Source organism: Sulfitobacter sp. SK012, from assembly GCF_003352085.1.
Classification (GTDB): domain Bacteria; phylum Pseudomonadota; class Alphaproteobacteria; order Rhodobacterales; family Rhodobacteraceae; genus Sulfitobacter.
This window is the reverse complement of record NZ_CP025804.1, coordinates 516,472-627,156: the sequence shown is the minus strand read 5'-3', so window position 1 is coordinate 627,156 and position 110,685 is coordinate 516,472. Positions and strand designations below refer to the sequence as shown.

At 55.8% G+C, this 110,685-nt stretch carries 126 protein-coding genes and 2 tRNA genes (2 of these 128 cut by a window edge); 52 read left to right on the top strand and 76 right to left on the bottom strand.

Features of this window, described 5'->3' with window-relative positions; translation table 11 throughout:
- Both C1J03_RS03105 and C1J03_RS03100 read left to right on the top strand, forming a co-directional pair.
- A protein-coding gene (locus C1J03_RS03105; RefSeq protein WP_114883600.1) for a DUF5681 domain-containing protein crosses the window boundary here: on the top strand, nt 1-249 show its 3' portion. The gene continues 183 nt to the left of window position 1, outside the view; 249 of the gene's 432 nt are visible here — the last part of the coding sequence; the start codon falls outside the window, past its left edge; it ends in the stop codon at nt 247-249.
- Nucleotides 246-476 (top strand): hypothetical protein, encoded by a 231-nt coding sequence (locus C1J03_RS03100; protein ID WP_114883598.1) that lies wholly within the window; start codon nt 246-248, stop codon nt 474-476. The genes C1J03_RS03105 and C1J03_RS03100 overlap by 4 nt, the downstream gene beginning before the upstream one ends.
- Before the next feature lie 508 nt (nt 477-984).
- Here C1J03_RS03100 and C1J03_RS03095 read toward each other — a convergent pair.
- The 5 genes from C1J03_RS03095 to C1J03_RS03070 form a co-directional block, all read right to left on the bottom strand.
- A complete protein-coding gene (locus C1J03_RS03095; protein ID WP_211318228.1) occupies nt 985-1,827 on the bottom strand; it encodes an alpha/beta hydrolase in 843 nt (280 codons plus the stop codon).
- Between the two features lie 620 nt (nt 1,828-2,447).
- Nucleotides 2,448-3,497, bottom strand: a complete 1,050-nt coding sequence (locus C1J03_RS03085) for an alpha/beta hydrolase (RefSeq protein WP_162798431.1) — start codon at nt 3,495-3,497, stop codon at nt 2,448-2,450.
- 84 nt (nt 3,498-3,581) lie between these two features.
- Nucleotides 3,582-4,613 (bottom strand): DUF1214 domain-containing protein, encoded by a 1,032-nt coding sequence (locus tag C1J03_RS03080; protein ID WP_216825890.1) that lies wholly within the window; start codon nt 4,611-4,613, stop codon nt 3,582-3,584.
- Nucleotides 4,614-4,678: 65 nt separating this feature from the next.
- Nucleotides 4,679-5,377, bottom strand: a complete 699-nt coding sequence (locus C1J03_RS03075; RefSeq protein ID WP_162798430.1) for a TetR/AcrR family transcriptional regulator — start codon at nt 5,375-5,377, stop codon at nt 4,679-4,681.
- A gap of 597 nt (nt 5,378-5,974) precedes the next feature.
- Nucleotides 5,975-6,973 carry an AraC family transcriptional regulator gene (locus tag C1J03_RS03070; RefSeq protein ID WP_114883554.1) on the bottom strand — a complete coding sequence of 333 codons (999 nt, stop codon included), beginning with the start codon at nt 6,971-6,973 and terminating at the stop codon, nt 5,975-5,977.
- A 115-nt stretch (nt 6,974-7,088) separates the two neighbouring features.
- Between C1J03_RS03070 and C1J03_RS03065 the strand changes: the two genes are divergently transcribed.
- The 4 genes from C1J03_RS03065 to C1J03_RS03050 all read left to right on the top strand — a co-directional run bounded on the left by C1J03_RS03065 (nt 7,089) and on the right by C1J03_RS03050 (nt 11,198).
- Entirely contained in the window at nt 7,089-9,017 is a 1,929-nt protein-coding gene (locus C1J03_RS03065) for a DUF3604 domain-containing protein (protein ID WP_114883552.1), read from the top strand.
- A 24-nt stretch (nt 9,018-9,041) separates the two neighbouring features.
- The gene (locus C1J03_RS03060) at nt 9,042-9,479 is read left to right on the top strand and encodes a DUF6632 domain-containing protein (RefSeq protein ID WP_114883550.1); all 438 of its coding nucleotides are present in this window, start codon (nt 9,042-9,044) and stop codon (nt 9,477-9,479) included.
- A gap of 396 nt (nt 9,480-9,875) precedes the next feature.
- Nucleotides 9,876-10,664 carry a hypothetical protein gene (locus C1J03_RS03055; RefSeq protein WP_162798429.1) on the top strand — a complete coding sequence of 263 codons (789 nt, stop codon included), beginning with the start codon at nt 9,876-9,878 and terminating at the stop codon, nt 10,662-10,664.
- A gap of 48 nt (nt 10,665-10,712) precedes the next feature.
- The gene (locus C1J03_RS03050) at nt 10,713-11,198 is read left to right on the top strand and encodes a tetratricopeptide repeat protein (RefSeq protein WP_114883546.1); all 486 of its coding nucleotides are present in this window, start codon (nt 10,713-10,715) and stop codon (nt 11,196-11,198) included.
- A 295-nt stretch (nt 11,199-11,493) separates the two neighbouring features.
- Here the strand turns inward: C1J03_RS03050 and C1J03_RS03045 are convergent, their stop codons facing one another.
- From C1J03_RS03045 to C1J03_RS03035, 3 genes are all read right to left on the bottom strand, one after another.
- Nucleotides 11,494-12,369, bottom strand: a complete 876-nt coding sequence (locus C1J03_RS03045) for an alpha/beta fold hydrolase (protein WP_114883544.1) — start codon at nt 12,367-12,369, stop codon at nt 11,494-11,496.
- Nucleotides 12,370-12,653: 284 nt separating this feature from the next.
- The gene (locus C1J03_RS03040; RefSeq protein WP_114883542.1) at nt 12,654-13,277 is read right to left on the bottom strand and encodes a tetratricopeptide repeat protein; all 624 of its coding nucleotides are present in this window, start codon (nt 13,275-13,277) and stop codon (nt 12,654-12,656) included.
- Nucleotides 13,278-13,564: 287 nt separating this feature from the next.
- Nucleotides 13,565-14,626, bottom strand: coding sequence for an IS630 family transposase (locus C1J03_RS03035; protein ID WP_114883540.1), 1,062 nt, complete (start codon nt 14,624-14,626; stop codon nt 13,565-13,567).
- Between the two features lie 47 nt (nt 14,627-14,673).
- Here C1J03_RS03035 and C1J03_RS26030 point away from each other — a divergent pair, with 47 nt between their 5' ends.
- Together C1J03_RS26030 and C1J03_RS03025 are read left to right on the top strand one after the other, a co-directional pair.
- On the top strand, nt 14,674-14,931 hold the full coding sequence (locus C1J03_RS26030) for a helix-turn-helix domain-containing protein (RefSeq protein ID WP_368073919.1): 258 nt from the start codon (nt 14,674-14,676) through the stop codon (nt 14,929-14,931).
- 77 nt (nt 14,932-15,008) lie between these two features.
- The gene (locus C1J03_RS03025) at nt 15,009-15,269 is read left to right on the top strand and encodes a helix-turn-helix domain-containing protein (protein WP_114883536.1); all 261 of its coding nucleotides are present in this window, start codon (nt 15,009-15,011) and stop codon (nt 15,267-15,269) included.
- Nucleotides 15,270-15,450: 181 nt separating this feature from the next.
- Here C1J03_RS03025 and C1J03_RS03020 read toward each other — a convergent pair.
- A tRNA-Trp gene (locus tag C1J03_RS03020) sits at nt 15,451-15,526 on the bottom strand.
- A gap of 125 nt (nt 15,527-15,651) precedes the next feature.
- Here C1J03_RS03020 and C1J03_RS25215 point away from each other — a divergent pair.
- Nucleotides 15,652-15,819 carry a hypothetical protein gene (locus C1J03_RS25215; RefSeq protein ID WP_162798427.1) on the top strand — a complete coding sequence of 56 codons (168 nt, stop codon included), beginning with the start codon at nt 15,652-15,654 and terminating at the stop codon, nt 15,817-15,819.
- Here the strand turns inward: C1J03_RS25215 and C1J03_RS03010 are convergent.
- From C1J03_RS03010 to C1J03_RS03000, 3 genes are all read right to left on the bottom strand, one after another.
- A complete protein-coding gene (locus C1J03_RS03010) occupies nt 15,816-16,478 on the bottom strand; it encodes a CatB-related O-acetyltransferase (protein WP_114883531.1) in 663 nt (220 codons plus the stop codon). The two genes, C1J03_RS25215 and C1J03_RS03010, sit on opposite strands and share 4 nt — an antisense overlap.
- A gap of 213 nt (nt 16,479-16,691) precedes the next feature.
- Nucleotides 16,692-17,867: an elongation factor Tu gene (gene tuf / locus C1J03_RS03005; RefSeq protein WP_114883529.1), complete on the bottom strand. Its 1,176-nt coding sequence runs from the start codon at nt 17,865-17,867 to the stop codon at nt 16,692-16,694.
- A gap of 124 nt (nt 17,868-17,991) precedes the next feature.
- Nucleotides 17,992-18,582 (bottom strand): hypothetical protein, encoded by a 591-nt coding sequence (locus C1J03_RS03000; RefSeq protein ID WP_254694164.1) that lies wholly within the window; start codon nt 18,580-18,582, stop codon nt 17,992-17,994.
- A gap of 131 nt (nt 18,583-18,713) precedes the next feature.
- Here C1J03_RS03000 and C1J03_RS02995 point away from each other — a divergent pair, with 131 nt between their 5' ends.
- Complete coding sequence (locus tag C1J03_RS02995) at nt 18,714-20,084, top strand: cytochrome P450 (RefSeq protein WP_114883527.1); 1,371 nt, start codon at nt 18,714-18,716, stop codon at nt 20,082-20,084.
- 9 nt (nt 20,085-20,093) lie between these two features.
- On the opposite strand, the gene C1J03_RS02990 is transcribed toward C1J03_RS02995, so the two are convergent.
- Genes C1J03_RS02990 through parC form a run of 3 tightly spaced genes read right to left on the bottom strand, consistent with a single transcriptional unit; the run spans nt 20,094 to nt 24,860 of the window.
- Nucleotides 20,094-21,236: a M48 family metallopeptidase gene (locus tag C1J03_RS02990; protein ID WP_114883525.1), complete on the bottom strand. Its 1,143-nt coding sequence runs from the start codon at nt 21,234-21,236 to the stop codon at nt 20,094-20,096.
- On the bottom strand, nt 21,233-22,528 hold the full coding sequence (locus C1J03_RS02985; protein WP_114883523.1) for a DUF898 family protein: 1,296 nt from the start codon (nt 22,526-22,528) through the stop codon (nt 21,233-21,235). Before C1J03_RS02985 ends, C1J03_RS02990 begins: the two co-directional genes overlap by 4 nt.
- A gap of 13 nt (nt 22,529-22,541) precedes the next feature.
- Complete coding sequence (parC, locus tag C1J03_RS02980; protein WP_114883521.1) at nt 22,542-24,860, bottom strand: DNA topoisomerase IV subunit A; 2,319 nt, start codon at nt 24,858-24,860, stop codon at nt 22,542-22,544.
- A gap of 189 nt (nt 24,861-25,049) precedes the next feature.
- Here parC and C1J03_RS02975 point away from each other — a divergent pair, with 189 nt between their 5' ends.
- From C1J03_RS02975 to C1J03_RS02950, 6 genes are all read left to right on the top strand, one after another.
- Nucleotides 25,050-25,652, top strand: a complete 603-nt coding sequence (locus tag C1J03_RS02975; protein WP_114883519.1) for an SH3 domain-containing protein — start codon at nt 25,050-25,052, stop codon at nt 25,650-25,652.
- A 62-nt stretch (nt 25,653-25,714) separates the two neighbouring features.
- Nucleotides 25,715-26,545 (top strand): SDR family NAD(P)-dependent oxidoreductase, encoded by an 831-nt coding sequence (locus C1J03_RS02970; protein ID WP_114883517.1) that lies wholly within the window; start codon nt 25,715-25,717, stop codon nt 26,543-26,545.
- 59 nt (nt 26,546-26,604) lie between these two features.
- Nucleotides 26,605-26,808, top strand: coding sequence for a twin transmembrane helix small protein (locus tag C1J03_RS02965; protein WP_114883515.1), 204 nt, complete (start codon nt 26,605-26,607; stop codon nt 26,806-26,808).
- Between the two features lies 1 nt (nt 26,809).
- On the top strand, nt 26,810-27,388 hold the full coding sequence (locus C1J03_RS02960) for a cob(I)yrinic acid a,c-diamide adenosyltransferase (protein WP_114883513.1): 579 nt from the start codon (nt 26,810-26,812) through the stop codon (nt 27,386-27,388).
- 159 nt (nt 27,389-27,547) lie between these two features.
- Nucleotides 27,548-28,306: an electron transfer flavoprotein subunit beta/FixA family protein gene (locus C1J03_RS02955; RefSeq protein ID WP_114883511.1), complete on the top strand. Its 759-nt coding sequence runs from the start codon at nt 27,548-27,550 to the stop codon at nt 28,304-28,306.
- Nucleotides 28,306-29,232, top strand: coding sequence for an electron transfer flavoprotein subunit alpha/FixB family protein (locus C1J03_RS02950; RefSeq protein WP_114883509.1), 927 nt, complete (start codon nt 28,306-28,308; stop codon nt 29,230-29,232). The genes C1J03_RS02955 and C1J03_RS02950 overlap by 1 nt, the downstream gene beginning before the upstream one ends.
- A gap of 64 nt (nt 29,233-29,296) precedes the next feature.
- Here C1J03_RS02950 and C1J03_RS02945 read toward each other — a convergent pair whose 3' ends face one another.
- Nucleotides 29,297-30,133 carry a DUF6473 family protein gene (locus C1J03_RS02945; RefSeq protein WP_114883507.1) on the bottom strand — a complete coding sequence of 279 codons (837 nt, stop codon included), beginning with the start codon at nt 30,131-30,133 and terminating at the stop codon, nt 29,297-29,299.
- Nucleotides 30,134-30,290: 157 nt separating this feature from the next.
- Here C1J03_RS02945 and C1J03_RS02940 point away from each other — a divergent pair, with 157 nt between their 5' ends.
- The gene (locus C1J03_RS02940; RefSeq protein WP_114883505.1) at nt 30,291-31,166 is read left to right on the top strand and encodes a 3-hydroxybutyryl-CoA dehydrogenase; all 876 of its coding nucleotides are present in this window, start codon (nt 30,291-30,293) and stop codon (nt 31,164-31,166) included.
- 58 nt (nt 31,167-31,224) lie between these two features.
- On the opposite strand, the gene C1J03_RS02935 is transcribed toward C1J03_RS02940, so the two are convergent.
- From C1J03_RS02935 to C1J03_RS02905, 7 genes are read right to left on the bottom strand one after another with little or no spacing between them, the layout of a single operon-like run.
- A complete protein-coding gene (locus C1J03_RS02935; protein WP_114888814.1) occupies nt 31,225-32,079 on the bottom strand; it encodes a lysophospholipid acyltransferase family protein in 855 nt (284 codons plus the stop codon).
- Between the two features lie 60 nt (nt 32,080-32,139).
- Nucleotides 32,140-32,409, bottom strand: coding sequence for an HPr family phosphocarrier protein (locus tag C1J03_RS02930; RefSeq protein ID WP_114883503.1), 270 nt, complete (start codon nt 32,407-32,409; stop codon nt 32,140-32,142).
- 11 nt (nt 32,410-32,420) lie between these two features.
- On the bottom strand, nt 32,421-32,813 hold the full coding sequence (locus C1J03_RS02925) for a PTS sugar transporter subunit IIA (protein WP_114883501.1): 393 nt from the start codon (nt 32,811-32,813) through the stop codon (nt 32,421-32,423).
- A 3-nt stretch (nt 32,814-32,816) separates the two neighbouring features.
- Complete coding sequence (gene rapZ, locus C1J03_RS02920) at nt 32,817-33,707, bottom strand: RNase adapter RapZ (protein WP_114883499.1); 891 nt, start codon at nt 33,705-33,707, stop codon at nt 32,817-32,819.
- Nucleotides 33,704-34,135, bottom strand: a complete 432-nt coding sequence (locus C1J03_RS02915; RefSeq protein WP_114883497.1) for an HPr kinase/phosphorylase — start codon at nt 34,133-34,135, stop codon at nt 33,704-33,706. The genes rapZ and C1J03_RS02915 overlap by 4 nt, the downstream gene beginning before the upstream one ends.
- Before the next feature lie 16 nt (nt 34,136-34,151).
- Nucleotides 34,152-35,846: a sensor histidine kinase gene (locus C1J03_RS02910; RefSeq protein WP_114888813.1), complete on the bottom strand. Its 1,695-nt coding sequence runs from the start codon at nt 35,844-35,846 to the stop codon at nt 34,152-34,154.
- A gap of 33 nt (nt 35,847-35,879) precedes the next feature.
- Complete coding sequence (locus tag C1J03_RS02905; RefSeq protein WP_114883495.1) at nt 35,880-36,581, bottom strand: response regulator transcription factor; 702 nt, start codon at nt 36,579-36,581, stop codon at nt 35,880-35,882.
- A gap of 379 nt (nt 36,582-36,960) precedes the next feature.
- On the opposite strand from C1J03_RS02905, the gene C1J03_RS02900 reads away from it, so the two are divergent.
- Nucleotides 36,961-38,559, top strand: coding sequence for a phosphoenolpyruvate carboxykinase (locus C1J03_RS02900; protein ID WP_114883492.1), 1,599 nt, complete (start codon nt 36,961-36,963; stop codon nt 38,557-38,559).
- A gap of 71 nt (nt 38,560-38,630) precedes the next feature.
- Here C1J03_RS02900 and C1J03_RS02895 read toward each other — a convergent pair whose 3' ends face one another.
- Both C1J03_RS02895 and C1J03_RS02890 read right to left on the bottom strand, forming a co-directional pair.
- On the bottom strand, nt 38,631-39,347 hold the full coding sequence (locus tag C1J03_RS02895; RefSeq protein ID WP_114883490.1) for a hypothetical protein: 717 nt from the start codon (nt 39,345-39,347) through the stop codon (nt 38,631-38,633).
- 52 nt (nt 39,348-39,399) lie between these two features.
- Entirely contained in the window at nt 39,400-40,320 is a 921-nt protein-coding gene (locus C1J03_RS02890; protein WP_114883487.1) for a helix-turn-helix domain-containing protein, read from the bottom strand.
- Nucleotides 40,321-40,472: 152 nt separating this feature from the next.
- Here C1J03_RS02890 and C1J03_RS02885 point away from each other — a divergent pair, with 152 nt between their 5' ends.
- Complete coding sequence (locus C1J03_RS02885) at nt 40,473-40,832, top strand: helix-turn-helix domain-containing protein (RefSeq protein WP_114883485.1); 360 nt, start codon at nt 40,473-40,475, stop codon at nt 40,830-40,832.
- On the opposite strand, the gene C1J03_RS02880 is transcribed toward C1J03_RS02885, so the two are convergent.
- Nucleotides 40,833-41,600 (bottom strand): sulfite exporter TauE/SafE family protein, encoded by a 768-nt coding sequence (locus C1J03_RS02880; protein WP_114883483.1) that lies wholly within the window; start codon nt 41,598-41,600, stop codon nt 40,833-40,835.
- A 142-nt stretch (nt 41,601-41,742) separates the two neighbouring features.
- Here C1J03_RS02880 and C1J03_RS02875 point away from each other — a divergent pair, with 142 nt between their 5' ends.
- The 3 genes from C1J03_RS02875 to C1J03_RS02865 all read left to right on the top strand — a co-directional run bounded on the left by C1J03_RS02875 (nt 41,743) and on the right by C1J03_RS02865 (nt 44,497).
- The gene (locus C1J03_RS02875; RefSeq protein ID WP_114883481.1) at nt 41,743-43,425 is read left to right on the top strand and encodes an acyl-CoA dehydrogenase family protein; all 1,683 of its coding nucleotides are present in this window, start codon (nt 41,743-41,745) and stop codon (nt 43,423-43,425) included.
- 161 nt (nt 43,426-43,586) lie between these two features.
- Complete coding sequence (locus C1J03_RS02870; RefSeq protein ID WP_114883479.1) at nt 43,587-44,108, top strand: TetR/AcrR family transcriptional regulator; 522 nt, start codon at nt 43,587-43,589, stop codon at nt 44,106-44,108.
- The gene (locus C1J03_RS02865) at nt 44,105-44,497 is read left to right on the top strand and encodes an META domain-containing protein (protein WP_114883477.1); all 393 of its coding nucleotides are present in this window, start codon (nt 44,105-44,107) and stop codon (nt 44,495-44,497) included. Before C1J03_RS02870 ends, C1J03_RS02865 begins: the two co-directional genes overlap by 4 nt.
- Here C1J03_RS02865 and recO read toward each other — a convergent pair.
- From recO to folK, 11 genes are all read right to left on the bottom strand, one after another.
- A complete protein-coding gene (recO, locus tag C1J03_RS02860; protein WP_114883475.1) occupies nt 44,481-45,206 on the bottom strand; it encodes a DNA repair protein RecO in 726 nt (241 codons plus the stop codon). The two genes, C1J03_RS02865 and recO, sit on opposite strands and share 17 nt — an antisense overlap.
- Entirely contained in the window at nt 45,206-45,535 is a 330-nt protein-coding gene (locus tag C1J03_RS02855) for a DUF1491 family protein (RefSeq protein WP_114883473.1), read from the bottom strand. Before C1J03_RS02855 ends, recO begins: the two co-directional genes overlap by 1 nt.
- 60 nt (nt 45,536-45,595) lie before the next feature.
- Complete coding sequence (gene era / locus C1J03_RS02850; RefSeq protein WP_114883471.1) at nt 45,596-46,504, bottom strand: GTPase Era; 909 nt, start codon at nt 46,502-46,504, stop codon at nt 45,596-45,598.
- Entirely contained in the window at nt 46,501-47,187 is a 687-nt protein-coding gene (rnc, locus tag C1J03_RS02845) for a ribonuclease III (protein WP_114883469.1), read from the bottom strand. The genes era and rnc overlap by 4 nt, the downstream gene beginning before the upstream one ends.
- Entirely contained in the window at nt 47,184-48,008 is an 825-nt protein-coding gene (gene lepB / locus C1J03_RS02840; protein ID WP_114883467.1) for a signal peptidase I, read from the bottom strand. Before lepB ends, rnc begins: the two co-directional genes overlap by 4 nt.
- Nucleotides 48,009-48,063: 55 nt before the next feature.
- A complete protein-coding gene (gene acpS / locus C1J03_RS02835) occupies nt 48,064-48,477 on the bottom strand; it encodes a holo-ACP synthase (RefSeq protein ID WP_114883465.1) in 414 nt (137 codons plus the stop codon).
- Nucleotides 48,474-49,229, bottom strand: a complete 756-nt coding sequence (locus C1J03_RS02830; RefSeq protein WP_114883463.1) for a pyridoxine 5'-phosphate synthase — start codon at nt 49,227-49,229, stop codon at nt 48,474-48,476. Before C1J03_RS02830 ends, acpS begins: the two co-directional genes overlap by 4 nt.
- 31 nt (nt 49,230-49,260) lie before the next feature.
- Nucleotides 49,261-49,917, bottom strand: coding sequence for a DUF2062 domain-containing protein (locus C1J03_RS02825; RefSeq protein WP_114883461.1), 657 nt, complete (start codon nt 49,915-49,917; stop codon nt 49,261-49,263).
- Entirely contained in the window at nt 49,914-52,082 is a 2,169-nt protein-coding gene (locus tag C1J03_RS02820) for a RelA/SpoT family protein (RefSeq protein WP_114883459.1), read from the bottom strand. The genes C1J03_RS02825 and C1J03_RS02820 overlap by 4 nt, the downstream gene beginning before the upstream one ends.
- Before the next feature lie 46 nt (nt 52,083-52,128).
- On the bottom strand, nt 52,129-52,482 hold the full coding sequence (gene rpoZ / locus C1J03_RS02815) for a DNA-directed RNA polymerase subunit omega (RefSeq protein ID WP_114883456.1): 354 nt from the start codon (nt 52,480-52,482) through the stop codon (nt 52,129-52,131).
- 71 nt (nt 52,483-52,553) lie between these two features.
- A complete protein-coding gene (gene folK / locus C1J03_RS02810; RefSeq protein ID WP_114883454.1) occupies nt 52,554-53,105 on the bottom strand; it encodes a 2-amino-4-hydroxy-6-hydroxymethyldihydropteridine diphosphokinase in 552 nt (183 codons plus the stop codon).
- A gap of 187 nt (nt 53,106-53,292) precedes the next feature.
- On the opposite strand from folK, the gene C1J03_RS02805 reads away from it, so the two are divergent.
- From C1J03_RS02805 to C1J03_RS02780, 6 genes are all read left to right on the top strand, one after another.
- Nucleotides 53,293-53,850, top strand: coding sequence for a LabA-like NYN domain-containing protein (locus C1J03_RS02805; RefSeq protein ID WP_114883452.1), 558 nt, complete (start codon nt 53,293-53,295; stop codon nt 53,848-53,850).
- Nucleotides 53,851-54,030: 180 nt separating this feature from the next.
- Nucleotides 54,031-54,780: a helix-turn-helix transcriptional regulator gene (locus C1J03_RS25210; RefSeq protein ID WP_162798426.1), complete on the top strand. Its 750-nt coding sequence runs from the start codon at nt 54,031-54,033 to the stop codon at nt 54,778-54,780.
- A gap of 58 nt (nt 54,781-54,838) precedes the next feature.
- Nucleotides 54,839-55,789, top strand: a complete 951-nt coding sequence (ispH, locus tag C1J03_RS02795; protein WP_114883450.1) for a 4-hydroxy-3-methylbut-2-enyl diphosphate reductase — start codon at nt 54,839-54,841, stop codon at nt 55,787-55,789.
- 199 nt (nt 55,790-55,988) lie between these two features.
- Nucleotides 55,989-56,582: a class I SAM-dependent methyltransferase gene (locus tag C1J03_RS02790; protein WP_114883448.1), complete on the top strand. Its 594-nt coding sequence runs from the start codon at nt 55,989-55,991 to the stop codon at nt 56,580-56,582.
- Nucleotides 56,575-57,030, top strand: coding sequence for a ribonuclease HI (gene rnhA, locus C1J03_RS02785; RefSeq protein WP_114883446.1), 456 nt, complete (start codon nt 56,575-56,577; stop codon nt 57,028-57,030). The genes C1J03_RS02790 and rnhA overlap by 8 nt, the downstream gene beginning before the upstream one ends.
- On the top strand, nt 57,027-57,650 hold the full coding sequence (locus tag C1J03_RS02780; RefSeq protein ID WP_114883444.1) for a trimeric intracellular cation channel family protein: 624 nt from the start codon (nt 57,027-57,029) through the stop codon (nt 57,648-57,650). Before rnhA ends, C1J03_RS02780 begins: the two co-directional genes overlap by 4 nt.
- A 6-nt stretch (nt 57,651-57,656) precedes the next feature.
- On the opposite strand, the gene C1J03_RS02775 is transcribed toward C1J03_RS02780, so the two are convergent.
- From C1J03_RS02775 to def (C1J03_RS02755), 5 genes are read right to left on the bottom strand one after another with little or no spacing between them, the layout of a single operon-like run.
- Nucleotides 57,657-57,893 (bottom strand): hypothetical protein, encoded by a 237-nt coding sequence (locus C1J03_RS02775; protein ID WP_114883442.1) that lies wholly within the window; start codon nt 57,891-57,893, stop codon nt 57,657-57,659.
- Nucleotides 57,894-57,897: 4 nt separating this feature from the next.
- Nucleotides 57,898-58,812: a methionyl-tRNA formyltransferase gene (fmt, locus tag C1J03_RS02770; RefSeq protein WP_114883439.1), complete on the bottom strand. Its 915-nt coding sequence runs from the start codon at nt 58,810-58,812 to the stop codon at nt 57,898-57,900.
- Nucleotides 58,813-58,830: 18 nt separating this feature from the next.
- The gene (gene def / locus C1J03_RS02765; protein ID WP_114883437.1) at nt 58,831-59,328 is read right to left on the bottom strand and encodes a peptide deformylase; all 498 of its coding nucleotides are present in this window, start codon (nt 59,326-59,328) and stop codon (nt 58,831-58,833) included.
- Entirely contained in the window at nt 59,325-59,828 is a 504-nt protein-coding gene (def, locus tag C1J03_RS02760; protein WP_114883435.1) for a peptide deformylase, read from the bottom strand. The genes def (C1J03_RS02765) and def (C1J03_RS02760) overlap by 4 nt, the downstream gene beginning before the upstream one ends.
- On the bottom strand, nt 59,825-60,343 hold the full coding sequence (gene def / locus C1J03_RS02755; protein ID WP_174234491.1) for a peptide deformylase: 519 nt from the start codon (nt 60,341-60,343) through the stop codon (nt 59,825-59,827). The genes def (C1J03_RS02760) and def (C1J03_RS02755) overlap by 4 nt, the downstream gene beginning before the upstream one ends.
- 108 nt (nt 60,344-60,451) lie before the next feature.
- Here def (C1J03_RS02755) and C1J03_RS02750 point away from each other — a divergent pair, with 108 nt between their 5' ends.
- Together C1J03_RS02750 and C1J03_RS02745 are read left to right on the top strand one after the other, a co-directional pair.
- Complete coding sequence (locus tag C1J03_RS02750; RefSeq protein ID WP_114883432.1) at nt 60,452-61,642, top strand: MalY/PatB family protein; 1,191 nt, start codon at nt 60,452-60,454, stop codon at nt 61,640-61,642.
- Between the two features lie 109 nt (nt 61,643-61,751).
- The gene (locus C1J03_RS02745) at nt 61,752-62,726 is read left to right on the top strand and encodes a glutathione S-transferase family protein (protein ID WP_114883430.1); all 975 of its coding nucleotides are present in this window, start codon (nt 61,752-61,754) and stop codon (nt 62,724-62,726) included.
- Between the two features lie 22 nt (nt 62,727-62,748).
- Here the strand turns inward: C1J03_RS02745 and C1J03_RS02740 are convergent, their stop codons facing one another.
- Complete coding sequence (locus C1J03_RS02740; RefSeq protein WP_114888811.1) at nt 62,749-63,117, bottom strand: response regulator; 369 nt, start codon at nt 63,115-63,117, stop codon at nt 62,749-62,751.
- Nucleotides 63,118-63,320: 203 nt separating this feature from the next.
- On the opposite strand from C1J03_RS02740, the gene C1J03_RS02735 reads away from it, so the two are divergent.
- From C1J03_RS02735 to C1J03_RS02720, 4 genes are read left to right on the top strand one after another with little or no spacing between them, the layout of a single operon-like run.
- On the top strand, nt 63,321-64,262 hold the full coding sequence (locus C1J03_RS02735; RefSeq protein ID WP_114883428.1) for a threonine-phosphate decarboxylase: 942 nt from the start codon (nt 63,321-63,323) through the stop codon (nt 64,260-64,262).
- Nucleotides 64,259-65,170 (top strand): adenosylcobinamide-phosphate synthase CbiB, encoded by a 912-nt coding sequence (gene cbiB / locus C1J03_RS02730; RefSeq protein WP_114883426.1) that lies wholly within the window; start codon nt 64,259-64,261, stop codon nt 65,168-65,170. Before C1J03_RS02735 ends, cbiB begins: the two co-directional genes overlap by 4 nt.
- Nucleotides 65,171-65,186: 16 nt before the next feature.
- Entirely contained in the window at nt 65,187-66,353 is a 1,167-nt protein-coding gene (locus tag C1J03_RS02725; RefSeq protein ID WP_114883424.1) for a lytic murein transglycosylase, read from the top strand.
- Nucleotides 66,354-66,364: 11 nt separating this feature from the next.
- On the top strand, nt 66,365-66,757 hold the full coding sequence (locus C1J03_RS02720) for a rhodanese-like domain-containing protein (protein ID WP_114883422.1): 393 nt from the start codon (nt 66,365-66,367) through the stop codon (nt 66,755-66,757).
- A gap of 1 nt (nt 66,758) precedes the next feature.
- Here C1J03_RS02720 and C1J03_RS02715 read toward each other — a convergent pair whose 3' ends face one another.
- The 3 genes from C1J03_RS02715 to C1J03_RS02705 form a co-directional block, all read right to left on the bottom strand.
- Nucleotides 66,759-67,109: a hypothetical protein gene (locus C1J03_RS02715; RefSeq protein ID WP_114883420.1), complete on the bottom strand. Its 351-nt coding sequence runs from the start codon at nt 67,107-67,109 to the stop codon at nt 66,759-66,761.
- Nucleotides 67,110-67,151: 42 nt separating this feature from the next.
- Nucleotides 67,152-70,607 (bottom strand): chromosome segregation protein SMC, encoded by a 3,456-nt coding sequence (gene smc, locus C1J03_RS02710; protein WP_114883418.1) that lies wholly within the window; start codon nt 70,605-70,607, stop codon nt 67,152-67,154.
- Nucleotides 70,608-70,730: 123 nt separating this feature from the next.
- The gene (locus tag C1J03_RS02705; RefSeq protein WP_254694162.1) at nt 70,731-71,132 is read right to left on the bottom strand and encodes a hypothetical protein; all 402 of its coding nucleotides are present in this window, start codon (nt 71,130-71,132) and stop codon (nt 70,731-70,733) included.
- 112 nt (nt 71,133-71,244) lie between these two features.
- Here C1J03_RS02705 and C1J03_RS02700 point away from each other — a divergent pair, with 112 nt between their 5' ends.
- A complete protein-coding gene (locus C1J03_RS02700) occupies nt 71,245-72,012 on the top strand; it encodes a FadR/GntR family transcriptional regulator (protein WP_114883416.1) in 768 nt (255 codons plus the stop codon).
- Nucleotides 72,013-72,079: 67 nt separating this feature from the next.
- Here C1J03_RS02700 and C1J03_RS02695 read toward each other — a convergent pair whose 3' ends face one another.
- The 6 genes from C1J03_RS02695 to C1J03_RS02670 form a co-directional block, all read right to left on the bottom strand.
- Nucleotides 72,080-72,538: a tRNA (cytidine(34)-2'-O)-methyltransferase gene (locus tag C1J03_RS02695; protein ID WP_441351126.1), complete on the bottom strand. Its 459-nt coding sequence runs from the start codon at nt 72,536-72,538 to the stop codon at nt 72,080-72,082.
- Between the two features lie 195 nt (nt 72,539-72,733).
- A complete protein-coding gene (locus C1J03_RS02690; protein ID WP_114883411.1) occupies nt 72,734-73,294 on the bottom strand; it encodes a F0F1 ATP synthase subunit B in 561 nt (186 codons plus the stop codon).
- A gap of 2 nt (nt 73,295-73,296) precedes the next feature.
- On the bottom strand, nt 73,297-73,863 hold the full coding sequence (locus tag C1J03_RS02685; RefSeq protein WP_114883409.1) for a F0F1 ATP synthase subunit B': 567 nt from the start codon (nt 73,861-73,863) through the stop codon (nt 73,297-73,299).
- An 85-nt stretch (nt 73,864-73,948) separates the two neighbouring features.
- The gene (locus C1J03_RS02680) at nt 73,949-74,173 is read right to left on the bottom strand and encodes a F0F1 ATP synthase subunit C (protein ID WP_011567586.1); all 225 of its coding nucleotides are present in this window, start codon (nt 74,171-74,173) and stop codon (nt 73,949-73,951) included.
- 67 nt (nt 74,174-74,240) lie between these two features.
- Nucleotides 74,241-75,005, bottom strand: a complete 765-nt coding sequence (locus tag C1J03_RS02675; protein WP_114883407.1) for a F0F1 ATP synthase subunit A — start codon at nt 75,003-75,005, stop codon at nt 74,241-74,243.
- Between the two features lies 1 nt (nt 75,006).
- Entirely contained in the window at nt 75,007-75,336 is a 330-nt protein-coding gene (locus C1J03_RS02670; RefSeq protein ID WP_114883405.1) for an AtpZ/AtpI family protein, read from the bottom strand.
- 215 nt (nt 75,337-75,551) lie between these two features.
- On the opposite strand from C1J03_RS02670, the gene C1J03_RS02665 reads away from it, so the two are divergent.
- Complete coding sequence (locus C1J03_RS02665) at nt 75,552-75,911, top strand: ArsR/SmtB family transcription factor (RefSeq protein ID WP_114883404.1); 360 nt, start codon at nt 75,552-75,554, stop codon at nt 75,909-75,911.
- Between the two features lie 204 nt (nt 75,912-76,115).
- Here C1J03_RS02665 and C1J03_RS02660 read toward each other — a convergent pair whose 3' ends face one another.
- Together C1J03_RS02660 and C1J03_RS02655 are read right to left on the bottom strand one after the other, a co-directional pair.
- The gene (locus C1J03_RS02660; RefSeq protein WP_114883403.1) at nt 76,116-77,000 is read right to left on the bottom strand and encodes a DMT family transporter; all 885 of its coding nucleotides are present in this window, start codon (nt 76,998-77,000) and stop codon (nt 76,116-76,118) included.
- The gene (locus C1J03_RS02655) at nt 76,997-77,875 is read right to left on the bottom strand and encodes a LysR family transcriptional regulator (protein WP_114883402.1); all 879 of its coding nucleotides are present in this window, start codon (nt 77,873-77,875) and stop codon (nt 76,997-76,999) included. Before C1J03_RS02655 ends, C1J03_RS02660 begins: the two co-directional genes overlap by 4 nt.
- Nucleotides 77,876-78,141: 266 nt before the next feature.
- Between C1J03_RS02655 and ffh the strand changes: the two genes are divergently transcribed.
- From ffh to trmD, 10 genes are all read left to right on the top strand, one after another.
- Nucleotides 78,142-79,638: a signal recognition particle protein gene (gene ffh / locus C1J03_RS02650; protein ID WP_114883401.1), complete on the top strand. Its 1,497-nt coding sequence runs from the start codon at nt 78,142-78,144 to the stop codon at nt 79,636-79,638.
- A complete protein-coding gene (locus C1J03_RS02645; protein WP_114883400.1) occupies nt 79,635-80,156 on the top strand; it encodes a GNAT family N-acetyltransferase in 522 nt (173 codons plus the stop codon). The genes ffh and C1J03_RS02645 overlap by 4 nt, the downstream gene beginning before the upstream one ends.
- Before the next feature lie 100 nt (nt 80,157-80,256).
- Complete coding sequence (locus C1J03_RS02640; protein WP_114883399.1) at nt 80,257-80,553, top strand: chorismate mutase; 297 nt, start codon at nt 80,257-80,259, stop codon at nt 80,551-80,553.
- A 48-nt stretch (nt 80,554-80,601) separates the two neighbouring features.
- Entirely contained in the window at nt 80,602-81,018 is a 417-nt protein-coding gene (gene rpsP, locus C1J03_RS02635) for a 30S ribosomal protein S16 (RefSeq protein WP_114883398.1), read from the top strand.
- Between the two features lie 18 nt (nt 81,019-81,036).
- Entirely contained in the window at nt 81,037-81,666 is a 630-nt protein-coding gene (bluB, locus tag C1J03_RS02630; RefSeq protein ID WP_114883397.1) for a 5,6-dimethylbenzimidazole synthase, read from the top strand.
- Nucleotides 81,666-81,815, top strand: a complete 150-nt coding sequence (locus C1J03_RS25530; RefSeq protein ID WP_174234433.1) for a hypothetical protein — start codon at nt 81,666-81,668, stop codon at nt 81,813-81,815. Before bluB ends, C1J03_RS25530 begins: the two co-directional genes overlap by 1 nt.
- Complete coding sequence (rimM, locus tag C1J03_RS02625) at nt 81,812-82,342, top strand: ribosome maturation factor RimM (protein ID WP_114883396.1); 531 nt, start codon at nt 81,812-81,814, stop codon at nt 82,340-82,342. The genes C1J03_RS25530 and rimM overlap by 4 nt, the downstream gene beginning before the upstream one ends.
- Before the next feature lies 1 nt (nt 82,343).
- Entirely contained in the window at nt 82,344-83,126 is a 783-nt protein-coding gene (locus C1J03_RS02620) for a hypothetical protein (protein ID WP_114883395.1), read from the top strand.
- Complete coding sequence (locus tag C1J03_RS02615) at nt 83,126-83,914, top strand: hypothetical protein (protein WP_114883394.1); 789 nt, start codon at nt 83,126-83,128, stop codon at nt 83,912-83,914. The genes C1J03_RS02620 and C1J03_RS02615 overlap by 1 nt, the downstream gene beginning before the upstream one ends.
- A complete protein-coding gene (gene trmD / locus C1J03_RS02610; RefSeq protein WP_114883393.1) occupies nt 83,911-84,702 on the top strand; it encodes a tRNA (guanosine(37)-N1)-methyltransferase TrmD in 792 nt (263 codons plus the stop codon). The genes C1J03_RS02615 and trmD overlap by 4 nt, the downstream gene beginning before the upstream one ends.
- A 51-nt stretch (nt 84,703-84,753) precedes the next feature.
- Here the strand turns inward: trmD and C1J03_RS02605 are convergent, their stop codons facing one another.
- Nucleotides 84,754-85,197, bottom strand: a complete 444-nt coding sequence (locus C1J03_RS02605; protein ID WP_114883392.1) for a carboxymuconolactone decarboxylase family protein — start codon at nt 85,195-85,197, stop codon at nt 84,754-84,756.
- A gap of 298 nt (nt 85,198-85,495) precedes the next feature.
- Here C1J03_RS02605 and rplS point away from each other — a divergent pair, with 298 nt between their 5' ends.
- The 3 genes from rplS to C1J03_RS02590 all read left to right on the top strand — a co-directional run bounded on the left by rplS (nt 85,496) and on the right by C1J03_RS02590 (nt 87,238).
- Nucleotides 85,496-85,879: a 50S ribosomal protein L19 gene (gene rplS / locus C1J03_RS02600; RefSeq protein ID WP_114883391.1), complete on the top strand. Its 384-nt coding sequence runs from the start codon at nt 85,496-85,498 to the stop codon at nt 85,877-85,879.
- A gap of 11 nt (nt 85,880-85,890) precedes the next feature.
- On the top strand, nt 85,891-86,112 hold the full coding sequence (gene rpmE, locus C1J03_RS02595; protein WP_114883390.1) for a 50S ribosomal protein L31: 222 nt from the start codon (nt 85,891-85,893) through the stop codon (nt 86,110-86,112).
- A gap of 316 nt (nt 86,113-86,428) precedes the next feature.
- Nucleotides 86,429-87,238 carry a division plane positioning ATPase MipZ gene (locus tag C1J03_RS02590; protein ID WP_114883389.1) on the top strand — a complete coding sequence of 270 codons (810 nt, stop codon included), beginning with the start codon at nt 86,429-86,431 and terminating at the stop codon, nt 87,236-87,238.
- On the opposite strand, the gene C1J03_RS02585 is transcribed toward C1J03_RS02590, so the two are convergent.
- Together C1J03_RS02585 and C1J03_RS02580 are read right to left on the bottom strand one after the other, a co-directional pair.
- Entirely contained in the window at nt 87,235-88,098 is an 864-nt protein-coding gene (locus tag C1J03_RS02585; RefSeq protein ID WP_114883388.1) for a DMT family transporter, read from the bottom strand. The genes C1J03_RS02590 and C1J03_RS02585 overlap by 4 nt on opposite strands.
- A 42-nt stretch (nt 88,099-88,140) precedes the next feature.
- Nucleotides 88,141-88,590: a MarR family winged helix-turn-helix transcriptional regulator gene (locus C1J03_RS02580; protein WP_114883386.1), complete on the bottom strand. Its 450-nt coding sequence runs from the start codon at nt 88,588-88,590 to the stop codon at nt 88,141-88,143.
- A 631-nt stretch (nt 88,591-89,221) separates the two neighbouring features.
- Between C1J03_RS02580 and C1J03_RS02575 the strand changes: the two genes are divergently transcribed.
- Complete coding sequence (locus tag C1J03_RS02575; protein WP_114883384.1) at nt 89,222-90,886, top strand: ABC transporter substrate-binding protein; 1,665 nt, start codon at nt 89,222-89,224, stop codon at nt 90,884-90,886.
- A 60-nt stretch (nt 90,887-90,946) separates the two neighbouring features.
- On the opposite strand, the gene C1J03_RS02570 is transcribed toward C1J03_RS02575, so the two are convergent.
- From C1J03_RS02570 to clpS, 18 genes are all read right to left on the bottom strand, one after another.
- Nucleotides 90,947-91,987: a 3-hydroxyacyl-CoA dehydrogenase family protein gene (locus C1J03_RS02570; RefSeq protein ID WP_114883381.1), complete on the bottom strand. Its 1,041-nt coding sequence runs from the start codon at nt 91,985-91,987 to the stop codon at nt 90,947-90,949.
- Nucleotides 91,981-92,883, bottom strand: coding sequence for a helix-turn-helix transcriptional regulator (locus C1J03_RS02565; RefSeq protein ID WP_174234432.1), 903 nt, complete (start codon nt 92,881-92,883; stop codon nt 91,981-91,983). The genes C1J03_RS02570 and C1J03_RS02565 overlap by 7 nt, the downstream gene beginning before the upstream one ends.
- 95 nt (nt 92,884-92,978) lie before the next feature.
- The gene (locus tag C1J03_RS02560; protein WP_114883379.1) at nt 92,979-93,404 is read right to left on the bottom strand and encodes an acyl-CoA thioesterase; all 426 of its coding nucleotides are present in this window, start codon (nt 93,402-93,404) and stop codon (nt 92,979-92,981) included.
- Nucleotides 93,405-94,583 carry a benzoyl-CoA 2,3-epoxidase subunit BoxA gene (gene boxA, locus C1J03_RS02555; RefSeq protein WP_114883376.1) on the bottom strand — a complete coding sequence of 393 codons (1,179 nt, stop codon included), beginning with the start codon at nt 94,581-94,583 and terminating at the stop codon, nt 93,405-93,407.
- Nucleotides 94,584-94,592: 9 nt separating this feature from the next.
- On the bottom strand, nt 94,593-94,973 hold the full coding sequence (locus C1J03_RS02550) for a nuclear transport factor 2 family protein (RefSeq protein ID WP_114883374.1): 381 nt from the start codon (nt 94,971-94,973) through the stop codon (nt 94,593-94,595).
- Between the two features lie 54 nt (nt 94,974-95,027).
- Nucleotides 95,028-96,479 carry a benzoyl-CoA 2,3-epoxidase subunit BoxB gene (gene boxB, locus C1J03_RS02545; protein ID WP_114883373.1) on the bottom strand — a complete coding sequence of 484 codons (1,452 nt, stop codon included), beginning with the start codon at nt 96,477-96,479 and terminating at the stop codon, nt 95,028-95,030.
- A 41-nt stretch (nt 96,480-96,520) separates the two neighbouring features.
- Nucleotides 96,521-98,179: a 2,3-epoxybenzoyl-CoA dihydrolase gene (boxC, locus tag C1J03_RS02540; protein ID WP_114883371.1), complete on the bottom strand. Its 1,659-nt coding sequence runs from the start codon at nt 98,177-98,179 to the stop codon at nt 96,521-96,523.
- Between the two features lie 108 nt (nt 98,180-98,287).
- Nucleotides 98,288-98,737, bottom strand: coding sequence for a DUF309 domain-containing protein (locus tag C1J03_RS02535; RefSeq protein WP_254694160.1), 450 nt, complete (start codon nt 98,735-98,737; stop codon nt 98,288-98,290).
- Nucleotides 98,730-99,551 (bottom strand): alpha/beta fold hydrolase, encoded by an 822-nt coding sequence (locus tag C1J03_RS02530; protein ID WP_114883369.1) that lies wholly within the window; start codon nt 99,549-99,551, stop codon nt 98,730-98,732. Before C1J03_RS02530 ends, C1J03_RS02535 begins: the two co-directional genes overlap by 8 nt.
- On the bottom strand, nt 99,551-101,089 hold the full coding sequence (locus C1J03_RS02525) for a benzoate-CoA ligase family protein (RefSeq protein ID WP_114883367.1): 1,539 nt from the start codon (nt 101,087-101,089) through the stop codon (nt 99,551-99,553). Before C1J03_RS02525 ends, C1J03_RS02530 begins: the two co-directional genes overlap by 1 nt.
- 93 nt (nt 101,090-101,182) lie before the next feature.
- Entirely contained in the window at nt 101,183-102,502 is a 1,320-nt protein-coding gene (locus tag C1J03_RS02520; RefSeq protein ID WP_114883365.1) for a TRAP transporter large permease, read from the bottom strand.
- 1 nt (nt 102,503) lies between these two features.
- A complete protein-coding gene (locus C1J03_RS02515; protein WP_114883363.1) occupies nt 102,504-103,085 on the bottom strand; it encodes a TRAP transporter small permease in 582 nt (193 codons plus the stop codon).
- A gap of 78 nt (nt 103,086-103,163) precedes the next feature.
- Nucleotides 103,164-104,201 carry a TRAP transporter substrate-binding protein gene (locus C1J03_RS02510; RefSeq protein WP_114883361.1) on the bottom strand — a complete coding sequence of 346 codons (1,038 nt, stop codon included), beginning with the start codon at nt 104,199-104,201 and terminating at the stop codon, nt 103,164-103,166.
- Nucleotides 104,202-104,469: 268 nt separating this feature from the next.
- Nucleotides 104,470-104,546 (bottom strand) — tRNA-Met (locus C1J03_RS02505).
- A 145-nt stretch (nt 104,547-104,691) separates the two neighbouring features.
- Nucleotides 104,692-105,582, bottom strand: coding sequence for an oxygen-dependent coproporphyrinogen oxidase (gene hemF / locus C1J03_RS02500; RefSeq protein WP_114883359.1), 891 nt, complete (start codon nt 105,580-105,582; stop codon nt 104,692-104,694).
- 22 nt (nt 105,583-105,604) lie between these two features.
- Complete coding sequence (locus C1J03_RS02495) at nt 105,605-106,405, bottom strand: SDR family NAD(P)-dependent oxidoreductase (RefSeq protein ID WP_114883357.1); 801 nt, start codon at nt 106,403-106,405, stop codon at nt 105,605-105,607.
- A gap of 15 nt (nt 106,406-106,420) precedes the next feature.
- Entirely contained in the window at nt 106,421-107,413 is a 993-nt protein-coding gene (locus C1J03_RS02490; RefSeq protein ID WP_114883355.1) for a class I SAM-dependent methyltransferase, read from the bottom strand.
- 3 nt (nt 107,414-107,416) lie between these two features.
- Nucleotides 107,417-107,758: an ATP-dependent Clp protease adapter ClpS gene (clpS, locus tag C1J03_RS02485; protein WP_114883352.1), complete on the bottom strand. Its 342-nt coding sequence runs from the start codon at nt 107,756-107,758 to the stop codon at nt 107,417-107,419.
- An 86-nt stretch (nt 107,759-107,844) separates the two neighbouring features.
- On the opposite strand from clpS, the gene C1J03_RS02480 reads away from it, so the two are divergent.
- Nucleotides 107,845-108,543 (top strand): HAD family hydrolase, encoded by a 699-nt coding sequence (locus C1J03_RS02480; protein WP_114883350.1) that lies wholly within the window; start codon nt 107,845-107,847, stop codon nt 108,541-108,543.
- Between the two features lie 240 nt (nt 108,544-108,783).
- On the top strand, nt 108,784-110,286 hold the full coding sequence (locus tag C1J03_RS02475) for a D-alanyl-D-alanine carboxypeptidase family protein (protein ID WP_114883348.1): 1,503 nt from the start codon (nt 108,784-108,786) through the stop codon (nt 110,284-110,286).
- Here C1J03_RS02475 and C1J03_RS02470 read toward each other — a convergent pair.
- Nucleotides 110,283-110,685, bottom strand: partial view of a LysR family transcriptional regulator gene (locus C1J03_RS02470; protein WP_114883346.1) — the 3' portion only. It continues 491 nt past the right edge of the window; 403 of the gene's 894 nt are visible here — the last part of the coding sequence; its start codon lies off the right edge, out of view — the gene reads right to left on this strand; the stop codon is at nt 110,283-110,285. The genes C1J03_RS02475 and C1J03_RS02470 overlap by 4 nt on opposite strands.

Sequence of the window (110,685 nt, the reverse complement as noted above, 5' to 3'; positions counted from 1 at the left end):
GCTTTGCGCTTGTGTCTGGATCGGATCGCGCCCGCCCGCAAGGATTCTCCAGTGTCATTTGATCTTCCCGATATTGAGACGGCAGCGGATGCGGCCAACGCAGCCCGCGCCATTCTCAAGGCAATCTCAGACGGTGATGTAACCCCTCTTGAGGCTGCGACTGTGATGGCCGTGATCGAGCAATTCCGCCGCACCTTGGAAACCACAGAACTAGAGCGCCGGTTGGCAGCATTGGAGGCAATCAAATGACCCTTAAAAGCCGATTGGTGAAAATGGAAAAGGCGATAGATGGGGGTGGGGGGCAAATGGTGGATTGCATCTATCTTTGCGACGTAACCAAGCCGGATGCTCCGTCGAACCCGCGTGTGGCCCTTCTTATGGGTGGCGCGTTAAATGACAGTGTATCGCGGCTGCCCGATGAAAGCGCATCAGACTTTATTGCCAGGGTTGAAGGCATATTGGAGGGCCGGAAATGAGCATTCGAACGCGCCTTGCAGCACTAGGGTCAGGACCTATAAACTGACTTGAAGCGGCCGTTCGCTGTGTCCGTCTCCAATGACTGCAATGCGGGACAATGCCGCCTTTTGCTAGCGCAGCTATTGCTCATGCAGCATTTGCTCGCGCTCGTAGCACAGGAATTTCGGCGGCGCAGCGATTTCCCCCAGACCAGCCATTCAATCGCGCACAGACGGGCGAAATCCAAACTACCTTTTCGCTGCGGTTGGCTTGAACAATCGAGATGCGGACAAACCCGCCTAATGCTGATGCAGCGAATTTCATCGCGTCGACGCAAGCCCCGCATACAGATGCTTTGCGGCAGCGCAGCGCAAATCCCCCAAACCAATCTTTCGCCGCGCCAGCGCCCGTTGTCTCAGTTGCGGACCAAGTGGCCTGAGGCTCGTATCAAGATCAAGGAACAGTTATCGACCATTTTGTCTCCAGTGGCAGCATAAACGGCGTGTAGATGGAAGGAGCCGATGCGCATCACTGAAAAGCTATGCTAACTGGAATTCCGCCAATAATCTCATCGAGTTGAGTGGCCCGTTGACTCCGGTCAAATCGACTGTTGTCGTTTAGACCATTGCCAATCAACTGCACAACCTCCGGCGAGCCCGCGAACTTCGAGTGACTTCCAGAACTGGAATTACCTATTTTTGACAAATCGATCGCGATAACTCCAAGAGCGGCGAGTTCATCGATATTGGATGCGCCGACACGCGGAACACCGCCTGCAATTCGGCGGGAAATGTTCAGGGCGCTGTCGTCTTCAGATAACAAGACGAAAAATCGGTCGAATTTGGTGTCTATTTGCTCCAGTTGCGACCGGAATAGATCCTTATCGATGTCAGGCGAAGCTAATATGATTGTCTGAAGCCGTCCTGCAGCATTAAATCGACCTGTCTGTGCTGCATCTTTCATCGCTTCCATCGTCAGGAAAGCGCCCATGGAATGTGCAAATACGTCGTACCCTTCTGCATTGGTGCGGGCCATGATCGCGCTGATTTCGGGAAACCTTTGCCGAGCGATCAAGGCGCTGTTTAAGTCATAAACGTAGCGTGTGAGGCTTGCAGCCGACGCCCAATCAAAAAGTATGGGGACACCTTGAAATCCACTATCCTCGACGAATTGAGCCAGCCTCAAAACAGCATCACTGGTGGTGTTATTGTAGCCGTGCACAAAGAGGAGAATGTCTCTTTGCCCCCTTGGGATTTTGCGCAATTCCTGATTGACAGATGCGATGAACGCCGCGTCAGTCGCGTAGATGGTTGGCTCGACGACCGCAAACTCAGTTCTCGGGTCTGGCGGTAACCTTTTGGGGCGTTCCAATTCGCCTGCAACATGCGTAGGTGGAATAGAAACCTGAACAGATGCCAAGCCCAGTTCCGGAGCCCGTCGATCAGAAAAAAGCGCACCAACGGTTTCAGTTGATTGCCGGGTTGTCATCAGGAACACTTTTTGTTTGACCGCTGTTTCAACCGACGCGACGGGGACTTTGGGATTATCAATGCCTATCAACTGCGGTGGGGCGGAGCAGGATACCAGTGAGAACGACGCGACCAATATGAATATCCATCTTGCAACGCAGGATTTCGATTTCATAATCAATTTCTCTCTTCTAACAGAAGTTCCAAACTTCTCATTTTCATCTTACCTTTTGGCTGGATGGCTTCGGCGAGACACGGATTTCGAGCCAGATCTCCAGAGCCCCCAGCGGGACCCCCTGCAAAAGCCGGTGCGAGGGTAAAGATTGAAAATCCTGATACCAGAACGGCTTGTAGAGTTCGCGAAAGTTTCTTCATGATCCCTGTGCTCCTAATACATCAGTTCTTTTTCGCCGGGTCGCCACTGGTCAAACCAAGTGTCCAACGGCCCATAAAGACGCAGCCCAATGAACCAGCCTTTCCCCCCGACAAGGTCTGGATACAGTTGGCTTCCTAGGGCTCAATTCAATCATCGAGCAAGTGCTCGGACACCCAATCGCCCGCTTTGCTAACAGCAACTCTTGACTCGGGCGACTCCGGCAAAGCCGCCATGAAGACATGCGGCATACCCTCATAAAGGTCGAGCTTCACGGTCTGCCCGGCCTGATCCAATGCTTGATAGAGCCTGACAAAGTTGCTGAGGAATATCTCTTTGGTGCCGCCCTGGATGAGGGTAGGCGGAAAGCCCATTTTAAAGTCCCCGTAGACCGGGGAGACGTAGGGGTGCCGGTGGTCCGTCACATCTGCATAAGCCAGCGCCGACGGACCGAGTACGTCCTGATATGTGAAGAACGGTTCGGCATCCCGGAGCGTCACGTAGCTATCCCCGGTCTCAGAGATATCGGTCCAAGGCGACCAGAGAATTAATGCTGCCGGCATTTCCATGCCCTGATCACGCATCTTCAAGATACTGCCGGCCGAGAGGCCGCCGCCCGCAGAGTCGCCGTAGAGCACGATATTGGTGGCCGCGAAGTTTTGCTCATCAAGAGCGGCGAAGACGGATAGGACCTGATCGGTTGTTTCTTGCCACTTGGCATGTGGCGCAAGCGTGTAGTCGACGGACATGACCGTCAGACCCGTTTCATTGGCAAGTAGGATCGCCGAGGTGATCGCACCTCTGGCGGAGTTGAAGACATAGGCACCACCATGTAGGTAAACTGCGATCTTGTCGTTGCGTGCCAGTTTGTCAGGTGTGACTTCGACCGTCGGGACGCCGCCAAGTGTGATATCCCGAAGCGTGCCGTTGAACGCCTCAACGAACGGTGCCGCAGCTTTGATCTTTGCGGTAATGTCGGTGTCCTGCAGTGCTTGCCACGCTTGCACATCATCCGTGGAAGGCACCGCCGCGTCCCGCCCTTGGCCGAGTGCGGAAAGCACTGCGCTCCATTCAGACGAGATTGTATCCGGCGCGTGCGCCCACAGGGGCTCAGCATCTTGAGCAAGGGATACTGTGGCGATTTGCGCGACGGCGGCGACACTTGCAGTGAGCAAGAGTAGACGATTGCGTTGCTTCATGGCGAATACACTCCTTATCTGTTCCGAGGTCATGTCCGAACCACTGTGGTTGGGACGTCACCTCGGAATTGCTCTGGAACTGGCTCAGTTCACGGGTTCGAACACAGGGAACTGGTATTCACCTGATATAATTTCCGGTCCCGGCTTGTACATCCGCACGATGTAGTTCCAGCCTTCGGTGATCGGAAGGCAATTCACCCGGCCATCATCGCAACCGCCAGCATGGATCGTGACCGATCCGTCCTCATTGCGCTCGGCGGTCGCGTTATTGACAGAATACATCCCAAGGTCGTTTTCCTGCATGTATCCTTCCGCGTTGTACATCGTGATCGAGACAAATCCGCCGTCATTGATTGGGATTTTGTTGGGGATCTCCATGCGGTGCGGCGTCTGACCGTCGTTGGTTGCGGGCACCGCGTTAAGATAGATCGTCGCCTCCTTCGGGTTGCCGCCCCAGCCGAAAGCCGTCCCGAGCAAGTGATCGATCGGATTGAGTTCATTCTTGTCACCAAAATACCCGGATGTATCCTCTTTCGTCGCGGCCAGTACGTTGATCGCAGTGCGCAAAGCCTCAACCTGTTCAAGATCCCAATCCGGCACCTCGAATACGCCGGGATCGTCCTGCGCAATTGTCACGGCATCCTGCAGGTCAACTCCGACAGCGACGTCCGCCGGATCGTTCGCGTTGACGAACGTTCTCAGAATGACAACCGCATAGCGGGTTCCCATGAGATCTTGGGTCAGCGTAAACTCGCCCGCGGCGTACTCCATCGGCAGCATCGAATGGTCTTGGTTGATGATCAGGGCCGACAGGTACCTTCCGTCGCTTTCCGGAAGCGTTATCGTAATCGGGTTTGTCAGATCGAACACCCCAATTGAGTATAGCGTATCGCGCTGCATCCGGATCACGTCCTGCTTGTCGATCGCCACCACCTCCCGAATGTGAAAGAACTGGCCGAACCCGCCCTGTGCCACATAAGCCGCCATTGTTCTGTCGGTCTCGGCCCTCACAAAGTTGTCGACCGTAACCGACTCCGCCGCATAGCTGAATGCTGCTGCGCAGGCACTCAGCGCGAAAACACCGGAAAATATCATCGACTTCGTTTTCTGTTTCATTTTCGTTTCCTCCATTTAATTCGGTTGGTTCTTCGTAAATGAGTGCGCGCAACTTCTCTGATGTCTCATATTCGAACCAGATCAGAGGATCCGCTCTCCAGCCAATTGTTACCGTACAGAGTGGATATCCAGACCCGCGCCAGAGTTTCGTGAACCGTTTCTGGCTTGCTCCTGGGTTCCTGCCCAAACGCCCTTAGAAGCGTGTAGACATCCAGGCGATTCAGCGTAATCGCCATAAAGCGGGCGTCTAACTCGGGAATCAGACCTTGCGCCTGATCCGCCTCGATGCGGGCCGTGATGGCATCATCGAACTGTTCAATGAATTGAATCCAGACCCTTTCGAATGTCGCGTCGGTGGTCGATGCGTCACTGGCCGCCCGTAAGATCGGACCTAGCCGAAAGCAGACGTCAACCAGCCCGGCGAGGGATTCGTTCAGTCTCGCGACTGGGTCTCCTACGCCTTCGAACCACGGGTCCGTAACGACGTAAACCTCGCCTTTCAGCTGATCCAACAAGCTTTCCATAAGGTCATGTAAGTCTCGGAAGTACTGGTAGAAGGCCGAGCGGCTAAGACCTGTGGAAGCCATCAGTTTGTTGACCGTCAGATCACGAAATGGGTGCACCCAGATGAACTCCAGCGCAGCGTTCAAGATAGCGGCAAGTGTGCGATCTGACTTGCTGGTCCGAAGCGTCGCTTGCGGGCTCATGAGTGGTGGAACAAATTTTTGATCAATTTCTGACATGACATCTATTTTATCTGACATGCCGTCATTTTTCAAGTTTTGTTTCCGCATCCGTCCGGAGGACGTTTGGGCGGAAAAGCGGATTTGTGAGCGAAATCCGTGTGCCCGAGCTTTTGGCGCTGCAATATGGTGAGCATGTATCACCGGCTACGAACAAGGGAACGGCCGGTTCGAACTGGAACTGTGCGGCACCTGGGCCACTGACCCAATTGATCCGTGCTGGCGAACTTCTCGGCACACGCATAAGGCGGAAAAGCCCGTCACTCGGTCATATGCCTCCCTGATCTCGCTGCGCCGACGGCAAACGCCCGCTTTCTTAGCTACCGTGCGGCGAGATTATCAGACTGGTCAGGACGAACGGTTTGCTGCGTTAGCGAAGGACGCGATTTCAATTCGGGTGCTTTGGGCTCGGAGCTGCCATTCGCTGCAGATGCAAAAGTAGTGAACAAACCAATGTCAGTTCTGGGCTCTCCACCGTCATTCGCCGCGCGCTGTCTGAACGGCAGGTCTAGGAGTTCCGGACCTTCGCTGCGCCGCGGTTGAACTGGTAAGATGCGGGACGAACCGGTCATTTACAGTTGCCGTCGTTGGCGAGTTTGCCACGTGCGCAAATCAACCTTAAGGCGAACGTGAGATGCCTCGAAAATCAGACGGGGAACATCCTGTCACGCGCTTGAAAGCTCGTGTGAAACTTGGCAAGTGCGCATATCCTAAAGCACTTGAGATTTCGGTGACCGGCAAACTGGTTTCGATTAGCAGGCGCTCGGCTTCCGCCAGCCTGATGCCCTCGACGATAGAACTGAGGGATGTCTCTTCTTCACTGAGACGACGCTTCAGGGTACGTCCCGATATTCCAAACACCTTGGAAACGTCCTCCAGTTCCGTACCCAGCATGAGCAAGAGCCTGCCATGAACGACCCGGCGGACCTCGTTCGCAAACTCGACATCGCCTGCAGGCGGCTGTCCGGGCTCCGGCTGTTCACTAACCTGTCCACTGGACGTCGACAGGCGCGGCTCCGATTTCACCTCCTCTGCCCTCAGGATTACCGCATTGTCTGGAGTTCCAAATACCACCTGAATGCCCTCGAAAGTTGCAATTTCTGGTTTGAGCCTCCGGTGCCCCATGAGAACGCGAACAGGTCTCCAGTTTGGTCCAAAACGAGTGCGAAGGGCACAGACGACAGCGCCTGCCGCGGCTTCTTGAAAGGGCTCTTCGAGCTTGATGTTCCACGATGGAAACCCAAATCCAAGGCGCGCATAGTCCTTCCTGACAGAAACGCCGATCAGGCCACCGCATACGCTACCGAGCGCAGCGTTCAGCGGGGCGACCAATGCCAGAAGGTCGGGTGATGAACGGAACAGTTGCACCAGTTCCGAGGACCGCTCGATAGGCAGATATAGGCCCGCCCGAAACGCGGCATCTGGTCGGTGAGACACCGCTGAAAGGGCATCGAAAACGGCAACGGCCTTGCTGCGCAGAACAGTCGCGCCGGGCGCCTGAAGAGAATGTGGGGTTACACCACCTGCCGCCAGAACATCTTCGGCAGAAACGCCGTCGCTGTCACAAACATTGAGGACCCCCGCGAGCAAGAACGCAGAAAATTCACTATCGGACAAAGGTCTCTCCCAAATTTTGTTGGCATTTGGCCTGTAATGCTAAGCGGACAGCTTTGAGATATGTCAAGTTTTGGTTGTGAACGGGATGATACTTTGGGATTTTCAGGAGGCAAATATGTCGATCAAGCTTATTTCTAAGCCCCTGTGCGCAGGCACTCTACTTATCGCTTTGCTGGGTGGCGCGGCTGGGGCGCAAGATACCGGAACGCTGGATCAGGGACGAGTGGTTGAGAAGCCGGAACCCTATTCGCCCTATGTGGATCAGCACTTCCCGCAGCGGGTGCTCTGGGGCGATGCCCACCACCATTCCTCGTTGTCCGTGGACAGCGGCATGATCGGGAATAACAACAGCCCAGACGTGAGCTTCCGCTTGGCCCGGGGCGAGGAGGTCACGTCCAACTCAGGCTTGCGGGTGCAGCTGGTCCGGCCGCTGGACTTTCTGGTGGTCACCGATCACGCGGAATACCTTGGCATTGCCAAGTTGCTCAACGAGGCAGACCCCACGCTGCTGGCAACCGACGTCGGTAAGGAGTGGTACGCAAAGATGAACGGTAGCCCGCAGGAGGCCTGGCAAGCCGTTGTTTCCATGCAGAAGGATTTCACGTCCGGCGTGCCACGCTTCGCTGACCCCAAGGTTACCCGGACCGTCTGGGAAGACGTTGTGGACATTGCCTCAAGATACAACCAGCCCGGCACCTTTACCGCACTCAACGGATACGAATGGTCCACGGTCAGCAATGGGAAAGACGGCTCTGGCCCGGCGGGTGCCAACCTGCACCGGGTCGTGATCTTTCGCGACGGGCCTGATCGCGTAAAGCAGATCGTTCCGTTCAGCGCCTTCGATAGCGGTGATCCCGAGAAGCTTTGGGAGTTCATGGCTGCATACGAAGAGAATACCGGTGGCCAGATCCTGGCAATCCCCCACAACGGCAATATCAGCAACGGCCAGATGTACGCGGAGGTCGTCAAGGGCAGCGATATGACTGCGGACTATGCCGAGCGGCGCGCGCGCTGGGAACCCCTGATGGAGGCCACTCAGGAGAAGGGCGACGGCGAGGCGCACCCCTTCCTGTCGCCCAACGACGAGTTCGCGGACTACGGGACCTGGGACTTTGGCGATTCCTTTGGGAACCCCAAGGAAGACTGGATGCTGCAGTACGAATACGCCCGGTCGACACTGAAGAATGGGATCCGGCTGGAGGACAAGCTTGGGGTCAATCCCTTCAAGTTCGGGATGATCGGCAGCACCGATAACCATGTCAGCATGACCACCACGCGCGAGGAAAATTACTTTGGTAAGCTCCCTAGTGAGGACCCCTCGCCAGACAGGTATAAAGGTGTGTTCGTTAAGAACGCCACAACAGGCGAGGTGCTTGTCTACGACTGGCAGCTGGTCGCGTCGGGACTGGTCGCAGTGTGGGCGAGAGAAAACACGCGTGAAGAGATTTTCGATGCTATGGCTCGCAAAGAGGTCTACGCCAGCACCGGTACCCGCCTGACGGTGCGGATTTTCGGCGGCTGGGATTTCCAGCCCGATGAAGTCCAGCGACCCGATTTTGCCGGGCAAGGCTACGCTCGTGGCGTGCCGATGGGAGGGGACTTGACAAGCGCACCTGAAGGCAAAGCACCTTCTCTAATGATCCGCGCTTTGCGCGATCCCGATGGCGCCAATTTAGACCGAATCCAGATCATCAAGGGCTGGCTCAATGCCGATGGCAGCACGGAAGAACGGATCTACGACGTCGCCTGTTCCGACAATCGATCCATTGAGAATCGCCGTTGCAATAGAGCCGTCGGCAGCACCGTTGACGTCGCCGATGCAAGCTACACCAACTCGATCGGTGAAGCCATGTTTATGGCCCACTGGACGGACCCAGATTTCGACCCGAGCCAGAGCGCCTTCTACTACGTGCGCGTCATTGAGATCCCCACGCCGCGCTGGACGGCCTACGACGCGAAGCGGTTTGGGATTACGATGCCTAGTGAAGTGCCGATGACGGTGCAGGACCGCGCCTATACAAGCCCGATCTGGTACACGCCCTAATCCTGTTTGGATAGGAAACTGAAAATGAGCAGCGCTCAAGACGAGCAACTTCGGAAATCGTCTATGGCGATGCGGGTCGTCGGCTGGGCCCTGGTACCCGGCTTGATTCTTGGGTTCGTCGGATACTCGCCTGGATTTGTCTGGGGGGTACTTCCCGATGCTCTGCAGATCGGCCCAGCGCACCCCTTCTCACCCTATGACGGGCTGCACCCTTACGTATTCATGCTGGTCGCCCTCTATGCGGCCTGGGCCGTTTTGCTGGTCCGTGGGGCGGCCGATCCTCTTCGAAATATCGCACTGTTCGACTGGGGCATTCTCGCCAATCTGCTGCACTGCATCGTGATGATACCGCAGGCCTTAATTTATCCGAACGAACATGCCCATCTGTGGGCCGACATCCCGCTGACAATTGTCCTCGCGGCAGTGATGTGGATCTGGCATCCTGCCCGACGTCGGGATTAGAATTTCTGGATCAACATGATGCTCAGAGATAAATCTGATCATTTGGCCGATTGCACTTAGCAACCCGCTTATTGGAATGGTTTACACGCCCGGCGAGTAAAAAGCGGCGAACTTGGAACGCTCACTCTGGGCTCTCAGCGGTCATAAGCTGCGCTGACCACGAACGGCTGGTCTGGGATGAACCGCCGTTCGCTGCGCGGCACATGAACTGGTAAGAAGCGGACTTTGCGGACCTTTGTGCGAGGAACCCTATGGCAGGCCATGAAACCGTTGTATTGCGTCCTTGGTGGTCGCGAAGTCTTCGACTTGAAGTAAGTGTCGAGCGTCTACAGATGCGCTACACGGATTGACCTGTATGCACGGATTGACCTGTATTATAGTTGCAAGACCAGTAATGTGCTGAATTGCCTATGTCAAAGTATCAGGCGAAGAAGGGCTATTGCTATGGATGCTCAACCGAACTTCACGAAGCAACTTGAGACCCGAATGGGTCTTTGGGTATCTTGGACCCTTGTAACCGCCATTTGCATGTATATTGGCAACGTCGGCGCTTTCAACACAGTCTTGGCTTGGGGCGTTCCTGCGTTGTTGGGGGCGTTGCAATGGATATTGCTCAGACGCTGGGTTAGTCGACCATGGCAATGGATTCTTGTGACCTACCTGTCCTTGACTATCGGCACAATGGTCGGTGCCGTGGGCGGTGGGATAATACAGGACTTTTTGGATGGGGTGCCGATGGGCGCTCCCGGGATTCGTTCCCCTAGTCAAGCGGGTACGTTTTTTGGATATCTTTTTGGCAATGCTGTGGGTGGCTTGTCTATGGGCTTGGCTCTGGGTCTCGGACAATGGATTGTGCTAAGGAAATTTGCGGTTCGCGCCAAACTATGGATATTCGCCAACATCTTCGGCGGCGTGGGAAGCATGATAGTCTTTGTCTTTCTAGATCTTTTTTTGGGCCCAAACACGGCGATTGTTTTCGTTTCAATGTTCTGTTTTGGAGCCATCACGGGAGCTGCCCTTGTGCGGTGCCTGCGGTGTCCTGGTAACGTCACGATCGAGCCCACCGTTGAGCCTGTGGATCGATACCAAGAAACGCGAAAGCGTCGGATCGACTTTATTGCCACAGTAGTATTGGTAGCAATTGGCGGGTTCACCTATTTTGGCACGCGAGATATGTTGGCATGAAGCAATCAGAGCCGTCCCCAGTCTGCCGTCAAATCCTGCACAAATTTGATGAACTATTCCACGAGCGACAGCGATCTCAGTCGTCTCCACACCAATCGAGGCGTTGCCCATGAATTGCTTGGGTTACACGACAACGCCCTCGCCGACTACGATGAAGCTATTCGCTTAGACCGAAAAAATTCACGAGCCCATTTGGAGCGCGGAATAACTTACTATATCAAAGGGCAAACTGAAAAAGCCATAGCGAGTTACAGTGTCGCCATAAGTCTTCGATCGGACTATGGATTGGCATACCTCAATCGCGGTCGTCTCCTTACACAAATTGGTAAGTTGGACGCCGCGATTGAGGACTTCGATTCAGCGATCCGAATAGACCCGAGCGACGGACCGGCCTATTTCTGGCGTGGCGTTGCTCACCAGGCAAAGGGCAATCGAGACGATGCGATTTCTGATTATCGCAAAGCGTTGAAAATTTCACCTCTAGCTCAAGAACCGCGAGCGGCATTGAAAGCACTCGGTGTTACTCGTGACTGAAAAGGGACATGCGGTGAAAAAGTTCTAATTTCTGAGCGCATGTTGGGCGGCCTTTCGTTCGAATGCTATGGGGCTATTTCCCGACATCAGTGGCCGCAAAACCAAAGCCTGCTCCGGGCTCGCAGTCAGATTTCGCCGCGCGTTGCCTCAAGACAAGCTATCGATAAAGGGATGTCGGCTCATCGGCAAAAACAGTTAAATCTCAGTTGCGTAGTCCCCTGGGCAAACAGCTGGTTCGCGACCGCCTTTATCTTCGATGACGCCGCACTGGCATCAGGCGGCTCTGAGCCCAACATCACGCTTGGAGGAACCGTAATAGCTCAGAGTTGAGTGCTTCCGGGGCATCCTCGTGAACAATATGCGAAGCCTTCGGGATCACCCGGTGTGTCGCATTGGGAAGAATGCCAGCCAAGGCTTCGTTTAGCCGCCGGAAGACTGCTGGGCTTAATCCTCCGCTCAACAACAGGACAGGCATTCTGACGTTCGAAAGTGGTGCCTCCCGTAAATCCGGAAATCCTTGATACAGAGCCTGCGCTCTGTCCGTCCCTCGGTTGTCCCAAACCTGCTGATAGCGCTCTTCGGACAGGGCTTCAAAGGCTTTGGCCCCCAACACGCCTCGGCCAAAGTATGAGATGGCGGCTTTGTCATCTCCCTTTCGAAATGCCTTTTCCGCCGGTGCGAGTGCACCTGCTCCCAGTTTCGCGATCGACAGGCCAAGTCTGGGCTTCGGCAGAATAAGTCTCAGCAATGGCAGGGGTTTCGGCGGAATTTGGAGGTGGACAGATACGCTCGGTGCTTCGATCAGTGTCAGGCTCTTACACTGTGCTGGCTTCTGCGACGCAAGCATGAGCGCGATTAGCCCTCCCCATGAATGGCCGACTATATGTGCCGGTTCCGCTCCAAGTTGTTCAATGAGAGTCGCTAGATCGTCCACATGCGTTTGGATCGGATCTGGCGCGTCGCTCGGGATTGGTGTGTTGGGTTTGTGATAGCGGCGGCTGTAACAAATGGTGCGGTAACCATTCGTGAACGCGGGTATCTGATTGGTCCAGCTTCGTAAGTCGGACACACCACCGTGGACAAATATGATCGGTGGGCCACTGCCATTTTCCACCACGGCCAATCTGGTGCCGTTCACTTCAATGGGTGTCGTGTCAATTAGCTCAACCATTGCTCCCAATAGCACATCTGCCAAAATATCTCGAACGGCAGAAAAGTCCGCGATGTGTAACCGGCATCTGATCTATGCCGCGACCTGTACGAATGGCCGCATCACCCGCTGCAAGGCAGCATCGAATTTTTCGCTCCCGCCGCAATTTTTGTGCTGCGGGCGCACGCAGCGAGAATCCCGAATTCACAGTGTGGGCTCCTTGCGGACCTTCGCTGCGGTACGCCTCAATGTCCGCTATGACGACATTCGGTGGTTTGGAATTTTATGGGTCCAGACCCTAAATCTCAGCAGCCCTTATAGTCCTTAGCCACGCATTCCCGGGCCAGTTGCTGTGCCTGTGCAATTTCATCATCCGTCATTCTTTTCGCGACAATATCTCTATTTCCCTTGGCATCTTCATATCCAAGCGAGGCTGAAATATCCCACCACATGTGCGCGTAAACATTATCTTGAATTACGCCATCGCCCCAGACGTACATCAAACCGAGATGCATTTGCGACTCTGCGTTACCCTGTTCCGCTGCTAGGCGAAGCCACTTCACAGCCTCAGCAATGTCCTGCGGAACACCATCGCCCTTGTCGTACATCAGACCAAGATTGTATTGCGCGGATACGTATCCCTGTTCCGCTGCTAGGCGAAGCCACTTCTCCGCCTCGGCAAAGTCCTGCGGAACGCCATTGCCATCGTAGTACAACACACCGATATTGTATTGCGCGGGTGGGTAACCCTGTTCCGCCAAGGGTCGCAGTTCTTGAAGAGCCGTTTCAAAATCTCCTGATCTGGCGGCATCAAGCCCCTTTTGGAAATCCTGCGCCAAAGTGGGTTGTCTGCTAAACGCTAAAACTACTGCAAGGCCGACTGCGCTAAGAACTACTGCAAGGGCCGCTGACCTAAGAACTTGTTTCAAGTGATCTGTCTCCGAAATGCCGACGCAGGTTATGACCCGCAGATTGGGAAGGCCAGATGCGGGGTGTCATTTCGTAAAGGGTCCAGAGCCGCCCCAAACCGCCTTGATGGCAGCGCGGAACAGCTACAAGGTGAGGTAGTCGATTGGGAGAGTGACGGATGAAATCAATAATTGCCGCTATCGCGTTGTTAGCTTGCGGCCCCGCGTTTGCCAAGCAATACGCCTGCCAGTTTGATGCTTCGGGGGATTAAGGAATTATGAGTGAAAAAAAAGAATTTATACCCTGTTCACTCCAAAACCCGAACGTTCTGATGTGAGATGATGCGGAAGTTGTCAGTTACTTGATCTCGAAAGCTGAGCCACTGTTTTGGGACCACCTCTCGCATAAAGTTCAAGATTGCATTGGCGAAGTGTTTTTGCGTTGGATAGTGCCGATTATGGGTGACGTGGCTGTGCATGACGGCCCAGAGCCTCTCGATGGGATTGAGATGTGGGCAATAGGGCGGAAGTTGGATCAGATGAATGCGACACTTCTTGCGCGACAGGAACGCTCTTACATCGGGGCCTTTGTGGTATGGGGCATTGTCCCAAATGACGTGAATGATACGTTTGTCAGGGTTCCTCGCTTCGATCTTGGCGAGAAGTTGAACGGAGCTAACCCCATCAACGGTGGTTGGTTCAACAAAGGGTGCGTCGAAGGTTTCCAGGTTCAGAGCACCGTGAATGTTCACGCGGCCGCGCCCAGATGTCGTTTGAATGGCTGGATTTGACCCTTTGCGAGCCCAACCATGGCTGGGCTTACTTTGATATTCTGGATGAACGGCATCCGAGAAGTAGACGGCCTCGTCGGCAGGCAAGTTGTTCAGTAGGCTTTCATAAAATGCGATGAATGCGGCCTGCTTCTCGACGTCAGCCACACGGGGCAGCGCCCTTGGCTTGCGATATTCGAACCCCAAACGGGCCAAAAGCTTGATGCAGCCAGAATGAGAATAATGGATGTTATACTTTGAGCTCACATAGGCTCTGATCTGCACCGTTGAACGGCAGAACCGTCCCTCAAGCCATGCGCACAAATTCCCTTCTTGAGCCGTCGTCATCCGTGACTGCCCACCTTTCCAACCATCGTAGGCGACGGCATCCCAGTTTTCAGCCAGATATTGCTTGTGCCAGCCGCGCACCGTGTCGTCGTCCAGAAATAAAACTTTTGCGATTTGGGCACATGACATCCCCTCATCGAGCAGCAAAAGCGCATTCGCACGCCGCGCGACCCCGTGATCTTCGCGTTGGCGTTGCACGCACGACAAAAGTTCAAGGCGATCTGACGCAGTGAGGAAGTTCGGACGGATCATACAAACATCTGAATCTCATTTGCTTAGTCCGTCAATCCAAAAGTCGGGTGATCGAGGACTCGGTGTATACCAATATAGGTGCGCGAATCCGCGCTATCCGCCTCGCGTTCGGCGGTACGAGTCAGAAAGATTGGTGCGATATGCACAATTTCTCGACCAGCCAATACAATAACTGGGAAAGTGGGCTCCGCCGGATCAGCATAGATGAAGCAATGAAGCTATGCGACATTTACGGCATAGATTTAGACTATATCTATCGCGGTAAGCGTGATGGATTGTCAGCAAACGCGGCGAAGCTGCTCTGACTGCAACGGCCTATGTGTCGAACCACGTGATCCATTGAAACGGCAGTCAATTTGAGAAAGCGGGAGTTTAAGTAATTATGGATGAAAAACGACCAGACTATAAGGAAATAGGAAATCGCCTGCGTGGCCTGCGCAGAGCCTTTGGCAATATGAACCAGCAAGAATGGTGCGCCATGCACAGCATCGCGCAGACCCAGTGCAGCAATTGGGAAAATGGCTTGCGTAGGATCTCCGTAGATGAAGCCATGAAGCTGTGCGACATTTACGGCATAGATTTAGACTATATCTATCGCGGTAAGCGTGACGGATTGTCGGAGAACGCAGCGAAGCTGCTCTGACTGCAACGGCCTATGTGTCGAACCACATGATCCATTGAAACGGCAGTCAATTTGAGAAAGCGGGGGGTTAAGGATTGCACATACCGATTGATATTGTCCCCCATACGTCCCCCACGATCAAGCGAAGTGAAGCCGTCCAGGCCCAACCCCCGCTCAAACATTTGTTAATATTAGTAAATTCTGGCAGGGGCTAAGAGACTCGAACTCTTGACCCTCGGTTTTGGAGACCGATGCTCTACCAACTGAGCTAAACCCCTATGCCGCGTGTCGGCCTAGTCGCATTCGTCCGGCGGATCAAGAGGCATCACACGAGGACTGCAACATTTTCGAAAACTACAGCGACGAATTGCGCGATGCAGTCATATTCCGTCGGCGCCAGCGCATGTTCCACTACGCATTCGCGGGCTACGGCACCACAGTTGCGTCTGCCGATCTTCAGGGTCTGAAGAAAGACGGTAATTCGCGAAAGCAGTTCGATCAGATCTATGACTGCGAGCGCCACATGACAAAGATCGCAGCGTCCTGTGGTCTGAACGAAAGAGCGACCTAGTTCCCTGCGGCGATATCGGCGAGCGCGTCGACATCACCACCTGAAATTTCAGCCTCAGAAGCGATGATCTGCTCAATTGACCAGTCCCACCAAGCGATCTCGACGAGTTTCTGAACATCCGAGTTGGCAAACCTTGACCTGATGGTGCGTGTGGGGTTGCCTGCAACGATCGTATAGGGGGCAATTTGTCCTGAAACGACAGCCCCCGCCCCGACAATCACGCCATCACCAATGTGTGTCCCCGGTAAAATCACAGCCGCTTGGCCGATCCAAACGTCATTTCCAATGACGGTGTCTGGCCCGGCATCTGGCATTGAGGGTCTGCCGTCCCGCGCACCATCGAATATGGCAAATGGAAAACTGGAAATCCCATCATAACGATGATTGGCCGACGATGTGATAAATCGCACCCCGTCGGCAATCTGGCAGAACTTTCCGATAATTAAGCGCTCTGGTGAAAAGTCGAAAAGATACGGAGCTAGGCGCGCCGCCCAATCCGTCGGTGCGTCAAATGCGCTGGCGTATGTATACTCGCCCACCTCGATCCTCGGATGAACGACTACAGCGGCCAGAAATACTGTCCCCTCATGCACCTTGCCGTCGGGCAAACTGATCGGATGCCGAGTTTCGGGAGACGGAAAATTCAATTTATCCGACATTTTCGCGCCCTTATATCAAGTACCGCCCTACACATTTGGACGCAGGTTAGTGGACTACAATAACTGCTCATCTAAAAATCACATGCTGCAACTGCCGACCAACTATCTACGCCCCTGCCTTCGACAATGCATCCCTTTCATGACAAAGGCCCCCCTGTTGGGAGGCCTTTGATTGTTCAAGGTTCGTGCATCGGCCTGTCAGGGCCGCGACACCTACTCAGTGATCTTGGATACCACGCCGGCACCAACCGTACGGCCACCTTCGCGGATCGCAAAGCGCAGGCCTTGCTCCATAGCGATCGGCGCAATCAGCTCAACGTCGAACTTCAGGTTGTCGCCCGGCATGACCATTTCTGTGCCCTCGGGCAGGTTCACGGTACCGGTCACATCCGTCGTACGGAAGTAGAACTGTGGACGATAGTTCGCAAAGAATGGCGTGTGACGGCCACCTTCATCTTTGGTCAAGATATACGCCTCGGCCTCGAACTTTGTGTGTGGCATAACCGACTTCGGCTTACACAGAACCTGACCGCGTTCAACACCTTCACGGTCGATGCCGCGCAACAAAACGCCAACGTTATCGCCAGCTTCACCACGATCCAGCAACTTGCGGAACATTTCAACACCAGTACACGTCGTTGTCTTCGTGTCGCGGATGCCAACGATTTCGATGCTGTCGCCCACGTTGATCACGCCACGCTCAATACGACCGGTCACAACCGTACCACGGCCAGAGATCGAGAACACATCTTCCACCGGCAACAAGAACGGCTGGTCAATCGCGCGCTCGGGCGTTGGGATCCATTCGTCAACAGCTGCCATCAGCTTTTTGATCGACTCTTCGCCAATCTCAGGATCGCGGCCTTCCAAGGCTGCAAGTGCAGAGCCCGGTACAACAGGCATGTCGTCGCCGTTGTACTCATACTTGCTAAGCAGTTCACGGATTTCCATTTCGACCAGCTCAAGCAGCTCGTCGTCATCAACCTGATCCACCTTGTTCATGTAGACAACCATCTCTGGGATACCAACCTGGCGGCCCAGCAGGATGTGCTCGCGCGTCTGGGGCATTGGACCGTCGGCCGCGTTCACAACCAAGATCGCGCCGTCCATCTGGGCAGCACCGGTGATCATGTTCTTGACGTAGTCCGCGTGGCCGGGGCAATCGACGTGCGCATAGTGACGTGCTTCAGTCTCATATTCCACGTGCGCTGTGGAAATCGTGATCCCACGGGCTTTTTCTTCGGGCGCGCCGTCAATTTGGTCATACGCTTGGAAGTCACCAAAATACTTGGTGATCGCCGCTGTCAGCGTCGTCTTGCCGTGGTCAACGTGGCCAATCGTGCCAATGTTCACGTGCGGCTTGTTACGTTCAAACTTTTCCTTTGCCATGGTGGCGCCCTTCCAGTGTGCAGGGACCCGTCGTGGGCCCTGATATCCATATGGCGGGCGATGTAGTGGTTATGGTCGGCAAAATCAAGCAGGAGTTGGCAATCGCGTGGCTAAGAAAGCAGAATTACTCTGCGATTTCCTCGGCGACGGCAGCCGTTTCAACAGGTTCAGGCGTTCCGTTGAACCAACCTTGGGATTTGTTCTGCTTTACCAAATAGTTCTCAATCGACTTCGCCGCATTCTGGCTAAGGTTCTTGAGCTGTTCCTCGGCGGTTTGGGTATACCCAGATCCAATAACAGGTCCTTGGTCAAAGGATTCGAACACCGTGATCTGAAATGGCTCTTTGTTTAACTTCTTGTTCTTTGCATCATCCCAAACTGTCAGGTTAACGATAAGAATCGACTTGGGTGCAAAAAGCAGCGGGACACCGGGCTGGGCCAGGACATAGGCTTCAATCGACATGCCAAAATGATAATCACGCGCGCCATCATAGCGGTCAAAACGCTCTGCTACGGCGTCCGTCAACGCCTTGGTCAAGACGGTCTTGGACGCAGCGCGGCTAATAACCGGGCCCCTGTCTACCTTCGGAGCTACGGCGATATTGTGCACAAGGTTGAAATCGCCAAGTCCGACAGGCGCATCGCCCAGATCACTCGCACCATTACAGGCCGAAAGGAACGCAATACACATCAGCGCAGAAATCATCCGAAACATAACAAAAAGCCCCCCAAAGGCGTGAACTGGTCTTGCGTAACGCATGGGAATGGTGGCTGCAATCAAATGCCACATTGGCGAGAGGTCGCCGCGGCCCTATCTTGAAGGTAACCCCCTCAAGGAGGCATCCCATGACTGCCGTGCCCGATCCACAAACCGCTCCGCTCCCTGTCCACGTTAAACTGGTGTCTGAACCTTGGGGCATCTTAAAAAGCCTGCAAATGGCGCGGCGCAATGTGCTGAGCATCATTCCGCAAATCGCGGTCAAACAGCCAATGGTTTCGGGCAAAACAGGCAAGCGCTGGCACATGGTCATGGACCCCGGTGCGATCCGGCACATGTTGCTGGATGAATTGGAAAATTACCCCAAATCGGTGGTAACTAAAAACCTGCTGAAGCCCGCGATTGGCGATTCGTTGTTCATCGCTGAAGGTGCGCATTGGCGCTGGCAGCGGCGTGCGGCCGCTCCAGTGTTTTCGCACCGCAATGTATCAAACCTCGCTCCGATCATGACAGGTGCGGCTGAACGCGCCGCCGGGCGTATCACACAGGCAGGCCCACGTGCCGTAAATATGCTCGACGAGATGGTCACGACAACTTTTGACGTCATTGGCGATGTGACCTTCTCAGGCGGCGATACCTTTGACAGGGACAGTGTCCACAAAGCCATCGATGATTACATCGCCGAAGCAGGCAAGATCAGCCTCTTTGACATTCTTGGGTTTCCAGATTGGATGCCGCGCCCCGGACGCCTGATGTCCGGTAAGGCCCTCAAAGAAATGAAAGGCATGGCGGATCAAGCCATCACTGAACGGGCAGAGCGGGGGCATGAGGGCGTGCCGGACCTGCTCGACTTGCTGCTCGCGGGTGTTGACCCCAAGACAAAGCGCCAGATGAACACCGCTGAACTGCGCGACAACTTGCTGACTTTTATTGTCGCAGGCCACGAGACCACGGCTCTTACGCTGGCGTGGGCAATGTATTTGATGGGCTTTGATCAAGACGCCCAAGACCGCGCGCGCGCCGAGGCGCAATCTGTTTTACAAGGCCGGGCCGCCACCGGTGAGGATGTCAAAGACCTGCCGTTCATCCGCATGATCGTGGACGAAACGCTCCGGATGTATCCGCCGGCTGGTATAATCTCCCGCACCGCGCAGCAAAAAGACACCCTGTGCGAGCGCGAAATCCTGCCCGGTGACACCGTGATGATCCCCATCTACGCGCTGGGACGGCATGCGATGCTGTGGGATGACCCCGATGCTTTCCTGCCCGAGCGGTTTGCAGATCGAAAATCTATCGACCGCTATGCCTATCTGCCGTTTGGCGATGGGCCGCGCATATGCATCGGTGCTTCATTTGCCCTGCAAGAAGCCGTTATCATTCTTGCCACGCTGCTTTCGCGGTTCAAATTCACCCCCGTCCCCGGCAAAGAGCCAGATCCCGTCATGATCCTGACTTTACGCCCGAATGGTGGTGTTTGGCTAACCGCTGAACCGGTCTGAGCCCCAGGGTTAATCTGCGCAAATGGCCTTGAATGCCTGCCATTCCTCTTCAGAAAGGATCGGCTCATATTGCGCATCCTCGCGCGCGGCCTTTCGGGATGCATCTATCCGTTTCGCCAAGGTTGGGTGACTGACAAAATGCGAGGTCACCCCGTCGCTATCACCATGTTTCTCACGCATCCGCTCAAACATATCACCAAGGGACGCGGGCGACACGTTCGCGTCTTCCAGCATGCCATATGCAAAACGGTCTGCGCCCGTCTCAGCGCCTTGCGAATACTGCGCCGAAATCAACTTTTCAGTTAAGAACAACACCGCTGCCCCGCCCGCAAAATCACCAAACAACAGTCCAAGGATCCCAATAGAGCCTGCCGAGCGCATCGCGTGACGCGTCGGATCGCGGCTGATCACATGGCCAAATTCATGGGCCATCACGGCCGCAACTTCGTCAGGGCCTTCGGCGGCTTCTATCAGCCCGCGAAAGAACACCACATAGCCGCCGGGCAACGCAAAGGCGTTGATCATGGGGTGATCCAAGACGAACACCTCAATCGGTTGCGCCGAATCGATGTCCACAGAAAGGCGCGCAACCATCTGATTTAGGGCGGCGACTCCTTCGGGGTTTTCGCAGGTCGCCAGTTGTTCTAATCCAGAGCCCGCAAGCGCTTCGCGGATTTGTGCGAACGTGGCTTCACCCAACGCACGCTCACCTTCGGCCGGGATATATGTCGCCAAGCGGTCGGCCAGCAATGGCACCAAAACACCAATTTGCAACGCCACCGCCGCCACCGCCGCACAGGCCCATAGCGCCAAACGCCGGCGGCCTTTAGGTGGTGCAGATTTCTTTAGCTTCGGAAAAGCCGCAAGCAGGCCAAGATCGCCAAGTTGAAGACGCGCTAAGGGATCAGCGGTCCAGCGCAGGACGGCTTCTTGGGTGCCGGCCACGTCTTCGACTTGGCGCACTTCTTCCAAAGGCCACTGAACCTCAAGCCCCTCATGTTGCAAAAACCGAATAATCAGAGCACCCGCCCCTTCATCAACCTCTAGGCTGACAGGCCGCGCAATGGGGCTGTCTCCATCAAAGTAGAACGCACCACGGGTAAGCAGAGGTCGCGCAGGCACGGGTTGTGGCAGATTAGGCGGAAGGGTCATATTGCAGCCCCCAGATCAAGGGCCTCCGCAAAGCCCTCAGCCTCTGCAAATTCATCCCGCGCACGTTGGCTTACCGCGATCAGCCCAGCCACATCCGACAAGGATGTCGTCTGAGCCATATGGCGCATCAAAGGATAGGTTACGAACGCGTTCAACAGCACATTCCACAGCAGGAAAACAGCGAGGTAAAGTGCTGCGATGATCGCAAAAGACATCCATTTCGGCAGATCGCCAAATGGACTTTCCTGACCTAACTGCGCCTGCACCATCGTTTCAGGCCCAAGAAGCGCAAACGCCACGCCAATAATCAGACCGACCCCCAGTAAAAGGATCATATACGCAATGAAGTTGCCCAGCGAATAAATCAAAGTCACTCGGGGCGCGCTCAGCTTTGATGCAAAGCGGATGCCATCAGAGGACTTGTGGTTTGCCATGATCCGCTTGGCGGAAAATCGGTAGTGAAAAGCGCCGTACAGCAATACCGGGAGTAACGGCACCAAGAACAACAACCGCCAAGGGTCCGTCCATGAAAAGAGAAGCTCTTCGCCTCCAATTGCCTTGTCGATATTCTTGATCACATCACCAAATGTGTCGGCATCGCCGCGCAACAATGGGTCCACCCAAAAAACCCAAAGTGCCAAAATCAAGATCCCGGCCAATGCCACAGCAAACGGGATCGCTGCACGGTATAGCATCGGCCAACGCCCACCCTGATGCAGCTTCGCTGAACCAAAATAAGTCCGGTCGGTTCGGTATTTCTCAAGCGAAAACGTCATACGTGGCCATAAAATGCCCAAACTGACGATCGTAATCGCCCAGTGCATAAGAGCGCGCAGGGCAAAACCCCAAGCGCCCGGCTCAAGCCCAAAACGCACTCCGCGCCAACGTGTCCGCCCCAGAACATAACGCCTTGCTCGGTAGCTGGCGTAAAACCACAGTGGGATAATGCCAAGAAAACTAGCGAAATATCCAACCCACGAACTGTTAAAAACCGAAAAGCTGACAAACATCAGGACCAGATTTACGATGCCGATGTAGAAGGTCAGGATCACCACTGCGATAAAAAAGCCGAGCAATTTTTCCAACGGATCGCCCACATACTCCATCGGATGCCCGCCCGGCCGGATCGACGACCAATACCAGCGCCGCAACCGTGTTTTCATCCAAAAGCGGTAGAATCCCAGCGTCAACACAGTCCAAAAACCAGTTTTTAGTGCCAGTCCAAAGAGCGCAGAACGTGTCCCGACGAACCACACGTCAAGGCCCTGCGCAGGGACAGGCGGCGGAGCCATCTGGCCCGTGGGATCAGTTAAACCGGTTGTCACGGGGGAAGCCACGCGGGGCCATACGTCCCGCCGTTGCTCGTTTGGCGGTCCATTCCTGCAAAGCAGTTTCGGTCCGAGTTCGGCCTGCCGGATCGAGCCAACTCAGCCCCTCTTCGAGCACAAAGGTTGTCGCATCCGACAGCCCGCCGTCCTTGTATTTTTGCAAACGTACGCCCTTGCCGCGGCCCATCTGCGGCAATTCATCGAGCGGGAAAACCAACACTTTTCGGTTTTCGCCAACGACCGCTACGTGATCGCCCTTCACAGCGGAACAGATCATCGCACGCACATCGCCGCGCACGTTCAATGCCTGTTTGCCGCTGCGGGTTTGCGCGGCAACTTCTGCCTCTGGCACGATAAATCCATCGCCCGCGCTGGAGGCTACCAGTAACTTGCGCGCCGGATCGTGAATAAACAAAGCGATAATTTGCGCCTCGTTGGGCAGATCCACGATCAAACGCAAAGGCTCGCCCATTCCGCGACCACCGGGCAAATTCACTGCAGAAATTGTATAGAACCGGCCGTTCGAGCCAAACACCAACAGACGGTCCGTTGTTTCCGCGTGGAAAATAAAGCTCGGGCCATCACCGTCTTTGAACTTGAGCTCGCGGTTGAGATCAATATGCCCGGTCATCGCTCGGATCCAACCCATCTCGGAGCAGACAACCGTAATGGGCTCACGGTCGATCATCGCCTCGATTGGCACGTCTTCGACTTCGCCCGCTTCGGCAAATGTGGTGCGGCGCGCGCCGCAATCAACGCTGTCAATCACCCAGTCTTTGCCAAACTGTTTTTTGGTTGCGCGCAGCTGATCGGTGATGCTGTTCCACTGCAGCTCATCGGATTCCAGAAGGTCCTCAAGGCCGGCGCGCTCTTCCATCAAAGCTGATTGTTCGCGCAGCAGCTCCATCTCTTCGAGACGGCGCAAGGACCGCAGCCGCATGTTCAAAATCGCTTCGGCTTGCACCTCTGACAGCTCACTACCGCCGGGCGCAGGCGGCACATAATCGGCCTCATCGCGGGCACGGACGTGCGCCTTGCTCCAATCCTCCGCCATCAGCGCAGCCTTGGGATCGTCGTCATAGCGGATAATATCGATCACGCGGTCAAGGTTAAGGAACGCGACAATGAACCCTTCGAGCACCTCAAGTCGGTGGTCGATTTTTTCCATCCGGAAAAGCGAGCGCCGCTGCAGCACCTCACGTCGGTGATCCAAAAAGGCCTGCAGCACTTCCTTCATCGAGCAGACCTTGGGCGTGACGCCATCAATCAACACGTTCATGTTGAGCGAAAACCGTACCTCAAGATCAGAGTTGCGGTAGAGCATCCCCATCAAAACTTCGGGGTCCACGTTTTTGGAGCGCGGCTCAAGAATGAGGCGGATGTCTTCGGCGCTTTCATCACGCACATCACCCAGAATGGGGATTTTCTTAGTCTGAATGGTCTCGGCGATCTTTTCGATCAGTTTGGACTTTTGGACCTGATACGGGATCTCAGTGACGACGATTTGCCACTGGCCACGCCCTAAATCTTCTACTTCCCACCGGCACCGCAACCGAAACCCACCCTTACCGGTGCGGTAAGCGGTGGCAATATTTTCTGGCGGTTCAACAATAATCCCGCCCGTCGGAAAATCGGGACCGGGCACATAGTTCAGCAACGTGTCATCGCGCGCATCCGGTGTTTTGATCAGATGGATGCAAGCGTCACAAAGCTCTGCGATGTTGTGAGGTGGAATGTTTGTGGCCATACCCACAGCAATCCCAGATGATCCATTGGCCAAAAGGTTTGGAAACTGCGCTGGCAGTACGACGGGTTCGGTCAGCCGGCCATCATAGTTATCGCGAAAATCAACGGCGTTCTCGGCCAAACCTTCGAGCAGCGCTTCTGCTACTGCAGTCATGCGCGCTTCGGTATAGCGCGATGCGGCAGGGTTATCCCCGTCGATATTGCCAAAGTTCCCCTGTCCGTCAACCAACGGATAACGAACGTTAAATTCCTGCGCGAGGCGCGCCATCGCATCATAGATCGCTGCGTCACCGTGGGGGTGGAAATCCCCCATCGTGTCGCCGCTGATCTTTGCAGATTTCAGAAAACCACCCGTGGAATTCAACCGCAGCCGGTGCATCGCATAAAGGATACGCCGGTGGACAGGCTTCAGACCGTCGCGCGCATCTGGCAACGCGCGGTGCATAATCGTGCTGAGAGCATACGTCAGATACCTATCGCCCAAAGCCCGGCGAAGGGGCTCTGAAACATCTTGGCTGCCCGGAGGCGTAGGATCGGTAATCTGCGACATCTGGAGTGGTGTAGCCAAGCCTGCGTCGACCGACAAGCACCGCTTTGCAACTTTGCGTTCAGTTTGTTGCCGACAGGCGACGGGGAAAGTTAGGTTAACTTTTCCCTCAAAAGAATCATCGGAATTTGCTATTGAAGTGTTAAGGGGTGCTGCGCGTTGATTTACGAGTGGCTTGTTTGGAGTGATTTCATGAAGACTTTTATTATTTTAACCTTCGGGTTTCTCCTATTTGCATTCTATCAAATGAGCGGAGGCGCTGGTTTTGAGCCCGCAAGCGTGCGCATGGCGAATGTGATCGCAGCACCTGCCGTTGCGGCTTCACCGCTCGACACCGCGACCGATACGACTGAAATCGTCGCTGAGGTTCCGACCACTGATCAAATCGATGCCGTGACCCGCGTCGCGCTGAACCTTACATCGCTGACTGAAACTCCTGTGGTTGATACCCCTGAGATCGAAAACGGAGCGACAAGCGCAACCGTCACATCAAGCGCCGATACGCCTGCGATTATCCCAAGCCTGATCATTCCCAGCCTGATCGTGCCAAATGGCGCCGGTGCCGATCCCTTTCAAGTCACAGCTATAAGTCAGGGCGGAGATATCCGCGAAGTGTCCGGCAACCGCGTCAATGTACGCGGCGGTCCCAGCACGGACTACAGCGTCGTGAACAAGCTAGAACGCGGTGACACGGTCGAAGTGATCGAAGACACAGGCACAGGCTGGGTCCGGATGCGACCCGTCGATGGCAGCCCCGAAGGCTGGATGGCCGATTTTCTGCTTACGTCCGGCTAGGCTCATTGCCAAACGGTTGAAAACACTCCAACACGGGCCCCACATCGCGCGGGGCCTTTTTCATGTCGACACGTTCCATTCTGATCACCGGTTGCTCCAGCGGCATCGGTTACGCGGCAGCGCACGGTCTGCGCGCACGGGGGTGGAGAGTTTTCGCTTCGTGCCGTCAAGAACTTGACTGCGCAGTTTTGCGGCAGGAGGGTTTTGAAAGCCCCCGGCTCGATTATTCCGACCCAGACAGCATCATCACGGCGCTTGCTGAAGTGCTGGAGGCCACGGGCGGAACATTGGACGCGGTCTTCAACAACGGGGCTTACGCGATACCCGGCGCTGTAGAAGACCTGCCAACAGCCGCGCTGCGCGACATTTTCGAAGCTAACTTCTTTGGTTGGCACAGCCTGACACAGGCTGTTTTGCCGATCATGCGCGCGCAAGGTCACGGACGGATTGTTCAGTGTTCATCGGTTCTGGGGTTGGTTACGATGCCTTGGAAGGGGGCCTATAATGCAACGAAATTTGCGATTGAGGGGCTCACTGACACATTGCGGATTGAAATGCGCGACACCCCGATCAAGATCGTGCTGATTGAACCTGGGCCGATCGGCACAAAATTTCGCAGCAATGCGATTAAAAACTTCGAGCACTGGATCGACTGGGCGGCCTCACCACGCGCCACCCAGTACGAAACCGAGCTTCTTGGTCTTCTTTATAATTCCGAAAACAAACCCAACAAATTCGAATTGCCGCCCGAAGCGGTTGTGCGCAAGTTGGTCAAAGCGCTGGAAAAGCCACGCCCAAAGGCCCGTTATTATGTTACGATACCAACATATTTGATGGGCATTTTGCGCCGCATCTTACCGACGCGCGCGCTAGATTGGGTGCTGAGTCGGTGATTTTGGCTTGCTGAAGCGCGAAGCCCCGCTACATCTCATCTTCGCAAGAAGGAAATCCCATGTCTGATCCATTTTTCGCCCTCATCCTTGTCGCTATCGCAGCGGTCGTTATCATTTTGATGCTCGGCCTTGGTGGATTTGCAGGGGGCGGTGGGTTCAACAAACGCAACTCGAACAAGCTAATGCGTATGCGGATTGTCGCACAATTCATCGCCGTACTGCTGATCCTCGCATACGTCTATTTCAAAAAACAGGCAGGCTAACATGGTTGTTCTAAACAAAATTTATACCCGTACCGGCGACAAAGGCGATACCGCCTTGGGAAATGGTGCGCGTGTTCCAAAACATGATCCAAGGGTCGAGGCCTACGGGACCAGCGATGAGCTAAACTGCTTTGTCGGCGTTGCTCGTCTGAAAGCTACCGGCGACACGGACAAGGCTTTGAGCCTGATTCAGAATGACCTTTTTGATCTCGGCGCGGATTTGTGCCGTCCCGATTTGTCTGCAGACGCCGAGGCGGAATATCCACCGCTGCGCTTGGTGGATTCGCAAGTCGACCGCCTGGAGCAAGAAATTGACGTAATGAATGCGGCGTTAGAACCTTTGCTCAGCTTCATTTTGCCCGGCGGCTCTGAGCTGGCCGCGTCCTTGCATGTGTGTCGTACTGTCGCACGCCGGGCCGAACGCCTAGCGGTCGAGCTTTCCGGTCTTTCTGAGGTAAACCCGGTCACGGTCCGCTATCTCAATCGACTAAGCGATTGGTTTTTCGTCGCTGCACGGGTGGCCAACAACGGCGGCAAGGATGACGTGCTTTGGGTGCCAGGTGCCAATCGGGAGGTCTGACAACCCCTTTGCAAAGCACAAAAAACACAAAACGCGGCGTCCATGATGCCACATATGCCGATTTTACCCTGTTTCGCCTGCTCTGGCTTCGCTAAACCTTGCATCAAGATGAACGAAGGCCAGCCGCGTGCTGAGTCGTAACTAAGGAGAAGAACGCTCATGAAGGTGCTCGTACCTGTCAAACGCGTGATCGACTACAATGTGAAAGTGCGTGTAAAAGCGGACGGTTCCGGGGTTGATCTTGCCAATGTTAAAATGTCGATGAACCCGTTTGACGAGATTTCTGTCGAACAGGCGATCCGGCTCAAAGAAGCGGGTCAGGCGGATGAAATCATCGCCGTCTCCGTAGGTGTAAAGCAATCTCAAGAAACGCTGCGCACCGCTCTTGCAATGGGTGCAGACCGCGCGATCCTGGTGGTTGCGACCGACGATGTGCACAACGACATTGAGCCGCTGGCCGTCGCCAAAATCCTCAAGGCGATCGTCGACGAAGAAAAGCCGGGCCTCGTTCTGGCAGGCAAGCAAGCCATCGACAACGACATGAACGCGACAGGTCAAATGCTGTCCGCTCTGTTGGGTTGGAGCCAAGCCACCTTTGCTTCTGAAGTCGCAATTGAAGGCGAACATGCGGTTGTAACGCGCGAAGTTGACGGCGGAATGCAGACCATCAAAGTCAGCATGCCAACGATCGTAACCGTCGATCTGCGCTTGAACGAGCCGCGCTATGCCTCGTTGCCTAACATCATGAAGGCCAAGAAAAAGCAGATGGATGAGAAGACGCCTGAGGATTATGGCGTGGATGTTTCCAACCGCTTGGAAATCGTAAAAACTGTCGAGCCTGAAACACGTGCGGCCGGCATCAAGGTTGGCTCGGTCGATGAGCTGGTCGCGAAACTCAAAGAAGTGGGGGCTGTATAATGGCTGTTCTTCTCCTTGCAGAAGTGACCGATGGCGCATTGGCGATGGACGCGACGGCCAAGGCCGTAACAGCGGCAAAGCAATTGGGCGATGTAGTTGTATTGGCTGCAGGCGGCTCTGCTGCTGCAGCCGGTGAAGCTGCCGCCACAATCGACGGCGTGGCCAAGGTGCTCGTCGCTGAGGACGCCTCTTTGGGTCACCGTATGGCAGAATCGACTGCTGCACTCATCGTGTCGCTGGCGGGTGATTATGATCACATCGTTGCACCGGCGACGACAGATGCTAAAAATGTGATGCCCCGCGTTGCGGCATTGCTCGACGTTCAGATCATTTCTGATGCGTCTGGTGTTGTGGATGCGGACACGTTCGAGCGTCCCATTTACGCGGGCAACGCGGTGCAAACCGTGAAGTCGAAAGACGCCAAGAAAGTTATCACTTTCCGTGTGTCGACTTTTGATGCGGCTGGAACCGGCGGCTCGGCTCCCGTCGAAACCATTGGTGCCGTTGCAGACCCCGGCTTGTCTGAATGGGTCGAAGACAAAGTTGCCGCAAGCGACCGTCCAGAACTGACTTCGGCGGGTGTCGTCGTTTCAGGTGGTCGCGGTGTCGGGTCTGAAGATGATTTTGCCCTGATCGAAAAGCTGGCAGACAAGCTGGGCGCTGCCGTCGGTGCGTCGCGCGCTGCCGTCGACAGCGGCTATGCCCCGAACGACTGGCAGGTTGGCCAGACGGGCAAGGTTGTGGCCCCTGATCTTTATGTCGCCGTCGGCATTTCAGGTGCTATCCAGCACCTTGCTGGCATGAAAGACAGCAAGATCATCGTCGCGATCAACAAAGACGAAGAAGCTCCTATCTTTCAGGTTGCCGACTACGGATTGGTTGCCGACCTTTTCGAAGCAGTGCCCGATCTGATCGAAAAACTGTAACAGCAGCCCCGGGCGCTTCGCTCAATTCGATAAAGGCCCGCCATTGTTGGCGGGCCTTTATCATTTACATCATGCGTTTGATTGGCTCGATCAGCCGATCTGCGACTTCTTGATGCGCAACCGGACCCAGCATCTCGCTTGCCGCGGATGTTTCCAATTCATCGTAAACCATACCTTCATTGCCGGCTTCAATGGCGCTTGGAGATGCAGGCACCTCCACCACTTCAGCAGCGCAATCTGCCAATTGATCCATCATTTCACGCGTCACAAAAAGTGGATCTTGCCCAAGCTCCCCATCCTCGTTCAGGACAAGATCATTGCCCGGCGCATGTTGAGCGAACCACAGCAGAATCGTTCTTTTCCCAATTTGGCCCAGCAAGAGCCGCATCCGGGCCACCCAGGCCTGTTGAAGCTCAGTTTGAACCGATTCAAATCGTGCCGGCGACACCAACAACAAACGATTAAGCATGTGTTTAGTAAAATGAAACTCTGCAAAATCAACGTCACTATAGATCGTGCTCAGCAGTTTTGACGCCCCAATGAAACGGTCATTGCGGCGCGGGTGCACGGAATAGAATCGATTTGTCATATTTGCAGCCCCCAGCACTTGCACCACGCTGACCCGGGCCTTGGACGCAGCCCCGATCACAAACGGGTCATGCGCAAAGACATCAATGCCCGCATTCAAACACCCGAAATTGACTGATGGTATGCCTGTCCCTTCTTCAACCCGGTCCGCAAAGGGTTGCGTGATGAACTTGCCATACGTCTCTGTGCCACCCAAAAACGCCACATAAGGGCTATCAAGGGAGCGTCGCGGCCCCCTAAACAGCAATTTTGACGTGCCATATCGACACGGAAGATAATCAAGGGCCCCCGGCCCCAATGCACCATAGCTCATAACAGCCACTCCTTTTAACTCACCCATGGCCAATATTTCTCAGCGGCGTTGCGATTCGCTTAAGGGGTGAATTTAACCAAAGCTTTAGCGATCTGGCGCCCTTGCGGCCCCTCCCATCAGCGCCCTATGGTATCCACAAAGCAGCAAAGGACAGGCCATGGAAATCCAGAAAATCGGTATCGTGGGCGCAGGCCAGATGGGCAATGGCATTGCACATGTGATGTCCCTTGCGGGCTTTGATGTGATGCTGACTGATGTAAGCGAGGATGCGCTAGCGGCCTCAATTGAGATCATGCGCGGCAACATGAGCCGGCAAGTCAGCCGCGGTAAGATCAGCGAAGCAGCCATGAACGATGCCCTTACACGGATCACAACAACCCCGACATTGATCGATCTGGGCAAGAGCGACCTGATTATCGAAGCCGCGACAGAGCGTGAGACGGTTAAGCAGGCGATCTTTGAGGACCTTATTCCTCATTTAAAACCCACGACGATCCTGACATCAAACACCTCGTCCATTTCCATAACGCGCCTGGCAAGCCGTACGGATCGGCCTGAAAAGTTCATGGGGTTTCACTTCATGAACCCTGTCCCAGTCATGCAACTGGTCGAACTGATCCGCGGAATAGCCACGGACGAAGAGACGTTTGCCGCCTGTAAAACAGTGGTCGATAAACTTGAAAAGACGGCTGCGTCGGCCGAAGATTTCCCCGCCTTTATCGTCAACCGCATCCTAATGCCGATGATCAACGAGGCGGTCTATACCCTGTATGAAGGGGTCGGAAATGTTAAATCCATCGACAGTTCCATGAAGCTTGGCGCAAACCACCCGATGGGCCCGCTGGAGCTTGCGGATTTCATTGGTTTGGACACCTGCCTTGCGATCATGAACGTGCTGCATGATGGGCTGGCAGATACTAAATACCGCCCTTGTCCGCTTTTGACCAAATATGTCGAAGCAGGCTGGCTGGGCCGCAAAACACAGCGTGGGTTTTATGATTACCGAGGCGAGTTCCCAGTCCCAACGCGCTGATGCGTTTTGAGATGGTGATTGGGACAGTCCCCAGAACCACTCAGCAGAGATGCAGGCATTAGTCTTTGAGAGCTAAGGTACGTGCCCGGAGCCAAGCCATGAACGCCCGCGGGTCATCAGCATGTTCATCGATTTCAGACAGCGTTATGGGCGCGCCCACAACCGGACCCTGAGGTTTGTTGCAGCTGTGCACAACCTCATGCAGCAAAAGACCTTGGCGCAGCATTGGGCTCAACTTGTTGGCGATTTGATAGGCTCGGCTATTTTGGCCCGGAAATTTCATCGGAACAACGATAGCACCAGAGCGGCGGATCATCTTTGCTGTAAAGACACTCCATTCCGCTTCAACCGCAGGACCAAACCAGGTCTCAGAAGTTGCCACAACACCAGATGGGAAAAGCGCCACCACGCCGCCAGCCTTGAGATGAGCCATCGCATTGGCACGCATTTCGACCCCTTTGCGCTGTGCGTCGGGTTCATGCGGGAAGGGCACTGGTATCATGTAACTGCCAGCAACCTCGTCGATGGACGTCAGCAACGAACGGGTCAAAATGCGGTAATCCGGTCGGACCCGTCCAATGAGATCCGCAAAAATCATGCCATCCACCATACCGTGCGGATGGTTTGCCACAACAATCACAGGGCCTTCTTTCGGGATCAGGTCCAGTTGCGACTGCGGGGTCGTCAGATCGATCCCCATTGTATCCAGTGCCGCACGCCAGAATGCCTGACCGGTCGGTGCCCCCCGCTGCTCGAATTTGCGGACCATGCGCAGAACCGTCAGCTTGCCAGTAAACAACTCCATCAGGGAAATGATGGCTGATTTCAACGGGTCCTTAAAGGTGGAGGCATAGGACAGGCTGCTGCGGTCGTATATGATAGGGTTGACCTGCTCTGTCGACGGCGCGTTCAAATCCTGCCCGTCTTTGTGGTGCGTCTCGTCCGCCAAGGTGGAAAACCTTTCGGTGAAAGCTTAGGCGTCTTCGCCAAATTTGTCGGCCACTAGCGCCGTCAGCGCTTCTGAAAGCGCAACTGCGTCAGGGCCAGATGTCTCAACGTCAATAAAGGTTCCCTTGGATGCTGCCAACATCAAAAGGCCCATGATGCTATCCCCTGACGCGCCCAAACCGTCCTTAGAAACCTCCGCGCGGGCATCAAACGCTTCGACGACCTCAACCAGCTTAGCCGACGCGCGGGCATGCAGGCCCTTTTCGTTCACAATCTTTAGTTTGAGTTGGGTCATGGTTGGCCTTGTTAATCTGCGCTGACATTTTGGCTGTCGATGTATTTTTTACCCGCTTCAAGTGCGGCGCGCACCGCATCGGGTACTTCCATTTGTCGGCTCTTTGCAAGCTTGATCAACATCGGCAGATTGGCGCCATAAATGATCCGCCTGCCAGCAGGACGGCACGCAAGTAAACTGAGGTTGGAGGGCGAGCCGCCAAATAGATCCGTCACCACGACAACGCCGTCGCCCAGATCTACCGCATTCGCAGCTGCACAAATCTCGGATTGCTTATCGGTACGGTCATGGTTGGCCTCGATCCCGATGGCACGAACGCCAGACTGTTTGCCAACCACATGCTCAATCGCCGCAAGGTATTCCTGCGCCAATCCACCATGTGCGACAATCACAATACCAAACACGTGTTATTCTGCCTCTTTACGCTCGCGGCGGTCCAGCTCGCGATGTCTAATTGACACTTGCCAGCCCTCCTCCGCAAGACGCAATGCGTGATGTTCCGCCAACGTAACAGAGCGGTGTTGCCCACCCGTGCACCCAAACGCAATGGAGATGTGGCTTTTGCCCTCATCCTGACATGCAGGCAGGATCAACAAGCTTAGGTCCAGCACCTGTGTTGCAAAGGCCTCATAACGCGGATCGCCGCGCACATGCGAGGCAACCGCCGGATCGGTGCCGTTAAGCTTGCGCAAACTAGGCTCCCAATATGGGTTGCGCAGGAAACGGCAGTCAAAAACCATATCAACACTGCGCGGCAGGCCGCGCTTGTAAGAAAACGACTGAACAGAAACCGTCAAATGGCGCGCACCGCCGGGGGCAAACCAGTGTTCCACCTCAGCGCGCAACTCGTGCACGTTCAGATCGGTCGTGTCGATCAACACATCAGCGCGGGCGCGGATCGGCTTGAGCAGCGCCTGTTCGCGGGCAATCCCCTCGCCTGGGCGATCTTCGGGGGCGAGGGGGTGACGGCGTCGGGTTTCTGAGAACCGGCGCAACAAGACATCGGTGGAGCAATCCAAATAAAGGAGTTCGCCCAAAAGGCCCTCAATTGCGTTAATCTGCCCCAACAGGTCGATGACCCCGTTGGCCGTAAAATCGCGGTTGCGAGGGTCGATCCCCAAGGCAAGTGGGCGCAATTGATCAGGCCCATCCAGCAACGCAGGCAGTAGGCGCATCGGCAGGTTATCGATGGTTTCAAACCCTGCGTCTTCCAGCACATTGAGCGCAGACGAACGCCCTGCCCCCGACGGGCCGGTTACAAGCACGATGCGTCTTGGAGTCGGCTCTTGCGTTGTCATTGGGGCTCTTTTCTACTGCCCTTAAGATAGAGCGCTACCGCTGCAGGGAAATGCGCGCTGGCAACTTTGTGAAGACAGGGAAGCGTGATGTCCAGTATGCGCTCTGTATGAGCATAGGGCAGACGCTCTTTTTCTAACGTGGATAGGTCAACAATGAGGGCAATCCGCGTTGGACCCGCATAAGGCATCCGCAAGATCCCAACGCCCCTGGCCTCTATCAGCCCTTGTATGGGCTTCGGGGCCGACGCCATCAGGATATCTCCATCGCGCACTACGTCGGTCTGGTCATCTGAGATGAGCCGCGCGCCAAGTGCCAGCAATTGAAGAGCCAACGCCGATTTTCCGGCGCCAGATTCACCACGGATCACAACGGCCTTGTCGCCCACCGCGACCGTTGTCGCATGGAGGGTTGTCTGTTTTGTATTCATCTAAGGCGCAGCAGCGTCAGATCGGCAAGCCGACAACGAACCGGGCACCCAGCGGCTCGGAGGTGATGTCCGCTTCGGTAGGACGAATGTTCTCAGCCCAAATCACGCCACCATGAGCTTCGACAATCTGCTTGGAAATCGCGAGGCCAAGCCCGGAGTTATTGCCAAAATGCTCGTCGGGACGCTGAGAATAAAAGCGCGTAAATACCTTGGTCAGCGCCTGGTCGGGGATACCGGGGCCTGTATCTTCAACCACAACCAACACGCGATTGGCCCGCTTACGCGCCCAAACGCGGATTGCGTCGCCGTCCTCGCAAAATGAAACTGCGTTGGTGATCAGATTGACGAACACTTGCGCCAGGCGTGCTTCAAGACCGTGAACGATGATCGGATCTTTCGGCATATCAACAATGAAATCGATGCCCTTGGTCTTGGCGTCTTCGCCAAGGTATTGGCCCAAATTGCCCAGCATCACGAGCAAATCAAAGGGCTCTTCTTCTTCTTTGACCAACTCGCTGTCCAATCGCGAAGCGTTGGAAATATCGCTTACCAGACGGTCCAACCGGCGTACATCATGATCGATAACATCTAGCAATTTCATCCGCTGATCTTCGCGTTTGATCATCCGAAGTGTGCCGACGGCAGACCGTAGCGACGCCAGCGGATTCTTGATCTCATGCGCCACATCAGCTGCAAATTGTTCATTGCCGTCAATGCGGTTGTAGAGCGCGGAAATCATGCCGCGCAGAGCCCCGCTCAGTCGGCCAATCTCATCCGGGCGCGCCGTCAGGTCAGGGATCCGAATGCGGCCAGGGTTCATCTTTCGGGCATCTTTGTCTCGCCCAAGTTCTGCAGCAGCGGCCAGATCGGCAAGCGGGTTGGCAATCGTTGAGGCCAACACAAGGCTAAGACCGATGCTGACAAGCGTCGCAATCACGAACATCTGGAGGACCCGCTCTCGTTCACCACGCACAAAGCGGTCAATCTCACCCGCGGCACTGGCTATTGCGATGGCTCCGACGGCTTGCCCACCCAGTTGTATAGGCGTCGCAACAGTAAACAGCGTCCCGCCAGTCTCATCAAAGTCCTTCTTGATTTGCGTCCCGCCCTCAAAGCTTTCGGAGATAAGCGGCTTTAGACGGTCTTCGATCTTGACCTCTTCACGACCACCACCGAAAGGCGCGGAGACCTTCAACCACAGCCAGCTTAAGCCGTCGGTCAGCAATGTCTTGTCCGAAGACTGAGGAACACCCTTAACGTTTTGCGTATCAAGCGCCCCCTCGGAGCGCGCGATCAGCCCACCATCTGTCCCGTAGACAAAAACTTCGATCCCGCTTCGCAGGTCCAAGCCGTCGAGTGTACTTGCAACATCGACATCTGTCTTAGCTGCCAAGTCGACGCTGCCGCTGATCGGCAATTGTGCTTCGATCACATCCGCAATCAGCTCGGCTTCGGACACCAAAGACGCCGCGCGCTGGACGGCCAAGCTGTCACGAGATGAGTTGAGGTAGAGGATACCTGCCACCAGCACATTCAACGCAATCAGGTTGAAGGTGATGATCTTGCGAGTCAGAGGAGAGGCGCGCAACGAAAACAGGCCGCGCCGCTCACGGCGCACCCTGATTTCATTCGGAGCGGCATTGTCCGGGGAGACCCAATCGTCGCCCAGAACAACATCACCATCCCGCGTAGGGGGGGCTAAATCGCGCACGAAGCTCCTCTCGGCCACGGCCACACCGCCAATTTATTCTTCGTTATATCTATAACCGATGCCGTAAAGCGTCTCAATCGCTGAGAATTCATCATCCGCTGTGCGCATTTTCTTGCGCAAACGCTTGATGTGGCTGTCGATAGTCCGGTCATCTACATACACTTGGTCGTCATACGCCACGTCCATCAATTGATCGCGCGACTTAACGAAACCGGGACGTTGTGCCAGGGCCTGAAGTAGCAGGAATTCTGTCACTGTCAGCGATACATCGTTGCCTTTCCAGGCAACCGCGTGCCGCAGCGGATCCATACGAAGATGCCCGCGCTCCATGACTTTCGTTTCTTCGGTATCCCCGACAACGTCACTTTCAACCGCATCTTGGCGACGCAAAAGCGCGCGAATACGTTCTACCAACAGACGCTGCGAGAATGGTTTTTTGACGTAATCATCGGCCCCCATGCGAAGGCCAAGTACTTCGTCGATCTCGTCGTCCTTAGACGTCAGGAAGATCACTGGCATCGCAGTTTTCTGACGAATACGCTGCAAAAGGTCCATGCCGTCCATACGCGGCATCTTGATGTCCAGCACAGCCATATCGGGCAAACGCTTGTTAAAGGCGTCTAATGCCGCCTGACCATCGTTATATGTTTCAACTTCAAAGCCTTCGGCCTCAAGAGTCATTGAGACGGACGTCAGGATGTTCCTGTCGTCGTCCACCAATGCGATTTTTGACACTGCCTGTTTCCTTGTACTGCTCAATAATGATTTATTTTTTCCAACAGTCATCACTTTCCCGCCGGCCAAATCAATCTAAAAGTGCGAATCACTTCCATGCTGTGCCCTATTTCAGCCATAATTTGGTAAGGAATGGCTAAATTGCCGCAGTTTCCCGTCAGGCTGGCAATTCGGTAGGGCTCGAACAATCCGCCCGAGTGAGGCGCATTGGTGCCGTGGAACGCACTGAATTGCCTAAGTTCGCAATGGTGGCGCTAACGAAATCGAACTGCCTGTTCATCCCACAAATCATCGTGATAAGAGGCCAATAGTACTGAATGGGACCGGGCACCGGCACCTTGATTTAAGACCCTTTAAGCGACGCGACAGGAGACACCGCATGACAAATGGACGGGTAAACCCGAACTTTAGCCTAACAGATCAAGGGATCAGCGGGCTCGGCGATGTCTACTATAACTTGATGGAACCGGCGTTGGTTCAAACAGCACTCGCCCGCGGCGAAGGCACTTTGGGCAAAGGCGGCACCTTTTTGGTGACCACCGGCAAATTCACAGGCCGCTCACCCAAAGACAAACACGTCGTCAAATCACCAAGCGTCCTCGACACCATCTGGTGGGAAAACAACGCGCCCATGACAGAGGCTGGGTTTGATACGCTGTACACTGACATGCTGGCCCACATGCAGGGTCGCGACTATTTCGTGCAGGACCTCGTGGGCGGAGCAGACCCCAAACACGCGATCAATGTACGGATGGTGACTGAGCTTGCGTGGCACGGGCTTTTTATCCGGCACATGTTGCGCCGTCCTGATCGTGATGCGCTGGACGACTTCATCGCGGATTTCACGGTCATCAACTGCCCCAGCTTCAAAGCTGATCCTAAAAAGCATGACTGCAATTCCGAAACCGTGATTGCGATGAATTTCGACCGCAAGATGATCCTGATCGGCGGCACCGAATATGCCGGCGAGAATAAGAAATCCGTCTTTACCTTGCTTAACTACCTGCTGCCGGAAAAGGGCGTCATGCCGATGCACTGCTCGGCCAACCACGCGGTAGGTAATCCTGTCGACGCGGCCGTATTCTTTGGCTTGTCTGGAACGGGCAAAACGACGTTGTCCGCAGACCCAGGTCGCACTCTGATTGGCGATGATGAGCACGGTTGGTCCAATACCGGCACCTTCAACTTTGAGGGCGGTTGCTATGCCAAGACAATCAATCTGTCGCGCGAAGCAGAACCAGAGATCTACGCCACGACAGAGAAATTCGGCACTGTGATCGAAAACATGGTCTACGATGAAGAGACCAAGGAACTTGATTTTGACGATGATAGCCTGACGGCCAACATGCGCTGCGCCTATCCACTTCACTATATCTCGAATGCCTCGGCCAAGGCCATTGGTGGGCACCCTAAGAATATCATCATGCTGACCTGCGACGCATTTGGTGTCCTGCCGCCCATTGCTCGCTTGACGCCTGCGCAGGCGATGTACCACTTCCTTTCGGGTTTCACTTCAAAGGTTGCGGGCACAGAGCGCGGCGTAACTGAGCCAGAACCCACATTCTCGACCTGCTTTGGCGCGCCATTCATGCCACGCCGCCCAGAAGTCTACGGCAATCTGCTGCGTGAAAAGATCGCGGAGCACGGCGCGACATGCTGGTTGGTCAACACCGGCTGGACGGGCGGCGCTTACGGCAAGGGATCACGGATGCCGATCCGCGCCACTCGTGCGTTGCTCACATCAGCACTTGATGGATCACTAGCAGATGCCAAGTTCCGCAAAGATGAGAACTTCGGCTTTGACGTGCCCGTGGGTGTCTCGGGTGTCGCTGACATCTTGCTGGATCCGCGCCGGACTTGGGACAATGCCGAAGCATATGATCGCCAAGCTGCAAAACTTGTTGGCATGTTCGCCGATAACTTTCAGAAATACCTGCCGTTCATCGATGATGAAGTCAAAGCGGCTGCGATCAGCTAGATACTCCACACAGATACAAAAAAGGCCGCCCAGTTGAGGCGGCCTTTTTCGTTTCAGATGTCGTTGAGGCTTTAAGCAGCAAGCGCTTCCAGATCTCGGAGTGGCATATCCAGCATGAAGCGGATGTCTTCATTGCTCATATAGACCATAAAGCCCTCAAGCGGATTGTCTTCGCCTTTGATGAACCATCGCAAGCACCCTGGCTCCGCATGCATATAGCCCTGCCGCTCAGCGAATCCCTTAAATGCAACAGGCTTTGGCATAAAGCCAATAACATGGTCTGGAGACCAGCGTTGCATCGCAAGAAGAAACGCGTACCGACCCAAGACACTTGAAAGGCCTGTTCCACGGAAACGTCCAGGTGCGCCTCCCATCCAGACTTCACCATGATAGACAACTTGCCCAGAGATGCGCTGCGCACCCGGGCCTGCGCGGTAACGTGACCGCTTGTAGTCGATGTCCAAACCAGATGGCGGAAACTGCTGGAAACCCCTGCGAAGATATTCACTCAGCGGCTTATGCTTGAGGTCTAGCAACCTAAGCGCTTGCGTATGGATGATGGTATTATCGGCATCACGCCCGACAACCCAAACGCCATTCGTTTCATCAAGCTTATGTTGCTCAGGATCAAAAGGCGCCCCAATCAAATGATCAGGTCGCCCTTCAGCGAGCAATGTTTTATACTCTTCGAAATCCGTTCCCATCGTCAGGGTTATCGAATTGCGATGTAGTATGTCTAAACTCGCAGCAATAAAGTGCGCGTCGTCGTTTACAGTATGTATGGTCATGACGAATCCCCATTAATCAGCCAAGTTACCTGATTATAGGACAGTTTTTTATCTAATGCTTCTGATTTAGTGAGATTGTATCCACATTCATAACAAGATCGGCGGGCATTTGCCGTCCGGGCGTGTCAGAAATCTCTATTTCATTGTGCCGATCGACCACAGAAACGAGCGCAAATGAACCATCTGGAAAGCTACATCCAAGAAGGAGACGCGCGTAACAGATCTGCACAGGATCCTGGTCCGGGCCACGGGGTATTTGGGTATAAATGTGGTCAACCCTTACACTGCGATCGCGCTCAACATCATGGAAGGGTTGGCTTAGGAGTCGGGCAAAATCTGCACCGCCTGGTAGCTCACCTAAGACACGCCCAATACTGCTACGCGCAGTGGCCAGCCCAAACCATGAAACATATGAAGACTCATCGCCAAGCTCGACACAAACCCACCCATTGGGCGAATTCCTAAAGACCATCACATAAGGCCGAAGCGCCTCAAAATAAGGGCTTTCAAGATCACCATTCGCCATCGTCCACGCCTTTAGCGCAGCAGCAAGCAACGGCCGGTCTGACTTCCATATGGAGTTAAGCGGCTTTTGTTGCTGATAAAAATCGCCGCCTGTCGGGAACTCGATCTTGTATTGTGGCATCCCGTTTTGATGCACAACTTGGCCCCGCATCCAGACGTTACAGCGCGCTAGAATATCCTGCGCTTCTGGTAAGGTTTGGTTTCCAGCTTCGGTAAGATGGTAGCGACGGTCATCGATCGAAAAAAGCGGCTCACCCATCATTTCTTCGAGCTGCGCGATGTGCCTCCGGACGGTCTGCCGGGTGCTGTTCAATTCGGTGACCGCGTGGCTCAAATTTAATGTCCGAGCAAGCGTCGTAAAAGAACGGATCATTTCATAAAGTAGAGGCGGCGCATGCACTTCTACAGCCTCGGTCGTTGATTCGGGTATGTTTACTGGTTCATTCATCAACCCGCACTGGAATACAAATCATACATCAAATCAACACCAATAACCCATCATCTGTATATTTTTCGCGTTAAAATGGAAAAAGTTACACAATTGCGCATTAAGCGAGAATTTAGGAAAACACCTCATAGTTGAAAAAGAGGTTATCGGTTATGTCACACCCAGTAGATGTTCACGTTGGACGTAAACTTAAACAGATTCGCACGTTGCGCCGTTTGTCGCAAACAGACGTCGCGCGGCAGCTTAATCTGTCATTCCAGCAAATCCAAAAATATGAAATCGGCTCCAACCGCGTCGCGGCAAGCCGGCTTTTTGAATTGGCTCAAATTTTTGATGTTTCGCCTGCGTATTTCTTCGATGGGTTAAACGATAACGATGAAAAGACGACCGCAAACGATCCCGGAATGGAAATCGTTACGGCGCTGGCAGCAATTAAAGACGACGCTGTTAAATCACGTATTGTGACGTTTATTGAAGACGTCTCAGGTATGACAGTCGCTCGTCAAGGCTGATTACCCCAATATACCCCGGCGGATAAGGTTGGCTCCGGCCAGCAAAAGCACGCATAACGTGGCCCGCCGGAACGTTCCTTGGTCGAAATTGTCCATAATTTTGGACCCGATCCACATTCCAACCGTCGCGGGAAGAATCATCGCGGCGGAAAAGCCCCAAGTGTCGCCACGCAGCACACCTGACCCCATATGGGCTCCGACCAGCGCCAGTGCACCAAGGCCATATACTACGCCTTGAATGCGCATCTGATCCTGCTTGGGCGTATCGAGTGCGGTCAAATAGGCCACCGTCGGAGGCCCCCATATCCCTGACAACCCACCCAATGTCCCAGCAACCATACCGAAACAGGCTTCAATTCCTTTGTTCTTTGCATCCAATTTGAACTGGTACCCAGACAATTGAAGCAACGCAAAGAATGTCACAGGAATACCGATCACCAGCAGCATCACCTGCTCAGGGAAAACCCGAACAAACTGGGCCGCTATTACCAGCATGACCCCACCAAAGATTAGAAATACCCCGAATCGTTTGGTCGATTGCCAAGCTGCAACAGGTCCCTGCCGCAGAGCTTGAATACCGTTTGTAAACAAAGTGGGGAGAATCAGCCCGGCCAGTGCGAGCTCAGGCGAGATGAATATCGTCAGACCAGAGATCAGAACCAGCGGCATCGCAAAGCCAACCACCCCTTTTACAATCCCACCAACCACGCCGACCAAAAGGGCAATGGCCAATTCTGCAGGTGTCAAAAGGGGAAAGAGCGTTTCCATACCTCCGCCTTACACCTCATCCACATGCTACGCCGCAAAAACACACGTAATTTTCAACCAAATTGTCGCGGTAAAACGTATCTTTGTTGCGCTGCACCTGCGAAAGGATTAAGCGGAACCCAAGTAAATAGGGATGATAGACATGGCACACGATGGACAGTTGAACGTGGACGCTCCAGTTGTTTTGGATGATCTGTTAGTATTGACCAAGGCGGCGCTTGGCCCGGTTGATACGGTGTTGGCCACAGCTACAGATAGTGTGCGTGCGCTTGTGTCCGATGGTGGGCGTGTTTCTGCAAGCCTGATTGAACAACACCAAACCGCTGCACATGGGCTTGCGTGGCTTGCGACCTATGCCCAAGCGCTACGTCAGATGCAGGCCTGGGCCACGCGCATGCAGGCCGAGAACCGATTCGGCGAGACCGAACAGTTGCTGCACCAGATCACATTTGGCGAATACCTTTGGCAGATCTACGGCGGCATCCAGATGAATCAGGGTGAAATCGTCCGTCTGCAGGACCTTGGTCTGGGCCAAGACGACCAGCGTGCGCTGATGGACCCCGCGATCATGGCCCTGACGCAAGGTGGCAATACCCAAGCCGCTCGCACCCGTTTGGTCGCGCTTATGCAGGAGCATTCGGCCAATATCACCGTTGGAGCGTCCGGCCTCGATGATGAGTTAGAGATGATTCGCGAGCAGTTTCGCCGCTATGCTGTCGAAAAGATTGAGCCATTTGCGCATGAATGGCACCTCAAAGATGAACTGATTCCAATGGAGGTCATCGAGGAATTGGCCGAAATGGGCGTCTTCGGCCTGACAATTCCCGAGGAATACGGCGGTTTTGGCCTTAGCAAAGCGTCCATGTGTGTCGTTTCCGAAGAACTTTCACGCGGATATATCGGCGTGGGGTCGTTGGGCACCCGTTCAGAAATCGCCGCGGAGCTGATAATCGCAGGTGGCACCGACGCGCAAAAAGCGAAGTGGCTGCCCCGCATCGCCTCTGCAGAAACGCTGCCAACGGCTGTTTTCACTGAGCCAAACACTGGTTCCGACTTGGGCGCGTTGCGCACCCGCGCGGTAAAAGATGGCGATATGTATAAAGTCACGGGCAATAAGACCTGGATCACGCATGCCGCGCGCACCCAAGTCATGACCCTGCTCGCGCGAACAGACCCGACGACAACTAACTACAAAGGCTTGTCGATGTTCCTAGCTGAAAAAGCGCCGGGAGGCGTTGCCGACCCCTTTCCGACCCCCGGCATGACCGGCGGCGAGATTGAAGTGCTCGGTTACCGCGGCATGAAAGAATACGAATTGGCATTCGACGGATTTGAAGTGAAATCAGAAAACCTGCTCGGCGGTGAAGAAGGCAAAGGCTTTAAACAACTGATGGAAACCTTTGAAAGCGCCCGCATTCAGACGGCGGCGCGCGCGATTGGTGTGGCGCAATCGGCACTCGACCTCTCGATGCAGTATGCGATCGACCGCAAGCAATTTGGCAAGTCGCTCATCAATTTCCCGCGGGTATCCTCAAAGCTTGCGATGATGGCGGTTGAGATCATGGTTGCGCGCCAGCTCACCTATTTCAGCGCTTTCGAAAAAGATGAGGGCCGCCGCTGCGACGTAGAAGCAGGCATGGCAAAGCTGCTAGGTGCCCGCGTTGCCTGGGCCGCTGCGGACAACGGTCTGCAAATACATGGCGGCAACGGCTTTGCGCTGGAATACAAAATTAGCCGGGTGTTATGCGATGCACGTATCCTCAACATCTTTGAAGGTGCAGCTGAAATTCAAGCACAGGTGATTGCGCGCCGCATCCTAGGGTGACGCAATCGTAAGCCGCTAATAACAGTCTTGGAGCGGTTTGCGTGTGCAAACCTGCGTTTGGCACCCCCAATAACCTATGATCTGAGCGACAATTCGCGCGCGACCAAATGCAAGTTGAACGGCCCTTGCGCTCTCTTGGGTGCAGGCCTAGTGAGCGGAACATGAGCACATCAAAATTGACACCCGACCGCTGGATCGCCGCTGGCTTTGATGCCCTGCAAATGCGGGGCCCTACGGCATTGGCAGCCGAGCCTTTGGCACGCCAACTCGGGACGACAAAAGGCTCATTCTATTGGCATTTCAAGGACGTACCTGCGTATCACGACGCGCTATTGCGCCAGTGGCAAGCGGAAGCTCTGGCCGAGGTGCTCGATCTTTTGCGCTCGGACGGCTCTGCTGATCAACGCTTGCGCCAGTTTGGCCGGACGATTCTGTCTGACCCGTCGGAAACGGCTTTGCGCCTTTGGTCCCGGACCACCCCGCAGGTCGCTGCAACGTTGGCCGAGGTTGATGCAGAAAGATTGACGTACCTTACCCATCTTCTTCGCCAACTCGGTTTGCGAAATCCGGCCTTTGCACGTGCATTGCTGGCCAGCTTGATCGGCCTTCCCCAACTCTCCAACGACGAAGATGCCGAAGCTGCGTTTGGCGCGCTTGTCGACACAGTGCTGGCGTTGTCTTGAAGTTCGCTGCCGCCTTGATTTCTGCTGCCGTACTAGGTGCCTGCCAAGGCGATGAAACCGTGCGCGCTTACGGGGCCGATGATCAGATTTGGACTTTGACGGAGCTGAACGGCGAACCCTTCAACGCTAAAGCAACTTTGCTTTTTCCTGAACCCGGCAGCATTGCGGGCGACGCGCCGTGCAACAGCTACACCGCCACAATGTCTGCGCCTTATCCATGGTTCGAAGCTGGCCCTATTGCTGCAACAAGACGTGCGTGTCCTGACCTCGCCACAGAGTCTGTCTTTCTGGCAGCCCTTTCAGCGGCATCATTATCCGAAGTCGCCGGCGACACATTAATATTGTCCAATCCTGACGGCCTTTCGATGGTATTTACAGCAACCGACTGAATGCCTCGATGAACCGAGCGCGCGCTTGCGGCAACGGTCGTGATCCCAAACCTTGCGCCAAATGGGTCTCTAGAAAGTATCCCGTAGTCCGAAACGCCACGGCAATCTCGGCATCGCTCGCATCGCCTTGGCCGCGCAAAACATCCGGTAACGGCAACATCCGATCCGCCCATTCCCCAGCCCCTTCGGCAGACACAGCGCGCCCAGATTTTGGGGAAACATAGATCAACTCTTCCTGTGCACCCGTCACGGCACAGGCACTCAAATCAAGGCCATGGCCCATTCCTTCGAGCAGGCTAACTTCCCAACGCAGATAGGCCAGCGGCCAAAGTTCATTTTCACCAAGCAGGTCGAGCAACGCTTCAGATCGCTGGTAGAGCGCCAAATGCGGTTCCCGTTCTGGCAGACAGAACGACAGCATCCCCGTCACCGCATTCAATCCCGCCAGCGCGAGACGGTCCGACATCACAATGGCCGCCCGGCTCCGAACCGGCTCAACAGTGAATGCTCCGATGTGGTCCTCAAGTCGGGCGCGCCACATCACATCAAGCTGCGCACCCGGCTGTAGAATGGGCGCGATCTTGCGGCTTGTCCCGCCTCGGACAATGCCTGCGTGTTTGCCCTGAGACGGTGTAAAAACTTCGATGATCACAGAAGTTTCTGCGTGGCAGCGCGTGTTCAGCAATATCCCCTGATCGCGCCACTCCATCAGCCTAACCCTTCGGCGTCCAGCAGGTGCCGCCCCGCGCGGTCCTCCACTTCGATGATCCAAAGATCAGGGTCAAACCCACGTTGCCGATTAGCAACCTCATCGATTTCCGCCTCAGCGCCTGCAGCCAGTTCGACCCACCTTCGATCGCCCGTCATCAAATCAAATGAGCGTTGAAACAAGACCGCCTGTCCGTCGAGCGTGTTCAGCTTAACCAATACCGCGCCGCCAGTATCATCCCCGTGTGCTACAACAAATCCAGGGATGTCTTGGATTCGCAAACGCGCCAAATAGGCGTCCACCCAGAAACGTGCAGTCAGACGAGGCACATGCACCCCCAGAATTCGGTTGAAAAACTACCCGCGCCGCAAGGTAGATCTGGTAAATTATCAGCTATTACCATCTTTGAAATCTAGCCCCATTTCGGTGTAGCGTTCCGCTTCATCTAGCCAATTTGGCCGCACTTTAACCTGCAAAAACAGATGAACCCGACGACCTAGAAACTCTTCAATCTCTTCGCGTGCAGCTTTACTGACAGCCTTGATCGTCTCGCCTTTGTGGCCAAGCACGATCCCTTTGTGCCCGTCGCGAATGACATAGATCAACTGATCAATCCGTGCGGTTCCGTCCTTGCGTTCTTCCCAGCCTTCCGTCTCAACGGTCAGCTGATACGGCAATTCCTGATGCAAGCGTAGGGTCAGTTTTTCGCGAGTCATTTCCGCCGCAATCATCCGCATCGGCAAGTCTGCGATTTGGTCTTCGGGATAAAGCCACGGGCCCTCGGGCAGCTGCCCCGCCAGCCAGTCGCGCAACGCGTCCACACCGTGGCCGCGCTCTGCAGAGATCATAAAGGTCTCTTCAAACTCATAGCGGGCGTTCATCTTTTCGCTAAGGCCAAGCAATACCGGGGCATCCACACGGTCGATCTTATTGATCGCCAAGGCTACTTTGCGGCCCTTACCAATCTCGTCCAACCCTTCAAGGATGCGCTCAACGCCTTCGGTCATGCCACGGTTAGCTTCGATCAACAGGACCACCACATCAGCGTCCGACGCACCGCCCCACGCAGCAGCAACCATTGCCCGGTCCAAACGACGGCGTGGCTGAAACAAGCCCGGTGTGTCCACGAAAACGATCTGGCTTTGATCGGCCATCGCGACGCCGCGAATGCGTGCGCGCGTCGTTTGAACCTTGTGGGTCACAATGCTGACTTTGGCACCAACCACACGGTTAAGCAGGGTGGATTTGCCGGCGTTCGGCTCTCCGATAAGGGCGACGAAACCCGCGCGTTTGCTCATGTCTCTGTCTCCAATTGCGTCAACAGCGTCATCGCTGCAGCCTGTTCGGCGGCGCGTTTCGATCCGGCGGTGGCATGTGCCGCGTCGCCATTATCGATCGTTACCGTAATTGTGAAAACCGGCGCGTGATCCGGCCCTTCACGCCCCGTTGTATCATAGGTAGGTGGCGCAAACCCACGTGCCTGCGCCCATTCTTGCAACGCAGTTTTTGGATCGCGCGCGTCCTCTTCGACAGAGGCAATCCGATCTCCCCAAAGCCTCAGGATCAACGCTTTGGAGGCATCAAAGCCACCGTCTAGGTAAACAGCGGCAATGACCGCTTCGGTTGCGTCGCCCAGCAAAGCCAGCTTGCGCCGGCCACCCGACAACATCTCTGACCGACCCAGCCGCAACACCGCTCCGATATCAACGTCACGTGCCACATCTGCGCAGGTTTCTTTGCGTACCAGCGCGTTGAAGCGCGGGGCAAGCAGGCCTTCCGCAGCACCCGGATCCAGTTCCAGCAATGCTTCGGCCATTACCAACCCCAGCACCCGGTCACCAAGAAACTCAAGCCGTTGATTGTCATCTCGATTGGGCGATGAAACCGACGCGTGGGTGATCGCTTGGTTCAGCAATGCCGGAGAGGTGAATTTATACCCCAATCGGCCCTCAAAGGCTTTAAGTTCCGCAGACAGTTTCACCGGACCGCTTTGAAAAAGCGATCTGAGCGCCATGTCCAAAAGAACAACATTGAACGACCTGCGGAACTAAACATGATCCGGTCTGCGCGACCGATGAGGTTCTCATAAGGCACAAAGCCAACGCCACCAGCTTGCTGTGCAAGCCGGCTGTCAGCAGAGTTATCGCGGTTGTCGCCCATAAAGAAATAATGCCTAGCAGGCACCGTGTAGATGCCCGTATTGTCAGATTGCTGATTCCCAATGTTTAAAATCGGGTGGCTGACGCCGCCGGGCAATGTCTCAATTTGGCGGCTTTTGATGCAGGTGCCGCCTTGCCCCACTGCGCCGTTTTCGCAGCGCGGGCGCAAACCTTGTGGTCCCTGCAATTCCATCAGCTCAGAAAAGTCACCGTCATCTTCTAACTCAACCGGTGTTCCATTGAGGATCAGCACGCCGCCCGTGACCTGAACAGTGTCGCCCGGCAGTCCTACCAAACGCTTGATATAATCGCTACCCGCGATCGGATGGCGAAACACCACAACATCACCGCGCTCAGGGTCACCGCCCCAGATGCGCGTGTTGTCCCCATCGAGGAATCCACACAGCTTTTGCGCATCAAGTCCGACAGCCGGTATGGAGGGACAAGAGGAGTAGGAATACCCATACGCCATCTTGTTTACAAAGAGGAAATCACCGATCAGCAAAGTCTCTTTCATCGACCCCGATGGGATCCAGAAAGGCTGAAAAAACAACGTGCGAAATACGCCCGCAATCAGCAGAGCGTAGACAACGGTTTTGACGGTTTCGACAATGGCATTGCCGGTCTGTTCCTTGGCGGCCATTCAGGCGCTCCCTTGGGTCTGGTTTGAGGTTACATGCGGGCGGGGACCGCTACTGTCAAGGCGGGGCGGCAGGCAACAGCCGTGCTTCGATCACCACAAAGGCCTGCGCCCAAGGATGATCATCCGTCAACGTCACATGAATGACGGCCTCGTGCCCTTCAGGGGTCATCTGCGCCAACCGTTCTGCGGCCCAACCTGTGACCTCCATCACCGGCTGACCCGTGCGCAGATTGCTTACCGCCATGTCCCGCCAACTGATCCCCATGCGCAAGCCTGTTCCCAACGCTTTGGAGCACGCTTCCTTGGCGGCCCAGCGTTTGGCGTAAGTGCCGGCGACATCCTTGCGGCGCTCCGCTTTGCGCTGTTCAGTTTGTGTGAAAACGCGGTTCCGAAACCTGTCGCCAAAGCGGTCAAGCGTACCCTGAATACGTTCAATATTCGCCAGATCCGTGCCGATTCCGAGGATCATAGGTCTTCGCGCGCCAAATCCATCAGCTGGCGCATCTCTTTGATCGCCGGCTCAAGCCCAAGGAAAATTGCCTCACCAATCAGGAAATGCCCGATGTTCAGCTCTCGCACTTCGGGAAATGCCGCGACAGGCGACACCGTGTCGTACGTCAGCCCGTGACCTGCATGCACCTCCAAACCCAGTTCATCAGCAAATGTCGACATCTCCGCAAGTCGCTTCAGCTCCTTTTGCGCCTCAGTCCAATTCCCTTCGGCAAAAGCGTCGCAGTAGGCTCCGGTGTGCAGCTCAATTATTTCGGCACCGATCCGGTTCGCAGCTTCGATCTGGCGCTGGTCTGCAGCAATAAAAATACTAACCCTGCTGCCTGCCTCACGCAGCGGCGCGATGAAATGCGCCAGCCGATTTTCTTCTCGCGCAACTTCCAGCCCGCCTTCAGTGGTGCGTTCTTCCCGCTTCTCAGGCACAAGGCAAACCGCGTGAGGCTTGTGGCGCAAAGCTATCTTTTGCATCTCTTCTGTGGCGGCCATTTCAAAATTCAAAGGCACGTTCAGCACCTCCATCAACCCTTCGATATCCGCGTCCGAAATGTGACGGCGGTCCTCCCGAAGGTGGGCCGTGATGCCATCGGCCCCGGCCTCTTGTGCGATCTGTGCTGCCCGCAGTGGATCAGGATAGGCCCCGCCTCGCGCGTTGCGCACGGTCGCCACGTGGTCAATGTTAACGCCAAGCCTAAGTTTCTTATGCTCAACCATATCTGAGTCCCTCTTTATCTTACCTGACAATCTAGTCGGCTTTTCGCTTGGCGTCAGCCTTGGCGGCCGCCTTTTGTTTCAGGGCCTCAAATTTCGCCTTGATCGCGCCCTTGCGGCGTTTCTGGTAGGCGCGGATCAGCGGGACTGACAAATAGTAAGCAATGGATCCACAAATAATACCCGGAATTATTCCGCCAATCAGGTAGGGGTAAAAAACCTCGTTCCAGAACACGATAAGCCCACGCCAGTCGGCCTCTCGGTCGCTAAAGATCGCGAGGATATTAAACCATAAATCGCTGCCCGCATCCGCGAATTTACCCCCAAACGACCGGTGAACTTCCGCGTCCATTTGGGTTCCCAAAAGCCAGTGCCCGGACTTAAGCGATGTCAGCCCAATCGGCACATAGGTCAATGGATTGCCAAAAAACGTCGCCATCAAGGCTGCCAGAAGATTGCCCCGCATGACCCTTGACGCCAAGCCTGCAACGATAAAATGCAATCCATAGAACGGTGTAAAGGTGGTGAAAACTCCCGCCCAGATGCCGCGCGCAATACGTTCCGGGCTGTCAGGCAAACGGCGCATCCGGTGTTTGACATAGTGAAACGCACGCGCCCAACCGCCACGCGGCCACATGAACTCCGCCATGGCGCGCAACATTGGCTTGGGATTTCTGCGCTTGAAAATCACGCGTCGGACCTAGCGTCTTGTTTTGCAGGTTTGTCGCCCACAGGCCCCCCAGCCGAAGGGTCGCGAAACCGAACGATTTCCGCGACGTGGCTTTCGGCTTCAAGCGTCAGCATCAAGGAATGCAGATGTTCAACATTGCGCAAATCAACATGAATAAACAGCCGGAAGAAATCTGATTTACGCTCCATAAAGCTCAGATCAGATATATTAGCCGCCGCTTCGCCGATGAGCGTACAGATGCGGCCCAATACCCCAGCATCATTCCCGATCGTCAGGTCCAGCGTTACCCCATAAACAGCTGCGTGGCTGCCGTCATGCCAACGCAGATCAAGCCACCGCTCAGGTTGACTTTCGTACAGACTAAGCCGTTCGCAATCGATAGCATGGACTGTCACGCCCCTGCCCCGGAACGTGATCCCAATAATCCGCTCGCCTGGCAAAGGCTGGCAGCAAGGTGCGCGGTCAAAAGACTGGCCCGGCTCAAGCCCCACAACTGCGCGCCGATGGTCAACATGATCCCCGCGTTCCGGCAACAAATCAGGATAGACTGATTGCACGGCTTCGCGTCCGGTCAATTCTGCACTGCCCAACAACGCCAAAAGCTCATCCGCGTTTTTAAGCCGCATATTGCGCGCAGCTGCGGATAGCGCTTTGTCCGTGGCGCGCTTTCCCACATGCTCAAAAGCAGAGCGCGCGAGCTCACGCCCGAGCTTGATAAACCGTTCGCGATCGACTTCTCGCAAGGACCGACGGATCGCTGACTTCGCCTTGCCCGTCGTAGCGACATCCAGCCAAGTGACCTGTGGCGTCTGGCCCTGCGCGGTGATGATCTCAACCGACTGACCGTTTTTGATCCGGGTCCACAACGGCACCCGCATTCCGTCGATCTTTGCCCCAACACAAGCCGACCCAATACGCGTATGGATCGCATAGGCAAAATCGATAGGCGTCGCGCCACGTGGCAACTTGACCACTTCACCCTTGGGGGTAAAGCAGAACACCTTGTCGGCATACATCTCAAGTTTAACCGCCTCGAGGAAATCTTCGTGGTTTTCTTCAGCGTCAAACTGTTCGGTCAGCTGAGCAATCCACTTGGCCGGATCCACAGCAAAAGGGTTCTTCGAGCGCACACCGTCGCGATACGACCAATGCGCAGCCACGCCGGTTTCCGCTACGTCATGCATTTGTTGCGTGCGAATTTGCACCTCAACCCGCTTTCCGTCGCGTCCTGAAACAGTTGTGTGGATCGAACGGTACCCGTTGGTTTTGGGTTGGCTGATGTAATCTTTGAAGCGACCCGGTACCGCCCGCCAACGTTGATGAATAGCGCCAAGCGTCCGGTAACAGTCTTCTTCAGTTTCCGTGATAATCCGAAAGCCGTAAATGTCAGACAGCCGCGAAAACGAAAGCTCTTTTTCCTGCATCTTTCGCCATATCGAATAGGGTTTTTTCGCACGGCCAAATACATCCGCCTCGATCACGCCCTTTTCCAGCTCGCCGCGCATGTCCGTGGTGATACGCTGGATCACGTCGCCCGTTTCGCGTTGCAAGGTGATGAAACGCCGAATGATGCTGGCCCGGCCTTCGGGATTCAGCACACGAAACGCCAAATCCTCCAGCTCTTCGCGCATCCATTGCATCCCCATGCGACCTGCAAGTGGCGCATAGATGTCCATCGTCTCACGCGCCTTCTGGCTTTGTTTGTCAGGGCGCATGGATTTGATCGTACGCATGTTGTGCAGACGGTCACTCAGCTTGACCAAAATAACCCGCATGTCCTTGGACATCGCCATAAACAGCTTGCGAAAGTTCTCGGCTTGCTTGGTTTCATTGGAATGTAGCTGCAGATTGGTAAGTTTGGTGACCCCATCAACAAGCTCAGCAACCTCATTCCCAAAGATCTTTTCGACCTCTGAGTAGGACGCCTTGGTATCCTCGATGGTGTCATGCAACAACGCCGTGATGATGGTGGCATCGTCAAGTTTTTGCTCTGATAGGATGGCTGCGACTGCGACGGGATGCGTAAAATACGCTTCCCCGGAGTGGCGCAACTGACCGTCGTGCATCCGCGCGCCGTAGGCAAATGCCTCACGGATCAATGATTCATTGGTTTTCGGGTTATAGGCCCGAACGAGGGCAATCAGGTCGTCGGCAGTGATTGTCATGGTCTGCCTCAAATGCCCCGTTCAAGGGGGGATTGCCCTGCCCCGTTCAGCTTTGGCCTTGTGCTGCCATGAGTTGCCGCAACAGCATCTCTTCGGACATGCTGTCCTCTTCTGGCTTGTCTTGCTCAGCACCCATAAGAAGCGCCATTGCGTCCTCTTCGGGCTCATCGACTTCAATCTGGTTTTGATTGCTTTCGATCAGACGCTCACGCAGATCGGAGGCAGACTGAGTTTCGTCCGCAATCTCGCGAAGCGACACAACGGGGTTTTTGTCGTTGTCCCGATCGACAGTCACCGCCGACCCGGCAGAGATTTCGCGTGCACGATGGGCTGCCAACATCACCAGTTCAAACCGGTTCGGGACCTTATCTACACAATCTTCAACGGTTACGCGTGCCATTGGGCGCTCCAATACATTTATGTCTGCCAGAAGTTGCGTATTTAGGGGGGAATGCCGCGATTTACAAGCACCTAATCCAGCGCAATTACCTCGTTTTTGGCGGCCTCTGGCAGCGCCGCACAAAGCTGTCGCACTGTCTTACCAAGCAACGGATGCCGCCAGTCTGGCGCTACATCCATCAATGGAACCAAGACAAAGCCACGGTCTTGCAACCTAGGGTGCGGCAAGATCAGCTGCTCCGGAGTCAGGGTTTTCTGCATATCCAGCGGCAAATCGCGCCAATATTGGTGAATCGCGGCATCCGGGAGCACCGAATCGCCCATCGCCAACAAATCCAGATCCAGCGTGCGTTGCCCCCAGCGTAACTCCCGTGTCCGTTCCATCTCTCCCTCAACGGCATGCAGATGCGCCAGTGCCGTTGCGGCATCACAATCGCAAATCAGCTCGGCTGCGGCATTAACATAGTCGGGCCCATTTCCCGCAGGAAACGCGGGTGTGCGGTAAAATCTGCTGATCTTGCGAATCACCAGGTCTCTTTTTTTGAGCAATTCAACCGCAACGCGAAGAGTTTCGCTTGGATTCCCGAAAGATGACGCTACGTTAGATCCAAGCGCTAAGAGCATGAAAACATCATGTATGAGTAGTCCTCAGGTTGTTTCCCATGCAAAAAGGCTTGCTATAAGGGATAAAAAAACTAGATGCGAGCTGACCGGAAATCGCACTATAGTTTGTGTAAACTGCCTGTTATTAGGGCACCGAAATTAAGTGGATCGGCCGTTTTTCTGCTGGCCGAGCTTTAAAGGAACTAAAATGTTTTATAAAGACGAGCGTCTTGCCCTCTTCATTGACGGCTCCAATCTGTATGCCGCAGCCAAGACCCTCGGTTTTGACATCGACTATAAGCTCCTTCGTCAGGAATTTATGCGGCGCGGCAAACTCCTGCGGGCCTTCTATTACACCGCTTTGCTCGAGAACGACGAATATTCACCCATACGTCCGCTCGTTGATTGGCTGCACTATAATGGCTATTCCATGGTTACGAAGCCGGCCAAGGAATATACCGACAGCATGGGCCGCCGGAAGGTGAAGGGAAACATGGATATCGAGCTTGCGGTAGACGCAATGGAACTCGCTCCTCATGTTGACCACATCGTAATTTTCTCTGGTGATGGCGATTTCCGCCCACTTGTTGAATCACTTCAGCGTAAGGGTGTCCGTGTTTCGGTCGTCTCCACCATCCGAAGCCAACCACCGATGATCTCTGATGATCTGCGCCGCCAGGCCGATAACTTCATCGAACTCGAAGACCTTCGTGACGTCGTGGGCCGCCCTCCTCGTGAGCCAATTAGTGGCCCATCTGCCGACTAGCATTCTGGGGAAATAGCGCGCCACCAAGCCTGTGAAGGACTGCTGGCGCGCAGAGTGCTGAAAAGCTTGCGGACGAAAATAGAACGCAGATGTTGCCCGCGCCGCCCATATTATTACATAATATAATAGTAAGCGTTTTTGCGCCCCCCCAAAAAAGGGGGGATATAGGGTACTTAGTCTTTGTTAATTGATCACGCCGCTGACCTAGAACTGGCTACAACAACAGATCAGCTTTGGGCCGGCGCTGTAAAAGTATTCGCGAGTCTGGGCTTTGATCACGCCATCTATCTGAGCGTAGATTCAGATTTTGAAAACCCGTTTGTATGCAGCACGATGACAGGCTTGTACGACGAAACCCCCGCCAAAGATGATCCTTTTTTGATCTATGCTTGTGATCGATACGAGATTCTGAATCTCGGGGCCGAATTCATCGCCGGGCACCCTTATGTCTCTGACGCCGATCGTGCTTTTGTTGAGCGCGCCGCCCAACAGGGTTTTCGCGCTGGCTTGGGCCTGCCAATGCGGCTTAAGGGGTCTGAGCGTTTCGGTGGCTTTCTCTTAGGGAATGCGCTCGATCGCGTCACGTTTCTGGAGCGTATCACCCCGCGCGCTGAAGAAATCCGGCTCTTTTGCATGATCATCCACCGCCGCATTGAAGAGCTGGCCGAACCTGAAAATACGACGGATGCCAGTAAGCCGCGCCACGCATTGGTCCCCGAACCGTTGCCGCAAGGCTTTGATGTGCTCACGCCACGCGAAGCCGAGGTTCTTTTGTTGCTGGCCCAAGGTCATACCCGCAAGCGTACGGCCCATGTCTGCGGGCTGTCGGTGCACACAGTTTCGGACTACGCTAAGCATGGTTACAAGAAACTCGGTGTGAGCAACCGCGCGCAAGTGGCGGCACTGCTCTTTGGGCAAAGCCAAGCCTAAGGGCTGGACCTCGGCACGCAGCGACCCTACCTGTGATGCCAGTGACCGGAGATGCCCAATGAGCAAACAACCCCTGACCCTTTATCTGGCCGCCCCTCGGGGATTTTGCGCAGGCGTGGATCGCGCCATCAAGATCGTCGAGATGGCGTTGCAAAAATGGGGCGCACCGGTCTATGTGCGCCACGAAATTGTTCATAATAAATTCGTCGTTGATGGCCTGCGTGACAAGGGCGCTGTCTTTGTCGAAGAGCTGTCAGAATGCCCTGACGACCGGCCCGTTATCTTTTCCGCCCATGGCGTTCCTAAATCAGTGCCGAATGCAGCGCAGGCGCGCAATATGGTCTATGTCGATGCCACCTGCCCGTTGGTCAGCAAAGTACACATCGAAGCCCAGCGCCATGCCGATGCAGGCTTGCAGATGATCATGATTGGCCACGAAGGCCACCCCGAAACGGTGGGCACAATGGGGCAATTGCCCGACGGCGATGTGCTGCTGGTCGAAACACCGCAGGACGTGGCTACGGTTGATGTCCGTGACCCCAATCAGTTGGCCTATGTGACCCAAACCACACTCAGCGTCGATGACACCGCCGACATCGTCGCAGCCCTTCAGGCCCGCTTTCCAAAGATCGTCGGACCGCACAAAGAAGATATTTGTTACGCCACAACCAACCGACAAGAGGCGGTCAAGGCGATGGCCCCTAAATGTGACGCGATGCTTGTCGTGGGCGCGCCCAATTCGTCGAATTCCCGCAGGTTGGTCGAAGTCGGTGCGCGAGCGGGCTGCGCTTATGCGCAACTGGTCCAACGCGCAGGTGACATCGATTGGCGTGCCTTGAGCGGGATCCAGAGCATCGGCATCACCGCCGGTGCCTCAGCCCCTGAAATCCTCATCAACGAGGTTATCGACGCCTTCAAAGAGCGTTTCGACGTGACTACGGAAATGGTTGAAACAGCCGTCGAAAACGTTGAGTTCAAAATCCCACGTGTGCTCCGCACGCCGGGATGATCTGCCCTTCGTATCTGTGCCGGATTGATCCTCGAGCAACCACCTTCGCAGAGGGCTTTTACGCTTTCAACAAAGCCAGCCTTGCGGATCAGCAGTAGCCAATGTTTCGGGGACCAAGCCTATACCGAAGCTAGTGGATGCCTCCACAAATGTTGCTTACTGTGGTTGTTAACATCTTCCTTTTTGCCGGAGCCTGAACATGAGCGATGCTGAAACCACCCGCCTTTACGCCGCCAAAGCGCAAGAATACGCTGATCTGACCGAAAAATCAGCGCAAGCTGACCCTATTCTAGCTGCGTTTATCGCCGACCTCCCTCAGAACGCACATGTACTTGATCTCGGCTGCGGTCCGGGCCAGATGTCCCTGACCATGGCCGAAGCAGGCCATCGCGTCACCGCTCTGGATGCCGTTGCTGAGATGGTTGCCCTGATCCCCGATCACGCCAACATCACACCACTTCACGGTGATTTTGACACGACACATGTGCCGCATGCCTATGACGGCATTTGGGCCAACTTTAGTTTGCTGCACGCGACGCGCGATGCCCTGCCGCGTCACCTGTCATCCCTACATTCAGCACTCAGGCCCAAGGGTCTTTTCCACATCGGCATGAAGCTTGGCACTGATACAAAACGCGACGCAATCGGCCGGCGATATACCTATGTGACCCAAGATGAGTTGACCCACCTGCTCACAAACGCAGACTTTACTGTAACCGCACATCACCTTGGTCGCGATAAGGGGCTGGACGGCACCTATGCGGATTGGATAGTGCTCCGCGCATATGGCTAAACTTTACGCATACACAGACGGCGCATGTTCAGGAAATCCGGGCCCCGGCGGCTGGGGAACCTTGATGCGCGCCATGGACGGTAACACCGTGGTCAAAGAACGCGAGCTTAAGGGCGGCGAGGCATTGACCACCAACAACCGGATGGAATTGCTGGCGGCGATCAGCGCGCTCGAAGCGCTGGACCGCACCACCGAAATCACCATCGTGACCGACAGCAATTACGTCAAAAATGGCATCACGGCTTGGATCTTTGGCTGGAAGAAAAACGGCTGGAAGAACGCGGCCAAAAAGCCCGTCAAAAATGTCGAGCTGTGGCAGCGCCTCGATACGGCCAATGCCCGCCACAAAGTCACGTGGGAATGGGTTAAAGGCCACGCAGGCCACCCCGAGAACGAACGCGCCGATGCGTTGGCGCGTGCGGGCATGGCCCCGTTCAAACCAAAATGACACTGCTTAGCCTGCTCGATTACGCCTCCGTCCTGATCTTTGCGATCACCGGTGCATTGGTCGCGAGCCGCGCCCAGCTTGATCTGGTGGGCTTTGGCTTTATCGCGTGTCTTACGGCCCTTGGCGGTGGCACGCTGCGTGACTTGCTGTTGGACCGTAATCCGATCTTTTGGATCGCCACGCCTACTTATCTTGCAGTTGCTTCAGCGGCTGCTCTCATCGTCTTTTTCACCGCACATTTGCTAGAGAGCCGCTATCGCGCGTTGATCTGGCTCGACAGTCTCGCCTTGGCCGTGGCCGTCCCCGCGGGTGCTGGTGTTGCGCTATCGCTCGATCAATCGCCGGTTATCGTGGTGCTCATGGGAATGATCACCGGCTGTATGGGCGGCGTGATGCGCGACGTCGTTATCGGCCAAGTACCTCTTTTGCTGAAACAGGGCGAGCTTTACGCTACCGCCGCTTTTGCAGGGGCCACGACAGCTGTGTTGATTACGCACTATCTGCCTGATGCAAGTTTCGCCTTGGTCGCTTGCGCCGGTGTGACGTGGGTCTTGCGCGCGGGGTCGTTGCATTTCGGCTGGCACCTGCCCGTTTACAAAAGCACGCCGCCCAAAATTTGAACCGCCTTAGCGTCGCCAGTGAAATGGCACGATCACAAGTGCCCCGATGGACGCGGCGATGGCGTTAAGCCCCGGCGAGGCAAAACCAAACCCGAACATCAGCCGCACAAAATAGAACAAAAACGCGCCACCAACGCAGATGATAATCGACTGGATAATACCATTTTGGGTAAATCCGGTCCGCTCGGAAGCATATCCAACGATCCCTGCAATAACGACCGTTCCGATCATGGTGGGAAACATGGGCCTATCCTTCTGCCAGTGACGTACCAGGCGCAATTTGCGCGCCCAGTTGGAACACTTCGACATCCTGCGCTGCCTTGCCCGCCTTCTGCAAGCGCGTCAGCTGAACGGCTCCAGTTCCACAGGCAACGCGCAGATCGGTATCCAGCACATCCCCAGCCCCCCCAGACCCGTCGGCCAGTCGAGAGCCCAGCGCTTTGATCCGATCCCCACCAAGGTTGAACCATGCGCCGGGGAACGGCGACAGCCCCCGGATTTGGCGGTCTACGTCGGTCGCCGGTTTGCTCCAATCAATCCGCGCTTCCGCCTTGTCGATCTTGGCGGCATAGGTCGCGCCGTCAGCCAGTTGCACCTCGGGCGAAAGACCGTCCAGCCCCCCAAGCGCCGTAACAATGAGCGCAGCGCCCATCGTACTTAGCCGGTCATGCAACTGCGCCGTCGTCTCTTCTGCGGCAATATCCGTTGCTTCACGCAACAATACAGGGCCAGTATCCAACCCTGCCTCCATCTGCATGATACAGACGCCGGTTTGCGGATCCCCCGACATGATCGCTCGGTGAATGGGCGCGGCTCCACGCCAGCGCGGCAAAAGGCTCGCGTGGATATTCAAACAGCCTCGCAAAGGCGCATTCAGCACCACTTGCGGTAAAATCAACCCGTAGGCGACGACCACGGCAACTTCAGCACCCAAGGCTGCGAATTCCGCCTGAACATCTGCATCCTTCAAGGATACCGGGTGGTGCACCTCAAGGCCCAGCGCTTCTGCGAGGGCTTGCACCGGGCTAGGGCGGTCTTTTTTGCCACGCCCGGCAGGACGCGGTGGCTGACAATAGACCGCCGCCACGTCGTGGCCAGCATCGACCAACGCTTGCAGCACAGGCACCGAAAACTCAGGTGTCCCCATAAAGGTCACACGCATTTGCTGTCTCCCTTGCTGCTATCCGCCCAGCTTGCGCGCTCGGCGCAAGAGCATGTCACGCCGGGTTTTGCTTAGGTTGTCGAAATACATTTTGCCCGCAAGATGGTCGATCTGATGCTGCACGCTTACCGCTTCAAGACCCACAAAATCGCGGGTCACTTCAGCGCCTGTCTCATCCAAATACTGGACCTTCACGCCACGGGGACGGCTGATTTTGGCCGATACACCGGGCAAGCACGGGCTTGCCTCGTCGTATTCACGCATCACGGCTGAGGCATCGATCACAACTGGATTTGCCATCCTGATCCGTTTGTCCCGCGCCTCTGACGTATCAACTACGGCCAACCGTTGCATAACGCCGATCTGGTTTGCCCCAAGCCCCACACCGGGAACACGGTCCATGGTGTCGATCATATCATCCCATATCGCCCGCTCAGCATCCGTCACAGATGCAACGTCCGCCGCAACTGTGCGTAGGCGTTTGTCAGGCCACTGCAGTAATGGACGTATCGTCATATTCGGGCCTCCAGATAGGGTGCTTCTAAAATGGCGCGGGTCTCGGCATCCAAGTGGTCAAACGTTACGATCCCATCCAGATGATCAATCTCATGCTGCACACAAGCCGCAGCAAATCCATCAAACGCCTGTACGTAGCGTCCACCATTCAAACCGGTCCACATCATCTGGACCTGTGCGGGGCGCGACACGTCTGCTTGCACGCCCGGAATACTCAGGCAACCTTCTGTGCTAACAACACGGTCTTCGCCAATTTCTTGCAACATCGGATTGATGCAAACCAGCGGGTCCGGTTTGCCCTCTTTCCAGCCTGCGTCCATCACAAATATCCGGTGCATCGCGCCGACCTGGGGGCCCGCCAATCCGCGCCCCGGTGCCGCATACATCGTCTCAAGCATATCTGCCGCCAAAGCTTCGATCTCGGGTGTAATCTCATCCACGGGAACGCAGGTTTCGCACAGGCGCGCATCTGGCCATTGCACAATTTCCAAAACGCTCATCCGCGCGCAATCTCACGCTTGAGCTTGACCATCTTGCGCGTAATCATCTGGCGTCTCAACGGCTTGATGTGATCGATAAACAATTTGCCGTCCAGATGATCGATCTCGTGCTGCACACATGTGGCCCACAGCTGATCCATCTCTTCACGCATCTCTTTGCCATCGCGGTCCATCCACGTCACTTCGACCTCGGCAGGGCGCGTAACATCCGCGAATTGCTCAGGAATGCTGAGGCAGCCTTCCTCGTAGGTGTTCATCTCTTCAGACACCCCGACAATCTTCGGGTTGAACATGATCAAAGGCCGCGGCGTTTCGCCTTCGGCCTTCACGCAATCGAGCACGATAAGACGGCTCAAAACGCCCACCTGCGGCGCAGCAAGACCCACACCAGGTGCGTCATACATTGTCGACAGCATGTCATCGGCAAGGCTGCGCAGCTCATCTGTCAGGTCGACAACGGGCGCGCAGGCTTTCTTAAGCCGGGGATCGGGGTGCAAAAGGATAGGGCGTATCATGGCGATCATGTAGGACACCCTAGGCCATCCTGCAAGCTGGCCCTTGCAGGTTCCTTGTTTGCCGTTAGTGTCCGGCGCGATCACAAGAGCGTAAACAGGAGACACCCCATGAGTTTTGACACCTCCATCACAAGCTTTGACACCCCCATCGACCGCCGCGGCACCCACTGCTCGAAGTGGGACACGATGGAAAAGCTCTTCGGTGTGTCCCCCGATACCGGCATTGCTATGTGGGTCGCAGATATGGATTTTCCCGCACCTCGTGTCGTTCAGGACGCGGTGCAGGGTATGGTCGATCATGGCATCTTCGGGTATTTCGGCGATGAGACCGAATACCGCGCCGCGATCTGCTGGTGGATGGAAAACCGCCACGGCTGGGCTGTGAACCCAGATCATATCTTTACCACACACGGCCTTGTGAACGGCACAGCCATGTGTATCGACGCCTTTACTCAGCCCGGCGATGGCGTGATCCTGTTTACCCCAGTCTACCACGCGTTTGCCCGCGTAATTTCAGCTGCAGGGCGCGAAGTGGTGGAATGTCCGTTGAAAAATGTTGATGGCCGCTATGCTATGGATTTTGATGCATATGAGGCCCAAATGACGGGCAACGAAAAAATGCTGATCCTATGCTCGCCGCACAACCCCGGCGGCACCGTATGGAGCCGCGCAGAACTGCAAACCGTCGCCGATTTCGCAATTCGTCATGATCTGGTGTTGGTCTCCGATGAGATACACCATGATCTGGTGATGCCCGGCAAAAGACATATTGCCATGGCCTTGCTCGACGGGATCTCAGACCGGCTGGTGATGATGACCGCAACCACCAAGACCTTTAACATCGCGGGTTCGCATTCTGGCAATGTCATTATCGCGGATGACAAACTGCGCGCACGCTTTGCAACACGCATGGCCGCACTTGGCCTTTCGGCAAACTCCTTTGGTTTGTTTATGGCCACTGCCGCCTATTCGCAGGAAGGGGCCGCTTGGGTTGACGATTTGGTCGCCTATCTGGATGGCAACCGGCAGCTTTTCGACGCGGCAATCAATGCAATTCCGGGACTTAAATCCATGCCGCTTGAGGCGACCTATCTTGCGTGGGTGGATTTTGATGACACCGGCATGTCCCGCGATGAAATAACCACGCGCATCCAAAAGAACGCAGGCATCGCCGCCAATCATGGAATTAGCTTTGGCAAAGGCGGTGAGAGCTTTATGCGCTTTAATCTCGGCACGCCTCGCGCTCGCGTAGAGGATGCCTGCAACCGCCTCGCCGAAGCTTTCAAAGATCTACAATAAAGAACCGTGGGTGGTCTGTGCATTGGTGCAGACCCCTCCGCGCACTTGGGTCTGTTTTCTAACACTGATTTCTGCGCCACTGTACCGATGTACTTAAACGGAGAGTGACATGGGCCTTTTGGTAGACGGAAAATGGCAAGACAAGTGGTATGATACCAGCGCATCAGGCGGCAGTTTTAAGCGCGACGAGGCAAAGTTCCGCAACTGGATCACCGTAGACGGCAGCGCAGGCCCGACCGGCGACGCCGGTTTCAAGGCCGAGACAGACCGGTATCATCTCTATGTTAGCCTCGCCTGCCCCTGGGCGCACCGCACGCTGATTTTTCGCGCGCTCAAAGGATTACAGGAACATATTGGCGTCTCAGCCGTGCATCCCGATATGCTGGATGAGGGCTGGACGTTTGCGGATGATTACCCCGGCGCAACAGGCGACGCTCAGTTTGGTCTCCCGTTTGCGCGCGACATCTACACCCGGGCGAATCCGGCGTTCACAGGCCGGGTGACCGTGCCAATCCTGTGGGACCGCGTCCAAGAAACAATCGTCTCAAACGAAAGCTCTGAGATTATTCGGATGTTCAACAGTGCCTTTGATGGGATCACTGGAAACACCGACGATTATTGGCCAACCGACCTGCACGAAACGATCGCCCCGATTAATGACCGCATCTATGACACGATCAACAATGGCGTCTATAAAGCCGGGTTTGCGACCACCCAAGAAGCTTACGACGCGGCCGTTGGGCCCCTTTTCGACAGCCTCGATTGGGTCGAATCCATCCTCTCAGAAAACCGCTACCTCGCTGGGGACCGCCTGACCGAAGCGGATTGGAGGCTGTTCACCACGCTGGCGCGTTTTGATCTGGTGTACCACTTGCATTTCAAATGTAATCGCCGCCGGATCATCGATTATCCGAATATCTGGGCCTACACCCGCGAGCTTTATCAGATACCCGGCGTCGCAGAGACTGTGAATTTCGATCATATCGTGCGGCATTACCACTACAGCCACGAAACGATTAACCCCCACCGGATCATTCCGACCAATCCAGTGCTGGATTGGTATGCTCCACATTCACGGAGCTAATATGTTGCAACGGCGCGGCTCGCTAAGGCCGCGCTTCTGACCCGTAATGTTCGACCATCGCGGCAAGGTCTTCGGGCGGAGTATTGCTTTGTACATAGGCGCGCGCATTTGCTGAATGCGCAAAAATCGACCCGTCCGAGAAAAACGTCGTATTGGTCACAAAGATCACCCGTGCGTCTGGCTGGCGATAGTTGGCATAATCTGCGACCGCGAGCGCCGATCCTTCGTCGATCACCAGATCGAGGATAATGATATCAACCTGATGATTTGCAAGGTAATCCGTCGCTTCATTCTGGCCATCTACGCGGGCAACAACCATGCCTTGGCGCACAAGATGGCGCTGCCAAAGCCCACCGAGTTCCGGTTGGCTTTCAACAATAAGCACTCTCATCAAATCTTTCTGAAAACGCTGCATAATTCAAACATCCCAAGTCGTCCCTCTTAGGCGTGCGCCGAATTCCTTAACAATCGGTTAACAAAAGCGATATTCGTTAACGGGTTAATGCTGGGTTGAGATTCGGGCGGTTTTCAGCTTTTAGAGGTTAGGCATATGGCGAAAACTAGCCGACACACTATGATCCACGGAAGAATTAATTGACTAAAAGAAATCTTGATCATGGTGGCGGAATTGATGCTGCAGCCGCGCAGTTTGGTGGGGATCGGTCCAGATGGATTGATTTATCGACTGGGATCAATCCGGTGCCATACCCCCTGCCCCAACTGCCAACCGATGCTTGGACAGCGCTACCAGATCGCGCCGCACAAAACGCGCTGTGCGATGCGGCCCGCAGTTTTTGGCAAGCGCCCGACAGCGTGGGCCTGACTGCCACGCCAGGGGCCTCTGCACCCATCGCAATGATACCGCGTCTGGCAGAAATAGGGACCGTCGCCATTCCCGGCCCCACTTATAACGAACATGCCGCAAGCTTTGCTGCTGCTGGCTGGGAAATCCGGGGCAGCGGCGGCAGCGCAAGCGTCCATGTGAATCCCAACAACCCCGATGGGCGTATCTGGTGCGTACAGGACCTCACGGGCGATCTCAGGATCATCGATGAGAGTTTTTGCGACGTAACTCCGCAGGCAACATTGATGGCCAATGCAAGCACACCCGGCACCCTGATTCTAAAGAGCTTTGGTAAATTCTGGGGCCTCGCCGGGTTGCGCTTGGGTTTTGTGATCGGAGACCCAAAACTTACGGCCCAGCTGGCGCAAATGCTGGGGCCGTGGCCCGTGGCCGGACCGGCGCTCAGCATCGGAACCGCCGCATTGCGCGACCAAGACTGGGCAAATGCGACACGTGCCCGTCTCACGACCGATGCTGCCCGTCTGGACGGATTGATGCTGTCCACTGGCGCGACCCTCGTCGGCGGTACCAGCCTCTTTCGGCTTTATGATGTCGCCGACGCCACCACCGTGCAGACCCGCCTTGCACAATCGCACATCTGGAGCCGCACCTTCCCTTACAACCCCCGATGGCTACGCCTTGGCTTGCCCGCACCGGCCCATTGGAAGCGGCTTGAGGCCGCACTCGCATGACCACACCAACTCTACTCTTCTTCGCGATGTTGCTTGATGGGATATTTGGAGAACCGCGCTGGCTGTGGTCGCGTTTGCCACATCCTGCCGTGTTAATGGGCCGCGCTGTCGATACGCTGGAACATCGCCTGAACGCCGGAGAAAACCGCCTGTTCAAAGGATGCGTTACCCTCGTTGTGCTCATACTTGGGGCTGCGCTCTTGGGCTGGGCTCTCAGTTTGCTAGGGGCTGTTGTCGAGATCCTCATCGCCGCCATCCTTTTGGCGCAGCACTCCTTGGTGGATCACGTGCGCGCAGTTGCCAGTGGTTTGCGCATGTCGTTGCCTGAGGGTCGGCGCGCCGTCGCCATGATCGTCAGCCGCGATACTGCCCAAATGGACGCGCCTGCCATCGCCCGCTCTGCCATTGAAAGTGGCGCAGAGAACCTTGGAGATGGGGTGATTGCACCGGCTTTTTGGTTCCTGATCGGCGGTCTACCCGGACTTCTGATTTACAAAATCGTGAACACCGCCGACAGCATGATAGGCTACCGCACACCGCGCCACGAACAGTTCGGCAAAGCTGCCGCGCGCATGGATGACCTGCTCAATTGGATACCCGCCCGCCTGACTGCCCTGCTGATCGCAATCCCCGGCAACGCTATGAACCAGTGGCGCGAAATCGCGGCGGATGCCCGGCTACACCGTTCGCCGAATGCTGGTTGGCCCGAGGCCGCAATGGCGCGCGCCATAGATGTGGCACTCGCCGGGCCCCGCGCCTATGATGGCGTGATGCAACCTTTTGCATGGGTTAATGGCTTGGGTGCGCGCGACATCGGCCCGCCCGCAATCGACGCGGCCATCACCCGCCTGTGGCAAGCTTGGGCACTGACTTTAGCCACAACGGCCATCTTAAGCCTGCTGTCGTAACCATCGAAGGAAAACCATGCGTTCCTATATTTTTGCTGCTGCTCTCACCATATGCCCCATGATCGCTGCCGCCAGCTGTGGCGGGTCCTTCCCCGCATTCATCGATGGGCTAAAAACTGAGGCTGTCGCCATCGGCATACCCACAGCCACGGCGGATGCTTTCTTCAAAACCGTACGCCAAGACCCTGCTGTTTTGCGTGCTGATCAAGCGCAAGGTGTGTTCCAACGCCCCTTCATCGATTTCTCGCGCCGCCTGATCTCTGCTGATCGCCTTAACCGTGGCATCGCAATGGGCAAGAAATACGATGCGGTCTTTGACCGAATTGAAACCGACTACGGTGTGGATCGTGGCGTCCTGCTAGCCTTTTGGGCATTCGAAACGGATTACGGCAGCTTTCAAGGCGATTTCAACACAGCCAACGCACTGGCAACATTAGCCCATGATTGCCGCCGGCCAGAGCTCTTCCGTCCGCAAATCTTCGCCGCAATGGAGCTTTTTGCAAAGGGCGAGTTTAACCCTGGGACCACCACAGGTGCCTGGGCCGGCGAAATTGGCATGGTTCAGATGCTGCCGCGTGACATCCTCGAGAACGGCACCGACGGCGATGGCGATGGCAAAGTCAGCCTGAAAACCTCTCCGCCTGATGCACTGATCTCAGGCGCGAATATGCTCAAATCCCTTGGCTGGCGCGCTGATGAACCTTGGTTGGCCGAAGTCACTTTGCCTGCGGATTTTGATTGGTCTCTTACCGGGCTCGAAACCACAAAAACCGTTGCTGACTGGCAATCACTTGGGGTGACCCCGCGCAATGGTCCTTTATCCGATCCGCTCACTGCGTCCATCTTGATCCCTCAAGGTCGCGCCGGTCCAGCATTTGTCGCTTACCCTAATTTTCGAGTCTATTTCGAATGGAACCAAAGCTTTACCTACGTTTTAACTGCTGCGTATTTTGGCACCCGCCTACAGGGCGCACAGGTTTATGACGCGGGCAATCCTGCGACAGGTTTGAATGGTGGCCAGATGAAATCACTGCAAAGCAAGCTGGCCGCACGTGGCTATGATGTCGGCAAAATCGACGGTATCCTTGGCAGTGGCACCCGCGCGGCAGTGCGCGCCGAACAAACACGCCTTGGCCTGCCCGTCGATGGCTGGCCCACCCCAAAGCTCTTGCAGCAACTCTGAAAGGACACCTCATGTCTCTGAAAATCACAGCCGCTGAAATGGTCGCGCGCGCCCGTGCCCGCATTGAGGAAATCGACAGCGTTGAGGCGATCGCAATGGCCGCTGACCCCAACGTCCAGATCGTCGACCTACGTGATCCTCGCGAACGCGAACGCAGCGGTTTTATCCCCGGCAGTTTTCATTGCCCGCGCGGCATGCTGGAATTCTGGGTCGACCCCGACAGCCCGTACTTCAAAGATGTCTTTGCCGAGGACAAGAAGTTTGTCTTCCATTGCGCCTCTGGTTGGCGTTCCGCCATTTCCGTCGCGACATTACAAGACATGGGTTTTGAGGCAGCGCACCTCAAGGAAGGTTTCTCAGGTTGGGAAAAGGCTGGCGGCCCGGTCGAACGCAAGGACGATTAACTCAAGGTCGGATTGCAAAACGGTCCCCAGCCTCGGTCACCATCACAAGTCGGCCGTGGCTGTGGACAAACCGATCGCAGCGACTGCGCCCATTGCGAAAAGTGATGCAGACCACACCGTCGGCATCGACTTGATAGGTCCCGAATGCTGTGGCACCGCCGTCATAGGTGTAACTATAGGCCCCACCTGAAGAATAACGCGATTGGCCGCCTTCGTAGAACGAAAGCAGGTGGCGTTGTGTGACGGCAGTGACTTCTTCGCGCGATAAAATCACATCATCCTTGAGAACTGCAAACTCTGCCGCCAAAGACGCAAAGGGCAGCACCAAAAAGAAGATAAGAAAGCGCAACATGGTCACAGGTTAGGCCGCAGCCGCCCGCCGCACCATAAACGTTTACGCGACCATCGTTTCCGCTTTTTTCAGATCGACCGATACGAGTTGGCTCACGCCTTGTTCGGCCATGGTGACGCCGAACAAACGGTCCATCCGCGCCATCGTAACTGCGTGGTGGGTAATGATCAAAAACCGCGTATCAGTTTGGCGACACATCTCATCCAACAGATCGCAGAACCGTGTCACATTGGCGTCGTCCAACGGGGCGTCAACTTCGTCGAGCACACAAATCGGGGCCGGGTTGGCAAGGAATACGGCAAAAATCAGCGCCATGGCGGTGAGCGTCTGTTCCCCGCCAGACAGCAGGCTGAGCGTGCTAAGCTTCTTGCCCGGTGGCTGGCACATAATCTCAAGTCCGGCCTCCAACGGGTCATCGGATTCGACCATCACCAAATTGGCTTCGCCGCCATTAAATAGATGCCTAAAGAGCATGGAGAAGTTGGAATTGACCTGCTCGAATGCTGTCAACAACCGCTCGCGACCTTCTCGGTTCAGGCTGGCGATCCCCGCGCGTAAAGTTTTGATCGCCTCTTCAAGATCCGCCTTTTCGCTAACCAGCGTATCGTGCTCCTCTTGAACCTCTTTGGCGTCTTCTTCGGCGCGCAGGTTCACGGCCCCCAAAGCATCACGCTGACGTTTCAATCGGTTCACATCCGCCTCAAGCGCATCAGCGCCGGGCATGTGATCAGGTGTGGCATCAAGCTGGGTCAGGAGCTGGTTCGGCGTCAGCTGTTGGTCCTCAGCAATGCGTTCTGCAGCAGCGGCCACAGTTTCCTTGGCTGCATCACTGCGCGCCTCTGACCGGGCACGGCCCTCACGCGCTTCCGACGCTACACGCTCCGCCTCACGCTCCGCCAAAGTTGCCTCACGCAACACGCTTTCCGCGGTCGTTAGCTTGTCCATGGACTCTGCACGCCGTGCTTCGGCTTTCGCGATCGCCATGCTCAACTCATCACGCTTTGCTGCAATCTCGGCGGGTCCAGCGCTGGCGGCCTTTAGCTCTGCCTCAGACGCATCCTTGCGTTCCACCAGTTCTGTGCTGCGTTTCTCGGCGGTTTCCAGTCGGTGCTGCCACCCACTCAGTTCTTTCGTCACAGTCTGCGCGCGGGACAAGCGTGCTTCGCCCTCACGGCGCAATTCATCATGACCAGAACGGCGTGACATCATGGTGATCCGCGAAGCCTCAACCGTCATGCGGATATCTTCAACACTTGTCCGCGCTGTCTCAAGGTCGCCTAACTCTGCCAAGGCAAGCTCGGCTTCCAGCACCCGACCACGCGCGGCCATCGCCTCATCCTCGTGGCGCTTGACGGCCAGACCCAGCGATTCCAACCGCCCCTCTGACAAGTTGCGATCTGCTTCTGCCCGGCTTAACGCACGGCCCGCATCAGCAATCGCGCGGTCCGCATCCCGTCGGGCATCTCGCGCTTTTTTATCCGCCTCTGTCTGCTCTAAAAGGCTGCGCGTCAGCGCGTCATGGGCCGCGCGCGCGCCTTCTGCCCGTTGGCTTGCTTGTTCCAAACCTTGCTTGAGAACCTCCAAACGGTTGAGCTGCTGCAACCGCAATGCGGCCGCCGACGGCGCATCCTCGGCCCAGGCTCGAAATCCGTCCCACCGCCACAAATCACCCTCTGGCGACACAAGTCGCTGACCAGGTTGCAAAGCCGCCTGAAGCTGCGGCCCATCATCCCCATCCACAAGGCCGATCTGGCTCATACGCCGCGACAGCACCGCAGGCACCGACACATGGTTGGTCAACGGCGTCACACCAGAAGGCAGCGCTTGTTCGGTATCAAAATCAGGCAACACGGCCCAGCCTGACGGCCCATCAGCGTCCACCTCTGGGGCGCGTAAATCATCTGCCAATGCCGCACCAAGAGCCTTTTCAAACCCATGCTCCACTTGCAACCGATCAAGGATCTGTCCGCCCTCAGCCGTGTCGCGTTCAACAAGCTTTGCCAAAGCGCCCGCCTCAGCCCGAAGTGCGTTCATCTCGCCCTCGGCCTCTGACCGCTCACCGCGCGCCTCAGCTTCGCGCGACTGCGTTTCAGCCCGCAGTTCTTCGGCAGCGATCAAGGCAGCTTCGGCCGCCACTCCCGCAGCAACGGCCAGTTTCTCTGCCGCCTCAGCAATACCAAAATCCTCGCGGGCTTTGGTAAGAGCCGCACCACTTTGGGCAACAGCCTCTTGCGCACGCAGAGCTTCAGCCTCAGACTTTCCTTGCGTCTTACGATTGTCTTCCAGCAACCGCTCTGCTGAACCATGCCGTGCCGCCAACCGTGCGACATCTTCGGTCAGCTGACCAAGATCGCTCTCGCGGGCTTGCAAAACCGTGGCCGCCTCCCGAGCTGCCTCCGCTGCGGCGGCTAGGACTTCACTATGGCCTTCACCTGCTTTTTCAAGCTCGCGCGCTTCCCATTCCAGCTGCTCGATCGTCTCGCCAGCGTCGCGGTTCAGCCCGCCTTCGCGCTCGATATCTCGGGCCAGCTGGGTGATGCGCCCGGTCAGGGTCTCAATCAATGCCTGTGCGCGGGCTTCTTGGTCGCTCAGCGTATCGCGCTGCACCGCCAGCCGTTGCACAACAGCAGCTGCAATCGCGTCCTCTTCACGCAGCCCCGGCAACGTGTCCTCAGACGCCGCACGCGCTTTGGCTGCGCTCAACACCTGTGCTTCAGCTTGCGCGGCGGCTGTCACCCGCCCGCGGTGTTCTTCTTCCGTCCGCGCCCGCGCATCATCCGCTTCACGCCAACGCCGATAGAGCAGCATCCCCTCGGTTCGCCGCAACTGATCACCAATTTCGCGGTAGCGGGCAGCCTGTCGAGCTTGACGTGCCAGTTGCGCCAATTGCGCGGCCAATTGCTCGATTACATCATCAACGCGCGTCAGGTTTGCCTCAGCGCCGTTCAGCTTCAATTCTGCCTCGTGGCGCCTTGCATAAAGCCCAGAAATGCCAGCCGCCTCTTCCAGAATGCGCCGGCGGTTCTTGGGTTTTGCGTTGATCAGCTCTGCAATCTGACCCTGCCGAACCAACGCCGGAGAATGCGCACCCGTCGATGCATCCGCGAACAGCATTTGCACATCGCGCGCACGTACATCTTTGCCAGCCGCCTTGTAGGCACTGCCTACATCGCGGGTAATCCGGCGCACAATTTCAAGGCCATCAGAGTCGTTGAACCCCGCCGGGGCCAACCGCTCGCTATTGTCGATATGGAGTGCAACCTCAGCAAAATTGCGCGCAGGACGCGTTGCGGCCCCGGCAAAGATCACGTCTTCCATACCGCCACCGCGCATCGCGGTCGGTCGGTTTTCCCCCATGACCCAACGCAACGCTTCGAGCAAATTGGATTTGCCACAGCCATTTGGGCCCACAACGCCGGTCAGACCATCGGCGATGATCAAATCGGTGGGATCCACAAAGCTCTTAAAGCCGGTCAGTCTGAGTTTCGAAAAGCGCAAAAACGCTGTCCTTCACCTGATTCCATAGTGGGAGTTAGCGTGACGGACCATGGGGGCCGGAGTCAACTCAAACACACAACCCAAAGGGGTCACTTGCCATGTTATCCACAAGATATTGCGGATTCATGCCGGTGAGCAGTCGATGTCGGCAAAGACCTCGCCGATACCGCGTAGCGCAGTACCGCGCACCGGGACGCACTCAACATCACCGGTATAGTTCGGCACCCGTGGCCCTCCTGTTCCGCAATCCAAGATCCCCGTCGCCTGCGCCTGATCACCGCGCACGCTCTTGACCTTGCACCCACTGACTTGCGCCATCGCGCGACCTGCGCTTTCTCTGATTGGGCCAAAGCGTGGCGCATATTGCCCATTGGTGCGGATCGCCTCTGCAAGCTCGCCGCGCACGCGGACATCAAAGGTAGAGCCGTCTACCACTACGGTATTTGCGGGCAGTCCACGAAAATGCGGGCCAGCTGTGTTGCAGGCCCCCAGCATCATCAACAAGAGCGGGAATAATAATCGCATCGTCACAGCATGGCGCACACAAGGTTAACGATCTGTTACCGCAAGACGCAGAAACCCCGTTGCCGTATTGCATGTCTGGTCATATAATTTGACCAATACTAGGAGCCACCTTATGCCCTTCCGGCCTGTCACCCCTGAAAAGCTGTCTGCCGCCGTTGTGCGCCAGATCGAAGAGTTGATCCTGCGCGGTATCCTGCGCCCCGGAGAGCGGTTGCCGTCCGAGCGTGAGCTGGCAGAGCGGCTAGGCGTCTCACGCCCTTCACTGCGCGACGCGATTGGCCAACTTCAAGAAACCGGCCTGCTCAGCAGTAGGGCGGGTGCCGGAGCGTATGTCGCCGATGTATTGGGTTCTGCCTTTTCGCCGGCCTTGCTTGATCTGTTTGGCCGCCATGACGAAGCGGTCTTTGACTACCTGTCTTTTCGCCGAGACCTCGAAGGTCTGGCCGCAGATCGTGCTGCACGGCTTGGCTCTGATACCGACCTCAAAGTTGTTGCCGCCGTCTTTGCCAAGATGGAGGCCGCACATGCCAAGCGTGCCTCGGACGAAGAAGCCACCCTAGATGCGCAGTTTCACATGGCCATAATCGAAGCCAGCCATAACGTCGTGATGCTGCATATGATGCGCTCCATGTACGAACTGCTGCGCGGTGGCGTGTTTTACAATCGGAAGGTCATGTTCAGCCAAAGCACGACCCGCAGCACCTTGCTGGACCAACACCGTGCCATCAATGACGCCCTTCAGGCCCGCGACGCGGCAGGTGCACGCACCGCAGTCGAGGCGCATCTTAGCTTTGTGGAAACTGCCCTGCGCGACCAACAAATGGCACAACGCCACGAGGGCATAGCGCTGCAACGGCTAGATCACGAAACGGAAGGGTGACACGAGGATAGGTATGGACCTTGCGGTCAACTGCAGGCTTTACCCACGTTCCCCCCAACAGCAGCCTTCAACCGCCGAGTTGTGTACGCATGGCTTGATAAACGACGGCTGTAGCAACGTTTGCCAAGTTCAGTGATCGGACAAGTGGGCTGATCATTGGCAGGTGGAATATTCTATCATCATTGCCCTTTAGTATTGAGGCCGGCAAACCCGCGGACTCACATCCGAAAACCAAATACGCGTCCTTTTGATACTCGGGCGCGTAAACGCTCTGCGCACCGTGTTCTTCAAAGAAATACAGGCCGTCACGCGGTGGCTTTCGATCATCCATAAAGTCTTGCCAGTTGTCATACTCGCACAGATTGACATGCTTCCAGTAATCCGTCCCGGCCCGCCGCACAGCCTTTTCATCGAGTGAAAATCCGTAGGGTTTGATCAGGATCAACTCCATATTGAGCGCCACGCAGGTCCGCCCGATCGCTCCGGTATTATACGGAATTTCGGGTGTCACCAAGACGAGCTTCATGCACGGATCAGACATAAGATATGTGGGCTTTCTAAGTCGCGGGCGCAGGACCGTCCTGTCGCTGGCATTCTGTTAACCAGACTAAGGGGCCCTTAACAACGGCAACTTTGCGGGTCAAAAGAACCCAGTCACCCGCCCAAAGAAAAAGCCCCGGTCGCAAAACCGGGGCCTTAGGAATTTCAATATCGCATCAGCTTAGTGCAGCTTGGCATCCACATCCGCAATCGCGGCGTCGATCAGCTTGTTGCCATCAGCGGCCGTCATCTGCTTGGCGATCACTTCGCGTGCAACAGCCACGGCGATTGTCGCCGCTTGGTCGCGAACTTCTTTGACAGCGGCAGCTTGAGCAGACGCAATCTGCTCTTCAGCGGCAGCCATACGGCGTACACGCGATTTGGCTTCGGCTTCACGCGCAAGTTCTGCAGCGGCAAGCGCTTCTTCCTTGGCGGAGGCAACAATGCGTGCTGCTTTCTCGTCAACTTCCTTGAGCTTTTGCTTGTAGCTCACGAAAATGCTCTGTGCTTCTTCACGCAGTGCGCGGGCTTCCTCCAACTCGGTGGTGATCCCCTCAGCACGCTTGTCCAGCATGCCAGCGACCATCCCGGGAACCTTGAAGTAAAACAGGACCGCGATGAACAAAAGGAACGCCAGCAGCACAACAAAATCGGTGTTGGCCAGCGAGAAGAAGCGGTCGCCAGCAGCAAGTGCTGGGCTGGTCACAAAGGCGGCCATTGTGGCGGTCAGGGTCAGACGCATGGTCATTGTCCTTTCATCCGGGCGGTAACAGCTGCAGTAATCGTCTTGGCATCTGCTTTGCCACCTAGAGCCGCCAGAATCTCTTTCGCGGTATCCTTGGCGACAACTTTCACATTCTCAAGCGCGTTGGCGCGAATGTCGGCAATTGCCTTTTCCGCTTCAGCAGCTTTGGCGGCAATTTCGGCATCCGCTTTGGCGATCTCAATGTCGAGATCTGCCTGGATGTCATTTTTCATTTCGGCCATGATAAGCTGCGCCTCGGCGCGGGCATCAACCAGCGCCTTGTCGTAAGTCGCTTCTGCCTCATGCGCTTTGACCTTGAGGTCTTCGGCAGCTGCGATGTCATTTGAAATTGCGCCCTGACGCTCTGCCAATACGGCGGAGATACGGGGCAAAGCCACGCGGGACAGGATGAAATAGATCGCAACAAGCGCGACAACCAGCCAGAAAATCTGGTTGCCCCATGTCTCGAAAGCCAGCTGCGGCATGCCGGGTGCTGCATCAGCTGAATGCTCGGCTACACCGATTGCATCGGCTAGGCCATCGCCTTGTGTGGTCTCAGTTGCCATAGCGGCCTCCTGTCAGAACGGGCAATCCTAAGGGCGGAGCGCAAACTGCGCACCGCCCAAAGCGTAAGGATAGTCGTCGTGACGCTTAGACGGCGAACATCAGCAGGAGGGCGACGAGGAATGCGAAGATCCCAAGTGCTTCTGCAAAAGCGATGCCGATGAAAAGTGTCGCTGTCTGCGATGCCGCAGCGGACGGGTTGCGCAGAGCGCCTGCCAGATAGTTGCCAGCAACATTGCCAACCCCGATTGCGGCTGCGCCGGAACCGATTGCTGCCAGACCTGCGCCGATATGTGCGAGTTCGCCTTCCATGAGAATTCTCCTATACGTTGGAAGTTATTGAGTTGGTGAGCGACCTCGCCCACCGTTGTTTCGTTCGTTAGTGACCTGGATGCAGAGCGTCTTTGAGATACACGCATGTCAGGATGGTAAAGACGTAGGCCTGAATGAAGGACACGAGGACCTCCAGACCGTACATGGCCGTGATAGCGACGACCGAAACTGGGCTGATGACCGCGATTGCCGCAAAACCTGCGAAAACCTTAATCACCGCGTGGCCCGCCATAACGTTGCCCGCCAGACGAATGGAGTGGCTAACCGGGCGCACGAAATACGAGATCAACTCGATGATGGCCAAGATTGGACGCAATGCCAGAGGCGCAGAAGCGACCCAGAAAAGAGCCAAGAATGCCGTGCCGTTTTTAACAAAGCCGAGGATCGTGACAGTCAAAAAGACTGCCATCGCCATTACAACCGTCACCGCAAAGTGGGACGTGGGCGTAAAGGCGGTTGGGATCAAACCAAGGAAGTTCGCGCAGACGATGAACATAAACAGCGTCATGATGTAGGGGAAGTACTTGAGGCCTTCTTTGCCGCAGATGTCTTCGACCATCTTATAGACAAAGCCATACGCCAATTCAGCAACTGATTGCATCCGCGTCGGAACGCTAGCACCGCCACCTTTGGGCATGAAAAATACCAACAGAACAAACACGGCCAGAACGGCAAGACCGGTCCAAACCGTTGCGTTTGTGATGGTGTACCAATGTACGGGACCATCGCCAAAGAACGGCTTTACGATGAACTGATCCATCGGGTGAAATACCAGACCGCCTGTCTCTGCGCCGCTTGCCTCTGTCGCCATTTCAGGCTCCCTCATCCAATTTTTCGGCCTCTTCAGCCATCTTCTGTCGCTGCATCTCTTGTGCCGAGCGGAGCATCGTCTTGATCCCCGCGGCGAGACCCAGCATCACAAATATCACCATGAATATCGGAAGGGTGCCAAACAGCAGATCCAGACCGTATCCAATTCCGAAACCGATCCCAAGACCGGCTACAAGTTCTATCACCATCCGCCAAGCATGCTGCGCTTGAGAATAATGTTCATCCACTCGAGGCTTAGGAGCTTGCGCACCCTTGGCAACCTTGATCCGTGCATCGAGTTGCCGAAGCTTCTCTTGGCTTTCTGGATCCATAGTACCGCGCCCCCAATTGGGATATCTTGAGGTCAGTAGCTACTGGGACGCCCCAACAGAGTCAACTGTGGTAAAAAGCAGCGTAACTAACTAATATAAAATGATATTCCCGAAGTGATCAAGCAACCAATGCCACTAAATTGCGTTAATAACCCAAAGGTTGATATTCAACCTTTTGGTTGACGATCCCGTCTGCTTGATAAAAACACAGCCCCATGAGTAACGCATTGGATACCGTTTTCGCAGCCCTTGGCGACCCGACCCGGCGCGCGATCCTTGCGATGCTACTCGAAGACGATATGGCCGTGACTGACGTAGCCGATCCATTCGAGATGTCTCTCGCCGCGATCTCAAAGCACCTTACCGTCTTAAGCAATGCAGGCCTGATCAGTCAGGAAAAACGCGGCAGGGTCAAATGGTGTAAGCTTGAACCAGATGCGATGCGCTCTGCCAGCACTTGGATGCAGGGCTTTGGTCAATTCGAACCCGTGAACCTTGATGCCTTTGAACGCTTCCTGAAGGCCGAATTGCCAGATCCAAGCACACCCGCGGCGCGAACAAACGCGAAGGGATAACGACAGCCCCCGTTCGTACCGGCTTTTCTCGATCCGCCCTACAGCGAGAAATTCACAATCAACATCACGACCACCACAAGGCCAACCAGGTAGATAATGCCGCGCATCTGCTGTCCCCTCATTTTTCAAACTATAGGACAGTGAACATCCCAAAGACCGCAGATCGGTTCGCAATCGCGGGACATCCATCCATCTGGCGACAGTCTAAGCCTCGTCACGCAACAACAGCCACAAAGCAAGAACCGTCAGCGCAACACCGCCGAACACCAAAGGTCCCGGCACAGCTCCGCCTAACATTATTTGCCAGACAATCACCCAGCTTGGGGTCAGGTACGTGTAGGCCATCACCTTGGCTGACGGCAGACCCAACGCGGCGAATTGCACAAGAAACGTGGTGATCGCCGTCGCCGCCAGAGCGGTATAGAGGATCGTAATCCAAACCAGCGCGCTCAGGCCCTGCCAATCCGTCGCAATGATATCACGCCAACCTGCCAGCGAGAGCAGCACCGCCCCGGCGACTAACGTACCAAAGACAAACACCAACAAAGGCTCACCTCGGTTCAGCTTGCGGACCATGGGTGTGTAAATCGCATGACTAATACACCCGACGAAATAAATCGCCTCACCACGTCCGATATCAAAGGCCAACAATGCGCCCAGATCGGCCCGAAAAATCACCCAAAGTGCGCCAGCCCCACCAATGCCAAGCGCCAGCGCCATCCGCCGCGTCGTGCGCTGATGCAGCAAAAGCCAAGCAATGCCCGCGACCATGATAGGCACCAGCGTAAACACAGCAGCCGCGCGCACAGGTGGCGCTGTCTTTAGGCCCTCGAACATCATCACAAAGTAGAATCCGAAGAGCCCTCCCAGCACTGCATAACGCCAAGGTGCTTTGAACGAGCCTGGCGGAATACCCCCGCCACGCCCAACAATAACAGCCCCGATCACCGCCGCTGCCAACACAAACCGCACTGCATTCAATGCAGCGGGTGCTATGTCATTGGCCACCAGCGATCCCAGCGAAAAGGACCCCGCCACAAGGGCAGAGAACGCCAGCATCGCCAGATGCCCAAGCAGTTGTGGGCTCAAAGCAATCCGCCTTTTGATTGCTCTTTGAAAAATTTGACCAGGGCCTGAACCTTGCTGGTCCGGTGCAAATCGACATGCGTGACCAGCCACAGGGGTGCGGACCACTCTTCTCTCGGCGCATATATCTCGACCAAATTAGGATGTGCTTGCCCGTCCTCCTTGGCCATGAACCCCATCCCCGCACCGGTAATAATGGCGTGCATCATGGCCCGGTAATCCAAACTGCGGTAAGTTACGCGCTCACGAGGCACTTCGCGCGCCATCCACTGGAAATGTGGTGCTCGGTTTTTCGCGTCATCATGCCCAACAAACCTGTGGGTCGCATACTCTTCGGGGCTAGCCGGTATGCCATGCGCTGCGACATAGTCTTTACTGGCATAAAGCCCGATTTCCTGATCCGCCAGCGGTTGGATTACATTGTCAGGCTGATCCGGCGCAGGCCCTGCGCGGATCGCCAGATGTGCCTCTCCATATTCGAGGCGAAACAACCGATCCCCGGTCAGGTAGCGGATAACAACATTCGGATGGGCCGCCTGAAACGCCGCCAACAAAGGAGCGACTTTGGTAGCAAGCATCACAAGTGACGTCACGACGATCTCACCCGATACATCCGTGCCACGCCCCTTGATGCGCCCCACCAGCTGACCAAATTGATCATCCGTTGTTTGCGCGACCCGCAACAAATCCTCGCCCGCCTCTGTGGCTGTGTAGCCCCGCGCATGGCGCTGAAACAGCTTCACGCTCAGCCGCGTTTCCAATGCATCGATATGGCGGATCACCGTCGCATGGTGTACGCCAAGAACCTCGGCCGCGCCGCTGACGGTCCCCAAGCGGGCCACCTGATAGGCAGTTCGGATCTCGTCCCAGTTGTCCAAGCGCGCTCTCCTGTGCATCAGCGAACATAGCGTCCCGATAGTGTCGGCTTCGTTCGTAAACGCAAGGGCAATCTTGCTCCCACTTGACTCGCAGCGATGCCAGTCCTAAACGCAGCCACAACCCCGGAAGCAATGCCTTCCGGTCCTGGCACGACGTCAGGATCGCCCCCAGTCAGCGCGTCGCGCCCACTGGGGCATTTGTGTATTCTGCGCAGGCCCCTACATAGGGATCATCCTGTAGCCCCGTAAGAAAAGGCCATGTGCCCATGTTTGAAAATCTATCCGAGCGCCTATCAGGCGTCTTTGATCGCCTCACCAAGCAGGGTGCCCTGTCCGAAGAGGATGTGAAAACTGCGCTCCGCGAGGTTCGCGTGGCCCTGCTCGAGGCTGACGTATCACTGCCCGTTGCCCGCGATTTCGTTAAAGCCGTCCAAGAAAAAGCCACCGGTCAAGCGGTCACCAAATCCATCACGCCCGGCCAGCAAGTCGTCAAGATCGTGCATGACACGCTCATCGATGTCCTCAAGGGCGAAGGCGAGCCCGGTAACCTCAAGATTGACAACCCGCCCGCGCCGATCTTGATGGTTGGCCTGCAGGGCGGCGGTAAAACAACAACCACCGCCAAGCTCGCAAAACGTCTCAAAGAACGTGACGGCAAGCGCGTACTGATGGCCTCACTCGACGTGAACCGCCCGGCGGCGATGGAACAACTCGCAATTCTTGGCGTGCAAATCGGTGTCGACACCTTGCCGATCGTCAAAGGCGAGAACCCCGTTGCCATCGCCAAACGCGCCAAGACGCAAGCGGCCATGGGCGGATATGACGTCTATATGCTCGATACCGCCGGTCGCCTTTCAATCGACGAAGAGCTGATGGCCCAAGTCGAAGCCGTGCGCGACGTCGCCACCCCGCGCGAAACGCTGCTGGTGGTGGACGGCCTTACCGGTCAAGACGCCGTGCAGACAGCCGAAAACTTCAACGACCGCATCGGCATCACCGGTGTTGTATTGACCCGGATGGATGGCGACGGACGCGGTGGTGCGGCACTTTCCATGCGTGCGGTTACGGGCAAGCCGATCAAGTTCGTCGGCTTGGGCGAAAAGATGGACGCGCTCGAGACCTTCGAGCCTGAGCGTATCGCGGGCCGTATCCTTGGCATGGGCGATATCGTCGCGCTTGTCGAAAAGGCCCAAGAAACCATCGAGGCCGAGCAAGCCGAAAAGATGATGCGCCGCATGGCCAAAGGTCAGTTCAACATGAACGACCTCAAGATGCAGCTTGAGCAGATGATCAAGATGGGCGGCATGCAAGGCATGATGGGCATGATGCCCGGCATGGGTAAGATGGCCAAAAAGGTCGAAGATGCTGGCCTTGACGACAAGATCCTCAAACAGCAAATCGCGCTTATCCAATCGATGACCAAAAAAGAACGCGCCAACCCGCAGCTTCTGCAGGCCTCTCGCAAGAAACGCATCGCGCGCGGTGCCGGCATGGAAGTCAGCGATCTGAACAAGCTGATGAAAATGCACCGCCAGATGTCCGACATGATGAAGAAGATGGGCAAAATGGGCAAAGGTGGCATGCTCAAACAGGCCATGAAGGGCATGATGGGCAAAGGCGGTATGCCCGGCGGCATGGATCCATCGCAAATGGATCCAAAAGCGCTGGAAGCCGCGGCCAAACAGATGGGCGGTAGCCTAGGCGGTATGGGTAGCGGCATGGGTCTGCCCCCCGGCCTTTCCGGTTTTGGGAAAAAGAAGTGACACCTGCACCTCTCATAGAAACGGACCGCCTGACTTTGCGCGCGCCGCAGCAGGAAGACTTGCCTGCCTACACCTCGTTTTACGATGTGTCTGACCTCAAAGTTGGCGGCTATCGCGGCAATCGTAGCGCAGATGAAGTTTCGGCCATTTTGGACCGGGACATCGCGCATTGGCACGACAAAGGCTTTGGCATGTTCCTGCTTTGCGACAAAGCCAGCGGTGCGGTACTTGGCGGTGCGGGGCTGTGTCACCCCGACGATTGGCCGTCACATGAATTGACGTGGTGGCTTTTGCCTCAGGCCCGCGGCACGGGCGTCGCCACCGAAGCAAGCCTTGCTGTTATCGCGTGGGGCTATGACGATCTGGGCTGGCGCCGCGTAGAGACCCACATGCGCGACGAGAACCTGCCCGCCCGCAAGCTTGCCTTGCGACTTGGCGGTCGCCTGGACCGGCACGAAACATTCCCAGACGGCGTCACACGGGATGTTTTTTTGCTGCCACGGGAGCGGCTGTCATGATCCACAGTCTATTTCAAATGATGCACCGTTGCGGTGCACAGGTTGTGCACGGTTTGTGTACGGATGCCACAGCCCCGAATTATAGCTTTCGGAGGGTCCTATGACCGATCCAGTTTCCCTCGCGGCGGATGTCCTCAAAGGCCACCGCGCCTCCATCGACAGGCTCGATGCGATCCTCGTCTATACCTTAGGCGAGCGTTTCCAACACACTCAGGCTGTGGGGAAACTCAAAGCCGAACACGACCTTCCCCCGTCCGATCCCAACCGCGAAGCGGATCAGATCGCACGGCTAGAAGATTTGGCGAAAGAGGCTCACCTCGATCCCGAATTCGCCAAGAAGTTCCTGAACTTCATCATCGCTGAAGTCATTCAGCACCACAAAAAACACCAATCGTAAGGCGGGGTTCGACCCCACCTCCAAACACCGAAAAAAGGACTACACACCATGGCCATGAAAATTCGTCTCGCCCGCGGCGGCTCCAAGAAGCGCCCATTTTACCGCATCGTTGCAGCCGACAGCCGCATGCCCCGCGACGGTCGCTTCATTGAAAAGCTGGGTACATATTCACCCCTGCTGGCAAAAGACAGCGAAGATCGCGTGAAAATGAACGTTGAGCGCGTTCAGTACTGGCTCGACCAAGGCGCACAGCCTACGGACCGGATTTCCCGCATGCTCGAAGCTGCTGGCATCAAAGAGAAAACCGAGCGTAGCAACCCTAAGAAGGGCACACCCGGCAAGAAAGCTACGGACCGCGTAGAAGAGAAAGCCGCCAAAGCCACAGCAGCTGCCGAAGCCGCTGCTGCCCCTGCAGAAGAGGCTCCTGCTGAGGAAGCCCCCGCAACAGAAGCGGCTGCAGAGTAAGCGAAAAGCAAGCCCGGCATGGATCAGTTTTCCGATGAATTCCGTGCCGGGCTGCACGACTTGATGCGCTGGCGCCGCGACGTGCGCCACTTCTCCACCGACCCAGTGGACCCCACCCTTCTCAGCAGCTGTCTTGATGCCATGTCGCTGGCCCCTTCTGTGGGCCTGTCGGAACCATGGCGCATCCTGCGCGTCACCTCGCCTGAGGCCCGCGCCGCAGCCCTTGAGAATTTCACCCAAGCCAATGAGCAAGCGCTGGCAGGCTACGCCGGTGATAAGGCAGCGCTTTATGCGTCCCTGAAACTTGCAGGAATGCGCGAAGCCCCTGAACAGCTTGCAATCTATTGCGATGAGGCAACAGCCAAAGGTGCCGGCCTCGGGGCGCAATCCATGCCCGAAATGCGGCGTTATTCCGTTGTCGGGGCGATCACTCTGATGTGGCTGGCCGCCCGCGCGCAAGGGGTTGGGATCGGTTGGGTCTCGGTGCTTGATCCTGTGCGCCTAAGCCGTGATCTGGATGCACCCAAAGAATGGAGACTTGTCGCTTACCTTTGCCTTGGCTGGCCCAAGGATGTATCGGTGACACCAGAATTGGAAACCAAAGGCTGGGAGGTTCGCGCCCCCGCCCTTCATATTGAGACACGCTAATGATCCGCCTAATATTTATGGCCCTGCCCATCTCCGCCGGAATCGCAATCGGCATCTGGTACGAACGCAGCCAAATGCGCATTGAATGTCGCTCAGGTGCAGGCGACTGGACCGGCTCAATCTGTGTTGGCTCGGAGTTGTTGCAATGAGTGCCGAATCTGAACTTGTCTGCGTCGGTGGAATCTCGGGTTCCTACGGCGTACGCGGTGAATTGCGGGTAAAGAGCTTTTGCGCCACGCCCGAAGACATTGAGACCTATAGCCCCCTAACGACCCAAGACGGCAAACGATCGTTCTCCCTCGCATTGCTGCGCCCAGTAAAGAACGGTTTTGTCGTGCGCATCGCTGATGTGGCGACAAAAGAGGAAGCCGACGCATTGCAAGGCGTCCAACTTTATGCGCGCCGGGAACAATTGCCGTCACTGCCCGACGATGAATTCTACCACGCAGACCTGATTGGACTCGCGGTGCATGACACGGGTGGCACGCTTCTTGGCCATGTGAAAACCGTGCAAAACCACGGGGCCGATGACTTGCTGGAACTCCAACTGGTCGGCGGGTCCGCAACCGTGTTCCTGCCCTTCACAAAGGCTGGCGTGCCCACGGTTGATCTGGCCAGCGGACGGCTGGTCGCCGACCCACCAGACGGGATTCTACCGGATACGGCGGAAAGCTAAGATGCGGCGGATCATCATCCATCCAGGGTTCCACAAAACCGGCACCACCGGCCTTCAAGAAACCCTTCGCGCCAACCGCCACATCTTGCGCCCCGACATTCGGCTCGTGCTGCGCCCAGGCATGGAAGCGCTCTGTGATATGGCGCGCAACTACTCCGAGACCCGCGAGGATTTTGATCTGGACTTGGTCAAATATGAGGCCACAGCGCTTGCGGAATCTTTGGCCTCTGAAACCGCCCAGACCATCGTTATCACCTCTAGGGATATCAGTGGCCACATGCCCGGGCGGCGCGGCCTGCATGGATACGGCGCTGTACCCAAGCTGATGCAAGCCATCGCATCGGCCTTCTTGGCAACTTTGCCCCGCGATGAGCTCCTGTTTTTCATTACCACCCGTCAGCCCGATGCGTGGCTACACCGGTCCTATGACCAACACTTACGCAACTCGCGGCTGCCGCTGGATTTACGCGACTACATGCGTAGGTTCAAAACAGCTGCTGATTTCCCCGCAGCGATCACCAAAATAGACGAGGCGCTCCCGCGTTATCGGGTGACCTCTGCCGCGATCGAAGACCACGCGAAACGCCCTTTGGGCCTCGCGGACGCTATCCTTGATCTTGCGGGCGTCCCGGACTCGCGGCGCGCAGAGTTGGAAATCAAACAAACGCAATCCCCTAAGACCGCCGCCAGAATGCGCGCAAAATTACTGGAGCTAAACCGCTCCGATTTGCCAGCAGCAGCCCTACGCGAAGCCAAGCAATCCCTTCTGCGGGGGCGCACCTGATGCCGCGCCGGATTGTCCTGCATGCTGGGTTCCACAAAACCGGCACCAGCACCATTCAGGCAACTCTGCGCGAGAACCGCAAAGCGCTGAAAAAGCACGTCGCCTTGCGCCTGCGCGGGCAGATGAAAGACCTCATCCACGCCACGCGCGGCTATTCCACCTGGCGCGATCCGATCACGTTGACGAAAGCACAGCTTCGCTTTGAGGCGTTGCTTGCAGGGCTCCACGGCATGCCGCGCCGTACATTGGTGATCTCTGCAGAGGAGCTCGCCGGGCATCTGCCGGGTCGCGGCGATCTTGCGGATTATTCAGCGGCCCCCATCTTGCTCTACACCTTTTGGCAAAGTGCCAAAGCCGCGTATCCAGACACCGAATTTTTGGTGTACCTGTCGACGCGAGACCCCGATGCTTGGCTTCCATCCGCCTACTGGGAGCATGTCAAAGCCTCTTCGATGACGCTGAGCTACGACGCATTTGTCGAGCGATATGCGGGGGCTGCTGATCTGGATGATATGGTCTCACAGATCACCAGCCGTATGCCCTGCCCTGTGCATCACGCCCGTTTGGAGGCGTGCCAAGACAGCCCCCTCGGTCCCGCAGATCCATTGCTGAATTTGTGCGATATCCCACCCAATCTGCGTTCTGATCTGATCCCGGTTCACAGTGCGAATGCGCGCCAAGGCGATGACGTCCTGGCTGCCCTAATTGAGGCCAACCGTACCATCGAAGACCGTGAAAAACGCAAGGTGGCCAAACAGGCGATCCTTTCAAAGGCTGAACAAACATGACCAGCCCGACCAAATCACACGGCCGCCAGCGCGTCGTTCCAACTCTGAAACCGCGCGAGTTGATGCAAGACACCCCTGATTACGCCGGGGTTTGGCAGGCCCATGTTATCACCCTGTTCCCGGAGCTGTTTCCCGGTGTCCTTGGGGCCAGCCTTACCGGACGCGCGCTGAACGAGGGGCGTTGGCAGCTGCACGCACATGATCTGCGTTCCTATGGGTTAACCAAGCACCGCAATGTCGATGACACGCCCGCCGGGGGCGGCGCTGGCATGGTGTTGCGCGCCGATGTGGTTGGCCCCGCGATTGAGGCCGCCCAAGCAAATGCCGTCGGGCGCTGGCCGATCCTGTATATGTCGCCGCGCGGTCGCCGGTTTGATCAGGCGATGGCACGTGATTTGTCGGGCTGTGCGGGCGTCACCATGCTGTGCGGGCGATTTGAAGGGGTGGATGAGCGGGTGATCGAACGCTACGGCATCACCGAAATCAGCCTAGGCGATTTTGTGATGACGGGAGGCGAGCTGGCAGCACAAGCGATGATCGACGCCACCGTCCGTCTGCTGCCCGGCGTGCTGGGCAATGCAGAGAGCACGGTTGAAGAAAGCCACTCCGCAGGGCTGCTGGAGCATCCACAATACACTAAACCCGCCGAATGGCAGGGCCGTGCCATTCCCCCGGTGCTTATGTCTGGCAACCACGCCGAAATCGCCAAATGGCGCCGCAAAATGTCCGAGACGCTGACCAAAGAGCGTAGGCCCGATTTATGGGTTAAACGTGGGGATGCGGACTAAGTGAGGGGCTTGGCTGACTGGCATTCAGACCATCCAACCGTTCTCACAATCTCATTCAGTTCGCTGATCAGGCAAGTGGCCAAAGCTGATCGCCAGTCGGTTCCAAGCGTTCATCTGCGAAATGATCAGAGTCAAATCTACGACTTGTTGCTCTGAGAAGTGGGCTGACAGGGTCGCAAATAAATCATCTGGCGCACCATATTCCGAGATCAAAGTGACAGCTTCGGCCCAAGAAAGAGCCGCTTTCTCAACCTCATCAAAGAATGGACATTCTTGCCAAACGGCAAGGCAATCGAGCCTTTGCTGGGTTTCGCCTGCGCTTCTTGCCTGTGTGGTGTGTAGGTCCACGCAGTAAACGCATCCATTGATCTGAGAAACGCGCAGTTCGATAATCGCTCTAAGTTTCTCATCGATCGAGGGCATGTGGTTCTTGGCTTTTGCCATGCTGGCGATGGCGGGGCCATTTATCGAAACGTAATCGATGCGCTCAATCATTGTCTTACTCCCTGCGGTTTGAACCACTATGCGCGTTCCACCAATTATTGGCCAGTTTGGACAATAACCAGACCGCCCACCTCCCCCTTGATCCGCCGCTATAACCCCCCTATACCCCCGTTTGTCTGGAATCACATTCGTGGCCCCGGACCTTTGTGCTGTTTGCACAGCGCAAAACAAAGCAACGTTGATGCTATCTCCGGTGGGCTGCTGCGGCAGGCCCTTCAAAAAAGCCGAAGCTCTTGGATCGCAAACAACTTCGTGGGCCAAACCGCGAGCATCATAGGAGACGCGTCAGATGAACCTGATTGCACAGATCGAGGCGGAACAAATCGCCGAACTGGGGAAAGACATCCCTGACTTCCGCGCCGGAGACACCATCCGGGTCGGCTTTAGAGTCACCGAAGGCACACGTACCCGTGTGCAGAACTACGAAGGTGTGTGCATTGCACGCAACAACGGCCACGGCATTTCTGGCTCCTTCTGCGTTCGCAAGATTTCCTTTGGCGAAGGCGTGGAACGTGTGTTCCCACTGCATTCGACCAACATCGACAGCATCACCGTGGTCCGCCGCGGCCGTGTGCGTCGTGCCAAGCTTTATTATTTGCGCAGCCGTCGTGGTAAATCCGCGCGGATCGTTGAAAACACAGGCTATAAGCCTAAAGCGGCTGACAAAGCGTAAGGAGCGAACCGATGAAAACCGATACACATCCCGAATACCACACGATCAACGTCAAGATGACCGACGGTACGATCCTTCAGATGAAATCGACATGGGGCAAAGAAGGCGACCAGCTGTCGCTTGATATCGACCCTACAGTGCACCCAGCCTGGACTGGCGCTTCTGGCCGCCTTATGGACACTGGCGGACGCGTGTCGAAGTTCAAGAACAAGTACGCAGGTCTTGGCTTCTAAAGTCTCTACCTCTGAACAAGAAAAGGCGCGGTCCCGAGGGGCTGCGCCTTTTGCGTTTTGAGGGGAAACGTGACGGCCTATCGTGTTGTCACACTCCAAGTCGTAGTGTGACAACGACCGACCCAGCACCACCAGCTTGAGCGGCGCACCATTCACCCAACCAAGAACCTTGCCCATTCGGATGCGTGTTTTTTACATCGCATATGCGCCACACCCCATTAAACCCACGCCTGAACGCTTCCCAAATGTTCAAACCCCACATATAGTGGCGCGAATAAGGCCGCCCACCAAGGGCTGGCGACAGAGGGACAAGAGCATGGCGCATATTATCGTCGTCGGGAACGAAAAAGGCGGAGCGGGGAAATCTACGGTTTCCATGCACCTCGCCACGGCGCTGGCCCGTATGGGTCACAGCGTCAGCGCACTGGATCTGGACCTGCGGCAACGCACATTTGGGCGCTATGTGGACAACCGCAAAGCCTTCATGAAAGAATCCGGCCTCGACCTGCCCAGCCCCCAAGCACATGAGCTTCCTGAGATTGATCCCGCGACGCTAAAGCCCGGCGAGAACATCTATGATCATCGCCTTTCCGCTGCCGTGGCGGAATTGGAACCCAACAACGATTTCATTCTCATCGATTGCCCGGGTTCGCACACCCGTCTGAGCCAAGTTGCCCATTCGCTGGCCGATACGCTTGTGACGCCGCTGAACGATAGCTTTATCGATTTTGACCTGTTGGCGCACACCGATGCATCGGGCGAAAAAATCACTGGCCCGTCAGTTTATTCCGAGATGGTTTGGAATGCGCGGCAACTGCGGGCACAAGCCGGCCTGCCCCCCATTGACTGGGTCGTTGTGCGCAATCGCATGGGCGCACAGCGCATGGTCAACAAAGAAAAGATGGAGCACGTGATCAACGCGCTTTCAAAGCGCATCGGCTTTCGCATCGCGCCTGGTTTTAATGAGCGTGTTATTTTCCGTGAACTTTTCCCGCGCGGCCTAACTTTGCTGGATCTCAAAGACATTGGGGTCAAGCAGCTCAACATCTCGAATGTGGCTGCACGACAAGAATTGCGTGACTTGGTAAAGTCCCTGAACCTGCCCGGCGTTACAGCTGATTTCTAGGAACGACGCCGGCGCATCAGCACCCACAGGTTCGACATAAAGAGCGCGCCCAGCACAACAGCGCCGCCTATCAGCGCCCATCCCCCTGGGTCTTCACCCAACACGGCCCAAACCAACACGGGGGCGCACACGCTTTCAACCAGCACCAGCAACGACACTTCGGCGCTAGTAATATAGCGCGGCCCAAGTGCGAGAAATATCGAAGCAATCACAATGAACCCTGCGTGCCCGGCGAGCAGCGGTGCCACATCTACCGGCAGGTTCAATGGTGCCGCAAAGGGCGCGATCATTACTGCGACGGCCACGTAGGACATCGGCAAAGCTGCGACCATCGACACATGTTTGACCCCGCGCGCCGCTGTCAGGCCAGCCGCAAAGCAGGCGGAGACACCTACCGCCAACAGATCACCTTGCCACGAGGCACCTGCGGTCTCGCCTGAACCGTAGGCAATGATCCCCAGCCCCGCGACAACAGCAAGGATAGTCAGCACCATCCGCTGCGTGATCGGCTCACCTAGGAACATGCGACTGAACAGGCTCGCAAATATCGGCATCGACGCGATAATAAATACAACATTTGCAACCGACGTGAGGCTTATCGCCAGCACAAACAGCACACCGCTGATCCCGGTACAAACTCCGTAGATGATGCCGTTCCAGCCCGTCCCAAGCACTGCTTTGAACGGGCTAAGGCCTTGCAAGAGCAACATGCCAAGCCCGATAATCAGACCAGAGTTCAGCATCCGCCAAAACGCTATCGTCAGCGCATCCGCATCGATCAGACGCACAAACAAGCTGTCGGGAATAACGAACAACACGCCAAGTATAGTGATTAAAAGGCCTTTGGCGTGATCAGTCATCGGGTATCGGTGCCGGGTTTTAGGACCCGAGTAAAGCGCCTTCTAATCCGCGCCTAGCTTCAACAACGCCCGGCGCAGGATTTCCATCTCTTGCTCGGTAAACTGCGAAGCCAGTGCATTGTCATACCGCGCCGCAACCGAACTCAAATCGCTATACGCCTTGCGGCCTTGCGCAGTCAGCTCCAGATGTTCCACCCGGCGATCCCCTTTGTCGCGGGTGCGTGTCAGGAACCGTTGTTCGGCCAACCGTTGAACTGCACGGCTGATCTTTGTCTTGTGCATTTTGGCACGCGCACCAATGTCGCTGGCCGTCATCCGCCCATAAAGGCCCAGATGAAACAAAACCCGCCATTCAGTGCGCAACATCCCGTAGCGACCTTTATAGTGGCGCTGGAATTCAAGGCTTGATGCCTCAGCCGCTTGGTTGAGCAGGTAAGGGAGGAATTTAGTCAGATCAAACTTGGGGTCGGTCACAGACAAAGCTCGCTTCATTGTTACAAAAACAACTATTGCACAGCTACCAGATGGTCAAACCCTAGGTGGCACCCGCGCAAAATGCACCTCGCGTAGTTTGCTTAAATCGAAAGTGCGGCGCGGATGTCCGAGATGCAGCCCGTCAAACGAAACAACTTGGGCCAAACGTCCTGCCCAAGGCACTCGGCTCTCTTCTGGCGGGACCCATTGTCTCGAGTGCGTCTGGGTTTAGAATCGGAACGCGTCGGTTAACTTTGACTGCTTAACCCAATAGCAATGCCAACAATCTCTCGGTTACCCTACGGAACGAGGATGTAAATTTCTCGTTGAATTCCAAGTGGGCGGATTGCGAGACGGACAAACGCGCGACACTATAGGGGGTGCCAATGTCGTTTTCGGCCCAAAACCACCCGTACAGCGTAAATGTTAGCGCACACGGTACGCAAACATCTGCGGCTTGCCGCCCCGCCCTGCAAGGACCACTGACAAGATATACTTGACCTAATTGGCGTGACTGTTTGAAGGTTGCGCAGCACTTACCTATATAAGAGTGCAATACAGCAGATCACCTGCGTTATGAAACCTAGATCAAAACTAGGGCACGCGTTGCGGCACCTCTTACAACGCCGCGCCAACAGAGAGGAAGACCATGAATTTTACGTCCCGTACCGGAAAACCCCTACCGCAATCTGTACTCGACAGTGCAGAAGCTGCGAAGAAAGACCCAGTCAATCGCCGCGAATTCCTTGCGATCGCCAGCGCATTCGGCGCGACAGCTGCGACTGCATATTCAATGCTGGGTCTTGCAGCACCCGCATATGCAGATGGTCACAAAGAAGGTGGCACCGTTCGCATGCAACAAGAAGTGCGCGCACTCAAAGACCCACGCACATATGACTGGAGCCAGATCGCCAACTTCACACGTGGTTGGCTTGAGTATCTCGCCATCTGGGAAAACGACGGTACCTTCACACCAGCGCTGCTCGAAAGCTGGGAAATCAACGACGATGCGACCGAATATACTTTGAATGTTCGCAAAGGCGTCAAGTGGAACAATGGCGACGACTTTACTGCCGATGACGTTGCACGCAACATTACTGGCTGGTGTGACAAAGCACTCGAAGGCAACTCCATGGCGGGCCGTTTTGCTACGCTGATCGATGAGGCCACAGGCGTCGCAATCGAAGGTGCCATCGAAGTTGTGGATACCCACACCATCAAGCTGAACCTGCCACGTCCAGATATCACGTTGATCCCAGGCATGGCTGACTATCCTGCCGCCATCGTGCACAGCTCTTTTGATGCTGAAACGATGCTCGAAAACCCAATCGGTACAGGCGCTTATCTGCCAGAAACACTCGAAGTCGGTGTCAAAGCTGTGTTGGTCAAAAACGCTGACCACACGTGGTGGGGCACTGAAGTTTCGGGCGGACCCTACATCGACCGTCTGGAATACGTCGACTACGGCACCGATCCATCAGCTTGGATTGCTGCTGCAGAAGCCGAAGAGGTGGATGCTTTCTATTCCATGGAAGGCGAATTTATCGACATCATGAACAGCCTTGATGGTTGGCAGGAAAACACGATCGCCACAGCGGCGACAATTGTTATCCGTCCAAACCAATTGGCCGAAGTCGATGGCAAGAAGCCTTACGAAGACAAGCGCGTACGTCAGGCCATCGCAATGGCCGTGGACAACGGGATCCTGCTCGAGCTCGGCAATGCCGGGCGCGGTCTGGTCGCGGACAACCACCATGTTGGTCCAATGCACCCGGAGTTTGCAGAAATTGCACCACGCAAGGTTGATCCTGCCGGGGCAAAAGCGCTGATGGAAGAAGCCGGCATGGCTGACTACGAGCATGAGTTGATGTCTATCGACGATGCATGGCGCAAAGACACCACTGACGCTGTCGCTGCGCAATTGCGCGACGCTGGTATCAAGGTCAAGCGGACGATCTTGCCGGGTTCCACGTTCTGGAATGACTGGGCAAAGTATCCGTTCTCGTCGACCAACTGGAACGCGCGTCCTTTGGGCGTTCAGATCTGGGCACTTGCCTACCGCAGTGGTGAAGCATGGAACGAGTTTGGCTGGTCCAATGCAGAATTCGATGCTCTGCTGGAAAAGGCACTTGCCACACCTGACGTCGAAAAACGTCGTGCCATGATGGCCGAAGGTCAAGCGATGATCCAAGAAGAAGGCGTGACGATCCAGCCTTACTGGCGCTCGCTTTATAACCACACCAAGACTGGCCTTGTCGGTGCTGGACACCACATCGGGTTTGAATACCATCCTGCGCGGATGGCTTGGACCTAATAAAACCTACATAAACAATAGAAAGGGCTGCGTTCTTCGCGGCCCTTTTTCTTTGCGCATTCAGCCTCGTAAATAGCGCAGCAACGAGTCATGCCCCCACAACGCCAGATCATCCGTGGCAAACACGTCCAACGTCCGCTCGACCTCTTTGATCGGGATGCCTGCAATAACAGCCATGCAGCCTTGCGGTGGCAAACCGGCAAGAGCAGCGCAGAGGGCATCAACGTCAGCGCCACTGCTTGCGGTACCATCCGCAATCAAACCAGCACCGGCACAGGCCAACCCCAACGTCAGATAATGCACCGCATCTTTGTCCAACAATACGCCCCGCCTCAACTTTGCAAAATACGCCTCTTCCACGATCATGTCTTCGATCAGCGGATCAATAACCGCGCCACCGCCACCGGGATAGCGGTACCAGCCGACACCGACAGCACGGCCATGACGCCCCTCGCGCACCATCCGGTCAGTAACGAGCAACGGTGAAGCTCCTGCCGCTGTACGGCGCGCGTATCCACCCGTTAGCCCGGCAATATCTTGCGCGGCAAATAGACCCGTAGCGTATCCCGCAACTTTAAGCGCTGCATCCAACTCCCAAGGCAAAGCTCCCATCAGCAACAGACGGTCTCCCAGCGCCACAGCAGCGTCCAGCAATGCAAGCCCAGCAAAGCGATCGGCACCATTGGCACAGACAACAACTGCAAACCCCAGCTGATCAAAAAACCCCTTTGCTAAGGCAACATCCGCGCCAGACGCACAATCGAACGCAGCTTCGGCCAAGTCATCATGGAAATGGATCGGAATGGCACCAGTGGGAGCCTGAGATGGTGGCGACGGGCATAACCAAAGCGCGTCTGGCCAAGGCGGTCGCTGCAATGAGATCACAACATCAGGGGCCTGCAAAACAGTCTGATCTAGAACGACGTCGACATCTGGCAGCGCCCGAAACATGTGACGCAATCGCTCTGCCTCAAAGGTATCTTCAGCAGTGAACGTGACGCTTAGCCCAGCCTGCGCACAACGCTTCCCAAATCCTGAGAGCTCACTGTTCGTCACCTGTACCAAAACCGATTTAATAGCCGCCCTATCGTCGCCTAGCACGCGTTGCCGGCTCCTAAGAATTGCTTGGTTGAGATAATCGTCATCAGGTCATTGAGCGAGCTGCGCGGCGTCCGGTTGGAGGTATTTATCTGCGCTTCCGCTTTTTGATAAAGCGGTGTGCGATCTTCTAACAGCGCTTTCAACTGTGCCATTGCCGAGGGATTTCCCTGCATCGGCCGCAGATCACCTTGAGCGCGCACCCTCTGCATATGTTCGGCCGGGGTGGTGCGGATCCAGACGGTATGAAACCGCTCCAACAACCGACCATACGTTGCCTCCTCTGCAACGATCCCACCCGCTACGGCGAGGATCATCCGGTCATGCCGCAAAGCAACACGATCCAACGCATCGGCCTCCAGACGGCGGTATCCGTCGGTGCCATACATCGCCATCACATCTTTAAGCGGCATGCCGGTATCTGTTTCGATTTCCTTGTTGAGCTCGACAAAGGGCATGCCCAAAACGTCGCCCGCCATTGCACCCAACGTGGATTTTCCCGCACCGCGTAACCCGATCAGGCACACCCGTCCCGCCCGAAGCAGTGTAGGGTTTTGCGGCGACAGCATAGTACGGACCTGTTGCTGCATATCAGCCGGGGCCTGCCGATAAAGCGTTGCGACACGCGCAACATCACGGTCCCACGGAGCATCTTCGGCCAGCAACATCTCAATTTGCACATCCAACGCCCGGGCGACACGTTGCAGAAGCATGACAGATATGTTGCCCTCGCCAGCCTCAAGCTGCGCAAGATAGCGTGTCGAAACGCCAGACATCTCCGAAAGAGTGCGCCGCGGCAATCCCCGCGATTTGCGGGCTTCGCGGACCCGCAGGGCCAGCCGCGCGATCATCTGCGCGCCAGCATCGATGTCCGTAGAGGGATCAGTCAGATTTTTCATAAGAAGTATGATAGTGCAACATTTTGCAAACTCACCCCACAAACATCACATTATTTTGCATAAAGCTGGATTAATGGCCGTTTTTGATGTGGCACCTAACCCGCGCGGATCAACGGCTCGATCACCACGCGCAATTCGGCCGGAGCCGGTTGGCTTTTGAACGCATCTGCCACGGTAAAGACGCAGGTAAAGCTCCCCTCAAAGCAAAGCGTGCCATCCTGCCTCCCTTTCATCCCAAAGGTGATTGATTTTTCACCCAGCCTTGTCGGATAGGTTTCACACAACAGCGTGTGGCGCGGGGTCACGGGGCTCCGGAAATCCATCGATAGATTGACAAATGGCGTGCCAATATTGCGATCAACCTCAAGCTGGAACCAACCATCGCCCTCAAAATGATGTTCCCACCATGCATTGATTGCGTCGAGCGCGAACCACGGCAGGCGCGCAGTATAAGCGATCCGCGCAGGGTCGCAGTCACCCCAAGTTACATTGATCGGGTGCACAAACGGCGTATCAGTCATTCAGTAGGTTTCCACATGGTAGCGGCCATCTTCACGCATAGCATCGCGCAAGGCGGTCCATTGTTCGCCCATCGATTCAGCGATTGAAGTCATAGCCTTTTCGACGCCGTCTTCCATGCCGCGCAAGCCACAGATATAGATGTGGGTCTTGGCGTCGCTCAGCATCTCAGCAACCTCGTCCTGCTCAGCGATAATGCGGTCTTGGACGTATTCCTTGTCCGCATCCTCCAGTCGGCTGAACACCAAATGCTGCTTCAGCAAAGATTCCGGCACTTTTTTGAGAGGACCAAAATACGGCAAGCTGTTGGGGGTACGCGCGCCAAAGAACATCGTCATGCCACCTGACGCAGCAGCGCGCTGGCGTTGCATGGTAAAAGCCCGCATGGGCGCAGATCCGGTGCCCGTGCATATAAGCAGCATCCGCGCATCCGATGCATTGGGCATCAAGAATGTCGCGCCAAAAGGGCCGGTGACATTGACCGCGTCACCTTGCGCCAAATCGCATAGATAGTTCGAGGCCAAGCCGCCGTCTTCTCGCTTAACCGTCAACGAGATGTTTTTGTAGCCGGGACGCTCGCCATCGCGGGGGCTCGAGACGGAATAAAGCCGCGGCAGATGCGGCTTGCCGTCGGCATCCTCACCAGGAGGAATGATGCCCACCGATTGCCCTTCTAACACCGGAAAGGGCAATGCACCGGGATCAAGGATAATGTGGCGCACGTCATGGTCAGGATCATCGGTCAGTCGGTAGTTGCCTTGAACACTCATCTTCGCGGGCTTGCCTAGGGTGTACATATTGACGACAGGCTTGCCCGCACTGACAGGCGCGCGGGCCTTGCCACCGGCCCCCTTATGCGCTTCGGCAAGTAAAGCAGCCACCGGATCATCAGCGGCTTCACCCGCAGATGTGGGTGCTGCCTCAATATCTTGTTGACCCGGCAGCTCTTCCATCTCGTATTGCTCTGCCAAGCTATAGGGGGTGGCCACAACACGCCATTCATCGATCGAACCTGTAGGGCAAACTGGGACGCAATCCATGCAAAAATTGCACAGATCAGCATTCACCACGACGTTGTTATCGTCATGCTCAATCGCGTTAAGTGGACAGGTCATTTCACAAGTATAGCACCGGATACAGATTTCCGGATCGATGAGGTGCTGTTTGACAGGCGTATTCATATCGCTCCTTTAAAACATCCCGTTCGCATGGGCGCTATGTTCCGGCAAGGTCTGCAAAACATCCCAATGCTCAACAATCTTGCCGTTGGCGTCAAAGTGGAAAATATCGATGCCCGCATATTCTTCGTCTGGCCAGACCTGATGACAGTGCAACACAACGAAATCACCCTCACCAACCACGCGCTTCACCTCAACCCGCTTGCCCGGATACTCCGCCGCCATCTTTTCAAAATATGCGATAAAGCCCTCTTTGCCATTCGCCACATGTGGGTTGTGCTGGATGTAGTCGTCCCCCACATAAGCCGCGATCGCCTCTCGCGGTTCGCAGGCGTTGAACATCTGCTCATAGAAAGCCACCGCATTAGCTTTGTTTGCCTTAATATCTGGCATGGTCATCTCCTTGTATCAGCGCGCCAGCGGGTCGTGCCGCGCTGAACCCCGCGACTATGCCATGTGCAGCTGCACGTACTCAAAATCACCCGGCTTATTATCGATACCCACTTTTGGTGCCGCAATCCACGATGCGTATTTGCCCGGCTCGTAGCAAGGCTTCATCAAGGATTGGATGTAATCGCCATCCGCTTTGGTCGGCAGCCATTCCGGTTGGCGTTTTTGCCATTCATCAGTGGAAATGATCTCGCCATCAGGATCCACAGCAACCTCCGAGAAAACACCGATCTGACGGTGAAAGCCCTCATGCGGCAGCTTTAGTGCAAATTCGATTCCAGATTTTTGGATTAACTTGTTCCAGCGGCCCACGCCGCCCGCGGCATCGCGCACATAATCGTCACGCAGACGCATGTTAATCGCTGTCAGGGCCGGCACGTCTTCGGTCAGGATTTTCCCGTCCTTGATCGAAGTCACCGGATAGGTATCCCCCTGCAACTTGTGATCATCATCGATCCGCATCTCCATGTAGCGCCCTTTGATGCCGTAGTTGAACGCATTGGCCGCGTTGGTCGAAACCTCCCGACCAAACAGATCAAGGCTGAGTGTATAATGCAGGTTCAACTTTTTCTGGATCGTTGGCAGGTCAATCACCCCGAGATCACGGATTTTATCAATGTCGTATGGGTCCGTGATGCCATTCGCGTTCATCGCCTCCAGCGTCGCTTGAATCGTACGTCCCACACCGGTTTCGCCCACAAACATGTGGTGTGCCTCTTCGGTCAGCATAAAGCGGCACGTGCGTGACAACGGATCGAACCCCGATTGCGCAAGGCTTTCGAGCTGCATCTTACCATCGCGGTCTGTGAAATAGGTGAACATGAAGAAAGAAAGCCAGTCCGGCGTTTCCTCGTTGAAGGCACCCAGCATACGCGGGCTGTCCTCGGATCCCGAAGACCGGACCAGCAGATCATCCGCTTCTTCGCGGCCATCACGGCCAAAGTACTTCTGCAGCAGATAGACCATCGCCCAAAGGTGCCGCCCCTCTTCGACGTTCACCTGGAACAGATTGCGCATGTCATAAAGCGACGGGGCGGTCAGGCCCAAAAACCGCTGCTGTTCAACCGACCCCGGCTCTGTGTCGCCTTGGATCACGATCAAACGCTTGAGCATGTTACGGTATTCGCCTGGCACCTCCTGCCACGCAGGCTCGCCCAGATGCTCACCCATAGGAATTTTACGATCTTCAACCTTCGGAGCCAACAAGACACCCCAGCGGTATTCCGGCATCTTAACGTAGTCGAATTTCGCCCAGCCTTTGGGGTCCACGCTGACGGCGGTGCGCAGATAAACCATGCTCTCTTGGAAATTCTGCGGGATCAGGTCGTTCCACCAGTTGATATAACCGGGATGCCATTTCTCCAGCGCCTTGAGCACTTTCTTGTCCTCGCTCAGCCCCACATTGTTAGGGATTTGCGTGTCATAGCTTACGTTAATCAGATCCAGCATTTTAATTCTCCTGTTTGAAGAAGGGCGCAAAGCCCCGTCCGTCACACACGTTCCATGTTGTATTTACCGCGCACGCCGGTGCCATAACGCTGCAATGCACCGTCGTCACCCACAGCGTTGGGGCGTTGAAAAATCCAGTTCTGCCACGCGGTCAATCGGCCAAAGATCCGCGTTTCCATCGTCTCTGGGCCGGCAAAACGGAGATTGGCCTCCATGCCGGTCATTGCATCCGGAGAAAAGCTTGCCCGCTCTTCCATGAACAGCCGCACTTCGTCTTCCCAATCGATATCGTCGTAGGCGTAAGTGATCAGACCCAACTCTTCGGCATCATCCGCCTCAAGCGGCGTCCCGGTTGAGCTCTTCAGTTTCTCAACCTGCTCTGGTGTGCCCAGAAAGCGCGTCTCCAACCGGGTCAGATCATTGCCCATTGGGTAGTTGCCAAAATTGCCCAAGGACATCGTGATCACCGCAGTCTCGCGATTGTCGCCTTCAAAATCTTCGAGCATCATATAGCTACGATCGACGGCCCACAGAAGTTCGGCCAAAGGCCCGGCAAAACAGCTGCCATGCTCGACAATTGCCACCAGACTGCGCGAGGTCATATCCACCCGCTTCAGCACACGCTTCCAGTATTGCAAAACTTCGCGCGCCAGCCAGTGATCTTTGTTGTCCAACATCAACGCCTCATGAGCCATGACGCGGCTTGGGTCGCCTTGGGTCTGAAATTCGATCAAACCTAGTTCTTTTTCATTGTTGCGAAGGTGTAAAATCGCGTCGTCTAACTCGCGGGCACAGCGCAAGATCCACGCCTCGGCCCCTTCCGCCTCAAAGGCAGCCATATTCGGGGGCGCGTCCGCATCCGGCCCTTTGACCGTGACAGTCGCGCGTCGACCGCCGCGGTCCAGCGTCACTTCCACCGACGAATAGCTCACGCCATCTTCAGAAAAACTGCGTGTCAGCGGGGTCAAGATGATCCCTTCCGCTACGTCCGGTTTGTCAGACGCCGCAGCCATTTCACGCGCCCGCACCACCACTGTTTCGTCAAATTTCGAGTTTGGGATTACTTCATCCACCAACCGCCATTGAACGGCCCGTTTGCCCTTCACGCCTTCTTCGGTCGCACAGAATACATCCGCCAGATCGCGCCGCACTTTGCGCTTGTCCGTCACACGGGTCAGCCCGCCAGTACCGGGCAAAACGGCAAGCAGTGGCACCTCAGGAAGCGACACAGACGACGTGCTGTCGTCGGTCAGCATGATGTGATTACACGCCAACGCCAATTCATAACCGCCCCCCGCACAGGCCCCTTTGACCGCGCAGATATAATTCTGACCGCTATCAGCCAGCGCTGTTTCAAAGGTGTTGCGGGTCTCATTTGTGAATTTGCAAAAATTGACCTTATGACTATGCTCCGCCCCGCCCAACATGCGGATATTCGCACCTGCGCAAAAGACCTTTTCCTTGGCCGACTGCATCACCACAACCTTGACCTGCGGATGCTCGAAACGCATCCGCTGCACAACATCGGCCAGTTCAATATCTACTCCCAAATCGTAGCTGTTCAGCTTAAGTTCATAGCCCTCAAACAGCCCACCGTTTTCGTCCACATCCATATATAGGTTCGCCACCGGCCCATCATACGCGACTTTCCAATGGCGATAGCTGCTGGGGTTTGTTTGAAAATCGATGACTTTGGTCATGGGTGTGTCCTTTTTCGGGTAACTGCCCTGCTGTATTATAGTTCTAAATTCTTAGTGGTAAACGGAGCCATTTATGCAATAAGACGCATTATAATTCAGTTTAATGCACTATATCTCAGCCTTTGCTGCGGATCGGGTCTGTCTCAACTCATCCAGCAAGGCACCTTGCTCCACCCCCATGATCAGATTCGTGCCCCCTAGCTGCGCGATGTGAGCCTCAACAATATCACAAAGCCGGAGCGCCGCCTTTGGTCGTTCCATCAACAGCTTGAGCCGGGCATTCGCCAGCTGGATCAACGCCTGAACTATTTCACGCTCGGGCGAGGCAGGCGTTGTGACCAACCAAACAGCTTCAAGCACCTCGTGACATTCCCAGAAAAATCCAGCATCAAAATACGCCCGGCCGATGGCAAAGGCTCGGCTCTCCGCCAGATTTCGCGGGGACATTCCGGGCTTCACATCCGCCTTTTGCGCGTCAAAGTACCCCTCGGGGTGCCGCGCATTCAGGCCCGGCACATAGGCGTAGGGTGGCCAGGAAATTCCCCCTTGTTCAGCCAAAACGAGCCTCTTCACGCTCCAACCGATCCAGCCGTGCTGTAAACGCGGTGATCGCTTCCAACGTTTGTGCGGGTTGATCAAGGTGAGGACTATGCCCGCAGCCCTCAAGCAGTACGATTTCAAGCGGCGAATAGATGCGATCTTCTATTTCTGAAATCTGTGCAGTCGTGCCGTATTCATCGCCAAGCCCTTGGATCGCAAGTACCGGAATGCGCCAATGGTCAATGTTATCCGCGACGTTCCAATTGGCGATAAACCCAGGATCGGTCCAGACGTCATGCCAACCATTGAACGTCACGTCGACATCCGCGTGATACGGAGCAAGCCGCTCGCGTAGATCGCCGGTTCGGTAGGTATCACCGACAACTCGGATCGCATCGATCCCGCTTGTTTCCGCAAAGAAATGCGGTGCCATCAGGATCAACCCCCGCACCCGCATGTCCGACACTGACCCCCCATAGATCGCAGCAATGGTGGCCCCGTCTGAGTGCCCCAACAGCACGGCTTGGCTGACCCCGACTGCATCCATAACCGACCCCAGAACATGAGCTTCTTGGGTCATGTAATCTAGCGGACGCGGCAATGTGGCGAGCTCTGACTGGCCATATCCCGCCCGGCTATAGGCCAAGACGCCAAAACCGGTAGCATCCACCAGTTTTTGCGGCAGGTCGCGCCACAATGCCACTGATCCCAATCCTTCATGCAACAACACCAACGTCGGGGCCTGCTCAGGGGTTGGGCCCCAGCATCGATATTCCAAGGCGTGTCCGCCGGCCTTAAGTGTTGCACCTGCCGCCTGTGTCCAGCTCGCCATTAGTTGCCCTCTCGAAGTTTGAAACGCTGTATTTTACCCGTCGCCGTCTTGGGCAATTCGTCGACCACGTCGATCCAACGCGGATATTTCCATTTGCCGATTTTATCTTTCACATGCGCTTTGAGTGCCTCGATCAGGGCATCGTCGGATTGACCTGTCTGCAGCACAACAAACGCTTTTGGCTTCTCCAGGCCATCCGCGTCACGCTTTGCGACAACGGCGGCCTCTAGCACCGCCTCGTGCCCGGCCAACGCGCTCTCGACCTCAAAGGGAGACAACCAAATGCCTGACACCTTGAACATGTCATCTGTGCGCCCACAGTAGATCAGCCGCCCATCGGTGCGGCGTTCGTATTTGTCGCCAGTGCGGGTCCAAATGCCCTCAAAGGTCTGGCGCGTCTTGTCACGTTGGTTCCAATAACAATTGGCCGCAGATGCTCCACTGACCAACAACTCACCAACTTCACCGGGAGGGACCTCAGCACCCGTCTCATCCACCAGTCGCAGATCATATCCCGGCACCGCCACTCCCGACGTCCCATAAACTACATCACCGATACGGTTGCTGAGAAAGATATGCAGCATCTCAGTTGAGCCAACACCATCCAAGATCGCCACACCTGTGTGTTTTTCCCAACGGGTACCGACATCTTCCGGCAACGCCTCCCCTGCCGAGATGCACAGTCGAAGCGGCGTGTCGGGCACGCCAGCCTTGTCCATTTCGGCCACCATCGCAGCAAAGAGCGTCGGCACACCGCAAAAAAGCGAAGGTTTATGCGCGTCCATCGTCGCAAGCATATCCTGCGGGGTTGGACGACCAGCAAACAACACCGTCGTCGCACCAACCGAAAGCGGGAAAGTCATCGCATTGCCAAGCCCATAGGCGAAAAAGAATTTGGCCGCCGACAACACGACTTCGTCTTCACGGATGCCAAGCACCTGCGCGCCGTAAGTATCCGCAGTCGCCTGCAGGGCTGAGTGCACATGCGCCACGCCCTTTGGCTGTCCGGTGGAGCCCGAGGAATAGAGCCAAAACGCGACCTCATCCGGATTGACCGGGATCGCGGATTGCGCGGGCGCTTCGTCGATAAAGCTATCGTAGGTCGTTGTTCCTTCGGGCGCATCGCCAATGACGATCACATGTCGCAGATAGGGATTATCAGCCAACAAGGGCTCGACCGTCAGCCAAAGTGCATCGGAGATAAACAGCGCCGACGCACGCGCGTCGCGCAATATCATGTCATAAACGTCTGTGCCCAACAGCGTGTTCAGCGGCACGGGGATCACCCCGGCCTTGAGTGCGCCCCAGAATATTTGCGGAAATTCGACTTGGTCCAGAACCAGCATCGCCACCCGCTCTTCGGGCCTGATGCCAGCACGCGCCAACGCGCCTGCGACCTGCCCAGATCCGTCAGCGAGTTGGGCATAACTTAGGCTGCGCCCTGTTTCGGCTTCCAGATACGCGGCTTTTTCACCACGTCCCTCATCCAAATGGCGGTCCACAAAGAACCGCGCGGCGTTTGCCTCAGCCGTCAGCATAGATCTGCATCCCCACCCTAAAAGAGGCTTTATGATGCACATTGCGGCAGAAGGTCGCAATGCACATCACCGCGGTCTGCACTTTAGTGCAGATCACCCGCCAAGGATGAAGAGCGTTATTGACGGGAACATCACCAGTATCACCACACGCACAATGTCAGAGCCTACGAAATACATCACCGCTTTGTAGGTCTCAGTCATCGGAGTTTCGCGGTCCATCGCGTTGATGATAAATAAGTTCATTCCCACAGGTGGCGTAATTAGCCCCACCTCAACCACAATGAGCACGAGGATACCGAACCAGATCGCAACATGTTCTGGCGTCATGCCGAAATCCATCGCTGAGATCACTGGAAAGAAGATCGGCACGGTCAGCAGGATCATCGACAGGCTGTCCATCAGGCACCCAAAGATCAGGTAGAAGACAAGGATGATCGAAAGCACCAGCCAAGGGCTGTAGCCTTGGTTCACAACCCAATCGGCTAGAAATTGCGGCACGCCCGACAGGGCAAGAAATCCGTTATAGAATCCAGCACCCAACACGATGAAAAAGATCATCGCCGTCGTCTTGGCAGTTCCTAACAGGCTGTCGCGCAGCACCGCCCAGTTTAGGCTGCCGGACACCAACGCCACCAACCCCGTGCCCGCAGCCCCGATCGCGGACCCTTCGGTCGGGGTAAACCAACCCAGATAGATGCCGCCGACAACAACGAAAAAGATCACCAAGACCGGCCATGTATCAGCCAACGCACGGAACCGCTCAGCCATGGGAATTGGCGGCCGCGTGCCCGCTGCATCAGGGTGCAGGCGCACATAAATCGAGATGGTGATGATGTAGCCTATCGCCGCAAGGATCCCCGGCACAAAGGCGGCGAGGAACAGCTTGGCGATGTTCTGCTCGGTCAGGATCGCATAGATAACCAAGATCACCGAAGGCGGAATTAGAATGCCCAGTGTGCCACCGGCCGCCAACGTCGCGGTCGAAAAGCCACCGGAATACCCATAGCGGCGCAACTCTGGCAGGGCGACTTTGGACATCGTTGCCGCTGTTGCCAATGAACTGCCACAGATCGCGCCAAATCCAGCACAGGCCCCAACAGCGGCCATAGCGACACCACCCCGGCGGTGGCCCAGAAAGGACTCTGCGGCTTTGAACAAGGCATTCGACATGCCCGACAACGTTGCAAATTGCCCCATCAACAGAAACATCGGAATGATGCTGAGCGAGTAATTTGAGAAGGTCGTGTAGGTCTCGGATTTCATCTTGGCCAATAGTGGTGTGGGATTACCCCCCATCGCCATGAACCAGCCCCCAAACCCACAAAGCAACATCGCAAGCCCGATGGGTGCGCGCAAAAACACCATCAACAAAAGGACAGGGAAGGACCAAAAGCCCAGCTCTAGGTTTGTCATGTCAGTGCCCTCCGGTTTCGGACGGCAGAAGGTTGCGGTTTTGGACCGCTTCCGCGAAACGCATAATAGCGCAGTAGATGCTGACAATCACCGCAACGACCCCTGCTGCAAAACTCAGCGCATAGGCCCACCACACCGGAAACTGCAAAAAGAATGTGGTCTGGCCATTGCGAATATAGCGCTCCATGCCGCTGAACAGCTGCACGATGATCAGCACAATCACCGCGGCCAGAACGACCTCCCAAAAGGCCGCGATCCAACGGTTCGCGCGTGCTGGTAGGAACGACGTAAAGACATCGACATTCGCATGCGCGCCAAGCAGCTGGCACAGCGGCAAGAAAGAGAAGATTGAAAAAGCGACACCCGCCTCAAGCAATTCGTAATTGCCACGGATTTCGGAAACGCCAAGGTTCAACACGAAATTCGAAAACCCGGCCATTTGTTCTTGGAAAAAAGTCTGATGCATCAACTTGTTGATCGCACGGCCCGAAATGGACAGCGTTGTCATCACGATCAAAATGATCAGAACGCCCCCTCCCAACAAAGCAGTAACCCGGGCAAGGGTCTGGATCGCGCGATGCATGTGCTGTCTCCGGTCTTGGACGTAAAAATAGGCCTGCGCCGCGTATGACGGCACAGGCCCGATTTAAGAGAATAGCACTTAAGGCTGGTAAGCATCCATCAGGCTGCGCGCTTCGTCGATGAGCGCCTGGCCGTCGATACCTTTATCGCTCATCTCAGCAAGCCACTTGGCATAAACTGGTTGTGATGCGTCAATCCAAACCTTGGTTTCAGCTTCATCCAGCGTCACGATGTTGTTGCCTGCATCCGCGGCCAGCTTGCGTGCTGGAGCATCAGAATCAGCTTGCGTGCCGCCTGCAAAGACTGAGAATTCCAGACCTGAATTGTCGTCGATCACCTTTTTCAGATCATCAGGCATGCCCTCATAGCGGTCCTTGTTCATCGCCAGAACAAAGGTCAGCGTATAAAGTGCGTTACCTGTGAATTCAGTGTGGTTTTTGACCAGCTCAGGAACCTTGAGCGCGGCTGTGACTTCCCACGGAATGGTCGTGCCGTCGATGACACCTTTGCTCAGGCCCTCTGGGATTGCCGGAACAGGCATCCCAACCGGCGCAGCCCCGACTTCTTCGAGCAGAGCATTGGCAAGGCGGGACCCGCCGCGGATTTTAAGGCCTTGCATGTCAGCAGGCGTGCGGACTTCTTTGTTGGTGTGGATCAGGCCGGGACCGTGAACCCAAGTACCAAGAATATGCACATCCTTGAACTCGCCATCCTTCATGTTTTTCTCAAACATCTGCCAATACGCAGAGCTGGCCGCGCGGGCGTCAGACACCATGAATGGCAGCTCAAACACTTCGGTCGACGGATAACGACCCGGCGTATAGCCCACCACAGTCCAGACAATGTCGGCAACGCCGTCAATGGCTTGGTCCATCAGCTCTGGCGGCGTGCCGCCCAGCTGCATGGAGGGGTAGCGTTCAATCTTAATACGGCCTTCGCTGGCGGCTTCGACTTTATCAGCCCAGACATCCAACACCAGCTTGGGCACATTGGCCTGCGGTGGCAGGAATTGGTGCATCCGCAGCGTGACGTCTTGGGCCAGTGCCGGGGCAGCGCCGAGGCCGAGGGCGAAAGCCGCAGCACCTGCAAGGCCAAATAGTTTTCTACGTGTCGTCATGATATCTTCTCCCTAGGGTCCTTATCGGCGGCGTATTATGTCGCTCAGGCCCTTTTTGATCTCGTTTTACTGCTTACAGCGTCGCACAGCAGCCGCGCTAAATACTCTCCCGCTAGAGAGCATCCTGACCGACGCACAAAGCCAAGACAAGCCGCAAGGCGCACTAACGCACCAAATACAAGTTACAAACAGCGTCTAGGAGAGGTCCCGCGCGCCCAAGAATCAGAGCTGATCGCTTGAAACTATTCACTTAAGGCACGGGGTTTGATGGTGGCGTTACCTGGATTTGAACCAGGGACCTAACGATTATGAGTCGTTCGCTCTAACCAACTGAGCTATAACGCCATCGGCGCGATGGCTATGCCAGCACCAGCCTTGCGTCAAGGCCCAAATCCTCACAATAGCCATCATATGGCACTGCACCCGCGAATACAGAACGCTGCCACCACCAGTCATGTCGGTGTTGGGCTAGAATCGAAGCCAAATTGGATCAAATCCACTTGGCCATGGGCGGCAAGCTCATCAGCACCGCATTGGCGTCATGGCCAGTCTCAAGGCCAAACTTCGTGCCCCGATCATAGACCAGATTATACTCCGCATAGAGGCCACGGTGGACCAGTTGCGTCTCTTTCTCTGCGTCGGTCCACGGTTGCGGCTTTCGTTTCTCAACAAGCGGGACGTAGGCTGGCAAGAACGCACGGCCGATGTCCTGCGTCAGCGCAAAGTCCGCTTCCCAATCACCTGTATTGCGATCATCCATAAAGATGCCGCCGACACCTCGCGCCCGATTGCGGTGCGGAATATAGAAATACTCGTCCGCCCAAGCTTTGAGCTTGGGGTAAAGATCATCACCATGCGGATTCAAGTACTCCGCTTGCGTCGCGTGAAAATGCGCAGTGTCTTCATCATATTCGATACACGGGTTCAGGTCCGAACCACCGCCAAACCACCACGCGCCAGGGGTCCAAAACATACGAGTGTTCATATGGACCGCGGGCGCGTGCGGGTTTTGCATATGCGCGACCAGCGAAATACCCGAAGCCCAAAACCGCGGGTCGTCTTCCATGCCCGGCACACCGCGCGCCGCCATCGCCTGTTGCGCGCGCGCCCCCAAAGTCCCGTAGACGGTCGAGGTATTAACGCCGACCTTTTCGAAAACGCGGCCCCCGCGCATGACGCTCATCACACCGCCGCCGGCATCTGACCCATCATCGCTGCGGCGCGTGGTTTCAGTGATTTCAAATTGACCGGGCACTTGGTCACAAAGCGGACCCTTATCATGGCCCTCTTCAAAGGCTTCAAAGGCGGCGACGATATCATCGCGCAAGCCGCAGAACCATTCAGCCGCGCGGGCCTTTTCAGTGTCAAACGTCTGTGTCATCTCCGTCTCCCGCGAATTTTGATCAATGCGCCGGCGCGGATACAGGATCCAGCAGCGACCGACCGCCATCAACCACCATCACTTCACCCGTCACGAAAGCGGAACTGTCAGCCGCCAAAAATTGCACCACTTCGGCCAATTCGGACGGTGCCGCGATACGGCCCAGCGGCGTATGTTTGCGAATGTCATCGCGCCATTCACGGTTTTCGGCGACAGAAGCCATCAAAGACGCGCTCATGACCGATCCAAATGCCACCGCATTCACCCGGATCCGGTGCGGGGCCAGCGTCAACGCCATAGACCGCGTCATCTGCTCCAACGCAGCGGCCGCAATGGAATATCCCATCAACTCTGGCCGAGTCTGGCGCGACGCGACAGAACTTAAGTTGATGATCGAGCCGACTTGCCCCTCAGGCTGGTCTTCGGCCTGTTTGATCATGCGCCGCGCAACCTGCTGTGACAGATGCAGCGCAGTCATCAGGTTTTGCTCCAACAGGACCCCGACTGAGGTGTCATCGACGTCCAACGCATCTGTCAGCATCACCTGCCTTGAGGCATTGACGAGCACATCAACTTGTTCAAATGCATCGATCGTAGCCGATATAAGGTTGGCGATCGTCAAACGCTGCCGCAAGTCACCCGCAAAAAACCGGATATTACCTTCGTCTGTTGGTTTTCCGAGTTCCGCGATCAGCTTCTTTTCATCCATATCGGCGCACATAACATTGGCACCTTGGTCGGCAAAAAGTCGTGCAATCGAAAGGCCGATACCGTTGGCAGCCCCTGTAACGATCACTGTCTTACCACTGATGGAAAATGACATTCGCCTCTCCTTGCGTTAGCGCCGCTTGGCCGTTGGGCGGGATGCGTGAAACAGCTTGAACCGCGCGTCGCCACCAATTTCTTCGACCTTTAAAAACCGGGCCTTGAGCTCTGTTTCATAGGGCAAATGGCGGTTCGCCACCATCCACAGATCGCCATGCGATGACAAAATCTGGGCCGCGGCGGCCACAAAGGCCTGACCAATCTGCGGCTCTGCGGCGCGACCGGTGTGAAATGGGGGGTTCATCACAACGCAATTGACGCTGCGCGCTGGCTTCCAGGCGGTAGCATCTGCCCAATGAAATTCCGCGCGGTCGTCCGTCACATTATGGCGTGCACATTCCAGCGCGATGTGGCTCGCCTCAACCAGATGTACGGCTTTGATTTCCGGCCGGGTCAGAATGTGAGCGGCAAGGTATCCCCAACCGGCCCCCAAATCGACAACTTCTGGTCCCAGCTTCTCCGGCAAAGCCTCGATCAGCAGCGCTGAGGCCAGATCAACACCGTCTGCGGAAAACACCCCCGGTGCCGTCCAAAATCCGCCTTCGGTCTGGGAAGGCCCTTGAGCCCAATCGGCAAAGCAATCCGCGGCAGGTGCCGAGATCCAGAACATCTTGCCGTGTCCCTTAGAAATGGGCCCATACACTGTGACCCGTGTACGCATTTCTCGCAACAGACTGTCAGCACCGTCCGTTTTCTGACCGTCGATCACCACGGGCCCATCACTGACAGAACATGCTTCGGCGATCAGGGCCCGGGCCTCGGCCTTTGCACGAGGCAGACTAACCAACGCAGCCGCATACCGTCCTTGGGCGGAGGTGGCCACGTCATAGCCACGCGCAACCCATCCGTCATGGTCGGGTTTGAAACCTTCGATAATTTGCGCGCGATCTTGCGGTATTCCATCAAGGTCTGCGTCACGGGGCGGCTGAAATACCGCGATCTTGCCCTCTTCAGGCCACTCTAGGCCGCCTCCATCAAGGGCCAGCGGCAGGCGCGCATCCAGCATGCGTTATTCTTCTTTTTCCATAGTGCATTGCAGCGGGTGCTGATGACGGCGCGCGAAATCCATGACCTGAGTCACCTTGGTCTCGGCAATCTCGTGGCTAAAGACACCGACAACAGCCAACCCCTTTTTATGCACAACCAACATAATTTCAAACGCTTGCGCGTGGTTGAGACCGAAGAAACGCTCCAACACGTGAACGACAAACTCCATTGGCGTGAAGTCATCATTCAGCAGCATCACCTTATAAAGAGGTGGCCGCTTTGTCTTGGGCTTGGTCATTGTCAGAATCGACGTGTCAACGTCGTCATCATACTTGTCAGCCATCATATGTGGTTCGTGGTGCATTGCTGCTCCGAAAAGTGAGGTTTTATATGAGTCGCGCAAGCGTCTATATAACGTGGGCCAGCATTTTTGAAAGAGGCCCGTTCCAGATGTCCCGCCAGTTAACCACCATTGGCTTTGATGCCGACGACACGCTTTGGCACAATGAACGCTTCTTTGCGCTTACTCAGGATCGTTTTGCCGACCTATTGGCCGACCATACAGATGCCGACACCCTAATGGACCGATTGCTGGCTGCAGAGCAGCGAAACCTACCACATTATGGCTTTGGCATCAAAGGCTTTACCCTATCGATGATTGAAACCGCAATCGAGGTAACGGATGGCCGCCTGCCTGGTAGTGTGATCGCCGAGCTGTTGGAAGCTGGGCGCGAAATGCTAAGTCACCCGATTGACTTGCTGCCTCATGCTGCGGAAACGGTTGCGGCCCTAAGCGGCACCTACAAAGTTGTCCTGATCACCAAGGGCGATCTGCTGGACCAAGAACGCAAGCTGGCGCAATCGGGCCTTGGCGATGCGTTTGATGCGGTCGAAATCGTCTCTGCCAAAACGTCAGAAACCTACATACGGATCTATGACCAACACGGCGACGGTGCGGCGCAGGGGTTGATGGTCGGCAATTCCATGGCTTCCGATGTGCTCCCAATGATCGCCGCAGGCGGCTTGGGCGTGTTCGTACCACACGGGTTAGCTTGGGCTATTGAACATGCAGAAGCCCCCGATCACCCTGGATTTCACGAGATTGCAGATCTGTCCGCCTTACCTGCGCTGGTGGCGAATTTAACTTGAATCACCCTCGCTCTCAAACAGGGCAATAGCGCCCAAGTCCTGCCACATTCCTGACACATTACCCTAGCTGGTAGGCTCCCTCCAAACATGCGCTAAATATGGAATGCAACAACGCCAAACTTTCGTTGTTTCCTCATATTCAGTGGGTTTATCGAAAATCCGACCTGTGCTAGATTCTGGGTAATAAAAATATGGCCAGTCGAATAATCGGCGGTCTGAGGCAGAAAAAAGGCAGTTATTATGAAGGCGCGGCGCGTTCAGCCGGCCCGTTTCGGGCTAATTATTCTTGCGGCATTGTGGATTCTCGTTCTGGTTCCTTTGAGTGCCAGAGCTGCTCCCTATGCGGCGCTTGTCATTGATGCTCGGACTGGCGAGGTGCTGCATTCACGCAATGCCGACACCCGACTGCATCCGGCCTCCCTTACCAAAATGATGACCCTCTACATCGCCTTTGAAGCGATTGAGCGTGGCGAGATTTCACTCGACACCAAGGTCAAGATTTCGTCCCACGCCGCCTCCGAGCCTCCCTCAAAGCTGGGTCTAAGGTCGGGTCAAACGATCTCCTTTCGCTACCTTATCCGCGCAGCATCGGTGAAATCAGCCAATGACGCGGCCACAGCCATCGGTGAAGCGCTCTCTGGATCAGAGGCAAAATTTGCCCGCCGCATGAACCGAACCGCCAAAGCACTAGGGATGACCCGCACCACGTTCAAGAACGCCCACGGCCTGACCGAAAGCGGACATATGTCCAGCGCCCGCGATATGACCACGCTAGGCCGGCACGTGCTCTATGACTATCCGCAGTACTATAACCTGTTCTCGCGCACCTCGACGGATGCTGGCGTTCGCAAAGTCAACAACACCAACCGCCGCCTACTGGCCGCTTACAAGGGTGCCGACGGGATCAAGACGGGCTACACCCGTGCCGCTGGGTTTAACCTTGTTGCATCGGCGCAGCGTGGCGACGAACGCGTGATCGCTACTGTCTTTGGCGGCAAATCAACGGCACAGCGAAATGCCCGCGTGGCCGAGCTGCTAGATATGGGTTTCCGCCGCTCACCCAGCCGCGCACCAATCCGCAAGACCAGGGTGCCAAACCTTGCAAGCATTGCCGATACACCTTCTCAGTCCACCACCGCAGCGACGGCTAGTGGCAAAGGCAAGACCATCCGTTTGGTTGGCGCAGTCAAAACGTCCAAACGGCCAAAGGTCCGCCCCGGCAACCAAGTTGAGGTCGTCGTGGCCACCGCAGAACAGCCAAACGCAACGAGCACGATCTTGACCGCAGACATCAACGCGGCCCTCATTGAAGCCCAAGCCGAAGCAAAACGGGCCCCGATTGCGGAAACCACCAAAACCCAAGCACCGCAGGCAAATGTTGTATTGGCGTCAGCCTCTCGCCGGCCGGCGATGCGCCCGAAAGGTTTGGTCGTAACCGGCACCAAGGCAAATGCATCCAAGGCTCCGCCAAAGCAAGAAGTTGTCACGCGCCTATCTACCTCTGGCGGGCGGCATTGGGGGGTCAACATCGGCAATTACGGCACCCGCCACGAGGCTGAGAGCGTGCTGATCAAAACGGCCTTGGCAGAAATGGCGACACTGGATGGCAGCCTGCGCAAAGTTGTGCAGCGCCCTCGTGGCTTCGAGGCCAACTTCCTCGGGATGACCCGTGAAACCGCTGACCTTGCGTGCCGCAGACTTCAGGCACGTAACGTGAGCTGTTTGATGGTTGGCCCTGGCTAGACGTCAACTGCCTTCATTGACGCAGCTGCTTCGCAGCGCAACCAGCTGACAAACGCTTTGAGCGGTGGGCGCATAACGCCCGCCCTCGTGACAATGTGGTATCCCGTGCCGCCTTGGGCGGCTTCATGCAGAACACGCAACCGTCCTGCTGCGATATCACGCTCAACAAACATCCTCACCGTGACGGCCAGCCCTTGCCCATCGCGAGCACCATCCAACATCAGATTGCCAGGAACCTGCGCCAACCCCCGAGCGCTCCGGGCAAACCCATATTGCTGAAGCCACATGCTGCTTTCTGAGCGACCAAATTCGTCGAGCCAAGGCAACTGAGCTAACGCTTCAACGGGCGGGACCGGTCCGTCTCCCACCAAGGACGGAGCACCCACCACAACAAGCGTT

Bases quoted from the DNA above. Each gene is read 5' to 3' on its own strand.
- C1J03_RS03100 (WP_114883598.1), top strand. From the start codon at position 246: ATGACCCTTAAAAGCCGATTGGTGAAAATGGAAAAGGCGATAGATGGG.
- C1J03_RS03085 (WP_162798431.1), bottom strand. From the start codon at position 3,497: ATGAAGCAACGCAATCGTCTACTCTTGCTCACTGCAAGTGTCGCCGCC.
- C1J03_RS03080 (WP_216825890.1), bottom strand. From the start codon at position 4,613: ATGAAACAGAAAACGAAGTCGATGATATTTTCCGGTGTTTTCGCGCTG.
- C1J03_RS03075 (WP_162798430.1), bottom strand. From the start codon at position 5,377: ATGTCAGATAAAATAGATGTCATGTCAGAAATTGATCAAAAATTTGTT.
- C1J03_RS03065 (WP_114883552.1), top strand. From the start codon at position 7,089: ATGTCGATCAAGCTTATTTCTAAGCCCCTGTGCGCAGGCACTCTACTT.
- C1J03_RS03060 (WP_114883550.1), top strand. From the start codon at position 9,042: ATGAGCAGCGCTCAAGACGAGCAACTTCGGAAATCGTCTATGGCGATG.
- C1J03_RS03050 (WP_114883546.1), top strand. From the start codon at position 10,713: ATGAACTATTCCACGAGCGACAGCGATCTCAGTCGTCTCCACACCAAT.
- C1J03_RS03045 (WP_114883544.1), bottom strand. From the start codon at position 12,369: ATGGTTGAGCTAATTGACACGACACCCATTGAAGTGAACGGCACCAGA.
- C1J03_RS03035 (WP_114883540.1), bottom strand. From the start codon at position 14,626: ATGATCCGTCCGAACTTCCTCACTGCGTCAGATCGCCTTGAACTTTTG.
- C1J03_RS03025 (WP_114883536.1), top strand. From the start codon at position 15,009: ATGGATGAAAAACGACCAGACTATAAGGAAATAGGAAATCGCCTGCGT.
- C1J03_RS25215 (WP_162798427.1), top strand. From the start codon at position 15,652: ATGTTCCACTACGCATTCGCGGGCTACGGCACCACAGTTGCGTCTGCC.
- C1J03_RS03010 (WP_114883531.1), bottom strand. From the start codon at position 16,478: ATGTCGGATAAATTGAATTTTCCGTCTCCCGAAACTCGGCATCCGATC.
- tuf (WP_114883529.1), bottom strand. From the start codon at position 17,867: ATGGCAAAGGAAAAGTTTGAACGTAACAAGCCGCACGTGAACATTGGC.
- C1J03_RS03000 (WP_254694164.1), bottom strand. From the start codon at position 18,582: ATGTTTCGGATGATTTCTGCGCTGATGTGTATTGCGTTCCTTTCGGCC.
- C1J03_RS02995 (WP_114883527.1), top strand. From the start codon at position 18,714: ATGACTGCCGTGCCCGATCCACAAACCGCTCCGCTCCCTGTCCACGTT.
- C1J03_RS02990 (WP_114883525.1), bottom strand. From the start codon at position 21,236: ATGACCCTTCCGCCTAATCTGCCACAACCCGTGCCTGCGCGACCTCTG.
- C1J03_RS02985 (WP_114883523.1), bottom strand. From the start codon at position 22,528: ATGGCTCCGCCGCCTGTCCCTGCGCAGGGCCTTGACGTGTGGTTCGTC.
- parC (WP_114883521.1), bottom strand. From the start codon at position 24,860: ATGTCGCAGATTACCGATCCTACGCCTCCGGGCAGCCAAGATGTTTCA.
- C1J03_RS02975 (WP_114883519.1), top strand. From the start codon at position 25,050: ATGAAGACTTTTATTATTTTAACCTTCGGGTTTCTCCTATTTGCATTC.
- C1J03_RS02970 (WP_114883517.1), top strand. From the start codon at position 25,715: ATGTCGACACGTTCCATTCTGATCACCGGTTGCTCCAGCGGCATCGGT.
- C1J03_RS02965 (WP_114883515.1), top strand. From the start codon at position 26,605: ATGTCTGATCCATTTTTCGCCCTCATCCTTGTCGCTATCGCAGCGGTC.
- C1J03_RS02960 (WP_114883513.1), top strand. From the start codon at position 26,810: ATGGTTGTTCTAAACAAAATTTATACCCGTACCGGCGACAAAGGCGAT.
- C1J03_RS02955 (WP_114883511.1), top strand. From the start codon at position 27,548: ATGAAGGTGCTCGTACCTGTCAAACGCGTGATCGACTACAATGTGAAA.
- C1J03_RS02950 (WP_114883509.1), top strand. From the start codon at position 28,306: ATGGCTGTTCTTCTCCTTGCAGAAGTGACCGATGGCGCATTGGCGATG.
- C1J03_RS02945 (WP_114883507.1), bottom strand. From the start codon at position 30,133: ATGAGCTATGGTGCATTGGGGCCGGGGGCCCTTGATTATCTTCCGTGT.
- C1J03_RS02940 (WP_114883505.1), top strand. From the start codon at position 30,291: ATGGAAATCCAGAAAATCGGTATCGTGGGCGCAGGCCAGATGGGCAAT.
- C1J03_RS02930 (WP_114883503.1), bottom strand. From the start codon at position 32,409: ATGACCCAACTCAAACTAAAGATTGTGAACGAAAAGGGCCTGCATGCC.
- rapZ (WP_114883499.1), bottom strand. From the start codon at position 33,707: ATGACAACGCAAGAGCCGACTCCAAGACGCATCGTGCTTGTAACCGGC.
- C1J03_RS02915 (WP_114883497.1), bottom strand. From the start codon at position 34,135: ATGAATACAAAACAGACAACCCTCCATGCGACAACGGTCGCGGTGGGC.
- C1J03_RS02900 (WP_114883492.1), top strand. From the start codon at position 36,961: ATGACAAATGGACGGGTAAACCCGAACTTTAGCCTAACAGATCAAGGG.
- C1J03_RS02895 (WP_114883490.1), bottom strand. From the start codon at position 39,347: ATGACCATACATACTGTAAACGACGACGCGCACTTTATTGCTGCGAGT.
- C1J03_RS02890 (WP_114883487.1), bottom strand. From the start codon at position 40,320: ATGAATGAACCAGTAAACATACCCGAATCAACGACCGAGGCTGTAGAA.
- C1J03_RS02885 (WP_114883485.1), top strand. From the start codon at position 40,473: ATGTCACACCCAGTAGATGTTCACGTTGGACGTAAACTTAAACAGATT.
- C1J03_RS02880 (WP_114883483.1), bottom strand. From the start codon at position 41,600: ATGGAAACGCTCTTTCCCCTTTTGACACCTGCAGAATTGGCCATTGCC.
- C1J03_RS02875 (WP_114883481.1), top strand. From the start codon at position 41,743: ATGGCACACGATGGACAGTTGAACGTGGACGCTCCAGTTGTTTTGGAT.
- C1J03_RS02870 (WP_114883479.1), top strand. From the start codon at position 43,587: ATGAGCACATCAAAATTGACACCCGACCGCTGGATCGCCGCTGGCTTT.
- recO (WP_114883475.1), bottom strand. From the start codon at position 45,206: ATGGAGTGGCGCGATCAGGGGATATTGCTGAACACGCGCTGCCACGCA.
- era (WP_114883471.1), bottom strand. From the start codon at position 46,504: ATGAGCAAACGCGCGGGTTTCGTCGCCCTTATCGGAGAGCCGAACGCC.
- lepB (WP_114883467.1), bottom strand. From the start codon at position 48,008: ATGGCCGCCAAGGAACAGACCGGCAATGCCATTGTCGAAACCGTCAAA.
- acpS (WP_114883465.1), bottom strand. From the start codon at position 48,477: ATGATCCTCGGAATCGGCACGGATCTGGCGAATATTGAACGTATTCAG.
- C1J03_RS02830 (WP_114883463.1), bottom strand. From the start codon at position 49,229: ATGGTTGAGCATAAGAAACTTAGGCTTGGCGTTAACATTGACCACGTG.
- C1J03_RS02820 (WP_114883459.1), bottom strand. From the start codon at position 52,082: ATGACAATCACTGCCGACGACCTGATTGCCCTCGTTCGGGCCTATAAC.
- rpoZ (WP_114883456.1), bottom strand. From the start codon at position 52,482: ATGGCACGCGTAACCGTTGAAGATTGTGTAGATAAGGTCCCGAACCGG.
- folK (WP_114883454.1), bottom strand. From the start codon at position 53,105: ATGCTCTTAGCGCTTGGATCTAACGTAGCGTCATCTTTCGGGAATCCA.
- C1J03_RS02805 (WP_114883452.1), top strand. From the start codon at position 53,293: ATGTTTTATAAAGACGAGCGTCTTGCCCTCTTCATTGACGGCTCCAAT.
- ispH (WP_114883450.1), top strand. From the start codon at position 54,839: ATGAGCAAACAACCCCTGACCCTTTATCTGGCCGCCCCTCGGGGATTT.
- C1J03_RS02790 (WP_114883448.1), top strand. From the start codon at position 55,989: ATGAGCGATGCTGAAACCACCCGCCTTTACGCCGCCAAAGCGCAAGAA.
- rnhA (WP_114883446.1), top strand. From the start codon at position 56,575: ATGGCTAAACTTTACGCATACACAGACGGCGCATGTTCAGGAAATCCG.
- C1J03_RS02780 (WP_114883444.1), top strand. From the start codon at position 57,027: ATGACACTGCTTAGCCTGCTCGATTACGCCTCCGTCCTGATCTTTGCG.
- C1J03_RS02775 (WP_114883442.1), bottom strand. From the start codon at position 57,893: ATGTTTCCCACCATGATCGGAACGGTCGTTATTGCAGGGATCGTTGGA.
- fmt (WP_114883439.1), bottom strand. From the start codon at position 58,812: ATGCGTGTGACCTTTATGGGGACACCTGAGTTTTCGGTGCCTGTGCTG.
- def (WP_114883437.1), bottom strand. From the start codon at position 59,328: ATGACGATACGTCCATTACTGCAGTGGCCTGACAAACGCCTACGCACA.
- def (WP_114883435.1), bottom strand. From the start codon at position 59,828: ATGAGCGTTTTGGAAATTGTGCAATGGCCAGATGCGCGCCTGTGCGAA.
- def (WP_174234491.1), bottom strand. From the start codon at position 60,343: ATGATACGCCCTATCCTTTTGCACCCCGATCCCCGGCTTAAGAAAGCC.
- C1J03_RS02750 (WP_114883432.1), top strand. From the start codon at position 60,452: ATGAGTTTTGACACCTCCATCACAAGCTTTGACACCCCCATCGACCGC.
- C1J03_RS02745 (WP_114883430.1), top strand. From the start codon at position 61,752: ATGGGCCTTTTGGTAGACGGAAAATGGCAAGACAAGTGGTATGATACC.
- C1J03_RS02740 (WP_114888811.1), bottom strand. From the start codon at position 63,117: ATGAGAGTGCTTATTGTTGAAAGCCAACCGGAACTCGGTGGGCTTTGG.
- cbiB (WP_114883426.1), top strand. From the start codon at position 64,259: ATGACCACACCAACTCTACTCTTCTTCGCGATGTTGCTTGATGGGATA.
- C1J03_RS02725 (WP_114883424.1), top strand. From the start codon at position 65,187: ATGCGTTCCTATATTTTTGCTGCTGCTCTCACCATATGCCCCATGATC.
- C1J03_RS02720 (WP_114883422.1), top strand. From the start codon at position 66,365: ATGTCTCTGAAAATCACAGCCGCTGAAATGGTCGCGCGCGCCCGTGCC.
- C1J03_RS02715 (WP_114883420.1), bottom strand. From the start codon at position 67,109: ATGTTGCGCTTTCTTATCTTCTTTTTGGTGCTGCCCTTTGCGTCTTTG.
- C1J03_RS02705 (WP_254694162.1), bottom strand. From the start codon at position 71,132: ATGCGATTATTATTCCCGCTCTTGTTGATGATGCTGGGGGCCTGCAAC.
- C1J03_RS02700 (WP_114883416.1), top strand. From the start codon at position 71,245: ATGCCCTTCCGGCCTGTCACCCCTGAAAAGCTGTCTGCCGCCGTTGTG.
- C1J03_RS02695 (WP_441351126.1), bottom strand. From the start codon at position 72,538: ATGAAGCTCGTCTTGGTGACACCCGAAATTCCGTATAATACCGGAGCG.
- C1J03_RS02690 (WP_114883411.1), bottom strand. From the start codon at position 73,294: ATGCGTCTGACCCTGACCGCCACAATGGCCGCCTTTGTGACCAGCCCA.
- C1J03_RS02685 (WP_114883409.1), bottom strand. From the start codon at position 73,863: ATGGCAACTGAGACCACACAAGGCGATGGCCTAGCCGATGCAATCGGT.
- C1J03_RS02680 (WP_011567586.1), bottom strand. From the start codon at position 74,173: ATGGAAGGCGAACTCGCACATATCGGCGCAGGTCTGGCAGCAATCGGT.
- C1J03_RS02675 (WP_114883407.1), bottom strand. From the start codon at position 75,005: ATGGCGACAGAGGCAAGCGGCGCAGAGACAGGCGGTCTGGTATTTCAC.
- C1J03_RS02670 (WP_114883405.1), bottom strand. From the start codon at position 75,336: ATGGATCCAGAAAGCCAAGAGAAGCTTCGGCAACTCGATGCACGGATC.
- C1J03_RS02665 (WP_114883404.1), top strand. From the start codon at position 75,552: ATGAGTAACGCATTGGATACCGTTTTCGCAGCCCTTGGCGACCCGACC.
- ffh (WP_114883401.1), top strand. From the start codon at position 78,142: ATGTTTGAAAATCTATCCGAGCGCCTATCAGGCGTCTTTGATCGCCTC.
- C1J03_RS02640 (WP_114883399.1), top strand. From the start codon at position 80,257: ATGACCGATCCAGTTTCCCTCGCGGCGGATGTCCTCAAAGGCCACCGC.
- rpsP (WP_114883398.1), top strand. From the start codon at position 80,602: ATGGCCATGAAAATTCGTCTCGCCCGCGGCGGCTCCAAGAAGCGCCCA.
- bluB (WP_114883397.1), top strand. From the start codon at position 81,037: ATGGATCAGTTTTCCGATGAATTCCGTGCCGGGCTGCACGACTTGATG.
- C1J03_RS25530 (WP_174234433.1), top strand. From the start codon at position 81,666: ATGATCCGCCTAATATTTATGGCCCTGCCCATCTCCGCCGGAATCGCA.
- rimM (WP_114883396.1), top strand. From the start codon at position 81,812: ATGAGTGCCGAATCTGAACTTGTCTGCGTCGGTGGAATCTCGGGTTCC.
- C1J03_RS02620 (WP_114883395.1), top strand. From the start codon at position 82,344: ATGCGGCGGATCATCATCCATCCAGGGTTCCACAAAACCGGCACCACC.
- C1J03_RS02615 (WP_114883394.1), top strand. From the start codon at position 83,126: ATGCCGCGCCGGATTGTCCTGCATGCTGGGTTCCACAAAACCGGCACC.
- trmD (WP_114883393.1), top strand. From the start codon at position 83,911: ATGACCAGCCCGACCAAATCACACGGCCGCCAGCGCGTCGTTCCAACT.
- C1J03_RS02605 (WP_114883392.1), bottom strand. From the start codon at position 85,197: ATGATTGAGCGCATCGATTACGTTTCGATAAATGGCCCCGCCATCGCC.
- rplS (WP_114883391.1), top strand. From the start codon at position 85,496: ATGAACCTGATTGCACAGATCGAGGCGGAACAAATCGCCGAACTGGGG.
- rpmE (WP_114883390.1), top strand. From the start codon at position 85,891: ATGAAAACCGATACACATCCCGAATACCACACGATCAACGTCAAGATG.
- C1J03_RS02590 (WP_114883389.1), top strand. From the start codon at position 86,429: ATGGCGCATATTATCGTCGTCGGGAACGAAAAAGGCGGAGCGGGGAAA.
- C1J03_RS02585 (WP_114883388.1), bottom strand. From the start codon at position 88,098: ATGACTGATCACGCCAAAGGCCTTTTAATCACTATACTTGGCGTGTTG.
- C1J03_RS02580 (WP_114883386.1), bottom strand. From the start codon at position 88,590: ATGAAGCGAGCTTTGTCTGTGACCGACCCCAAGTTTGATCTGACTAAA.
- C1J03_RS02575 (WP_114883384.1), top strand. From the start codon at position 89,222: ATGAATTTTACGTCCCGTACCGGAAAACCCCTACCGCAATCTGTACTC.
- C1J03_RS02565 (WP_174234432.1), bottom strand. From the start codon at position 92,883: ATGAAAAATCTGACTGATCCCTCTACGGACATCGATGCTGGCGCGCAG.
- C1J03_RS02560 (WP_114883379.1), bottom strand. From the start codon at position 93,404: ATGACTGATACGCCGTTTGTGCACCCGATCAATGTAACTTGGGGTGAC.
- boxA (WP_114883376.1), bottom strand. From the start codon at position 94,583: ATGAATACGCCTGTCAAACAGCACCTCATCGATCCGGAAATCTGTATC.
- C1J03_RS02550 (WP_114883374.1), bottom strand. From the start codon at position 94,973: ATGCCAGATATTAAGGCAAACAAAGCTAATGCGGTGGCTTTCTATGAG.
- boxB (WP_114883373.1), bottom strand. From the start codon at position 96,479: ATGCTGGATCTGATTAACGTAAGCTATGACACGCAAATCCCTAACAAT.
- boxC (WP_114883371.1), bottom strand. From the start codon at position 98,179: ATGACCAAAGTCATCGATTTTCAAACAAACCCCAGCAGCTATCGCCAT.
- C1J03_RS02530 (WP_114883369.1), bottom strand. From the start codon at position 99,551: ATGGCGAGCTGGACACAGGCGGCAGGTGCAACACTTAAGGCCGGCGGA.
- C1J03_RS02525 (WP_114883367.1), bottom strand. From the start codon at position 101,089: ATGCTGACGGCTGAGGCAAACGCCGCGCGGTTCTTTGTGGACCGCCAT.
- C1J03_RS02520 (WP_114883365.1), bottom strand. From the start codon at position 102,502: ATGACAAACCTAGAGCTGGGCTTTTGGTCCTTCCCTGTCCTTTTGTTG.
- C1J03_RS02515 (WP_114883363.1), bottom strand. From the start codon at position 103,085: ATGCATCGCGCGATCCAGACCCTTGCCCGGGTTACTGCTTTGTTGGGA.
- C1J03_RS02510 (WP_114883361.1), bottom strand. From the start codon at position 104,201: ATGACGACACGTAGAAAACTATTTGGCCTTGCAGGTGCTGCGGCTTTC.
- hemF (WP_114883359.1), bottom strand. From the start codon at position 105,582: ATGACACAGACGTTTGACACTGAAAAGGCCCGCGCGGCTGAATGGTTC.
- C1J03_RS02495 (WP_114883357.1), bottom strand. From the start codon at position 106,405: ATGTCATTTTCCATCAGTGGTAAGACAGTGATCGTTACAGGGGCTGCC.
- C1J03_RS02490 (WP_114883355.1), bottom strand. From the start codon at position 107,413: ATGCTGGATGCGCGCCTGCCGCTGGCCCTTGATGGAGGCGGCCTAGAG.
- clpS (WP_114883352.1), bottom strand. From the start codon at position 107,758: ATGCACCACGAACCACATATGATGGCTGACAAGTATGATGACGACGTT.
- C1J03_RS02480 (WP_114883350.1), top strand. From the start codon at position 107,845: ATGTCCCGCCAGTTAACCACCATTGGCTTTGATGCCGACGACACGCTT.
- C1J03_RS02475 (WP_114883348.1), top strand. From the start codon at position 108,784: ATGAAGGCGCGGCGCGTTCAGCCGGCCCGTTTCGGGCTAATTATTCTT.